Origin of the sequence: Flammeovirga agarivorans (assembly GCF_012641475.1) — a bacterium.
Taxonomy (GTDB): Bacteria; Bacteroidota; Bacteroidia; order Cytophagales; family Flammeovirgaceae; genus Flammeovirga; species Flammeovirga agarivorans.
Genome location: NZ_JABAIL010000001.1, coordinates 1 through 115,343 on the forward strand (window position 1 = coordinate 1; position 115,343 = coordinate 115,343).

Annotated in this window: 113 protein-coding genes and 8 tRNA genes (1 of these 121 running past the window's edge); 70 read left to right on the forward strand and 51 right to left on the reverse strand. The window is 34.6% G+C overall.

Annotated elements, in window-relative coordinates:
* Positions 1–156 precede the first annotated feature (156 nt).
* Both HGP29_RS00005 and HGP29_RS00010 read right to left on the reverse strand, forming a co-directional pair.
* On the reverse strand, positions 157–306 hold the full coding sequence (locus HGP29_RS00005) for a hypothetical protein (protein ID WP_168880262.1): 150 nt from the start codon (positions 304–306) through the stop codon (positions 157–159).
* A gap of 10 nt (positions 307–316) precedes the next feature.
* Entirely contained in the window at positions 317–1,306 is a 990-nt protein-coding gene (locus HGP29_RS00010) for a LuxE/PaaK family acyltransferase (protein ID WP_168880263.1), read from the reverse strand.
* Between the two features lie 118 nt (positions 1,307–1,424).
* Between HGP29_RS00010 and HGP29_RS00015 the strand changes: the two genes are divergently transcribed.
* A complete protein-coding gene (locus HGP29_RS00015) occupies positions 1,425–2,051 on the forward strand; it encodes a hypothetical protein (protein ID WP_168880264.1) in 627 nt (208 codons plus the stop codon).
* A 37-nt stretch (positions 2,052–2,088) separates the two neighbouring features.
* On the opposite strand, the gene porT is transcribed toward HGP29_RS00015, so the two are convergent.
* Entirely contained in the window at positions 2,089–2,895 is an 807-nt protein-coding gene (porT, locus tag HGP29_RS00020) for a type IX secretion/gliding motility protein PorT/SprT (RefSeq protein ID WP_168880265.1), read from the reverse strand.
* The gene (gene ubiE, locus HGP29_RS00025; RefSeq protein WP_168880266.1) at positions 2,844–3,569 is read right to left on the reverse strand and encodes a bifunctional demethylmenaquinone methyltransferase/2-methoxy-6-polyprenyl-1,4-benzoquinol methylase UbiE; all 726 of its coding nucleotides are present in this window, start codon (positions 3,567–3,569) and stop codon (positions 2,844–2,846) included. Before ubiE ends, porT begins: the two co-directional genes overlap by 52 nt.
* Positions 3,570–3,785: 216 nt before the next feature.
* Between ubiE and HGP29_RS00030 the strand changes: the two genes are divergently transcribed.
* Both HGP29_RS00030 and HGP29_RS00035 read left to right on the forward strand, forming a co-directional pair.
* Positions 3,786–6,149: an OmpA family protein gene (locus HGP29_RS00030; protein WP_168880267.1), complete on the forward strand. Its 2,364-nt coding sequence runs from the start codon at positions 3,786–3,788 to the stop codon at positions 6,147–6,149.
* Between the two features lie 46 nt (positions 6,150–6,195).
* On the forward strand, positions 6,196–8,985 hold the full coding sequence (locus tag HGP29_RS00035) for an OmpA family protein (RefSeq protein ID WP_211093161.1): 2,790 nt from the start codon (positions 6,196–6,198) through the stop codon (positions 8,983–8,985).
* 54 nt (positions 8,986–9,039) lie between these two features.
* Here the strand turns inward: HGP29_RS00035 and HGP29_RS00040 are convergent, their stop codons facing one another.
* From HGP29_RS00040 to HGP29_RS00055, 4 genes are read right to left on the reverse strand one after another with little or no spacing between them, the layout of a single operon-like run.
* The gene (locus HGP29_RS00040; RefSeq protein ID WP_168880269.1) at positions 9,040–9,453 is read right to left on the reverse strand and encodes a BrxA/BrxB family bacilliredoxin; all 414 of its coding nucleotides are present in this window, start codon (positions 9,451–9,453) and stop codon (positions 9,040–9,042) included.
* Positions 9,454–9,491: 38 nt separating this feature from the next.
* A complete protein-coding gene (locus HGP29_RS00045) occupies positions 9,492–9,836 on the reverse strand; it encodes an iron-sulfur cluster assembly protein (RefSeq protein WP_168880270.1) in 345 nt (114 codons plus the stop codon).
* A gap of 19 nt (positions 9,837–9,855) precedes the next feature.
* Positions 9,856–10,293 (reverse strand): SufE family protein, encoded by a 438-nt coding sequence (locus tag HGP29_RS00050; protein ID WP_168880271.1) that lies wholly within the window; start codon positions 10,291–10,293, stop codon positions 9,856–9,858.
* Between the two features lie 17 nt (positions 10,294–10,310).
* Entirely contained in the window at positions 10,311–11,531 is a 1,221-nt protein-coding gene (locus HGP29_RS00055; RefSeq protein ID WP_168880272.1) for an aminotransferase class V-fold PLP-dependent enzyme, read from the reverse strand.
* 215 nt (positions 11,532–11,746) lie between these two features.
* On the opposite strand from HGP29_RS00055, the gene HGP29_RS00060 reads away from it, so the two are divergent.
* On the forward strand, positions 11,747–12,193 hold the full coding sequence (locus HGP29_RS00060; protein WP_168880273.1) for a MerC domain-containing protein: 447 nt from the start codon (positions 11,747–11,749) through the stop codon (positions 12,191–12,193).
* A gap of 24 nt (positions 12,194–12,217) precedes the next feature.
* Here HGP29_RS00060 and HGP29_RS00065 read toward each other — a convergent pair whose 3' ends face one another.
* The 4 genes from HGP29_RS00065 to HGP29_RS00080 form a co-directional block, all read right to left on the reverse strand.
* Positions 12,218–12,865, reverse strand: coding sequence for a hypothetical protein (locus tag HGP29_RS00065; protein ID WP_168880274.1), 648 nt, complete (start codon positions 12,863–12,865; stop codon positions 12,218–12,220).
* A gap of 77 nt (positions 12,866–12,942) precedes the next feature.
* Positions 12,943–13,389, reverse strand: coding sequence for a hypothetical protein (locus tag HGP29_RS00070; protein WP_168880275.1), 447 nt, complete (start codon positions 13,387–13,389; stop codon positions 12,943–12,945).
* Position 13,390: 1 nt separating this feature from the next.
* Complete coding sequence (locus tag HGP29_RS00075; RefSeq protein ID WP_168880276.1) at positions 13,391–14,608, reverse strand: ABC transporter permease; 1,218 nt, start codon at positions 14,606–14,608, stop codon at positions 13,391–13,393.
* Positions 14,609–14,617: 9 nt separating this feature from the next.
* Positions 14,618–15,259 (reverse strand): ABC transporter ATP-binding protein, encoded by a 642-nt coding sequence (locus HGP29_RS00080; protein ID WP_168880277.1) that lies wholly within the window; start codon positions 15,257–15,259, stop codon positions 14,618–14,620.
* 238 nt (positions 15,260–15,497) lie between these two features.
* Between HGP29_RS00080 and HGP29_RS00085 the strand changes: the two genes are divergently transcribed.
* The 5 genes from HGP29_RS00085 (at position 15,498) to trpC (ending at position 21,683) form a co-directional block, all read left to right on the forward strand.
* Positions 15,498–17,411, forward strand: coding sequence for an outer membrane protein assembly factor BamB family protein (locus HGP29_RS00085; protein ID WP_168880278.1), 1,914 nt, complete (start codon positions 15,498–15,500; stop codon positions 17,409–17,411).
* 368 nt (positions 17,412–17,779) lie between these two features.
* Complete coding sequence (locus HGP29_RS00090; RefSeq protein ID WP_168880279.1) at positions 17,780–19,186, forward strand: anthranilate synthase component I family protein; 1,407 nt, start codon at positions 17,780–17,782, stop codon at positions 19,184–19,186.
* 63 nt (positions 19,187–19,249) lie between these two features.
* Entirely contained in the window at positions 19,250–19,819 is a 570-nt protein-coding gene (locus HGP29_RS00095; RefSeq protein ID WP_168880280.1) for an anthranilate synthase component II, read from the forward strand.
* Between the two features lie 73 nt (positions 19,820–19,892).
* Positions 19,893–20,876 carry an anthranilate phosphoribosyltransferase gene (gene trpD, locus HGP29_RS00100; protein WP_168881212.1) on the forward strand — a complete coding sequence of 328 codons (984 nt, stop codon included), beginning with the start codon at positions 19,893–19,895 and terminating at the stop codon, positions 20,874–20,876.
* Positions 20,877–20,900: 24 nt separating this feature from the next.
* Complete coding sequence (trpC, locus tag HGP29_RS00105) at positions 20,901–21,683, forward strand: indole-3-glycerol phosphate synthase TrpC (RefSeq protein WP_168880281.1); 783 nt, start codon at positions 20,901–20,903, stop codon at positions 21,681–21,683.
* Here the strand turns inward: trpC and HGP29_RS00110 are convergent.
* Both HGP29_RS00110 and HGP29_RS00115 read right to left on the reverse strand, forming a co-directional pair.
* Positions 21,667–22,071 (reverse strand): hypothetical protein, encoded by a 405-nt coding sequence (locus HGP29_RS00110; protein ID WP_168880282.1) that lies wholly within the window; start codon positions 22,069–22,071, stop codon positions 21,667–21,669. The two genes, trpC and HGP29_RS00110, sit on opposite strands and share 17 nt — an antisense overlap.
* Positions 22,072–22,107: 36 nt before the next feature.
* A complete protein-coding gene (locus HGP29_RS00115) occupies positions 22,108–22,359 on the reverse strand; it encodes a hypothetical protein (RefSeq protein WP_168880283.1) in 252 nt (83 codons plus the stop codon).
* Positions 22,360–22,582: 223 nt separating this feature from the next.
* Here HGP29_RS00115 and HGP29_RS00120 point away from each other — a divergent pair, with 223 nt between their 5' ends.
* From HGP29_RS00120 to HGP29_RS00135, 4 genes are all read left to right on the forward strand, one after another.
* Positions 22,583–23,257 (forward strand): phosphoribosylanthranilate isomerase, encoded by a 675-nt coding sequence (locus tag HGP29_RS00120; RefSeq protein ID WP_168880284.1) that lies wholly within the window; start codon positions 22,583–22,585, stop codon positions 23,255–23,257.
* 4 nt (positions 23,258–23,261) lie between these two features.
* Entirely contained in the window at positions 23,262–24,446 is a 1,185-nt protein-coding gene (trpB, locus tag HGP29_RS00125; RefSeq protein ID WP_168880285.1) for a tryptophan synthase subunit beta, read from the forward strand.
* A 169-nt stretch (positions 24,447–24,615) separates the two neighbouring features.
* Complete coding sequence (locus tag HGP29_RS00130; protein WP_168880286.1) at positions 24,616–25,497, forward strand: hypothetical protein; 882 nt, start codon at positions 24,616–24,618, stop codon at positions 25,495–25,497.
* Positions 25,498–25,565: 68 nt separating this feature from the next.
* Positions 25,566–25,958: a nucleoside 2-deoxyribosyltransferase gene (locus HGP29_RS00135; RefSeq protein ID WP_168880287.1), complete on the forward strand. Its 393-nt coding sequence runs from the start codon at positions 25,566–25,568 to the stop codon at positions 25,956–25,958.
* A 56-nt stretch (positions 25,959–26,014) separates the two neighbouring features.
* On the opposite strand, the gene HGP29_RS00140 is transcribed toward HGP29_RS00135, so the two are convergent.
* On the reverse strand, positions 26,015–28,249 hold the full coding sequence (locus HGP29_RS00140) for a caspase family protein (protein WP_168880288.1): 2,235 nt from the start codon (positions 28,247–28,249) through the stop codon (positions 26,015–26,017).
* A 223-nt stretch (positions 28,250–28,472) separates the two neighbouring features.
* Here HGP29_RS00140 and thrC point away from each other — a divergent pair, with 223 nt between their 5' ends.
* The 5 genes from thrC (at position 28,473) to HGP29_RS00165 (ending at position 34,383) form a co-directional block, all read left to right on the forward strand.
* On the forward strand, positions 28,473–29,795 hold the full coding sequence (gene thrC, locus HGP29_RS00145; protein ID WP_168880289.1) for a threonine synthase: 1,323 nt from the start codon (positions 28,473–28,475) through the stop codon (positions 29,793–29,795).
* Between the two features lie 152 nt (positions 29,796–29,947).
* A complete protein-coding gene (locus tag HGP29_RS00150) occupies positions 29,948–30,940 on the forward strand; it encodes a helix-turn-helix domain-containing protein (RefSeq protein WP_168880290.1) in 993 nt (330 codons plus the stop codon).
* A 445-nt stretch (positions 30,941–31,385) separates the two neighbouring features.
* The gene (locus HGP29_RS00155) at positions 31,386–31,781 is read left to right on the forward strand and encodes a DUF3302 domain-containing protein (protein WP_168880291.1); all 396 of its coding nucleotides are present in this window, start codon (positions 31,386–31,388) and stop codon (positions 31,779–31,781) included.
* A gap of 55 nt (positions 31,782–31,836) precedes the next feature.
* Positions 31,837–32,958, forward strand: coding sequence for an HlyD family secretion protein (locus tag HGP29_RS00160; protein WP_168880292.1), 1,122 nt, complete (start codon positions 31,837–31,839; stop codon positions 32,956–32,958).
* 18 nt (positions 32,959–32,976) lie between these two features.
* Positions 32,977–34,383, forward strand: a complete 1,407-nt coding sequence (locus HGP29_RS00165) for a TolC family protein (RefSeq protein WP_168880293.1) — start codon at positions 32,977–32,979, stop codon at positions 34,381–34,383.
* A 128-nt stretch (positions 34,384–34,511) separates the two neighbouring features.
* Here the strand turns inward: HGP29_RS00165 and HGP29_RS00170 are convergent, their stop codons facing one another.
* The 5 genes from HGP29_RS00170 to HGP29_RS00190 form a co-directional block, all read right to left on the reverse strand.
* The gene (locus HGP29_RS00170; RefSeq protein WP_168880294.1) at positions 34,512–36,683 is read right to left on the reverse strand and encodes a S9 family peptidase; all 2,172 of its coding nucleotides are present in this window, start codon (positions 36,681–36,683) and stop codon (positions 34,512–34,514) included.
* A gap of 126 nt (positions 36,684–36,809) precedes the next feature.
* Complete coding sequence (locus HGP29_RS00175) at positions 36,810–37,160, reverse strand: hypothetical protein (RefSeq protein ID WP_168880295.1); 351 nt, start codon at positions 37,158–37,160, stop codon at positions 36,810–36,812.
* Positions 37,161–37,379: 219 nt separating this feature from the next.
* Positions 37,380–39,977, reverse strand: coding sequence for a carboxypeptidase-like regulatory domain-containing protein (locus tag HGP29_RS00180; protein WP_168880296.1), 2,598 nt, complete (start codon positions 39,975–39,977; stop codon positions 37,380–37,382).
* Positions 39,961–40,917: a FecR family protein gene (locus tag HGP29_RS00185; protein ID WP_168880297.1), complete on the reverse strand. Its 957-nt coding sequence runs from the start codon at positions 40,915–40,917 to the stop codon at positions 39,961–39,963. Before HGP29_RS00185 ends, HGP29_RS00180 begins: the two co-directional genes overlap by 17 nt.
* A 51-nt stretch (positions 40,918–40,968) precedes the next feature.
* Positions 40,969–41,565: an RNA polymerase sigma factor gene (locus tag HGP29_RS00190; protein WP_168880298.1), complete on the reverse strand. Its 597-nt coding sequence runs from the start codon at positions 41,563–41,565 to the stop codon at positions 40,969–40,971.
* Between the two features lie 432 nt (positions 41,566–41,997).
* Between HGP29_RS00190 and HGP29_RS00195 the strand changes: the two genes are divergently transcribed.
* Positions 41,998–43,032: a hypothetical protein gene (locus HGP29_RS00195; protein ID WP_168880299.1), complete on the forward strand. Its 1,035-nt coding sequence runs from the start codon at positions 41,998–42,000 to the stop codon at positions 43,030–43,032.
* A gap of 186 nt (positions 43,033–43,218) precedes the next feature.
* Here the strand turns inward: HGP29_RS00195 and HGP29_RS00200 are convergent, their stop codons facing one another.
* The 4 genes from HGP29_RS00200 to HGP29_RS00215 form a co-directional block, all read right to left on the reverse strand.
* Positions 43,219–44,649, reverse strand: coding sequence for an AmpG family muropeptide MFS transporter (locus HGP29_RS00200; protein ID WP_168880300.1), 1,431 nt, complete (start codon positions 44,647–44,649; stop codon positions 43,219–43,221).
* Positions 44,650–44,666: 17 nt separating this feature from the next.
* Positions 44,667–46,196: a glycoside hydrolase family 10 protein gene (locus HGP29_RS00205; protein ID WP_168880301.1), complete on the reverse strand. Its 1,530-nt coding sequence runs from the start codon at positions 46,194–46,196 to the stop codon at positions 44,667–44,669.
* Positions 46,197–46,239: 43 nt separating this feature from the next.
* Complete coding sequence (locus HGP29_RS00210) at positions 46,240–46,428, reverse strand: hypothetical protein (RefSeq protein WP_168880302.1); 189 nt, start codon at positions 46,426–46,428, stop codon at positions 46,240–46,242.
* A gap of 689 nt (positions 46,429–47,117) precedes the next feature.
* A complete protein-coding gene (locus HGP29_RS00215) occupies positions 47,118–48,023 on the reverse strand; it encodes a coiled-coil domain-containing protein (protein WP_168880303.1) in 906 nt (301 codons plus the stop codon).
* A 493-nt stretch (positions 48,024–48,516) separates the two neighbouring features.
* Here HGP29_RS00215 and HGP29_RS00220 point away from each other — a divergent pair, with 493 nt between their 5' ends.
* Positions 48,517–49,161: a glucosaminidase domain-containing protein gene (locus tag HGP29_RS00220; protein WP_168880304.1), complete on the forward strand. Its 645-nt coding sequence runs from the start codon at positions 48,517–48,519 to the stop codon at positions 49,159–49,161.
* 136 nt (positions 49,162–49,297) lie between these two features.
* Here HGP29_RS00220 and HGP29_RS00225 read toward each other — a convergent pair whose 3' ends face one another.
* Positions 49,298–49,633, reverse strand: a complete 336-nt coding sequence (locus HGP29_RS00225) for a hypothetical protein (RefSeq protein ID WP_168880305.1) — start codon at positions 49,631–49,633, stop codon at positions 49,298–49,300.
* A 541-nt stretch (positions 49,634–50,174) separates the two neighbouring features.
* On the opposite strand from HGP29_RS00225, the gene HGP29_RS00230 reads away from it, so the two are divergent.
* Together HGP29_RS00230 and rsgA are read left to right on the forward strand one after the other, a co-directional pair.
* Complete coding sequence (locus HGP29_RS00230) at positions 50,175–50,339, forward strand: DUF5522 domain-containing protein (RefSeq protein ID WP_168880306.1); 165 nt, start codon at positions 50,175–50,177, stop codon at positions 50,337–50,339.
* Positions 50,340–50,670: 331 nt separating this feature from the next.
* Positions 50,671–51,735 (forward strand): ribosome small subunit-dependent GTPase A, encoded by a 1,065-nt coding sequence (gene rsgA / locus HGP29_RS00235; RefSeq protein WP_211093162.1) that lies wholly within the window; start codon positions 50,671–50,673, stop codon positions 51,733–51,735.
* A gap of 60 nt (positions 51,736–51,795) precedes the next feature.
* Here rsgA and HGP29_RS00240 read toward each other — a convergent pair whose 3' ends face one another.
* The 3 genes from HGP29_RS00240 to HGP29_RS00250 all read right to left on the reverse strand — a co-directional run bounded on the left by HGP29_RS00240 (position 51,796) and on the right by HGP29_RS00250 (position 54,355).
* Positions 51,796–52,962 carry an AIR synthase related protein gene (locus tag HGP29_RS00240; protein ID WP_168880307.1) on the reverse strand — a complete coding sequence of 389 codons (1,167 nt, stop codon included), beginning with the start codon at positions 52,960–52,962 and terminating at the stop codon, positions 51,796–51,798.
* 138 nt (positions 52,963–53,100) lie between these two features.
* On the reverse strand, positions 53,101–53,496 hold the full coding sequence (locus HGP29_RS00245; RefSeq protein ID WP_168880308.1) for a c-type cytochrome: 396 nt from the start codon (positions 53,494–53,496) through the stop codon (positions 53,101–53,103).
* 94 nt (positions 53,497–53,590) lie between these two features.
* Positions 53,591–54,355, reverse strand: coding sequence for a TIGR02757 family protein (locus HGP29_RS00250; RefSeq protein ID WP_168880309.1), 765 nt, complete (start codon positions 54,353–54,355; stop codon positions 53,591–53,593).
* Between the two features lie 145 nt (positions 54,356–54,500).
* Between HGP29_RS00250 and HGP29_RS00255 the strand changes: the two genes are divergently transcribed.
* The 11 genes from HGP29_RS00255 (at position 54,501) to HGP29_RS00305 (ending at position 61,185) form a co-directional block, all read left to right on the forward strand.
* Positions 54,501–54,572: transfer RNA gene (locus tag HGP29_RS00255), tRNA-Glu, on the forward strand.
* A gap of 33 nt (positions 54,573–54,605) precedes the next feature.
* A tRNA-Glu gene (locus tag HGP29_RS00260) sits at positions 54,606–54,677 on the forward strand.
* Positions 54,678–54,710: 33 nt separating this feature from the next.
* Positions 54,711–54,782, forward strand: a tRNA-Glu gene (locus tag HGP29_RS00265).
* A gap of 33 nt (positions 54,783–54,815) precedes the next feature.
* Positions 54,816–54,887: transfer RNA gene (locus tag HGP29_RS00270), tRNA-Glu, on the forward strand.
* Between the two features lie 33 nt (positions 54,888–54,920).
* Positions 54,921–54,992 (forward strand) — tRNA-Glu (locus tag HGP29_RS00275).
* A 200-nt stretch (positions 54,993–55,192) separates the two neighbouring features.
* The gene (locus tag HGP29_RS00280; RefSeq protein WP_168880310.1) at positions 55,193–58,426 is read left to right on the forward strand and encodes a VIT domain-containing protein; all 3,234 of its coding nucleotides are present in this window, start codon (positions 55,193–55,195) and stop codon (positions 58,424–58,426) included.
* 133 nt (positions 58,427–58,559) lie between these two features.
* On the forward strand, positions 58,560–58,961 hold the full coding sequence (locus HGP29_RS00285; RefSeq protein WP_168880311.1) for a hypothetical protein: 402 nt from the start codon (positions 58,560–58,562) through the stop codon (positions 58,959–58,961).
* A gap of 72 nt (positions 58,962–59,033) precedes the next feature.
* A complete protein-coding gene (gene gloA2 / locus HGP29_RS00290) occupies positions 59,034–59,423 on the forward strand; it encodes an SMU1112c/YaeR family gloxylase I-like metalloprotein (protein WP_168880312.1) in 390 nt (129 codons plus the stop codon).
* Between the two features lie 194 nt (positions 59,424–59,617).
* Positions 59,618–60,166, forward strand: a complete 549-nt coding sequence (locus tag HGP29_RS00295) for an RNA polymerase sigma factor (protein WP_168880313.1) — start codon at positions 59,618–59,620, stop codon at positions 60,164–60,166.
* Between the two features lie 56 nt (positions 60,167–60,222).
* Positions 60,223–60,537: a hypothetical protein gene (locus tag HGP29_RS00300; protein ID WP_168880314.1), complete on the forward strand. Its 315-nt coding sequence runs from the start codon at positions 60,223–60,225 to the stop codon at positions 60,535–60,537.
* A gap of 27 nt (positions 60,538–60,564) precedes the next feature.
* Entirely contained in the window at positions 60,565–61,185 is a 621-nt protein-coding gene (locus HGP29_RS00305; protein ID WP_168880315.1) for a ferric reductase-like transmembrane domain-containing protein, read from the forward strand.
* Between the two features lie 29 nt (positions 61,186–61,214).
* Here HGP29_RS00305 and HGP29_RS00310 read toward each other — a convergent pair whose 3' ends face one another.
* Positions 61,215–61,754: a hypothetical protein gene (locus HGP29_RS00310; RefSeq protein WP_168880316.1), complete on the reverse strand. Its 540-nt coding sequence runs from the start codon at positions 61,752–61,754 to the stop codon at positions 61,215–61,217.
* Positions 61,755–61,890: 136 nt separating this feature from the next.
* On the reverse strand, positions 61,891–63,060 hold the full coding sequence (locus HGP29_RS00315; protein ID WP_168880317.1) for an iron-containing alcohol dehydrogenase: 1,170 nt from the start codon (positions 63,058–63,060) through the stop codon (positions 61,891–61,893).
* 177 nt (positions 63,061–63,237) lie between these two features.
* Between HGP29_RS00315 and HGP29_RS00320 the strand changes: the two genes are divergently transcribed.
* Together HGP29_RS00320 and HGP29_RS00325 are read left to right on the forward strand one after the other, a co-directional pair.
* Positions 63,238–64,032 carry an SDR family oxidoreductase gene (locus HGP29_RS00320; protein ID WP_168880318.1) on the forward strand — a complete coding sequence of 265 codons (795 nt, stop codon included), beginning with the start codon at positions 63,238–63,240 and terminating at the stop codon, positions 64,030–64,032.
* A 280-nt stretch (positions 64,033–64,312) separates the two neighbouring features.
* A complete protein-coding gene (locus HGP29_RS00325) occupies positions 64,313–65,761 on the forward strand; it encodes a PP2C family protein-serine/threonine phosphatase (protein WP_168880319.1) in 1,449 nt (482 codons plus the stop codon).
* A 79-nt stretch (positions 65,762–65,840) separates the two neighbouring features.
* Here HGP29_RS00325 and HGP29_RS00330 read toward each other — a convergent pair whose 3' ends face one another.
* The 9 genes from HGP29_RS00330 to HGP29_RS00370 form a co-directional block, all read right to left on the reverse strand.
* On the reverse strand, positions 65,841–68,225 hold the full coding sequence (locus HGP29_RS00330) for a T9SS type A sorting domain-containing protein (protein WP_168880320.1): 2,385 nt from the start codon (positions 68,223–68,225) through the stop codon (positions 65,841–65,843).
* Between the two features lie 213 nt (positions 68,226–68,438).
* Positions 68,439–68,843 (reverse strand): response regulator, encoded by a 405-nt coding sequence (locus tag HGP29_RS00335; RefSeq protein ID WP_168880321.1) that lies wholly within the window; start codon positions 68,841–68,843, stop codon positions 68,439–68,441.
* A 229-nt stretch (positions 68,844–69,072) separates the two neighbouring features.
* A complete protein-coding gene (locus HGP29_RS00340) occupies positions 69,073–70,569 on the reverse strand; it encodes a GH3 auxin-responsive promoter family protein (RefSeq protein ID WP_168880322.1) in 1,497 nt (498 codons plus the stop codon).
* A gap of 20 nt (positions 70,570–70,589) precedes the next feature.
* A complete protein-coding gene (locus HGP29_RS00345; protein WP_168880323.1) occupies positions 70,590–71,480 on the reverse strand; it encodes a cation diffusion facilitator family transporter in 891 nt (296 codons plus the stop codon).
* Between the two features lie 3 nt (positions 71,481–71,483).
* Positions 71,484–72,461 (reverse strand): bifunctional heptose 7-phosphate kinase/heptose 1-phosphate adenyltransferase, encoded by a 978-nt coding sequence (locus HGP29_RS00350; RefSeq protein ID WP_168880324.1) that lies wholly within the window; start codon positions 72,459–72,461, stop codon positions 71,484–71,486.
* An 82-nt stretch (positions 72,462–72,543) separates the two neighbouring features.
* On the reverse strand, positions 72,544–73,764 hold the full coding sequence (locus HGP29_RS00355) for a pyridoxal phosphate-dependent aminotransferase (protein ID WP_168880325.1): 1,221 nt from the start codon (positions 73,762–73,764) through the stop codon (positions 72,544–72,546).
* Between the two features lie 134 nt (positions 73,765–73,898).
* Entirely contained in the window at positions 73,899–74,237 is a 339-nt protein-coding gene (locus tag HGP29_RS00360) for a hypothetical protein (protein ID WP_168880326.1), read from the reverse strand.
* Positions 74,238–74,354: 117 nt separating this feature from the next.
* Positions 74,355–75,023: a hypothetical protein gene (locus tag HGP29_RS00365; protein WP_168880327.1), complete on the reverse strand. Its 669-nt coding sequence runs from the start codon at positions 75,021–75,023 to the stop codon at positions 74,355–74,357.
* Positions 75,024–75,129: 106 nt separating this feature from the next.
* A complete protein-coding gene (locus HGP29_RS00370) occupies positions 75,130–75,594 on the reverse strand; it encodes a hypothetical protein (protein ID WP_168880328.1) in 465 nt (154 codons plus the stop codon).
* Positions 75,595–75,886: 292 nt separating this feature from the next.
* Between HGP29_RS00370 and gpmI the strand changes: the two genes are divergently transcribed.
* The 7 genes from gpmI to HGP29_RS00405 all read left to right on the forward strand — a co-directional run bounded on the left by gpmI (position 75,887) and on the right by HGP29_RS00405 (position 88,440).
* Complete coding sequence (gene gpmI / locus HGP29_RS00375) at positions 75,887–77,410, forward strand: 2,3-bisphosphoglycerate-independent phosphoglycerate mutase (RefSeq protein ID WP_168880329.1); 1,524 nt, start codon at positions 75,887–75,889, stop codon at positions 77,408–77,410.
* Between the two features lie 146 nt (positions 77,411–77,556).
* Positions 77,557–78,324 carry a ParA family protein gene (locus HGP29_RS00380; protein ID WP_168880330.1) on the forward strand — a complete coding sequence of 256 codons (768 nt, stop codon included), beginning with the start codon at positions 77,557–77,559 and terminating at the stop codon, positions 78,322–78,324.
* A 307-nt stretch (positions 78,325–78,631) separates the two neighbouring features.
* Positions 78,632–84,886: a methyl-accepting chemotaxis protein gene (locus tag HGP29_RS00385; protein ID WP_168880331.1), complete on the forward strand. Its 6,255-nt coding sequence runs from the start codon at positions 78,632–78,634 to the stop codon at positions 84,884–84,886.
* 73 nt (positions 84,887–84,959) lie between these two features.
* Positions 84,960–85,505 carry a chemotaxis protein CheW gene (locus HGP29_RS00390; protein ID WP_168880332.1) on the forward strand — a complete coding sequence of 182 codons (546 nt, stop codon included), beginning with the start codon at positions 84,960–84,962 and terminating at the stop codon, positions 85,503–85,505.
* 39 nt (positions 85,506–85,544) lie between these two features.
* Complete coding sequence (locus HGP29_RS00395; RefSeq protein ID WP_168880333.1) at positions 85,545–85,904, forward strand: response regulator; 360 nt, start codon at positions 85,545–85,547, stop codon at positions 85,902–85,904.
* Between the two features lie 41 nt (positions 85,905–85,945).
* A complete protein-coding gene (locus HGP29_RS00400; protein WP_168880334.1) occupies positions 85,946–87,745 on the forward strand; it encodes a chemotaxis protein CheA in 1,800 nt (599 codons plus the stop codon).
* Positions 87,746–87,771: 26 nt separating this feature from the next.
* Entirely contained in the window at positions 87,772–88,440 is a 669-nt protein-coding gene (locus HGP29_RS00405; RefSeq protein ID WP_168880335.1) for a hypothetical protein, read from the forward strand.
* 2 nt (positions 88,441–88,442) lie between these two features.
* On the opposite strand, the gene HGP29_RS00410 is transcribed toward HGP29_RS00405, so the two are convergent.
* Genes HGP29_RS00410 through rsmI form a run of 3 tightly spaced genes read right to left on the reverse strand, consistent with a single transcriptional unit; the run spans position 88,443 to position 91,316 of the window.
* On the reverse strand, positions 88,443–88,946 hold the full coding sequence (locus tag HGP29_RS00410; protein WP_168880336.1) for a methylated-DNA--[protein]-cysteine S-methyltransferase: 504 nt from the start codon (positions 88,944–88,946) through the stop codon (positions 88,443–88,445).
* A gap of 25 nt (positions 88,947–88,971) precedes the next feature.
* A complete protein-coding gene (gene lnt / locus HGP29_RS00415) occupies positions 88,972–90,594 on the reverse strand; it encodes an apolipoprotein N-acyltransferase (RefSeq protein WP_168880337.1) in 1,623 nt (540 codons plus the stop codon).
* Complete coding sequence (gene rsmI, locus HGP29_RS00420; RefSeq protein WP_168880338.1) at positions 90,591–91,316, reverse strand: 16S rRNA (cytidine(1402)-2'-O)-methyltransferase; 726 nt, start codon at positions 91,314–91,316, stop codon at positions 90,591–90,593. Before rsmI ends, lnt begins: the two co-directional genes overlap by 4 nt.
* A gap of 171 nt (positions 91,317–91,487) precedes the next feature.
* Here rsmI and HGP29_RS00425 point away from each other — a divergent pair, with 171 nt between their 5' ends.
* Complete coding sequence (locus HGP29_RS00425) at positions 91,488–92,030, forward strand: outer membrane beta-barrel protein (RefSeq protein WP_168880339.1); 543 nt, start codon at positions 91,488–91,490, stop codon at positions 92,028–92,030.
* Positions 92,031–92,087: 57 nt separating this feature from the next.
* Here the strand turns inward: HGP29_RS00425 and HGP29_RS00430 are convergent, their stop codons facing one another.
* Complete coding sequence (locus HGP29_RS00430; protein WP_168880340.1) at positions 92,088–93,059, reverse strand: AAA family ATPase; 972 nt, start codon at positions 93,057–93,059, stop codon at positions 92,088–92,090.
* A gap of 382 nt (positions 93,060–93,441) precedes the next feature.
* Positions 93,442–93,594 (reverse strand): hypothetical protein, encoded by a 153-nt coding sequence (locus tag HGP29_RS00435; protein WP_168880341.1) that lies wholly within the window; start codon positions 93,592–93,594, stop codon positions 93,442–93,444.
* Positions 93,595–93,902: 308 nt separating this feature from the next.
* Here HGP29_RS00435 and HGP29_RS00440 point away from each other — a divergent pair, with 308 nt between their 5' ends.
* Genes HGP29_RS00440 through HGP29_RS00450 form a run of 3 tightly spaced genes read left to right on the forward strand, consistent with a single transcriptional unit; the run spans position 93,903 to position 99,396 of the window.
* On the forward strand, positions 93,903–95,120 hold the full coding sequence (locus HGP29_RS00440) for a hypothetical protein (protein WP_168880342.1): 1,218 nt from the start codon (positions 93,903–93,905) through the stop codon (positions 95,118–95,120).
* 8 nt (positions 95,121–95,128) lie between these two features.
* Positions 95,129–95,680: a condensin complex protein MksE gene (locus HGP29_RS00445; protein WP_168880343.1), complete on the forward strand. Its 552-nt coding sequence runs from the start codon at positions 95,129–95,131 to the stop codon at positions 95,678–95,680.
* Positions 95,677–99,396 (forward strand): ATP-binding protein, encoded by a 3,720-nt coding sequence (locus HGP29_RS00450; RefSeq protein WP_168880344.1) that lies wholly within the window; start codon positions 95,677–95,679, stop codon positions 99,394–99,396. The genes HGP29_RS00445 and HGP29_RS00450 overlap by 4 nt, the downstream gene beginning before the upstream one ends.
* A 42-nt stretch (positions 99,397–99,438) precedes the next feature.
* Here HGP29_RS00450 and HGP29_RS00455 read toward each other — a convergent pair whose 3' ends face one another.
* The 6 genes from HGP29_RS00455 to HGP29_RS00480 all read right to left on the reverse strand — a co-directional run bounded on the left by HGP29_RS00455 (position 99,439) and on the right by HGP29_RS00480 (position 101,379).
* Positions 99,439–99,648 (reverse strand): helix-turn-helix transcriptional regulator, encoded by a 210-nt coding sequence (locus HGP29_RS00455; protein WP_168880345.1) that lies wholly within the window; start codon positions 99,646–99,648, stop codon positions 99,439–99,441.
* Positions 99,641–100,126: a hypothetical protein gene (locus HGP29_RS00460; protein ID WP_168880346.1), complete on the reverse strand. Its 486-nt coding sequence runs from the start codon at positions 100,124–100,126 to the stop codon at positions 99,641–99,643. Before HGP29_RS00460 ends, HGP29_RS00455 begins: the two co-directional genes overlap by 8 nt.
* Before the next feature lie 185 nt (positions 100,127–100,311).
* Positions 100,312–100,384: transfer RNA gene (locus HGP29_RS00465), tRNA-Phe, on the reverse strand.
* Positions 100,385–100,423: 39 nt separating this feature from the next.
* Positions 100,424–100,496 (reverse strand) — tRNA-Phe (locus HGP29_RS00470).
* 39 nt (positions 100,497–100,535) lie between these two features.
* Positions 100,536–100,608: transfer RNA gene (locus HGP29_RS00475), tRNA-Phe, on the reverse strand.
* Positions 100,609–100,734: 126 nt separating this feature from the next.
* Complete coding sequence (locus HGP29_RS00480; protein ID WP_168880347.1) at positions 100,735–101,379, reverse strand: SprT-like domain-containing protein; 645 nt, start codon at positions 101,377–101,379, stop codon at positions 100,735–100,737.
* An 81-nt stretch (positions 101,380–101,460) separates the two neighbouring features.
* Here HGP29_RS00480 and mazG point away from each other — a divergent pair, with 81 nt between their 5' ends.
* Together mazG and HGP29_RS00490 are read left to right on the forward strand one after the other, a co-directional pair.
* Positions 101,461–102,270 carry a nucleoside triphosphate pyrophosphohydrolase gene (gene mazG, locus HGP29_RS00485; protein WP_211093163.1) on the forward strand — a complete coding sequence of 270 codons (810 nt, stop codon included), beginning with the start codon at positions 101,461–101,463 and terminating at the stop codon, positions 102,268–102,270.
* Between the two features lie 134 nt (positions 102,271–102,404).
* Positions 102,405–102,569, forward strand: coding sequence for a hypothetical protein (locus tag HGP29_RS00490; protein WP_168880348.1), 165 nt, complete (start codon positions 102,405–102,407; stop codon positions 102,567–102,569).
* Positions 102,570–102,636: 67 nt separating this feature from the next.
* Here HGP29_RS00490 and sdaAA read toward each other — a convergent pair whose 3' ends face one another.
* Positions 102,637–103,539, reverse strand: a complete 903-nt coding sequence (gene sdaAA / locus HGP29_RS00495; RefSeq protein WP_168880349.1) for an L-serine ammonia-lyase, iron-sulfur-dependent, subunit alpha — start codon at positions 103,537–103,539, stop codon at positions 102,637–102,639.
* Between the two features lie 93 nt (positions 103,540–103,632).
* On the opposite strand from sdaAA, the gene HGP29_RS00500 reads away from it, so the two are divergent.
* The 22 genes from HGP29_RS00500 to rpsK form a co-directional block, all read left to right on the forward strand.
* The gene (locus tag HGP29_RS00500; RefSeq protein WP_168881215.1) at positions 103,633–104,100 is read left to right on the forward strand and encodes an NADH-quinone oxidoreductase subunit A; all 468 of its coding nucleotides are present in this window, start codon (positions 103,633–103,635) and stop codon (positions 104,098–104,100) included.
* A 7-nt stretch (positions 104,101–104,107) separates the two neighbouring features.
* On the forward strand, positions 104,108–105,496 hold the full coding sequence (locus HGP29_RS00505) for a hypothetical protein (RefSeq protein WP_168880350.1): 1,389 nt from the start codon (positions 104,108–104,110) through the stop codon (positions 105,494–105,496).
* Between the two features lie 12 nt (positions 105,497–105,508).
* The gene (locus tag HGP29_RS00510; protein WP_168880351.1) at positions 105,509–106,384 is read left to right on the forward strand and encodes an SdiA-regulated domain-containing protein; all 876 of its coding nucleotides are present in this window, start codon (positions 105,509–105,511) and stop codon (positions 106,382–106,384) included.
* Positions 106,385–106,825: 441 nt separating this feature from the next.
* Positions 106,826–107,251, forward strand: coding sequence for a 50S ribosomal protein L16 (gene rplP / locus HGP29_RS00515; RefSeq protein ID WP_066212076.1), 426 nt, complete (start codon positions 106,826–106,828; stop codon positions 107,249–107,251).
* Positions 107,252–107,260: 9 nt separating this feature from the next.
* Positions 107,261–107,593, forward strand: coding sequence for a 50S ribosomal protein L29 (rpmC, locus tag HGP29_RS00520; RefSeq protein ID WP_168880352.1), 333 nt, complete (start codon positions 107,261–107,263; stop codon positions 107,591–107,593).
* 20 nt (positions 107,594–107,613) lie between these two features.
* Positions 107,614–107,868: a 30S ribosomal protein S17 gene (rpsQ, locus tag HGP29_RS00525; RefSeq protein WP_168880353.1), complete on the forward strand. Its 255-nt coding sequence runs from the start codon at positions 107,614–107,616 to the stop codon at positions 107,866–107,868.
* Positions 107,869–107,941: 73 nt separating this feature from the next.
* Entirely contained in the window at positions 107,942–108,310 is a 369-nt protein-coding gene (gene rplN / locus HGP29_RS00530) for a 50S ribosomal protein L14 (protein WP_066212081.1), read from the forward strand.
* A gap of 5 nt (positions 108,311–108,315) precedes the next feature.
* Positions 108,316–108,639 carry a 50S ribosomal protein L24 gene (gene rplX, locus HGP29_RS00535; protein ID WP_168880354.1) on the forward strand — a complete coding sequence of 108 codons (324 nt, stop codon included), beginning with the start codon at positions 108,316–108,318 and terminating at the stop codon, positions 108,637–108,639.
* Positions 108,639–109,187: a 50S ribosomal protein L5 gene (gene rplE, locus HGP29_RS00540; RefSeq protein ID WP_168880355.1), complete on the forward strand. Its 549-nt coding sequence runs from the start codon at positions 108,639–108,641 to the stop codon at positions 109,185–109,187. The genes rplX and rplE overlap by 1 nt, the downstream gene beginning before the upstream one ends.
* A gap of 15 nt (positions 109,188–109,202) precedes the next feature.
* A complete protein-coding gene (gene rpsN, locus HGP29_RS00545) occupies positions 109,203–109,472 on the forward strand; it encodes a 30S ribosomal protein S14 (protein ID WP_168880356.1) in 270 nt (89 codons plus the stop codon).
* Positions 109,473–109,529: 57 nt separating this feature from the next.
* Positions 109,530–109,928, forward strand: a complete 399-nt coding sequence (gene rpsH, locus HGP29_RS00550) for a 30S ribosomal protein S8 (protein ID WP_281613327.1) — start codon at positions 109,530–109,532, stop codon at positions 109,926–109,928.
* Positions 109,929–110,017: 89 nt separating this feature from the next.
* Positions 110,018–110,572: a 50S ribosomal protein L6 gene (gene rplF, locus HGP29_RS00555; protein WP_168880358.1), complete on the forward strand. Its 555-nt coding sequence runs from the start codon at positions 110,018–110,020 to the stop codon at positions 110,570–110,572.
* Between the two features lie 5 nt (positions 110,573–110,577).
* Complete coding sequence (rplR, locus tag HGP29_RS00560) at positions 110,578–110,931, forward strand: 50S ribosomal protein L18 (RefSeq protein WP_168880359.1); 354 nt, start codon at positions 110,578–110,580, stop codon at positions 110,929–110,931.
* 13 nt (positions 110,932–110,944) lie between these two features.
* Positions 110,945–111,460, forward strand: a complete 516-nt coding sequence (gene rpsE, locus HGP29_RS00565; RefSeq protein ID WP_044203098.1) for a 30S ribosomal protein S5 — start codon at positions 110,945–110,947, stop codon at positions 111,458–111,460.
* A 19-nt stretch (positions 111,461–111,479) separates the two neighbouring features.
* Complete coding sequence (rpmD, locus tag HGP29_RS00570) at positions 111,480–111,659, forward strand: 50S ribosomal protein L30 (RefSeq protein ID WP_168880360.1); 180 nt, start codon at positions 111,480–111,482, stop codon at positions 111,657–111,659.
* A 60-nt stretch (positions 111,660–111,719) separates the two neighbouring features.
* Complete coding sequence (gene rplO / locus HGP29_RS00575) at positions 111,720–112,169, forward strand: 50S ribosomal protein L15 (RefSeq protein WP_168880361.1); 450 nt, start codon at positions 111,720–111,722, stop codon at positions 112,167–112,169.
* A gap of 6 nt (positions 112,170–112,175) precedes the next feature.
* Positions 112,176–113,498, forward strand: a complete 1,323-nt coding sequence (secY, locus tag HGP29_RS00580; RefSeq protein ID WP_168880362.1) for a preprotein translocase subunit SecY — start codon at positions 112,176–112,178, stop codon at positions 113,496–113,498.
* Entirely contained in the window at positions 113,498–114,271 is a 774-nt protein-coding gene (map, locus tag HGP29_RS00585; protein WP_168880363.1) for a type I methionyl aminopeptidase, read from the forward strand. The genes secY and map overlap by 1 nt, the downstream gene beginning before the upstream one ends.
* A gap of 16 nt (positions 114,272–114,287) precedes the next feature.
* Positions 114,288–114,506, forward strand: a complete 219-nt coding sequence (gene infA / locus HGP29_RS00590; protein WP_044228392.1) for a translation initiation factor IF-1 — start codon at positions 114,288–114,290, stop codon at positions 114,504–114,506.
* Between the two features lie 233 nt (positions 114,507–114,739).
* Complete coding sequence (gene rpmJ, locus HGP29_RS00595) at positions 114,740–114,856, forward strand: 50S ribosomal protein L36 (protein ID WP_082026427.1); 117 nt, start codon at positions 114,740–114,742, stop codon at positions 114,854–114,856.
* 59 nt (positions 114,857–114,915) lie between these two features.
* Positions 114,916–115,284: a 30S ribosomal protein S13 gene (gene rpsM, locus HGP29_RS00600; RefSeq protein ID WP_168880364.1), complete on the forward strand. Its 369-nt coding sequence runs from the start codon at positions 114,916–114,918 to the stop codon at positions 115,282–115,284.
* A 35-nt stretch (positions 115,285–115,319) separates the two neighbouring features.
* A protein-coding gene (gene rpsK, locus HGP29_RS00605) for a 30S ribosomal protein S11 (RefSeq protein WP_168880365.1) crosses the window boundary here: on the forward strand, positions 115,320–115,343 show its 5' end (the start). The gene runs 372 nt beyond the window's last position; the window shows 24 of its 396 coding nt (coding positions 1–24); its start codon is at positions 115,320–115,322; the stop codon falls past the right edge of the window.

Below are 115,343 nucleotides of genomic sequence, written 5' to 3' on the forward strand. Positions count from 1 at the left end.
AGAGTAAGTCGGCGCCACATTCATTAAATATAGAAGGTTAGTTAACACAAGATGTTAGCTAACCTTTTTTTGTGTATCAAGGTTTTTAGGCAAAATAAAAAGCCTAAATGCTTTGCGCATTAGGCTCAATATTTTTAAGGAATACAGTTTTAAAAATTAATTTTTTGTATCCATTGTATTTTTCTCAGTTGCTAGGATGGCATTTTTTACATCACTTTTAGCATAAGTAGGACAAGTCTTATATGTTCTACAAGAAGATAGGCCTAAAAGTAAAAGACCTGAACAGATAATTAAAAAGCGTTTCATTATAAATTTTTTATTGTACCATCAAATTACAACCTCTAATATCGGTATTATCAAAGCGACCTAAAACATAAAAATGATTAAAGTCCTTGCCTGGAGCACCGATATCTTTAGTTTCAATAAAACAACAGGATTCAATATTTCCCAAATCAATGACATTAATACCTCCACGTTTAGAAGTTGATAATGCAAATGGATCATTGATCTCCCTAAAATAAATACGCATCCAAGGTGGTGTGAAGAATTGTTCATCTCCAAGAGAATATCCTTGAGATAAGAGTTCAGTCATACCATATTCAGAATGTATTAGGTCAGAGTTAAAAGCCTTTTTAAGTTGTTGATGTACTTCTTCTCTTGTGATTTCCTTACGTCTTCCTTTCATACCACCAGTTTCCATAATTGTAATGTTGGAGTAGTCTGAGGGAAATTTTTCAGCGAAATCAAGTAAAGCGAAAGTGACACCAAATAAAATAGCCTTTTCACCACTTTGTTGTATTTCCTGCAATTTATTTGCCAATTTCTGAAGATCATCTAAGTAGAAGTCTGATTTATCAGCAGATAGCTCCATGAAGTCACTGACCATACAGATAAGAGAGGCATCTTTTCTTTCTAAGTAACTAGGAAGAAGAGCTAGAATATGAATATTCTCTAATGATCCATATATAGATTGGAAGAAAGATGTAGTGATCTTTTTATAATGATTAAGGTCTGAAACATAATGTTGACTTCTTACACTACCTGTAGTACCACTACTTCTAAAAATGATTTCTTCATCAATATTCTCACAAAGAACCTTTTGAGTCTTAAAAAACTCAATAGGCATAAACGGAATGTCAGTAATCTTATGTATATTATTAGGAGAAACTCCAAGATACTTCAAATAACTTGCATAAATTGGATTAGCAACAGCTTGAAAGTGAAAAGCTTCTAGTGCTGCAGATTCAAAATCCTGATCATTTTGAATAGAAAATATTTTTTTCTTGAATTGATGAATGAATTCCATTATATGCTTTTATGAATGTATATAAATGATTTTCTTCGTATAGAAATATCCTTGTAAAATAATTAATTCAGTATTGTGACACAAAGTTCGCAGACTAAATAAAATTATCATAATAACTATGATTTCGCTAAGATATATAACTCAATTTTTAAAGCGTATTCGTCCGTTGTTAATACTTCTGATGCTCTCATCTTGTTTTGGTGAGCCAGAATTTCCATTGGAACCAGAAATAGAATTTGCCTGGATTGAAAATTATAATTCAGAGGAAAAGAAAGATAGTGTATATATCGCTTTTACTTTTAAAGATGGAGATGGCGATCTTGGCTTAGATCCAGAAGATAATGAAGGCCCTTACGCTCCTAAAACTATTGATCCGGTAAATGGAGATACAATAGACAATAAGTACCACAATAATTATTTTGTTGAAGTATTAAGAAAAGAAGAAGACGGCACTTATCAGCCCGTAACATATGAAGGCGAAACTAATTTCAATGGTCGTTTTCCAATGTTGAATACCTCAGGAAGAGATAGACCTTTAGAAGGGGAACTCCGGTATGGTATTGTCCTTTGGTTTGATGGTGTATTTGAGTCACCATTATACAAAGGAGATTCAGTGAAGTTTAATATTCATATTTGTGATAGAGCATTAAATGAAAGTAATGAAATCACAACGGAAGGAATAGAGATAGGATCTCCGAAACGTAAAGAAGATAATGAAGAACCCCCTCAAAATCAGCCAGAGTGATTTTTAAGGGGGTTCCCTTTTTTTAAGGCAAGCTTACTTACCCTTCAAAGTTGATGATAAATGATATTTTATGTAATCGTATCGCATCAACAGTATGCATATATAATGAGGTATCCACAGGGTCAGCTACATTAAGTAGTCCATGTGAAATTCTTATCTCAGGAGATAAGCAAAACATTCGATTGTAAATGTGCATACCAAATCCCCAAGTGAAAGATAGATTGTATTCCTTCAATGTAATCCAAAACTCTTCTCGAGTAGATTCTTGTTTGGTTGCAACAGTAAATGAAGGAGTTAAACCACCTAAAAGATAAAGCCTGTGATTCTTTCTTCTTTTGGATTGATACTTAAACATGATAGGTATTTCCAAAGAGGTATTGGATTGTAATTGTACCAAATCACGATTAGGGTCAATGATAATATCGTCTGAAGAAGGAAGGTTATATCCTAAAGAGTCGATTGTAAACCTTCTAGAATAAAAAGATACATTAGGTGATATTCGTAAATGCCAATGGTTATCGTCAGATAATTTGATATTCATTAAAAAACCTAATAAAAAGCTTGCTGTAGTTTGAGGAGTGATATATACAGCAGTTGTATCAGTACCGTTAATTTGAAAAGCATTTTCCGACGGATCTAAACCAACTGGTGATGAAACAAAACCTAGCTGAAATCCATAATGGAATTTCTTTTTATCAAAATTAGGCAGATTTAGTATTGTACTGGTTTTACCTTTTTGTTGAGCTTTTGCAGTGTATGAAAAAGCCAACAAAAAGATAAAACTTGTAATAATTATTTTTGGCCAGTATAAACTGAACTTATTCCAAACGTGAGTGGTGTACATGTGACTGATTTATAGCCCAACTTGTCTAAGATATCAGTAAAGGCCTTTCCATATGGGAATTTTTCTACTGACTCTGGAAGATAAGTATACGCTGAGTTATCTTTTGAAACAATCTTTCCTATTGTTGGAAGGACTTTCATAGAGTAAAATCTATATAAGTGCTTGAATAGGAAATTAGTTGGTTGTGAAAATTCAAGTACAACTAATGTGCCATTAGGTCTAAGTACTCTTTGTATTTCTGATAACCCTTTTTCAAGATTCTCAAAGTTTCTCACACCAAAAGCAACAGTAACAGCATCAAAAGAATTGTCTTCGAAAGGAAGGTTTTCAGAGTCACCAATCTGTAAATCGATTTTGTCTGAAAGTCCTTTTTTAGCTACTTTCTCTCTACCAACTTCAACCATTCCAGCTGAGATATCAGCACCTGTAATTTTCTCTGGTTGTAAAGTACTCCATGCCTGAAGAGCAAGGTCACCTGTACCAGTGGCAACATCAAGAATTGTTTTTGGCTGTTTACTTTTTAGCTTATTAATAGCAACTTTTCTCCAATAGATATCAATACCTCCGCTAAGTACCCTGTTCAATAAATCATATTTTGAAGAAATATTATCGAACATACTGGCTACTTGTTCTTTCTTCCCGTCATTGCTATCTTTATATGGTAATACTGTCATGTTTTATACAATTTTTTCTCTACCAATAGGTTACTATTGTATAGATTGCTAATATTGTGGACTCAATTATTGGTCTAATCCAATCTTTGATGTGCAAAATTACACTTTTAAAAGCTTAGACCAACGCTTTTTGCATTTAACTTTTAATAGTATGATTTTGTTTACATTATCCTACTATTCAATACTGTACTAACGACATATTTTATTATCATTTTTATGAAGTACTTTTTTAATCGATTCGTTCTGTTTTCGGTACTTTTTCTTTTTATAAAACCTGTTCAAGCACAAAAAATTAAATACTCATCAGACTTCAAAAAAGCTATTCGATACGCTAGAGATTACATGCGTATTGAAGAGTATCATCATGCAGTCGATGTTTTATTGGAAGTGAAAGAAGAGGGGAAAGAAGTTGAAGACTGGAATTATCTTATGGGGTATAATTATATATACTCTCAAACCTTAAATAAAAGTCATGCATTACCGTATCTCCAAAAGGTCACGGATTATGAGTCATACGAAGATATTTATCGTCTGATGGCGGTTTCATTACAGTATAACCATAAGTTCCAAGAAGCATACGACTATTATGACAAGTATCTAGAATTTCTTGATTACAGTGATAGAGACATTAACAAAGAGATTAATCAACTCAAAAAACAATGCTTAACTAGTATTGACTTGATGGAAGATTCTCTAGAAATGTTGATTGTCAATTTAGGTCCTAACATTAATACTGAGTATCAGGAATTGGCTCCTGTTTTATCTGCAGATGAACAGATGATGATTTTCACAGCAAGGAGACCAGATAGTCGAGGAAAAGATATAGACCCAATTGATGGACTCTATTATGAGGATGTGTATATTTCTCTTAGAGATGAAGAGGGAAATTGGTCAAAAGCAACTTCAATTGGTAACTCAGTAAATACAATCGGACATGATGCAGCGGTAGGATTATCCCCTTCTGGAAATACTTTGTTTTTATACCGAAGTGACCGAGGCCATACGGGAAATATCTTTTTTAGTGAATGGAATGGGAAACTTTGGACAAGCCCTGAGAAATTGCCAAAAGGAATAAATTCCGATAATTGGGAAACACATGCCTCATTAACGGCAGATGGACAGTCTTTATATTTTACGAGTAATCGATCAGGGAAAGGCGCCTTGGGAGAAAAAGATATTTATGTTATCCATAAAGATAAATATGGAGAATGGGGAGATCCAGAAAATTTGGGTGATCATATTAATACAGAATATGATGAAGAAAGCCCTTTTGTACACCCAAATGGAAATATCTTATACTTCAGTTCAAAAGGACATGAAGGTATGGGTGGTTATGATATCTATTATTCAGAAAGGAATGAAAAAACAGGAGAGTGGTCGGTAGCGAAAAATATCGGCTATCCAATTAATACAGCAGGTGACGATATTTTCTATTCTATTTCTTCGGATGGGGAGAGAGGTTATTTCTCTTCTATTCGCGAAGATAGCTATGGAGGTCAGGATATTTATATGGCAATGATTCCGTCTCAAACGATTAACCTTATTGCTTTAACAGGTGAGGTAAGGGATGAAACATCAAATAATCTGATCGAAGCAACGATAGAAGTAGTCGATAATACAACTGGTGAAGTGCTTCAAAGTGTTGTTGCTGAGGGTGGCAAATATTTAGTATATCTAGAGCCTGAATTGAATTATGGTATACGTTTTACGCAAGAAGGTTATTTATTCCATTCTAAAAATATTCATATTCAAGGTCAGGAACAGTATATCGAAATGAACGAAACTGTTCAGTTACAAAGAGTTGAAGAACAGAATAGAGAAAAACTCAATAATATCTTTTTTGCATCGAAGACTCTCTTGGATAATTCTTCTAGTTCAGAGTTAAAAGCATTAGCAAATTTCACTAAAACCACAGGAGAATATAAGGTCGGTATTTATGTACACTCAGCGAAGGTAGAAGAGGACTCTACAGTAAATGTTTATGAAACTCAAATGAGAGCAGATCTTATTGCTGATCAATTACTTAAGTTGGGTGTTGCTGAAGATAAAATTGAGGCAAAAGGATTGGGTTGGCAATTTCCTGTAGCTTCTAATCAATCGAGTTTAGGTAGACAAAAAAACAACCGTATAGAATATATTATTTTACCTGTTGAAAAAGAGGTCATTGTTTATGAAGAAACTGTTGTAGAAGATACCATCCCACAGCTTACTCCTCACCTTGGTGAAGTACTAGAAGTTGTCGGTACAATTACCTTCGCATCTAATAGTAATGCAATTACTTTTGAGAGTTATATCGTAGTAGAACAGATCTATGATGTGATGGATCGATACCCAAATTTGGTGATTGAGATAGGCGGACATACCGATAATATAGGTACTTCTTCGTTTAACTATATTTTAGGTGAGAAACGTGCAAAAATAATTGTTCAACAATTAGTAATTTTGGGGATAGAAAAGGAACGGATGAAATTTAGGTCTTACGGCTTCGATGAACCCATTGCTGATAACGCTACAGCAGAGGGTAGAAAAAAGAATAGACGAATTTCATTTACACCACTTGAATACAAAAATTTTAAATAAGTAAATTAATCTGACTATCACAATGTGTTACCCTAGACAAAGACTGTTGCTCATCGTACTACTCATTCACTTTGCTTCTTTTTTTGCTATTGGACAAGAATTAACAAACAAGGAGAAAAAAGCCTTGAAAGAGGCTGAAACGTATTTACGATTAGAGGAATATCATTTCGTGGAGGACGAGATGCTTGAATCTACCAAATTAAGTCCATCTATTGCTTTAATGTGGTATTATTTAGGTATTGCTACTTTCTACTCACCCACTAAAAATAAAGTGGATGCATTGCCTTATTTTGAAAAAGCCAATGAGTTATCTCCTGATATGCGTCAGGTGAACTATTGGTTAGGTAAAAACTATCAGTTATCAACACAGTTTGATAAGGCGGTAGTCGCTTACCAAAAGGCAAGAGGCGAGCTTGCAAAGCTTGATGAAGATGCTTTGAAAGAAGCTAAGAAAAATGCGGGATATCAAAATTATACAATTGAAGAGCTAGATCGATTTATCGAACAGTCACAAAGAGGAACGGCTTTTATGGAGCAGGCTGATGATAAGTTGATGCTAAACCTTTCTTTAGCAAATACTTACCTTCCAGATATTACTCCGATTATTACTGTTGATGCTCAACGTTTGTACTTTACATCTCACCGTCAGGATATCTCAAGCCATCATGAGTTAGATCCACATGATCAACTACCTTATCAGGATGTGTTCTATATGGATAGAAGAGAAGATGGATATTGGGGTTCTCCAAAAGAGTTTGTAGAAATCAATACGGAAGAGCATGATGCCGCAATTGCACTAACAGCAGACGGCAACCAGTTATTTATGTACAGAAGTGTAGGAGCAAGTACAGTAAATCCTGGGGATATCTATGAAGTGCATAGAAAAGGGAAAAAATGGACTTCCCCAAAACCTATTAGTGCTCCAATTAACTCTTCAGCACTAGAGACACATATGAGTATGTCTAGTGATGGAAAAGTAATTATTTTCACTAGTAATAGGACAGATAAAAATGCTCATGGAGGAAAAGATTTATATATAGTAAGACAACTACCTAATGGTGAGTGGGCTGAACCTCAAAATATGGGAGATAAAATCAATACAGACTTAGATGAAGAATCTCCTTATATCCACCCAGACGGTAAAGTACTTTACTTTAGTTCACAAGGTCACCATAGTATTGGAGGTTTTGATGTTTTTAAAGTCGATATAGATTTGAAAACAGGAGAACTTGGAGAATTAGAGCAATTGAATTATCCTGTAAACTCACCAAGTGATGATCTATTTTACGTAATGTCGGCAGATGGATCTGAATCTTACTTCTCTTCAGTTCGTGAAGAGGGAATGGGTGGCTTTGATATTTACTGTGTAAAGAATAATGAATCTAACGTTCGTAAAGTTGTTTTCTTTAACTTAAAAGTAAACACTGAAAACGCGAGGAAGGTAAAAGCTCATGTGAAGTTAGTGAACATTCAAACTCACGAAGTAGAGAAAGACGAAATTGTATATACTGATGGAGGACAGCTTAAGTTTATGCATCGATGTGCTGATGATTATGCTATCCTTGTTTCTGCAGAAGGTTACTTATTTAAATCAGAAAGAATCAACTTTGATTTATATGAAACACCGACTATTGAGTTCAATGAGTTTTATGAATTACAGACTTTTGCAGTAAATAAATCTGAGCCTTTAAATAACATCTATTTTAAAGATGGAGAACTAGACTTAGCTTCTTCAACAGCAGAATTACAAGAGTTAAAAACTTTAGTAGATGATCACTCATCATATAGTTTAGAAATAATTGGCCACTCGAATTTTGATGATTCAAAAAGTCCATTGGTATTAGAGTTTGAAACAAAAACGAAATCAATGGAAACATTAGAGGGACTTAAGACTATTGGGGTCGAAGATGATAACCTTATTAATGAGAATATTGGTTATGGTACTCGTTTTCCTCTGTATTTAAAAGATAGTCCTGATAGTTGGAAGAATGATAGAATGGAATACATTATTCGTCCGAAGGGATATAGAAAAATGTTATCTAGAGCAGCCAATTGTACAATTGAGACTTATGATCAAGAATACTACGAGTTAGATACTCGAAATGATGTTGAGTTTATTGAAAGAAACGAAGGGAAGTTATCACATCTTTTATCAGAATTGAAGCAGTGTGCTTATTTAGAGTTAGTGATCACAGCTGACAATTCGAAAAAGAGTTTGATGGAAATAAATCAGGTCTTCAAATATATGGAAGATAATGGAGTTGAAAGAGAACAACTTACTTCCAATATTGTTTCTGATGCCACCACTGGGATGAACCTTCAGTATATTGAAGATGAAGTTGCAGAAGATGGTTATGTAAATTATGACCCTCAACATGATCATAATGAAATTCATGAAGAGTTAATCAGTGGAACATCAAAATTAGAGGTGACTAGAACAAGGGGGGGCTCAATAGCAAAATCAAATGAAGATTTAGCTTTTGAAAGCCGTATTGAAGATATGACTATCCAATTCCCATTCAATTCGGAAGAGTTTGGTCATGCACATGATGATGTATTACAAGAAATCTTCGATTATTTAGAGAATAACCCTTTAAAAGGTTTAAAAATAATTGGTCATACAGACAGTACTGGACCAGATGTATATAATACTTATTTAGGAATGCAAAGAGCGAAATCTGTAGCTTATTTCTTTAAAGATCTATCAAATCCTAATAGGATTAGTGTTGACAGTAAAGGAGAGGATGAACCGATAGCTTCTAATAGTACTCGTAATGGAAGGAGTGAAAATAGAAGAATTCAGTTTAAGTTTCAGGTAGTTTCTAATGCTAAGTAAATAAAAAAGGGCTGACTCAATGAAGAGTCAGCCCTTTTTTGATTTGAAGTTGAATTAGCAGAATTCGTTATAAACTGCTACTAAGTGTTCTGCAATCATATCAGCAGAACGACCTTCAATATGATGTCTTTCGATGAAGTGAACTAATTCACCATCTTTGAACATAGCGATACTTGGAGATGATGGAGGGTATGGTAACATCAACTCTCTTGCTTTAGCTGTAGCCTCTTGGTCAACACCAGCAAAAACTGTTGCTAATTGTGCAGGCTTCTTTTCTGTTTTTGCTAAAGAACCTAGTACACCTGGACGGCAAGTACCAGCAGCACAACCACAAACAGAGTTGATTACTAAAAGAGTAGTTCCCTCTTTTGCTAAAGCTTCTTCTACTTGAGCAGCAGAAGTTAAATCTGTAAAGCCATTGTCTGTTAACTCCATTTTCATAGGAGCTGTTAAATGTTCAGGATACATATTTTTCGTTGTTAATTAAATTCGATTTAAAGAAGATTTTATAAGAAACCAAGTTCAAGTTTAGCCTCTTCAGACATCATGTCTGTTGTGTATGGAGGTTCGAATGTAAGTTCAATTTCTACATCACTCACCTCTTCAACACTTTTTACAACTTGCTCGATCTCACCAGGAATCTGCTCAGCAGATGGACAAGAAGGAGTAGTTAAAGTCATAAGGATATGTACTTTATTTAGAGGAGGAATAATGTTGATATCATAGATTAAACCTAATTCAAAAACATCAACTGGAATTTCAGGATCGTAAACTGTTTTTATTGCAGTAACGATTTTATCTTTTAGTTCTGTATTACTTACAGGTGATACAGATTCTTTATTTTCTGACATAACGCTATTCAATTATTATTTAGTTTTTTGCACTGTAAGCTAAAGCGTAGAATTTCATTTGCTTTATCATAGATGCAAAACCGTTAGAACGTTGAGAGCCGATGACACCGTTCATTCCTATTTTATCAAAAAAGAAAAGGTCGGCATTAATAATTTCTTGAGGAGAACGACCATTTAATACTCTAATTAGAAGGCTAATTAATCCTTTTGTAATGTCTGTGTTACTATCTGATTGGAAAATTACTTTACCATCTATAAAGTCAGTAGTTAACCAAACTTTAGATTGACAACCTTTAATCAAGTTTTCGTCTACCATAAACTTTTCATCAAGAGGCGGTAATTCTTGTCCAAGTTCCATGATGTAGAAAATTGTTGATTCTCTATCTCCATCTAACAAATCGAAATCTTCAATAATATCGTTTTGTACTTCTTCTATACTTTTTGTTGCCACTGTCATAATTTTACACCTATTATTTAACCAAACATTTTGACAATTCTTTTTAGAGCTTCGATAAACTTATCTACCTCTTCAAAAGTATTGTAAACTGAGAATGATGCTCTAACTGTACCTTCTAAATTATAACGAGCCATTAGAGGTTGCGTACAGTGATGTCCTGTTCTTACAGCAATTCCTCTTGCGTCTAACATCATTCCTATATCGTAGTTATGTATATTTTCTATCACAAACGAAAGTACACTAACTTTGTTTTTAGCTTGCCCGATTATTTTTGCTGAAGGAATTTCTGAAGTTAATTTCTCAGTAGCATATTCCAACAAAGCAATTTCATGAGCTGCTATATTTTCTTTACCATATTTATTGATGAATTCGAGAGCTTTTGCAAAAGCTACTGTATCAGCAATATTTGGAGTACCTGCTTCAAATTTGTAAGGAAGAGTATTGAAAGTAGTACCATCAAACGATACTTCCTTAATCATCTCTCCACCACCTAAGAAAGGTGGCATATCGTTTAAGATATCTTCTTTACCATACAAAAAGCCCATACCTGTTGGTCCGAACATTTTGTGAGCGGAAGTCACAAAGAAATCACAGTTTAATTGTTGTACATCAATAGGAAGGTGAGCAGCAGACTGAGCACCGTCTACCAATACCTTAGCACCTACTTCATGAGCTTTTTCAATGATTTTTTCAATAGGATTTATTGTTCCTAATGCATTCGAAGCGTGTACAACAGAAACAATCTTCACTTTATCTGAAAGCATTTTTTCAAATTCTTCGAAGATAATTTCTCCTTCATCAGTGATAGGAATAGGCCGTACAACCGCACCTTTTTCCTGAGCAATCATCTGCCATGGAACAATGTTAGAATGATGTTCCATTGTAGAAACTATAATCTCATCTCCTTCGGTAATATTCGCTCTACCAAAAGTATTTGCTACAAGGTTGATACCTTCTGTAGTTCCTTTAGTAAAGATTACTTGTTCTGTTTTAGGAGAATTGATGAAGTCTTTGATTAACTCTCTAGTACGCTCAAATTCCTGTGTAGCTTTGTCCGCTAAGGCGTGAGCTCCTCTATGTACATTTGAATTATAGCCATCATAATACTCTGTTAATGCATCAGTAACAACTTTTGGTTTTTGGTTGGTTGCTGCATTATCAAAATATACTAATGGATGACCATTTACTTCTGTACTTAATATTGGGAATTCACTACGAAGTTGTTCTACGTCAATCATTTTTATACTATTTAGAATCAATCTATATCTAATGAAACTGCAATTTTGTATAAAAGTTCTTTGTATTCAAGTTTCTTGACGTTTTCATTGAAAATATTTAGGAAAAACATGAATATATGATGAAATATTGATGCTTTAAGAAAAATTAAATATTGCGATGTTATCTTACTTGCGACAAGTTTGCAATTTTCGTCTACAAGAATTTATTTTGTAGCATGATTGAAAAAGTTCAAATAAAGTTAGAGAAATACGCAGATCAGATAGGATTTACCGGCTCATTCTTTTGCCTGGTACATTGCATTCTAACATCAGGTTTGATATTTATCAGCTCTACTGTCTCTCATATTCATGATGGACATGATCACGACCATGGTCACGTATTTGACTTTTGGGGGGTATTAGATATCTCTATGATTCTAGTAGGAGGTGTTGCTGTTTATTTTGCTAGTAAAAAGACTCACTCAAAACCTATAAAATGGGGTTTATGGTTGTCTTACTTAGTATATGCAACATCGATGTTGATTAAATATGTGGGGTTTGAGCCTGTATGGTTAGCTGTTTTATCTTATACAGCTTCTTTTGCGTTAATTGCTTTACACTTAGCAAATTTAAAGTTTTCGCATTCATCAAAAGAATGTGATTCTAAAGTGTGTGTATCATAACCTAGTCTAGACTTCCGTTATCAACTAAATTAATAAACCAGTTAAGTTTACATTAAAAATAAAATCTAGAGCAAGTAAGTAAGGAACAAGGTAGATTTTCCAAGTATTTATAAGCTCAGGAGCTAAAATCACTAATCGGTCTATTAGAAACTGATTAAATATGAATATGTAGAGTAGAATAGATACTCCATAAATCATTATTTTTTGAACAATTACTTCAATAACACTAGTTCTTAATTTATTAAGATCTCTGTAGTGATGAATGATATCGTCTGCTTTTGTTATTCCACTTAGCATACCACCAATTACTTCTTCCAAAAGATATTTTTCTGATAATACCCTTAAGTAGAAACTAATCAGTTTTTTACTATTAAAGAAGACAAAGACATTCCCTTTGTTTAGTAAAATAAATGAAATATATCTATAGGTTGAAAACCCTATTTGAGTGATTGTGATTAATAATAAACCAACACCAAATAGCGATCCTACTAATATCGTAGAGTCTCCGAAAATTTGTGAATTGCAAATGATTGACCCAATTGTGAAGTTCAGTAACAATAAACTGCAGAATCGAAATGTATTTTTTACTAGTTGAAAAAGATAATGGTCAATGACTTGATGTACACTTTGTTCATTTGACTCTAATGATAATTTGCCAAATGTATTTAACATGGATAATGAAGTCAATTAAGTTAGACTTCAAGATAATGAAAATATTTGTAAATATTAGATATTAAACGATGTTGTATTTAGTCTTCTACTTTAATTAGCACAGTATCTGATAATTTATATATCAAACTATAAAAATCATCTCTGTTTAATTTCAATCTACCCTTCACAGTTACCTTCTTATTTACCCAGCTTTGTTTTTTCGGGATATCCAATTCCATAACGGTTTCAGGCCCTGCGTTACCACAGAAAAAGCAATTAGCAAAAGCCATGTAGGATAAGATACTTGTGCCATCTTCACTATCAACAGGTAAGATATACCCTGAAATAGTAATTAGAGAACCATCTAGCATTTCGACTTCCCCACCAAAAATAGGTTCTGAAACTTCGAAACCAAGCGTCTCATCCATGTAAGTTTTCATTTCTACATGTCCTAAGGTCTTCCAAACATCCATGGTGTTTTGGGCTGAACATACAGATTGAATTAGTATAAAAGTGAAAACTAAAAATAGTGTGTGAAGTTTCATGTTATTCAGATAATGCCTGTGAAATGTTCGTTCTAGCCGCTTGAATAGCGGGAAGTATAGAAGCGATGAAGCCAATAATTAAAGTTCCTGCAAATAAATAGATTTCTCCGGTATTAAATGCAGTCCCACCAATATTTAAAGCATTTAGAGTGTCGATTTGGTTGGCGGCGATATAGATAGAAGCATGACTTAAAGTAATGCCAATTATATATCCTAAAACGGAACATAGCATGCCTTCAATAATAAGTAAACCAAAAATATAATTCTGATTGGTACCTAATGATCGTAAGTAAGCCAACTCATACTTTCTTTCTTTTAATGAGTTGAAAAGTGATATGAAAATACTTAACCCCGAAACGATCATAATAGCAATGGCAAGAAACTTTAAAGCAGTGATAGCGTCACCTAAAAGTGAAAGTAGTCTTGCTGTTTCGTATGCTGGGCTTGCTGCTTGCATTGATGTTTGTTCGTTGACCATTCTAGGAAGCGTAATTGCACCCATCGGATTTCGGAACTTGATTAACATCGTAGTAATTTCTTTTCCATGATCTTTGCCTTTATCTCCAAGGTTACCAAAGTTTACTTTTGACTCATTTTCTTCAGCATGCACATCCCAAATTGATGCTAAACTGGTTAAGAGTAATTGGTCGATTACAGTACCTGTAGGAGCAAGAATTCCTACCACTTCAAAATGTTCATGGTCGTGGTGATGTCCACCTCCACCAATGCCATGTGAACTATGAAAATCATCACCAATTTCTAATCCTAACTTTTTAGCAACTGCAGCTCCTATGGTTACTTCAAAAGGTTTCTCCTCATCCCAAAGTTTACCTTCTGCCAAAGTGGCTTTATATAATTCAGGATACTCATGAGTAGTACCAACAAGTCTATGGCCTTTATAGCTATCTCCAAGTGATTGAGGGATAGCTTTAGCCACAAGTGGATGTTTTTGTAATTTCTTAGTTTCTTCTAAAGGGATATTTCCCGTAGGAGTATCTACTTGGTAAATAGCACACAGTATAAGTTGCAAAGGACTACCTTTTGCTCCCACAACCATTCCAATTCCTGCTTGATTTTTCTTTAATGTTTGTTCGAAATAATCTTGAGTGAGTAGTAATGCAGAAATAATACTTACACCGAAAGCAAAGAGAACAAGGTTTAATGATGTATTTAAAGGTTTATGCCAAAGGTTTTTCCAGGCAAATTGAAAGATGTTCATAATGGAAGATTAGTGAAGTGGTTTTAGATTCAATACATGACCATCGAAAGCAGTCTTCAGACGGCTATCATGAGTAACAATAATTAAAGCAGTATTTTCTTCCGCTGATAATTCTCTTAATAACTGAATAACGGATTCTGCATGGTGATCATCAAGACTCGCAGTTGGTTCATCTGCCAAAAGTAGCGTAGGCTTATTTATTAATGCCATAGCAACACTGAGTCTTTGTTTTTCACCTTCACTCATCTTTTTAGGTGATTGTCCTAAATGTTGTAGTATTCCAAGTCGCTTTAATAAATACTTTATACGATCCTTATCTACTTGGTTCCCTGCTGCTTTCTGTGCAAAAGCTAAGTTTTCTTCAACTGTTAAGGCACTAGCAAAGTGAGGTTTCTGGAAGATAATACCAATATTATCTCCTCTGAACTTATCCATTTTTCGGCCTTTTAGATCCGTTATATCTTGTCCATTAATAACAATCTTACCTTCTTGGTTAGGTAGCAATCCTCCTAGTAGATGTAGTAATGTAGTTTTACCACATCCTGATGGACCTAAAATTAGCATCTCATCACCAGCACCAATATTAAAGTCTGGAAAACTGATTTTGGTGGTATTTGAATAGGTATATTTTAGTTGATTTGTTTGAATCATCTTCGTGTTTATATAAGAGACCGAAAAGATACTAATATTTCAAGAATTTAGATTACTATATCTGTTGTAATATCTGTGATTATAAGTTTATTAAGAATTTATAGTAATAAAACTATATCTCGAAAGATGTTTCTTTAGCTACCTAGGATTTTAATTAATGTGTGCTCTAAATTTATAATACAACAACTTCTATATATCTATTTATTTTTTTATAAACTATTTGTAAGCTATTAATAAAATGAGAAAAAGCTTTTTAACTATTGTCACACTATTACTGTGTCTGTCTGCCTTTGCTCAAAAAAAAGTGGCCTGGATTTTAGATGTCGAGGGTAATGAAAAACAAATCTTCGTACACGCTTTCACAGGGGTTTCTGTATTAGAAACTTCAAAGTTCTATTATGGTATCAATCCAGATACACAATCATTTATTTGGAGACTTGAGAAAAACGCAACAAACGAAGGTGCAAAAAAAGTAAACAATATTGCTAACATGGCAGGAGCTGGTGGACAGTTCAATTCATTAGTTAGCGAATCATGGCAACCTATTCCATTATCTCCATTTGTTTCAGTAGACAAGAAAACTATTGACATTACTACAGGTAAAGTGATCCTTGGTGAAGGTGAAGATGAGTATTCAAAAATTACTCAAACTTACTTTATCGCTGAAGCATATGTTTATTTAGTAGAGACATTAACTGCTGATAAACAAAAGAAATTATACTGTATTGATATGAACGACAAATCAGTTCGTTGGAAAACAGTAGTAGGAAGCATGACAGGTGCTGGTAAACTATTAAAAATGGCTGGAGCTACTTCATCATTAGATGTATCGTTATCTCCAAAAGTGACTAACTCTGGTGATTTCATCTATAGAGGAGGTAAAACATTATTCTTATTGAAAGGAAATTCAGGTGAAATTGTTTGGCAAAACGAAGTAAACCCAGGTGCGTTTTTCTTAGACAACAAGCAAGAGTATTTAGTAGTAGTAGATGCTCCATCAGCATTTGGTCAACCGAAATATGGTGAAGTGAAATTGGGTAAAAAAATCCAAGCATTAGATATCAAAAATGGTCAGCCATTATGGAAAAAGCCTGTGAAATTGGATGATAGCTACATTTCATCGATGAATGTTAGTGATAGTGAATTCCTTGTAAACTCAGGAAACTCAATTAACATCTATGAGTACAAATCAGGTCAGTCTATCTGGAAAAAAGGTTACAAAGCGGGTAATGTCAAAGAAGTGAAGCTATTAGGTGATAACCTAGAAGTATTCTACGGAAACAAGCAAATGTTAATTGCAAAATCTGATGCATCTGAGCAATGGAAAAAGCCAATTAAATTTGATATGGATGAAGATATCGAAGGTGGTGTAATCAAAAAAGAATACGAGAAAGGTATTTTAATGATCCACTCAAGAGGTTTAGGATTCTATGACAAAACTTCTGGTAAGAAAATCTGGAACTTTAAAGCGAACACTGATAAAGTATCATTCGATGACCAATCAACAATGGTTGCAGTTTTAGATAAGAAAAAACTATACTTATTTAACCCTAACTTAGTAGAGAAGAAGCCAGAAAAATCTAAGTTCGATATTGAAGAGCCAAAAGATATATTCTTCTTTGAAACTACAGAAAAAGGATACTTTATTGTTGGTCCTCAAGAATTCTTATGTTTAGATAAGAAAGGTACTTTAGTATCTCAAAAATATTACAAGCAATTAGAAGCTGACCGTTTAGCTAAAGCAGCTTTAATGGCAGGTAAAATTGCTGGTGACTTATCAACATCAGTACAAATTGGTTCAACTAATTCAAATGGTGAAACTGAATTTGCTGCTCCGTTTATGAGTCCTGAAACAACAAGAAATGTTGAAGCAGTTTCTGATTTACAAAGAGAGCAATTAGCGAAAATCAGAAACCAAAATAAACTTCATGGTAAAGCTCAAGTTATTGGTAACCATGCGTTCTTTATGGAAGGTGTAAAAACTGAAGCAGGTGATCAGTTAACGATGATCAAAGTAGATAAAAATACTGGTGAAGAGCTTGAAAGATTTGAAGTAGGTAGTGACCGTAAGGTAGTATATAAGATCATTGAATCTCAAAATATCTTATATGCTGTTGTTGGTGGTAAACTAACTGCATACTACTTGAACTAAATCATTCTATGGGGTTGTTGAAAGGAGTCATCTTATTTTTATAAGATGACTCTTTTGTTTTACGATTTTTCTAAATAATTGTCTGAATATTATATTATTCATATAAAAAAACTCAAGATCAATTAAAATTGTAAAAATTAAGAGTTTTGATTGTGAATTTATATTCTACTTATTACTTTTATGTCGCAATGAAAAATGTAACAAGAAATATCGTAAAGTCATGGTGGTGGCGCTCAGTTAATTCAAATTGAGTGAACCGTTGCGTATAGGCTTTATTTTATATAGATATTATTGAAAAGCTCGCTGGTCACTCAGTGAGCTTTTTTTTATGTTTCAATTTTGATATTCAACTAATTAAAAATAAAAATATGTACCATTTTATCAACACACATGCGGAGCTTCTTGCAGATACTGTTACTCCAGTAAGCATTTACTTGAGAGTAAGAGATCGTTTTGCAAATAGCTTATTGTTAGAGAGTTCAGATTATCATGGAGCAGATAATAGTTATTCTTTTATTTGCTGTGAGCCGGTGGCTGAGATTTCTGTTACAGACAAATTATTACGCGTTCAATACCCAAATAAGGAAGAAGAAAAAAAGACATTAACTACATATGCTGAAGCATTACAGGAACTGTCAGTTTTTTCGAAGTCTTTTGAGCATAAGCAAGATGAAAATCAGAAGTTTCCATCACATGGGTTGTTTGGATATATGACTTACGATGCGGTACAATCGTTCGAAGAAATTGAGTTCGATAGTGATAAAGTTGATACTGAAATCCCTCAAATTAGATATCAAGCTTTTAGATATGTCATTGCAATCAATCATTTTAAAAATGAGCTTCATATTTTTGAGCATATCCCAGAAGGTGATAATAGCGAAAGTAATATCGAAGAAATTAAGACGCTGATAAAAAGTAAAAATTTCCCTGCATATCACTTTTCAAGATCGGGTGAAGAGACGACAAACTTCACTGACGAAGAATTTTTAGAAGTCTTGAAAAAAGGGAAAGACCACTGTTTTAGAGGAGATGTTTTCCAGATAGTATTATCAAGAAGATACCAACAAGATTTCCAAGGTGATGAATTTAATGTTTACAGAGCATTACGTTCAATAAATCCTTCTCCTTATCTATTTTACTTTGACTACGGTACATATAAGATTTTTGGTTCTTCTCCTGAAGCTCAAATCATTGTCAAAGATAAAAAAGCTACTATCCACCCAATTGCAGGAACTTTTAAGCGTACAGGTAACGATAAGCAAGATGCCGAAATTGCTCAAAAATTATACGATGATCCTAAAGAAAACTCAGAACATGTAATGCTAGTTGATTTAGCAAGAAATGACTTGAGTAGAAACGGAGGTAATGTTGAGGTAGAAGTATTTAAGGAAATCCAATATTACTCACATCTTATTCATTTAGTATCGAAAGTAAATGGTGATCTAACGGAAGGTACAGATCCTTTAAGAGTAGTAGCAGATACTTTCCCTGCTGGTACATTATCAGGTTCACCAAAGTACAAAGCCATGGAATTGATCGATAAATATGAAAATGTAAGACGTAGTTTTTATGGTGGAGCTATCGGTTTTATGAGCTTTAATGGAGATTTTAACCATGCAATCATGATTCGTTCTTTCTTGAGCTTAGATAATAAACTACATTATAGAGCAGGTGCAGGTGTTGTTGCTCAGTCTTCTGAAGAAAGCGAATTGCAAGAAGTACATAACAAGTTGGCTGCACTTAGAAAGGCATTGAATATGGCCGAGGAGCTGTAATCCTCATCTTAAAGAATGAAATAACAATAACTCTTCTTTAGGAAGAGGGTGAAGTAAAAAGCAATGAAGAAAATTTTAGTTTTAGATAATTACGACTCTTTTGTATACAACCTAGTACATTATTTAAGAGATCTAGGGCAAGAGGTAGAGATATTTAGAAATGATAAAATCACTTTGGAAGAAGTAGGGAAATATGATAAAATTCTTCTTTCTCCAGGGCCAGGTATCCCTTCTGAAGCAGGGATAATGCCTGAAGTGATTAAAACATATGCATCAACAAAAAGTATTTTGGGTGTTTGTTTAGGGCATCAAGCAATAGGTGAAGCCTTTGGAGCTTCCTTAGAAAATAATTATCCATTGCATGGTGTAGCAGATCAAGCTCAAGTAACTACACCAGAAGCAAAATTATTTCAGGGGTTACCCAATACTTTTAAAATTGGACACTATCACTCTTGGGTAGTTCAATCAGATAGTTTAGCTGGTACTCCTTTACAAGTAACTGCTAGAGATGAAAAAGGATTTGTTATGGCTTTTCAGCATAAAGAATTTGATGTACAAGGCGTACAATTTCATCCAGAATCTGTATTGACTGAACATGGAATGGACATGTTAAAAAATTGGATACAAGGCTAAAACATCGAGTGGATAACTTATAGTTAAGCAAAACTATACTTAACTGATAAAAAGAACTCTTAATTCATAAATGATGAAGAAGATACTGAACCGACTTTTTGAATATGGCTCTTTAACACAAGAAGAAGCCAAAGCGACTTTAACTAAATTAGCACAAGGAGAATTTAACCCTTCTCAAATTGCAGCTTTCCTTACTGTTTATTCTATGCGTAGTATTACCGTTGAAGAATTGACGGGATTTAGAGATGCTATGTTAGAATTGTGCTTAAGAATAGATTTAGATGATTTTGATGCCATGGACCTTTGCGGTACAGGAGGTGATGGCCAAGATACTTTTAATATTTCAACCTTATCCTCTTTTATTGTAGCAGGAGCAGGTCAGAATGTAGCCAAGCATGGTAATAATGGTGTTTCCTCAGTTTGTGGTTCATCAAACTTGATGGCACATTTTGGTTACGATTTTACCAACGATATAGATACTTTAAAAAGGAATTTAGATGAAGCAGGAATTTGTTTTATCCATGCTCCTTTGTTTCATCCAGCTATGAAAAATGTGGCACCTATCCGTAGAGAATTAGGAGTGAAAACCTTTTTCAATATGTTAGGTCCAATGGTAAATCCTTCTTTTCCGAAGAAACAGATTGTTGGTGTATTTAGCTTAGAAGTAGCTCGATTATACGGGTATTTATATCAACAGACAGACAAGCAATTTGCGATTCTTCATTCATTAGATATTTATGATGAAATCTCATTAACATCACCGTTTAAGATGATTACAAAAGACTCTGAAAGGTTATTAAAACCAGAAGATCTAGGTTTGAATTATCAAACGAAAGAATCTTTGTTTGGTGGAGGGACGATTGCAGAGTCAGCTAAAATATTTACGGATGTTCTAGAAAACAAAGGTACTGCACCTCAGAAACAAGCCGTATTAGCCAATGCAGGTGTTGCCATTGCAACAGGAAAAGGTCTAGAATTAGAAGAAGGAGTTGCTCAAGCAAGAGAATCTCTAGAATCTGGAGCTGCATTTAAAGCATTTAAAAAGTTAGTATCATAAGTCATTTATTAGAGTAAGTTCACCATGACGATTTTAGATAAAATTGTTGCACATAAAAAAATTGAAGTAGCAGCAAGAAAAGAGATTTTAAGTATTTCAGATTTACAGGAAAGACCATTATTTGATAAAGAACCGGTTTCTGCTAAATCTTGGATAGGAAGTCCAACTAAATCAGGTATTATCGCTGAATTTAAAAGACAGTCTCCTTCAAAAGGATTGATCAACGGTAAAGCCTTGGTAACGGATGTTGCAGAAGGGTATTATAAAGCGGGTGCCTCGGCAATGTCGGTGCTAACAGATAGAGAGTTTTTTGGAGGAACAGTAGATGATTTATTAGCAGCAAGGTCTGTATCTCCAGTGCCTATTATTAGAAAAGACTTCATTGTAGATGAATATCAAATCATCGAAGCTAAATCAATTGGTGCTGATTTTATTTTATTGATAGCTTCTTGTTTGACTCCTGAAGAGTCGAAAACTTATGCTTCTGTTGCTAGAAACCTAGGAATGCAAGTATTATTAGAAGTTCACAACGAAGAAGAGTTAAATGCTCATATTGATCCTTGTATGGATCTTGTTGGAGTAAATAACAGGAACTTGAAAACTTTTGAAGTAAGTATTGAAAATTCTAAGAAATTGGCGGATAAAATTCCTAATGAATTTATTAAGGTGTCTGAAAGCGGAATTAGCAATATTGAAAATATTAAAGAGCTAAGAAAATACGGTTATAAAGGATTCCTGATTGGAGAAAACTTTATGAAGACAGAAGACCCTGCAAAAGCAGCAATAGATTTTATTGGTCAGCTTTAGCCTTTAATTGCATCTTACTCTTATGAAAACGAATTCGTTTTACTTGTGGTAAGTAATCGAAGTTTCTGTAAAAGTTATCTTTAGAGCCAGGCATAGAATATTGACCTAATACCTTGATGCTGCCTTTGACATAAATTTCAGACGGTCCATCTTCTGTAGCGTAGACTACAACAACACCTGTTCGGTGGTGGATGTCCAGAGAATCTGCTTTTATTTCAATTTCAGGATCATTAAAATAGGCGTTACCTCTTAAGCATAGTGTATGTTTCTTTTGATTGATAAAAGCATTATCTGCACTATAATCTAAAGAGCGTTCTCTATCATAAAACTGTCGGTTACAGCTAGAGAGGAAAAAGGATAAAAGAAATATGTATGCCGCAATTCTCATATATCAAAGATAATAGTTGCCTACATCTTTCAGAAATTATTTCATAGGAGTAAGTGTATTTGATTTCCGATTATAGATACAGTTCTCTTTTATCATTAAGAGACTAGGCTCAATTGCTTCTAGTTGAAGGTCTCCTAAAATAGAAATATTAATAGAAGGAGTGATAGTGGCAGGGTAATTAGGTGAGGCATAAATCAAAATATCTTTTTTACAAAAGTTAAGGTGAATTTGTTCTCCATGAATGGTAGCTTCTTCAAATTGAACTGATGCTTTTGAATAAAGTTTCATGATTTGAGTCCGTACTGAGAATGATGAAGAACCTGCTTCGTATTGAGGGTAAGTAGGGAAACATACTTCATACTTTGAGTGAGGTAGTAAAGAATTATAGATTTTGATCTGCTTTATAATCAGTAGTCTGAGCCATTAAGATCATTGGGGATAAAAAGAAAGCGAGTAGTATTTGCTTGTGTAAGTGCATAGTGTTGTGATAGATTGAGTTAAATTTCAGTTCATGAATAAGAACAAACAAAATATAGAAACCGTCAGTTGGAAGGTTTGTGGTATGAGAGATCAGAAGAATATTTATGATGTCTTAACATTGGATCCTGACTATATGGGGTTTATTATCTACCCTCCATCTTCGAGGTTTATTGAAAAACAGGACGTTTCTTTTCTTGAAGAAAAATGGCCTGATACTGTAAAAACGAAGAGAGTAGGAGTGTTTGTAAATGAAGATGAGTCAACCATTTTAGCGTATGCAAAGAAGTATCATTTTGATGTAATTCAGCTTCACGGAACTGAACCTCCAAGTCTTTGTGAATCCTTAAAAACAAAAGGGTTTGAAGTTTTTAAAGTCTTTGGAATTAAAGATGAGTTTAATTTTGAAGCCCTAAAGCCTTATGAAGCATATGTAGATTACTTCTTGTTTGATACAAAATCACCTCAACATGGCGGAACTGGGGAGACATTTGATTGGGGAGTTCTAGAACAATATAGTTCAACAAAACCTTTTCTTTTGAGTGGGGGTCTTTCTTTAGAAAATATAAAGAATATCAGAAAGTTAGATCATTTACCTTGCAAAGGAATTGATGTAAATAGTAAATTTGAGACATCACCGGCTTTTAAAGATATAGAGCAATTAAAATCTTTAGCAGAATGGGTGAAATCCATCAATAATAAAAAATAGACAGATGACATATCAGCAACCAGATCAGAATGGCTATTACGGTCAGTTTGGAGGAGCATATATTCCTGAGATGCTTTATCCAAATGTAAAAGAATTAAAGGATAATTATGAGGCGATGATCGCTGACCCAAAATTCAAAGAGGAGTTTGATGGATTATTGAAAGACTATGTAGGTAGACCTACACCTCTTTATTTTGCAAAGAAATTATCTGAAAAGTATGGTGCTAAAATCTACCTTAAAAGAGAAGATTTAAATCATACTGGTGCACATAAAGTAAACAATACTATTGGGCAGATTCTTTTAGCAAGAAGGTTAAATAAGAAGAAGATTATCGCAGAGACAGGTGCAGGTCAACATGGTGTGGCTACAGCTACTGTTTGTGCTTTAATGAATATGGAGTGTATCGTTTACATGGGAGAAATTGACATTGCTCGTCAACGTCCGAATGTAGAGCGTATGCGTTTATTAGGAGCAACAGTAATTCCAGCAACTAGTGGTTCTAAGACATTAAAAGATGCAACAAATGAGGCAATGCGTCATTGGATTAATAACCCAAATGATACACACTATATTATTGGTTCAGTTGTAGGACCTCATCCATACCCAGATATGGTTGCGAAGTTTCAGTCAGTGATTTCAGAAGAAATCAAATGGCAGTTAAAAGAAAAAGAAGGGAAAGAAAATCCAGATCATGTTATTGCATGTGTAGGAGGTGGTTCTAATGCAGCAGGTGCATTTTTCCATTACTTAGATGAGAAAGATGTCAACTTGGTAGCAGTAGAAGCTGCCGGACATGGAGTTGAATCTGGGGAGTCAGCAGCAACAACTGCCTTGGGTACTCCAGGTGTACTTCATGGATCTAAAACGATTTTGATGCAAACAGAAGATGGGCAAGTGGTAGAACCTTACTCAATTTCTGCTGGTCTTGATTACCCTGGTATTGGGCCAATCCATGCTCATTTATTTGATTCAGGAAGAGCAGAATTCAAATATGTTACTGATGATGAAGCCATGAATGCAGGTGTTGAATTGTCAAGGTTGGAAGGTATTATTCCAGCGGTAGAATCAGCTCATGCCTTTGCAGCTTTAGGTAAAATGAACTTTAAATCTGATGATGTTGTAGTTGTAAACTTATCAGGTAGAGGCGATAAAGACCTTGAGACATACATTAAATGGGGGAACTATTAATCACTCATTAAACGAAAGGTCACTTTTAAAGATCACAGGTTAATTAGGTTAGCCTGTGATTTTTTTTGGTCTTAAAAAGGAAGAAGAAGAAATTAATTAAGTAATACTAAACATTGTGATTGCCGTTTTATCAACTAACTCAAATAATAAATACTAAAACAAGATTACAATGAGACAATTACTTATTATTCAACTTCTGTTTGTTCTTTTATCCTCAACCTCATTCGCTCAACTAATCCCTGTTGAGATTGACTTATCTAAAAAGAACCTTACTTATCCATTCACTCCTGTAGACATGCCAATGTTTACCAATAACACAGACGATATTCAATTGACATCGCCAGTTTCTGTACTTAAGGAAGATGGTAGCTATGTAACAGGAAATATCAAATTTGTAGCAGGAAGTCTAGATAATATTGTTACTCAAATCCATGTCAAAGATCAACAGACAGGAGAGAAAGTAAAATTAAAACTAGAAGAGATTAAATCTATAGTGATTGCTACATCAAAAGATGTCAATCTAAATACAGTTGTTAATCAACATGAGTCTATTTCATATATTGGAGATAAAGACTTATCACAAATTACAGTAACAAAAAATCAAGTTTCTTATTTTGAAAAAGTAATGATTTCAAAAGGGAAAAAACAGAAAGCAGTATTGCTACAGGCAATCAATTATGAGCAATCAAAAGAAAATGATGTCACTGTATTTTATGATCCAAAAGGAAAGAATACTCAAGTGAAAGTGAATTTGGTTATCAATGAACCTGGTTATAAATTCAAAGGTGCAGTAATGGAGTTTGTTCCTAATGCCTATTATATTAAGAATAATACGACTGGTGAAGTGGTACATATTTCTGAGAAGGAATACAAAAAATCTATGGGAACATACCCTGAAACTATATTTACAGATGCCTCTGTTATTGAAAGATTGAAAGAAGGGAATAAAGCATCTGTTAATAAGTATTCAGAAGATAATTGGGCTTTCTTCTTGATGAATGCAATCAATTATAATTTGAATAATACAGGAGAGGCATCTTCAACGAAATAACAATTATTGATACTGACTTGATAAGAAATTTATGTAGCTTTAGCCGTAACAATAAAAAGAATGAAACGATGAAGATATATTTTTCTGGATCAATCAGAGGAGGTAGAGATGATGCAAAGTTATATGCAGATATCATCGAACATATAAAACAATATGGAGAGGTATTAACTGAGCATATCGGACAAATGGATTTGCAAGAAAATGAAATCACAGATCGACAAATCCATGATCAGGACCTGAATTGGTTGATTGAATCTGATATCATTATTGCTGAAGTAACAGTTCCGTCTTTAGGAGTTGGGTATGAATTAGGTAGAGGTGTTGAAATGAAAAAGCCAACTTACTGTTTTCATAGAACCCCTCAAACTTCTGCGATGGTATCTGGATGTCCGGAAATCAAAACATATCACTACGAAAGTTTGGATGAGATTAAAGTATTAATCGATCAGATTTTTCAATAAAAATAAATCCCCTCTACCATACGATAGAGGGGATTTATTTTTTTATTGAGATGATTCTATTCTGCTTGACAAGATTCGAATGTCTTAGAACTGATGCTCCAAACGGTTTCTACTCTTCGCTGTTTCATAGATAAACCTCTTGTGTTAGAGTTGATACTGCCAAGTAAACTAGTTAATGGACTGTCTCCACCTCCTCTTGAAGCGGCTCTTACACCATCAACATTGAAGAGTTGCTCTGCATTAGGAATGGCTTCCTCAGAGGCTAATAAGAACATTTTATCAGATCCTGTACCTTCGATAGTAAAATCGATATACTGTCCTTCTAAGTTGACAGGGACAACATCTTTTGCGTAACCTTCTAATATATTATCAGACTTATTATCCGAGAAATTATAAGGTAATACTAATTGCATTCCACCGGCATCGTCTATAATAAATACATATAGGAACATATTTTTCTTTTTCCAGTTAGCATACAATGTTTCATTCTTTTTGAATGCTAATCTCATATTTTGACCTTCAAAGATTTTACCTTCTGATACTACTTCATTTTTATCAAGATTGATTAGACAAAGTTCGTAAGGGAAAGCCATGTTTGAAGGAGAGTTTAATGTCATCCATCTCTTTGCTGCTCCAATTTTTTGAGCTTGACTTTGTAATTCGTAAACAAAACGCTGTGACGATACAGTCATCGGGTCTGCATAATAAGGCAGGGTTTTCGTTTCACTAGACTGTGTATGTCCGGACTGAAGTACCCATGCATATTTTAGTTTTCCTTCGCTTTCAAAACCAGACAGAACATATGTAGCATCTAGAGGTGAAGTACTCAACTTTGTGGCAGACTCTTTTAATGAAGCAGAAAGGGCATTATATTTTTCAGATGATAACGGTAAGTTGATCAATAATTTTACACTTCCTTCACATTTAAGTTTATCAACACCTTTTTTAACTGAAGAAGAAGAGATTGATTTTCCTAAGTCTTCTTGTTGACCACAAGTGTTGGATAAAACCCAAGTGGAAGTGACATCATTAAATGCTAAAGTATGTGTACCGATCTCCCAAGGTTTAATTAATTGATACGAAGAAGATAGAGACATCAAGTCTTGACCTAACTTTGTTATTTGACTATCATTTAAGTCACTTTTAGCACTGTACACGACCAAGTTCGGAGCACTTTTATGAGCCCATACGCTTACTTCAAAAGCATCACCTTCTTTCACATCAGCAAGGTTACCTGTTTTTACTTTTGCATAGGAGTTAGTCATACCGTCTAATAGAGATACTTCTAACTCAATTCCTTTACTGTTTTTAAGGATAGTACCTTTCGTGATTTTCAATGCGGCTCCACCAAGCATCTTAATCTCACCGTTTGATTTATTGATTTTCTCAACGAAAAGTAAAGGGTTTTCAGAAGTAGCTACTTCTTCTCCAAACAATGAAGAAGCCATACGGTCTTCTTGCCCTTCGAAAGTAGGTGTTTGTACCTTACCATCGTATCTTAAAAGTGAACGAATTCTTTTTTCTAGTGTCGCTACATCTTCTTGAGCAGGTGATGCATTAATTGCTTTTAGGAAAGCATCAGTGAATGCACCTTGTGGAAGGCCTTCTTCATTTACTGTTTCAGAAGCCGTTTCATTATTTTGAGCTGCTGAAATAATTAATGCACCTTTTGTTGATGGAGGAGTAGTTCTAGGTACTTCCATCTTAATATCTGGAAACTTGTGATTTAAGCTTCTTGTTACAGGTGTTGCTGCTGTAACAGCATTTCTAGAGACCGAACCACTATGGCAGCTATCAAAAATAGCCGTTAGTTTTGCATTCTTATTTGTAACCGCTAATAGGTATTGGTTCAATTCTGTATCTAGAATATAACTTTGCTCTCCTTTATAAGCATCAGAAGGAACAATACATTCTTGAGTCTTGTCAGCTTCGAAGTGTTTACTATTGGCAACTTGAGAACCATGTCCTGCATAATATATAAACACGATATCTCCAGCTTTTGCACTTTTACCTAACCATTGGAAGGCTGATTTTAATCCCTCAGTAGTAGTTTCTTCAGGAGTATCTAACAACTTAATTTCATCAAATTGATATTTACATTGCAGCACATTGGCCATAGCATTAGCATCTCTAACAGCACCATTTAAGTTACGCCAAGTAAGAGTAGTATTGGTTGGTGTGTCAGGAACATATTTATCTATACCAATTACCAATGCAATTTTTTTTGCATGAGCTGTCTGGAAAGAAGACAATAATAGGATAAAGATGAGTATTGGGAATGTTTTTTTCATCTGAATAGGAATACAACAATAGTGTTAGAAATTGTTTGATACAGTAAAAATATAAAAAAATATAACACAGTCCATGTGAAAATCATTACAAATTGATTATTAAATCACTATGTATATTGAGATTTTTTATAAAATTACTATATTTGCTTGACATATTTTCAATAAATGTATAGTTATACTTGTTGAGAATCTAATTTTGTAGGAGTGCGAAAAGAGAAGTAAGATGATCTACTATAGTACTAAACGACAAGCCGAAGAGGCGAGCTTAAAGAAGGCTCTCTTTAAAGGACTGCCTGAAGATAATGGCCTATATATGCCTGAGACAATTGCAAAGTTACCTCAGGAGTTTTTTGATAATATTGAGACGTTATCATTCCAAGATATCGCTTTTGAAGTAGCTAATGCTCTTTTAAGCGAAGATGTACCTTCAGAGGAAATCAGAAAGATTGTTGATGAAGCAGTTAATTTTGATGCTCCAATCGTAAAGGTAGTGGATCAGATTTATTCATTAGAATTGTTCCATGGCCCAACTTTGGCCTTCAAAGATTTTGGAGCGCGTTTTATGGCCCGTCTAATGTCTTACTTCTTAGAGAAAGGGGAAAGATTACATATTCTAGTAGCAACATCTGGAGATACAGGTAGTGCTGTAGCACAAGGTTTCTTTGGTGTAGAAGGCATTCAAGTAACTATCCTTTATCCTAAAGGAAAAGTAAGCCCAATTCAAGAGCAACAACTTACGACTAACGGTGGTAATATTAAAGCTGTTGAAATTGAAGGTACTTTTGATGATTGCCAGAAATTAGTGAAAGAAGCATTTCTTGATGAAGAATTAAGTGATGCGTTGAATCTTACTTCTGCTAACTCAATCAACATTAGCCGTCTAATTCCTCAATCTTTCTATTATTTCAATGCATTTGCACAATTAAAGAGAGAAGGGTATAAAAAAGTAGTATTCTGTACGCCATCGGGTAACTTCGGTAACTTATGTGGTGGTATTATAGCAAATAAAATGGGCTTGAAAGTGGAAAACTTTATCGCAGCAACTAATGCGAACAAAGTAGTTCCTGTATACCTTAAAACTGAGGTATTCCAACCTCGTCCATCTTTATCTACAATTTCTAATGCGATGGATGTGGGTAACCCATCAAACTTCCCTCGTTTATTAGAATTGAATGATAATTCTTTCGAGAAACTAAAGAAAAAAGTAACAGGAACTTATTTCACTGATGAAGAAACTCGTCAGACAATGAAAGAAGTTTATGATGAGTCAGGATATGTATTATGTCCACACTCAGCTATCGGTTACCAAGCAGTTAAAGATTACTTTGATAAGGAAGATCTTGGTAAGAAAACTGCAGGTGTATTCTTAGCTACGGCTCACCCTGTGAAATTTGTTGAAGTAGTAGAGCCTGTAATTAATCAAAAATTAGAGATCCCTACACGTCTTCAAGAAATTATTGATAGACCAAAAAAGGCTACACTTTTACCTGCTGACTTTAAACAATTTAAGAAGTATCTATTAGCAGAAGTAGAAGCTACAGTATAGATATTATACATTTACTCACATCTATTTTTTCAACTCCTTTTCTGGTTTTACTAGAGAAGGAGTTTTTGTTTTATATGATATCTATGAAAGAAAATAAATCGAATTGATTAACTTGTTTATTCAACAACGCCTAATACGATTAATACAACCGCATGCTGATTGAAATCAAAAACAGAAAAACTTGGATTGAAGAAATTGCTGAATTTTTAGAAGTTCCATTGGAAGAGGACTCGAAAAAAATTGTTGTTGACAATGATTTGGTCAATGGTACTTTCGAAGTTATTGAGATTGAAAAAGGCCTTTTTGTACGATACTCTGACTTTACCTTAAAAAAAGAACTATACTTCAAAGAATTAGGCGCATCAGAAAAGCAGGATATGATCCTTGATTTTACTTTTCAAGGTTACCCTGATGGGACCATCATTACTGAATATCCAGACAACACTGTATCTGATGAAAAACACATTTTAATCTACTCGGGGAATTCTACGATTGTAGCTCGTTTTCCTATTAATCGACATTCTACCTTTATCTCTATTTTAATGTCGTATGAATGGCTAAATAAAAACTTTACTGATTTCTTTAATAAATACCCCAATATAGATGTGGGTTTGGAGACCGATAGAGTATTTCTCAAAAAGATGAAGTATGGATATGCCTTTGAATTTACATTAGAGCAGTTAATGTCTAGGTCATATTCTGAAGAATTAAGAAGCCCAGTATATAAAGGTGTCGTTCTCATGATTGTTGCTGAAGTGATGATGAGAATTCATGACGATAAGAAAAATAAATTCTTATTTGATTCTGATACGCAATACGAATTAGACAACTTAGAATCCTATATCAAACTGAACTTAGACTCAGATATAACTATAGATCAGCTGTGTAAAAAAATAGGCTACTCAAAAACGAAACTTCATAATATGTTTAAGAGCTATTTCAATTATTCAGTGTATGATTATATCAAACAACTTCGACTATCTAAAGCAAAATCATTATTACTTACTACTGACCTAAATGTATCTGAAGTTGCAAATAAAGTGGGCTATACCTCAGTACCACATTTCACGAATTTGTTCAAAAAAGAGGTTGGTTTAACTCCGAATCAATATAGAAAAGGAGACGATCGCAATATAAACTCGTAATTTTTATCTGTTTCTACTATCTGTTCGTTGTTGTAACAAAGAAAATTTTAAATATTAAAATTGATGTATGGTAATGAAATGCTCTATTTTTTTAGTTTAGTGACAATCATTACCGTTTTAACCTTGAAATTCAGTCGTTTCGGTGACTTAAATCAATAATAAACTTAAGTGACTGTGAATAATATTCAAGTGAACGATCGCATAATATTTTATGTATTTTTGAATAATTATTTTGGTTAACTATAAACTATATTTGACGTATCAATAATTACAAAGCTCTTAATCAGATACTTGCTTTGTATTTGATAGAAGTAGTTTGTGGGTAATCAAAAAGTTTTCCTTGTACGAATCTTTAACTCACAGATAACTACCAAATGATTGATTTTACAATCATACTACTTTGTTACTATCGATTTGATCTAAAGATTTAAACAGTACTTTGAAAATGAAAAGAAGAATTTCCTTATCCTTTATCTTCATGATGTATGTGTTGATGACTTTACCAACAAATGCATCTGCTATGATTAGTCCAGAGAAAGTGAATACTGCGGCGGATATCATGTCTTGGGTTGTTATTTGTGTAGTTCCAGTAGTTGGAGCTTGGGCATTCTGGAAAATTCATGTAATTCCAGAAGTAATTGCTAAAAAGAGAAATCATCCTCAAGCAGATTCTATTCACATGATGTGTTTATTATCATTAATTATGGGTGGTATGCTTTGGCCTGTCGCTTTGATTTGGTCATACTCTAATCCAGTTCATTTACATGTAACTGAAAAGCAAGCTTTTGGTGAAGAATCTGACGATGAAAGTTCAGAAGAGAAAGAATCAGAAGTTGCTTAATTAAAAACATCAATTGCTATCAAAAATCACTACAAATAGATAAAGAAAATTACTCATGGTAGATTTAATATTAATTGTTTATTGCCTAATTGTTTGGTTAGTATTTATCAAATTCAAACTATTAGCTTGGAATACTACATCTAAAATTATTGTATTTATTATTCCAGTAGTTGGAATCTCAGCTTTAGTATTAGCTATGAACGTATATATGCCTTCGTCAGATGACGTTCGAGTATATAATAAAACGGTTCAAGTAAAATCTAATGTTAGAGGTAGAGTACAAGATGTTCTTGTACAGGAAAACTCTAGAGTAAATAAAGGAGATACACTATTCGTTATAGAACAAGCTCCATTTATCTCTCAGATTGAAGGATTGAAAGCTTCTATCGAGAAAGCAAAAGCAGCGGTTAGCGTTCAATATAAGAATGTAGATGCTGTAAGAGCCAATAGAAAAGCTGTTGAAGCACAGTTGGAATTACAAAGAAAACGTGAGCAACAGTTCCAAGAATTGGTTGATGCGAATGCAGGTAACCGTTTCGATTTAGAACAAGCTCAAAACAATGTAAAGCAGTTAGAGGCTCAATTAATGCAATTGAGAGCTCAAGAGGCATCTATTTTAGCAACAATCAAAGCAGAGTACAATGGAGAGCAAGTTTCTGTTGCGGAGTTGGTAGCTAAATTAGAAAAAGCAGAATGGGATTTAGATCAAACTGTAATTAAAGCTTCTATCGATGGTACTGTAGTTAACTTACAGTTACGTCCAGGTGCTATGGCTTTACCTTTAACAGACTTAATGACTTTAGTAGAAGGTCGTCAAAATATTATTGCCTCATTTGATCAAAATGAGTTGCATAAAATGGCAGAAGGAAATGAAGTAGATCTAACATTTGCTACTCGTCCTGGTGAAATTATCCCAGGTAAAATTGAATCTATCGTTTGGGCATCAAGTAGAGGTCAATTATTGCCAACAGGTAAGCTACCAACTGCTGATCAAGGTATTCAAAAGCAAGGAAAGTATTTAGTAAAATTCTCAACAAAAGAAGATTACAATATTCCTATGGGTGCAAATGGATCAGTTGCCGTTTATACATCAACCACAGAACCATTCTACATCATTCGTAAAGTAATGATTCGTTTATCAGCGAAATTCAATTACTTAATCTTAAAAGCTCACTAAAATTTAAGGGTTGTAGAAATGAAAAAGGTATTTTATAAAATTGGCCTTACACTAACTGCTGCGATTGCTTTTAGTGGATGTGTCAAACTCAAAGATGCTCCGACTTCGGCGGAGATGAAGGAAGATAATACTGCTTTGGATAATATGCAGATCCCTAATGAATGGGCGATGCAAGAAATGGACTCCGCAGCAATTGATCTTTCTTGGGTAAAAGAATGGGAAACAGATGCTATTGATGCATTAATCGCTGAGGCTTGTTTATACAATGCAGATATTCAGGTAGCTGCTTCTCGAATCGAACAAGCCAACCAAGGGTTAAAATTATCGAAATCCAGAATGAAACCTCAAGTAGGAATTGGGGCTTCTGGAGGATATGCACCAGTGACGAACACAGCGGCTCCAAGTTATGGTATGCTAAATGCGTCTTGGGAAATGGACCTTTGGGGAAAGTTAAGATATGGCAATGAGAAAGCACAGAATATGATTTACTCAGCTGAATATGCTGATAAGAAACTTCGTCAAGTGCTTTCTGCTTCAATTGCAAGAGCATATTATACTGCGGTTTTCATTAAAGAGCAAAAGGAACTATTAAATCAGGCAATCGAAGCAACTAATGAAATGGCTACACTCAATGAAGCCAGAGTAAAAATTGGTGTTGCTAAAGAATCTGATGTTCTTCAAATGAACGCTCAAGAAGCAAAGTTCAAAGAACAATTAGTATATCTCGATCAAAAGGAAAGAGATGTAAAGCGTTCTATTGAGTTATTAATGGGTAGATATCCTAAAGGTGAAATTGAAGTAGCAGCTGAGTTGATAAACTTAAATTCTACAATGCCTGAAAGTTTACCATTAAGTATGCTTGAGAATCGTCCAGAAATTATGATTTCACAATATGCTGTAGAGAATGCATTCTATGATAAGAAAATAGCAGAAGCTTCTAGATGGCCGTCAGTTAGCCTTGATTTGAGCTTTGGTGGAGTGAATTCGATATTACAATCTATGTGGTCACTTTCAAATCCAATATTATCCATTGGAGGTAGCTTAACAACACCAATTTTTACAGGTGGAGCTATAAAAGCTAATATTGCGATTCAAAACGAAGCACAAAAACAAGCGGTATTATATTACGCGAAGTCTTATTTAAATGCTTTAAGTGAAATTGAGACCAACTTGAACGGTATTAATGCTGTTGAAGGAAGATTTGAACAATCTAATGTTGCTTTAAAGAATTTAAAACGTACTTATGAGTTATCTGAACTTCAGTACAAAGTGGGTAACGAGAATATGTTTACGTTATTACAAAAGCAACTTCAACTGCTCAATGAAGGAACAAATCAGTTAGACTTAAGGTTTGAGAAGATCAACCAGCGAATTAGCTTATACATGGCCCTTGGTGGTGATTATGTAGGAGCAGAAAAACAATAATAATTTGAATAATCTATTATAACTAAACAACCATAATTTACACTCGTTCATCCATGGTTTAGTTATAAAAAAATAGCCTCTAGGTGTTGTTTCACCAAGAGGCTATTTTTGTTCCTTTTAATTAAGGATTATAAATTGTTCAATACAAACTCAGTCATTTGAGTGTATAAGTGATGTCTTGTATTACCACCATAAATACCGTGATTACGGTTAGGGTAATAGAACTCTCTAAATTGCTTACCCGCTTTTATTAAAGCATTCGATAAATCAATCGCATTCTGAACATGTACATTATCATCACCTGTACCATGGATCAGGAAGTATTTACCTTTTAGGCCATCAACATGATGAATTGGAGAGTTGTCGTCATATCCTGAAGCGTTATCTTGAGGAAGACCTTGGAAACGCTCAGTATAGATAGTATCATAATATCTCCAGTTTGATACAGGAGCTACAGCGATTGCCATTTTAAATTGTTCTGGTCCTGTAAATAAACATAATGATGACATGTAACCACCAAAACTCCATCCCCAGATACCAATTCTACCTGCATCTACATAGTTTTGCTTTCCTAACCATTTAGCAGTTTGGATCTGATCGATAGCTTCGTATTTACCAAGTTGACCATAAGTAACATGTTTAAAGTCTTTACCTCTAGATCCTGTACCTCTAGGGTCTACAACGGCTACGATATATCCCTTCTGAGTGAGCATTTGATGCCAAGCGTAGTTTGAACCACCCCATGAGTTAGCCACTTGGTTAGAACCTGGACCACTATATTGGAACATTAATACTGGGTATTTTTTCTTCTCATCAAAGTCTGCAGGCTTTAACATGTATCCATAGAGTACTACATTTTCTTCAGTAGTGAATTCAAAATGCTCTTTTTTAACAAAACCGTATTCTTTGATTGTTTCTTTAAAGCTAGCATTGTCCTCTAAAACAGTAACTAAAGTATTCTTTTTCGTTTTATACAATGACGTAGTAGATACTTCAGCAGAACTACTATGAACAGCAATATAGTAGCTGAAGTCGTTACTCATATTTACTCTAGTCTGACCAGCTTTAGTCGATAGTCTGACTTTCTTTTTTCCAGCGATATCGATAGAGTAGAAATCACGATCTAATGGTGCAACTTCGTTAGAGATATAATAAATAACGGTTTTCTTACCATTTTCTTTAATACCAACCAAGTCAGTAACTTCCCAATCGCCTTTTGTGATTTGTCGTACTAACTTTCCTGTAATATCATATAAGTAGATGTGCTTGTATCCACTCTCTTCAGAAGTGTAAATAAAATGTTGACCATCTTTTAAATAAGTAAGATTATCGTTGTAGTCTAAGTCAACATAAGTTTTACTTTCTTCAGAAAGAACTACTTCGCTACTACCAGTTAATGCACTAGCATGTAAAATCTCCAATTTGTTTTGAAGACGGTTCATTCTTACGATAGATAAGATACCTGCATCTTGTGTCCATTGAATTCTTGGGATATAGATATCAGTTTCTTGTCCGATATCCATTTTTTGATGCTTATTATTTTCTAGGTTGACAACAGTTACTTTTACTACTGAGTTTTTCTCACCAGCCTTAGGGTACTTAAAGCGGTAATCTACAGGATAAAGTTGTCCCCATAATTGCATGTTGTATTCAGGAACTTCCGTTTCGTTGAATGATTGGTATGCAATTTTTTTACTGTCAGGAGACCATGTAAACGCTTTCGCCATTGAGAATTCTTCTTCATATACCCAATCAGCAGAACCATTAATAATATGGTTGAACTTCCCGTCAGTTGTTAATTGAGTTTCTTTCATTGTAGCCAAATCAACAACGAATAAGTTGTTTTCTCTCGCGAAAGCTACTTTTTTACCATCAGGAGATAACGTAGCGTATGACTGCTTTCCACCTTCAGATAATTTTTGAAGTTTCTTCGTTTCGAAGTTGTAGATGTAATATTCTGCTTTGAATGATCTTCTGTAGATCGATTCTCTTTCAGACATTAATAAGATCTGGCTTTCATCTGAGGAGAATGAATAGTCAGAAATTTTCACTTCTAATTGGTTGCCATCTAAGATAGTAGCTACTTCTTCACCAGTTGCTACATCATTTTTGATGATTTTATTGTCTTTAAGTTTAGAGTAGTACTGTCCTGTTTGCATCCAACGAACAGCTCTGACAGAGTTGGGATAAAATTTATACTCTGTCCAGATATTATCAAGAGTAATGTTTTTTGTTTGTGCATTTACAGATACAGCAATTAGCATAAGTAAACACCAAAATAAGTTGAACGTTTTCTTCATTATTTAGAATTTGCTTTGGTTCTATGAAAGACTTTCGATTTCGAATTCCAAATAAAATAAAATGAAGGCATAAAAAAAACTTACAGCTTTTGATAAACTGTAAGTCTTAGTGTTAGGAGCAGTAATTTAGTAGGTTAAATGCTCCTGAGTTTCTTCATTTTGATCAGTTTTTTGAGACGTTTCTTGTTCATAATTTTCACCTTCCTGTGGAGGTAAACCACCATTTTGAATATGATAAAGTTCGTCTTCTAAGAAGTAGATATGATTTTGCATATCATCAAGCTTACGATTTTTATCATACACGGTCTTATGAAGCTTGTCAATATAACGTTGACTGTCTTGCAACATCTTTTTTAGCCTTCCCATGTAATCTTGATCCGGTTCATTCCAACCTTGATCAAGTAACGTAGTTTTTTTGCGGTTAAGTTCTGCTTGAGGAGAATTCTTCGGATATAGGTTTCCTAAATTTTTCATCATTAATTTAAAATAACACTTAGTTATAAGTAGTAAAAAAATCACATTTAATTATTGTGTCAAGAATCAACAATCTAGAGTAAAAATGTTAGTGGTATTTATTTTCAGTGAATAAATTATTTTTGAAACACGTTTGCCAATTCTTCATTTACAAAAATATGTACAGAATGTTTTTTTACAAATTTTTGCATTAGTTTTTATTATAAAATCTTAACATTTGAATTAAAAAATAACATTAAAAGACAAGTTGGGCAGAATTCCCAATTGGGAAACATCAGTGAGTATATATTCATAGCTGTTGTTGCCTACACTGGTTACTTGTCGTTCTTCTGTATTTTTCTGATTGTATAGATCATAAATCGTTAATACAACTTCTCCCTTTACTCTTCTTCCTAACTTAAAGTTATATTGAGAAGAAAAATCTAGTCGATGATACAAGGGAACATCGTAAGGAGTTGGGGCATTTAATGTATTTGAAGGAGCATTTTCTCTTGGATTATCAGGCATCGTTGGGATATCTACCAAGTTGTTGAAATCGTAGCTTACATCTTTTAATACCCAAGTTAAACCTACTTTCCACCTTTTTCTTTGATACATACTGGCTAATTGCAGAATATGTGTCTGCTTGCTTTCCGTTTCTTTAGGTGTGTATTGTTTATGGTATTGATTGTAGCCATAACTAACATAATTATACCATCTTTTATGGTTGAACTCATAGATGAAATCTAAGCCATAAGAATTCCCATCACCTACATATTTATGAAAGTAAACAGGGTTTCTAAAGATAAGGTCAGACATTTCTCCAGTACTTTGTTTTAAGTAACCTTCAATGTCAAAACTATGTCGATTTAAACTGGCTGTAAAACCTCCAATATAATGGTTGGAAGTAATTACAGGTACATTCACTTCATCAGAAATGATCCAGTAGGAGTCGTAAGTTAACTCATCTGATAACTCTCTGATAAATTGATAGTATCTTCCGGCAGAAAATTTAACGTTGAACTTTCCTTTTTGGTCTATTGGTAAATTACCTTGGATTCTTGGTGCTATATAAGGTTTTTGAGTAGGTTGATAATACCAAACTCTACTGCCTGCTGTTAATCTAAGTCTTCCTAAAGTAAGATTGTATTGTCCATATACACCTAATGTATTGGATTGTGATAAACTATCGACTTCATTTAAAAAAAATGAAGAAGGCTGACTCTCCTTAAAGACATTATAGTTGGTATAGATTGCACCAACATCTAAACTATTCTTACCAAAATAAATACTTTGGTCTGAATGTAAGCTAAAGTCTTGTACGTTTTGGTTGGATGCCTGTGTTTTTCGAATAGGCCTTCTCGAAGACGAATCTTTTAAGTGATATACTTTATAGCTTGTTCTATCATTCTGAGAATAGGTTGCATATACATGTGATGACCATTTCTCGAATTCACCTTTCCAGTTTAACGAAAATGCATTGTTAGTCCATGACCGATCATCCGAGTTCGTCGGTGAAGGTCTTTGAGCTGGTGCATTAGGCCTAGAAGGATTTGTAGGTGGGTTCTTTGGGACTAAATTATAGGAAGTAGAATAATTATCTTGAGAATTAAGGTAGCTTAATGAAAGCTTATTGAAATCGTTTAATTGATAGACAATCTTAGCATTGGCATCATGATAATTGATGTCTGGAGTGATGGTCTGTTGATAAATATTGTCTGGTGCATCATCAGAATTATCAATTTCTGTTTCAGCAGCTCTATCGTATAGATATTTTTCAACAGCCCCATGATACTGTCTAAAAGTACCATATACTGCCAATTTTCCTCTAACAATCGGCAGAGATAAATATCCTTTATAACCTAATAAACTTACCCCAACATTTCCTTCCATATAGTTTAATGGTGGGTCTTTTAAACCTATATCTAAAATACTAGATACCCTTGCTCCGTAAAGACAATCATAACCACCAGCATATAAAGTGGCCGAAGAAGTAATATCAGGGTTGATCACATTTTCTAAACCAAAATAATGATCCAACTGATACATGGGATAGTTATCTATTAATGTAAGGTTCTGGTCTGTTTCCCCGCCTCGCACTTGCATGGCTGATGAAAAACCTGTGGTACTTACACTCGGTAATAACTTTACCGCATAATAGATATTTTCAGTACTTGATATCGGTAGGTTACCAATACCTGAGTTTTTGACATTTTTACCTTGACTCTCCGACTGATTGATGGTTGCAACTTCATTCAGCTGCTTTTCATAAACTAATTCAGGTAGTTCTTCAACATTGCGGGATAACTGAATGACTACTGTAGTATCTAATGGCAAATCAGCAAAAGCAAGCCCAACTGGGTTGTACCCTAAAAAATTAAAGCGAAGAGATTCTTGATTATTGCCTGTGATAGACAATTGGAATGAGCCATCGTTTTTAGTAGAAGCATGTTTGTTTCCCATGATGATACTCGCATAAGGCATCGGGTTTCCCTCTTCATCGATGACTACTCCATTTATTTTTTTCTTTGGAAATTGTGGCTTTTTGATGACAATAAATTCTTCATCAACGATTTCGTATGATAGAGAATAACCTGATAATATTTGTGTTAATGCAGTATGTAGGTCTGCATTTTTTAATGTTGCTGAAACAAATTTATTATCTACAGATTTTTCACTGTAAGATAAAAACACATGAAAAGTAGACTCTACCTGTTTTAATGCTTCTTTTATAGGAGCATGATTATAAGTAGTGTTTAATCTATTTTCCTGTGCATAGGTGAAGAGTGTATAGAGCAGTAGGAAAGTAGTAAGTAGATATTTTTTACAGAGAAATCTCAACCTCTTTATTTTTCTTGATATTGTAGTTAATGCCCATAGTTTTGGCAATTACTTCTAATGATGTTTCTAGAGATTTATTAGAAATAGTACCTGTAAAGCGCATAAATTGAATATCCTTGTTTTTATAAATCACACGGACATTGAACTGACGTTGGATTTCTTTAAATACTTCTTCAAGTGGTGAATCAGTATATTTAAATAGTCCTTTTTGCCAATTCGCCTGTTTACCTTCTTGTGTTCCTCTTACAAAGATACCGTTGATGTAGTCAACTTTTTGTCCTTTTGTAAGCGTTACAGTATTTCCATTTCTGTCCTCGACACTTACTTTACCAGTATAACAAGCCACTTCCCATTTATTATCTCTAGAATAGATATTAAAGCTTGTACCCAATACCGTTACTGCACCTTGTTCTGTTGATACTTGAAAAGTATTTCCTTTTTCAACTTGGAAGAAGGCTTCTCCTTTAAGTTCAATATATCTGCCTTCCTCATTGAAATCATCTTTATTATAAGCGATTGTAGATTCGGCATTCATATTAATAGTGGAACCGTCAGGCAGGGTAATATTTTTTGTTACTCCCTTATCTGCTACTTCGGTATGGTAAGCAGGTACAAAATTTCTGTAATAGAAAACAGCGATCAAACCCAATACAAGCATGGCAGCACCATACCTCCACCATTGAGGAGTGAATTTAACCTCTTTAGTTGTTGTCGTATTGATTTGGGAAGAAATGCTATCCCAAAGTTCTTTTTCTCTTTGAACAGAAAAGTAAGGTTCTTTTACTGTCGTTTTCTGTACAAACGCTTTTGCGTCTTGTATGATGTTTGACTCTTCAGGGTTTTCCTCAAGATACTTTTCCCAAACATCATTCAATGAATCATCTCCGAGTGCCCAGGCGCAGAAGTCTTTGTTTTCTATGTATTTTTTTAATGCAGACATCTTCTTATTCAGTTAAGTACATTCAGTAAAGTGATCTAAAAGTGATTTGTACTATATATTTGAGAAAAAACTTTCAATCATTTTTCCAACAACGAGTAGATTTAAGGAATCTCCCATATTAGATCGCATCTTTTTTAATGCAGATGCCTGTAAATTTCTAACAGATTGATTGCTAATATTCATTACTTCACTGACTTCTTCAGGAGAGAAGCCATTATAAAATCTTAAGTAGATGACTTCTTTCTGACGTCCAGATAAAGTTTCTAATGTTTTTAATAGCTTTTCCTTATTGATTTGATCAGTTTCAGAAGATATCATGGATTCCTCCATTGTGAAGGTAATATCAAAAGTATCTTCCACTTCTTCTGATGTAGATGTCTTACTGCCTTTTTTTACTTTTTCATAAATACTCCTTTTAAGAGAGACCATTAAATAGAGTTTTACATTATTGGTTTCTCCTAATGTTGATCTTTTCTCCCACAAGCGTAAGAATAGATCTTGCACACAGTCTTCTACCAATGCTGCATCTTGGCAGAAATGATAGCCATACTTATACAAAAGCTTAATGTATTGATCATAGAAATACTTTAATGCTTGTGCATCGTCTTCTTCTTTAAGCGATTTCCAATATTGAAGATCCTGTGTCATTTAAATGAATAAAGCTTAGCAAATAATTGAAGAGCTGTTGTAGTTGGATAAAAAATACTACTTGCTCAAGGAACATCCTTCTCTTGCTAAAATACTAATAAATAATATCATGAGAGTAAGATGTACAGTTTTGGAAGCAAAAATTCGACCCGATTCATAATGAACATAGATTTCAGCCTAATTTTTTAAGTTCCCAGAATAGATACTTTTTAAAAATAAATGAGAGTTTTTCGAATGTAAGAAAAATAAATTATCATTTTTTCAACAATAAAAGTTTCGTTTTTGATGCTGTTACGGCAGTTTTTAGAAAAAAATAAAAAAAAGTTGAAAAAAACTGAGTACAAAAAAAAGGTCTAATCCTTTATTGGAGTGAAACCGAAGATAAGTCTTCAACCAAAAAAAAATAAAGTACTTAATCAAAAACATTGTAACATGAAACTACAAAAAATTGCTCTTGTATTAACTGTTTTAGCTGCATCTGTAGCATGTACTACTGAAAACTCTGATGATCTATCAACTACACAAACATTAGAAGATGCAATTGCATCAGGTTCTAATTCAAGAAACTATGAAACAGTCGAAACCAATTTAGAAGTAAAAGACTATACAGATAATGTAATTTCTGATGCTACTGAAAGAGGTATGGACTACTCTTCTTCATCAAACATGAGAACTTCAGGCGAAGGAGGAGAAGAAGGAAAACAAAAAAGACCAAAACAACAAGGCGCTAAACGTTTCCATGTAAGAGATTATATCGATTGTGCTGATGTAACAACTACAGAAGATGGAGATACTAAAACTGTAGTGATCGACTTCAGTAGCGGAGCTTGTGAAAGCAAAGACGGTAGTGTAGTCGGAGGTTCAGTAACAGAAGTACATACTGTAACAGAAACAAGTATAGCTCACTCTACAACATTTGCTGATTTCTCAGAAAATGGTAAAGTAAAAAATGGTACTACTTCAGTATCTGGTAATGTTACTTTTGAAGAAGAAACTGAGGAAGGTAAGAAAGCGAGAATTGCTTCAGGTGATTTAGCTAAATCTGTGAACTTAACAATTGATTTCCCTGCTACGGATTCTACGGAAGCATATACAGAAACAATTGTTCGTTCTATCGATGAAGAAATTTTAGATGGTACTAAAACAGTAACAGGTTCTATGTCTGTAACAAGTACTGTTGATGGAGAAAGCTTCTCAACTGAAATTACAGAAGCATTAGTATACAACCCACAATGTGGAGAAGAAAAGCCAGTATTTGCTCCAATCTCAGGTGTTGAGGTAATGACAAAAGGAGACGAAACAATTACTGTAGATTACGGTGATGGCGAATGCGACTTCGAGGTGACAGTTACTTTAACAGACGGTACTTCAGAAGTAGTAGACTTAAAAGATGCTTACGATGTATACGGTTTCGTAGGAGTAAGCAAAGGAAGAAAAGCTAAGAAAGGTAGTAAAGGATCGAAATAAATTAAAGGTTGCTTTGTATTAAAAATATATAGTTAGTTAAGTTGGAAATACGTAATAACTACTTATTTGATTCGAGTAGATTCAATCAAGGTGATAGTGATACTGTCACCTTGATTTATTAAAGAAAAAAGGTTGATCTATTAGGGGTAGATCAACTTTTTTTTTGTCTTTACATCAATCAGATTACTATTTTTCTTTTAATCCGAATTTTGGGTCTACTTTTAATCTAAATGCAACGATTAAAGCTGGTATCCCAGAGATAACAACAAATAGGAAGAAATTAGTGTATCCTAGAAATTCTTGTAAATAACCACTGATCATCCCCGGTAACATCATACCTAAGGCCATAAAACCGGTACATAAAGCATAATGAGCTGTTTTATGATGTCCTTGAGAAACATATAACATATACATCATCAAGGCTGAAAACCCAAAACCATAGAAGAATTGCTCTACAGCAATCACGCCTCCAATAAAAATAAATGATTCAGCATGAAAGAAAGAAAGTAACCAATATCCTAAGTTGGGAATGTTGATGGATAATAACATTGGAATTAACCAAAACTTTAATCCTTTAGTGTAGATGGCAATTCCTCCAAGAACACCTCCAACAACTAAACAACCTAATCCAATAGTTCCATATAACCAACCTAGTTGTTCATTGTTGAGTCCTATGCCACCAACTTCAGTACTATCTAATAAGAATGGAGAAGCAATTTTTACCAATTGTGCTTCACCTAGTCGGTAGAGCAAAATAAAGGCTAGAATACTCCAGATGTCTTCTTTAACAAAGAAAGATAGGATAGGAGTGTTCATTTTATCTGGATCTTCTTTAATCTTTTTCTTTAATGTAATCATCAAATAAGCAATGACTACAGCTCCTAGGATAACGTAAGTCCAAGATGTTTCCCAACCTAAAAAAGAATTGATCAAAAAGCCAAATAAGAGAATTATCGATACTTGGCTAAACATAATACCAACTTCTCTCAACCCATGTGCTCTATCTTTTAGTGATCTAATGTTTTCTTTATTTGGAAGTATTAGTCTATGAAATAAACTAAAGCAGACCATTGCAGTAGCTAGGCCAAAAAATATAGTACTCCAAACAGATTTGTAATCTTCAAAAACTTCAAATAGGTAGCCACTTAATAAGACAACACCACCTTGTCCAGCCCACATTGCTAATCGGTAAAAAGTACTTCTGATACCAACAAAGAAGGCCTGTTGGTCACTTCGTAAACCAATCATATAAAAACCATCTGTGGCGATATCATTTGTAGCTGAAGTAAAAGCAATAATCCAGAAGCAGGCTAAAGTGTACCTGAAAAAATTATCTGTGGGTAACGTTAGAGCTACGGCGGCAAATACCCCACCGATCACTAGTTGCATAATAAAGATCCACCATTTTTTTGTTTGAAGTAGATCTACAATAGGGCTCCAAAAAGGTTTTATTACCCATGGTAAATACAACCATGATGTATATAAGGCAATTTCAATATTGCCCATCCCTAAGTTTTTATACATAATAACCGCAACAGTCATTACGATTGTGTAAGGTAGTCCTTCTACAAAATATAATGAAGGGAGCCATAACCAAGGGTTTCTCTCTTTTGCCATATAGTAATAGTCTATGCTTAGTGGATTACTTTGATTTTTTTAGACAGGAGTCCACCTGCCTTGATAGTGATTGCATTACTTCTTCCGCTTTCATTTTTATTAGCATCTAAAGCAGTAACAATGTAAGTATATTTTTTCCCTTTTTCGATGGTTCTATCGATAAAACTATGTTCTTCGTAAGGAGATCTGTCAATAATATCCAGTATAAATTGACCGTCTAGAACTCCAAAACCAAAGTCTTCATACCTATAGATAACGTATTTTCGGGTGTCAGAATTTTTCTGAGTGTCTTTCCAATAGAGCTTAAATCCTTTATAAAGATCACCTTCAGAATTGTTGATATTTACTTTAGCAGGAGCTTCCAATTCCATTTTTAAGCTTGAAGGAGGAATAGAATAATATGGATAGTTCCTCTGTAAAGTCTGTACTACATTTTTAGGGTTTTCAAATAAGAACTTAGCACTGAAAAAAGCACTTCCTTTTACATTCTTGTATTTCTTATTGATGTCTAACTGGGCGCTGATCTCAGAAGGATCTTCCCATTTACTGACTTTATATAAAGCATGTCCGATATATAAATTGGTTCCATAAGAGTTATCATTCCACCACTTTACTACTGTTTCATAAGGTGCAGCACCAAGGTTTCGATGCCAGTATACCTGAGGAATAATATAATCTAACCATCCTTTTCTCATCCATTTGACTACATCTGCATATAAGTCATCATAATTTGTGATTCCTGCTCTTGTCTGAGATCCTTTTGGGTCTACATTGCTGTTTCTCCAAACGCCAAAAGGACTAATCCCAAATTGTACATCTGGTCGTTCTTTTCTTAACCTATTGGAAAGGTTTTCAACAAAGTAATCGACATTTTCTCTTCTCCAACTTTCAAGGTCTTGCTTTGTACTATCTCCATACATAGCAAAAGTCTCATGATCGGGAAATTCTTCTCCCACTTTTTTATATGGATAGAAATAATCATCAAAATGTACCGCATCTAGATCATAATGTCTGGCCACTTCCATAATAGCATTTAAAACATATTCTCTTGCTTCGGGATGGCCTGGGTTATACATCCACTTACCCCCATATTGTACAAACCAATCTCTATGTTGAAAAAATGGATGGTCGGAAGCTAAAGAAGTAGTATCACTATTCATTGTAGCTCTGTAGGGATTGAACCAAGCATGAAAATCTAATTTTCTTTTATGTGCTTCTTCAATCATAAATGTTAATGGATTAAAGAAGGGTTGAGGACTTTTTCCTTGTTCGCCTGTTAAGTATTTACTCCATGGTTCAAATCCAGAAGGGTAGAAAGTATCTGCGACTGGTCTAACTTGAACGATAACCGTATTTAATCCTATATCGCTAATCTTATCTAAATATCTGACATAGTCCTCCTTCTGTTCTTGCATTGATGCAGAACTAGAGGCAGGGAAATCAATATTGTTGACAGTGGCTATCCATACTGCTCTGAATTCTCTTTTTTGAGCATAAGTAGTAGTAATACCTAATAAAAATAGTATTAAAAAATATCTGATTCGCATAAGGGAAGGATGTTCTTAGTAATAGTATAGTAAAGGTAAGGAATTATTGTTGATGGTATTCTATTAATCCATCAGTAGGAGAGGCGATAATAGTAGGGGTAGGAAGTTGGAAAAAGTCGAAGGATTCTTGAAGTATTTCTTTAAAATAGTAAGCAATTGATCCTGTGATACAAACCTGATCGGAAGAAGATTTTACAAATGGGAGTACATAATATTCTACAAATTGCTTCATCTGTGATTGAAGTAGGATATTTACTGTCTCATCATACTCCTTTACTTCATTGATGAATGGGGCAAAAGAAGCACAAAAGGCATTTGGTTTTTCAGTTTTGTATAGGCGTTTTAAAATGTAATCAGTGCTATAATCAAACTCTTCAATAAAAGCATCTACTGTTTGAATAGATAATTTATTGGTAAGAAGTAGTTGAAGGAAAGCTAAGCCAATGGTTGCTCCACTACCAAAATCACTAAGTAAATAACCTAAAGAAACAGGACGATTGATAATTGCATTGCCATTATAATAACCAGAATTAGCACCTGTACCTAGTATACAGGCAATACCATTGTTTTTATGAAGTAAGCCTCTTGCTGCACCACATAAATCATCTTCGACAAATACTTTTTGAGTAGAGAATATCTGACTTAATATTTTGCTTAGAATAGCTTTGTTTTTATCACTGCCACAACCACTACCATAAAAAAATATGGAAAGGTTTTCATTGTCATTAATTAAATGGGATAACTCTTCTGAATCAACTCGTATTGATTTGTAGAGGTCTTCCTCAGTCCAGAAAAAAGGGTTGTATCCTGGAGAAGCTAATGAAAACTTTACTGAACCATCCGTTTTATCTATGAGAGTCCAGTCTGTTTTTGTAGATCCGCTATCAGCAATTAGATGTAATATGTCAGTATTATTTTTGATTAATCTTTTTGTTGTGTCTTGTTGAACAACATAATATCAGTTCCGCTTCTTTGAAGTGCAAAGACTACAAAAACAATTAATGCAATCACTAAAACAATACTTGTTACAGAAATTAATTTGTATAGATCAGTATTGGCTTGTGTCTGCAGTTCTTTTTCTTTGTACTGTAATTGTTGCTTTTGAAGTTCTTTTTGTTGAGCTAACTGTAATTGTAAATCTTTATCATTGGCTTGTAAACGAGCAGCATTCAATTCAGTTCTTGTTGAGGTTAAATCTTTCATTAAGTCCGCATATAAAGCTTTTTGATTTCTCAAGGCTTCTTGAACTGATTGTTCTGATTGCTCAGCAGATTTTTGGTCTTTTATAGCTTGTAGATATTTGGCTTGAGAACGTTCTAGTTGCTCTTGAATATCTTTAAGTTGTTCTTGAGTAGTTTTTATTAATTCGTTTTGCTCTTTAGCTCTTTGCGTCATGTCTTGAATGACACGATTGTTTTCATCAATATTTCTTTGCATTCTATACTTATCATCTTTCAATTCTGAAAGGTGACTTTCTAGCGATCGAATAGAACCTTGTTTCATATCAAGTTTCTGATCATGCGTAGTAAGCTGAGCTTCTTTCTCATTTAACCTTTTTTCCAATCTTAAGTTATCATCTTTAAGGTCTTGGATTCGGTCTGCTTGATGTTTTATTTTCGACAAGTATGATCCACTCTCTGCCTCGATCTGTGCATTCTTCTTCTCCAGTTCATTAATACGCATACGTTGTTGTTTAGTACCGTCGGAACCTGACATAGCAGCATAAGCAGCAATAGTTCCACAGATCACTAAACCAATAATCCCCATACGTATCCAGCTTTTTTGCTGCATCAGTTCTTCTTTAAAATCGGTAGAGTTATTTCTCATTTGGTCTAAGCAAAGATAAAAAATGTGTAGTGAGGTCTTTTGTTCCAAATACAACGGAATAATGATGCATAGATATTGGTGAACAAAAGTACTTGGTTACACTACATTCTAAATACAAAGGTAAGAAATACTTTAAAATATGAAGTATCGCACTTATTGTACCTTAAACTCGAATTTTATTACCTAAAATTAAAAATAAAAGTTAATACCTGCTTCATAATAAGACATTTTTTTACTTCGGATAATGATATGTCACCTTGTAAAAATGAAAAAATAGAGCTGTTATAGCATGTTATATTAGAATAATTATATTTTTTGTTGTTAAAATTAAAAACATTTATTTGTAAATAAACGTTTATGGATTTTTTTATTACGGATGAATGGTATACATTTGCAATCACATTTTTGAGAAATAAAAATACTCAATCTAACTTGCTGATAATCAGCGCAAGTGTCAAACGGACACTTGATTGTATCACGAAATAAACTTTTAATGAGAAAGTTTTTACTAGTTATTTCCATTTTCATTTTATCATTGGAAAACATTGGATTTGCAGTTGCATCTACAAATAATTCAATTATAAGTGTAAAAGATACAGAAACGATTAAAAGAGAAGATTACATTAGAACTCTTTATAAAGCTTTTGATCCAATTTGTAGAAAATATGGAATTAATACTAAGGTAGCGATCTCTCAGGCTATTGCTGAGCAGGGTTGGAAATTAAGAGAAGACTATAGAATTTTCAACATTGCATCGACAAGTCCAACTAAGAGTAAATTAGTATATGATATCGGAGAACAAAGATATCGTCGTTACAGAATTTATTCATCATTGGAACAGGCTGTAGAAGACTACTGTAAAGTGCTGTCGAGTTATTATACATACCGTGAAAATGGATTATTTGACACATTTGATCCAAACTTACAGATGGAAGCGATTGCAAAAGGCGGATATGCCACCGATCCACATTACCTTAAATTGGTAACTTCTGTAATGGACAAATATGTTGCTCCAATTGTAGATAACATTCGTGAAGAAGAAGCTTTGGCTAGAAGATCGGAAGAACTTCAATCAGTAGCTTCAGTAAGTAGCGTCGAAGCACAACATATCAGATTCTGTTTACCATCGAGTTACTAGAAACTGATTTACATATTGACTTTATTAAGGAATATCCTATATGAGAAGACCCCGCAATTGCGGGGTCTTTTATTATTTAAAGGGTACGAATTAATTCTAATGATAAGAATGTGTTACATTTTGATGTCATTGTCATCTATGGCTTCACCATTCTTCTGATTTGCCCATCCATGGCTCTATAACCACTTCGGCCTAGATCTCTTACCACCTCACCTTGCATGATTAGCTCATCCCAGATGTTAGCTTCAACGACTTCATAAAAACGTTCTTCTTCTTCTTCGTCTGAAAAGGTATACATTTCTTTTAAACCTCTTCGTTTAATCTCGTTTTGAATAAGAATCTCTTTCATGGATTGAATCATCTGAGCACAAACACCTAATTCGAAATCTGAATTGGCGTGGATGTTTACTTTGAAATTGTAGTCATTTCCTTGAGCAGTAGCAGTGACTCGGGGTTTTACAAAATGTTTCATGAGGCTCTGTTTACGTAGTTTTTTGATTTTTTCCGAGAACGATAAACAGTAATGAGACGGTTGTTCTCGAAGATAAAGATGTACGATTTGTACTTTCTTTTGTCCCGTTTGCAATGTGAACCATAGCATTCCGATTTATACGCTTGGTACACAATGTTTAGATAATCTTTCTTTCTCCAATGTCTACAACGTTTGTTCATAGCATTGAAAGCGTGGTCTGTGATTTCAATAAACATATAAGGCTTGCGTTAAAAAAAAACGCACAGTCTCCCGTCTAGAGCTTGCACGTCCGAATCAAAATAAATTTGTACATATAAAGTGCACAGCACCTATTTATAATTTACAAAAAATTAGCAAGAAATCCAATTTTTAGCTTACTCGCTGTTTAAATATGAGTCAATCGCACTTATGGATAGATTTTGTATTAAAATTTTGATCAAAAATTAATCATGTATCTTATTGATTTATAGAAATAGTTTACTAAATTGATATTCTGTGCTTGTAAAATTATTACTACCTTTGGATTGAAAAATTTAGTAATATGAGCGATAAACCACTAAAGGAAGGTGAAGATTATTACATTGAAAATGGATTATATGTCTTCACTAAAGCGTACCATATTAAAAGAGGGTACTGTTGTAAAAATCAATGTAAACATTGTCCTTGGGGGTTCAAAAAGAACAAAGTAAGGAAGTCAGTATTCTAAAAAAGGTATACAATAAATAAAAAAGATAGATCTAACTCAAGAGTAGGTCTATCTTTTTTTTTGTAGATAAACATTATTTCTTATTGTAAAGTAGACTCAATGCTTAATAGATGTTTCTAATTTCAATAGAATTTAGACTTCTTATTTTTTATTCCGTAATTGATAGTATGACACATTTAAATACATATCACTCACCTATGGTGTACTTGATCTCGGCATAGTCCGACAGGTACAACTTTATCTATGCCAAATTTTTGTTTAGGTACAATCATGTATCTGTCGGTTTTTCGTACCCTTTTTTTGAAAAACACAACGATAAAAAAACAAAACATTGGAATCAAAAATCACAAATGCCTCATTAGGCTATAATTCAAATATTCAGAATAATTTAGGTCCTCTATTTCAAGGTGAAATTGCTAGAGTAGTTTCAGAACATAAAGAAAGATACATTGTTAGAAATGAATCTGGTGTATATGAAGCTGAAATAACAGGACAACTACGCTTCACTGCAGAAGAAAGGTCTGATTATCCCATCGTTGGAGACTGGGTAAGTATCACAGAATACGATGAAGGGAAAGCCTTAATTCATCAAGTAGTTTATCGCGATCAAGTCCTAAAACGTCAGGCAGTAGGTAAATCAGGAGAAGCACAATATATTGCTTCAAATATAGACGTTGCCTTTATTGTAGAGGGAGTCAATAGAGATTTTAATATCAACAGATTAGAGCGTTACATGACACTGTGTTATGACGCTAATATTCAGCCTGTTTTTATCCTGAATAAAGTCGATTTAGTTTCTGATCTAGAATTAGAAGAAATTAAGTTGGAAGTTGAAAACAGATTGATTGGTGTTGAAATGCTTTGCACTTCAGTTGATCAGCAAATTGGAATTGAACAACTGACTGCTCTAATTCAAGAAGGGAAAACATACTGTTTTCTGGGTTCTTCTGGTGTGGGAAAATCTTCTTTGATCAATATTTTATTGAAAGATGAAATGATGACCACAGGAAGAATTGGAGAAAGGAATGATAGAGGTAAACATACTACAACTTATCGTTCATTGTTTTTAATGCCTTCTGGAGGAATTCTAATCGATAATCCAGGCGTAAGAGAAGTAGGTATGGTAGATAGTCAGCATGGACTGGAACATACATTTCCATTAATTCAAGAAAAAGCTTCTCAATGTAGGTTCTCAGATTGTACACATGAACATGAAAAGGGATGTGCAGTGATTGAAGCAGTCAACTCAGGCGAAATCCCAGAGGATGCATATCATAATTACATGAAGCTCCAGAAAGAACAAGAACACTATGAGAGTTCAGAGTTGGAGAAACGTCGTAAAGGAAAAGCATTAGCCAGAATGGTAAAAGATGCCAAACGTATAAAGAATCGATAAAAAATAAGGCAGCACTTCTAAAAGTGCTGCCTTTTCTATATGCAATAAGTCAAAAAAGACTTAGTATGAAAACGTACCAAATTGAGAATGGATATCTAATGATTTACCTGACTCTTTCGCTTCAACACGACCAATGATTTTCGCGTCTACATTGAAAGATTTGGCAATGTCAATAATAGTTTGAGCATGTTGCTCATCGATATAAATTTCCATTCTATGTCCCATGTTGAATACTTTGTACATTTCTTTCCAGTCAGTACCACTATTCTTATGGATCATCTCGAATAACGGAGGAACATCAAATAAGTTATCTTTTACAACATGAACATTGTCCACAAAGTGTAATACTTTTGTTTGAGCACCACCACTACAGTGTACCATACCATCAACTTCTGAACGTAACTCATCCAATACCTTTTTGATAATTGGAGCATATGTTCTAGTTGGAGAAAGTACTAATTTTCCAGCATCTAAAGTTAAATCAGCAATTGCATCGGTTAACTTTTGAGTTCCAGAATAAACGAGATCATTAGGAACTTGAGGATCGAAACTTTCAGGATACTTTTCTGCTAAATACTTAGCGAATACATCATGACGAGCAGATGTAAGTCCATTAGAACCCATACCACCATTGTACTCAGATTCATAAGTAGCTTGTCCGTAAGAAGCTAAACCTACAATTACGTTACCTGCTTTGATATTGCTATTGTCGATCACTTCGTCTCTACGCATACGAGTAGTTACAGTAGAATCTACAATCACAGTTCTTACTAAGTCACCTACGTCGGCTGTTTCACCACCTGTAGAATGAATGTCAAAACCGTTATCTCTTAGCATCTGTAATACTTCTTCAGTACCATTGATAAGCTCAGAAATAACTTCACCAGGAATTAGATTTTTATTACGACCAATTGTTGAAGAAAGCAATGTACTACCAACGGCACCAACACACAATAAGTCGTCAGTGTTCATGATAATAGCATCTTGGGCAATGCCTTTCCAAACAGACATATCACCTGTTTCTCTCCAATATAGGTATGCTAATGATGATTTAGTACCCGCGCCGTCAGCGTGCATAATAGCACAGTAGTCTTCGTCTCCTGTTAAAATATCAGGAACAATTTTACAAAATGCTTTAGGAAATAAGCCTTTGTCCAAACGCTTAATTGCATTGTGGATATCTTCTTTTGAGGCGGAAACTCCGCGCTGTGCGTATCGCTCTTGCATGAGATTCGATATGATTGGAAAAAAATGAAAAGCCCATGGGGATTTCAATCTCCATGGACTGATGCTGCAAAAATAGATTATTTATACAGATTATTAAACATTTATAATGTGAAATTCTTATAACTCATCATGTTAGGCTTATCTCTCCATCGCAACATCGTCTGCGGTAATCATATCTGCCTTGTTTCCCCAAGAGTTTCTGATGTAGTTTAAAACGTCTGCCGCTTCTTGGTCGGAAAGGGCTCCTTGCCTCGGCATACTACCATCATAAGTAATTCCATTTATCGTTATTGGTTTTTCTAAACCATGTAAAACCTGACGGATTGCTTGATGTTTATTCTCTACTAAATATTTTACACCAGCAAGAGGAGGTACAGTAGGTTCAACACCCACACCATCTTGTTGATGACAATGCATACAGTTTACCATGTAAACTCCCTGACCTCTTTTAATACTTTCTTCCAATGGACTATAATTTCCAAATGATAAGAGGGCTATTACAGGGAAACTGAGGAGTAACATTCTGTATTTCATGATAATTATGTTTATGTAAGTGTGTTTTTTACGTTTATGTAAACAAATATAGTTTTTTTTGTATTTCTGAATGGTGATCTATCTCAACAAAATATTAGCTCGATGCAAACTTTTCCAAACCTAAACCAAAGAGAGCAAAGTCGTATTTTACAGGGTCCTGAGCATCAAATTGTTTTAAGTGCTTCGTAAGCTCAACGGCCGATTTCCAATCAGATTGTTTACGCTCAAGTAATTTTAATTTTCTACTGACTCTCTCTACATGAACATCTAACGGACAAATAAGTTGAGAAGGTTGTATAGTGTCCCAAATCCCAAAATCTACACCTTTGTCATCTTTTCGGACCATCCACCTTAAAAACATATTGATCCTCTTACAAGCAGAATTTCTCTGTGGTGTAGCAATATGTTTTCTAGTGCGTTGAGGAGCATCTTCATCATCGAAGAAATAATTATGGAATTGAATCAATGCGTTCTCGACATTTTCATCAGAAGGAGTATAACCTAACAAAAATGCATCTTCTAAAGATTCATAATTGGAATAATGTCTTTTGAAGAATGATAAAAAGTATAGCGTATCAATATCATTAAAAGTTCGATGCTTGAAAGATAAAAATTTCTCCAAATCACTTTCCTCATGATTCATGATAAAATCATAAGGAGCATGATCCATTAACTCAACAAGCTCTCTGCATTTATTGATAATGGTTTTTCGTTGACCCCAGGCTAAAACTGCTGCCCAAAAACCCATAATTTCTATATCTTGCTTTTTTGAAAAAGAATGGGGAATACAAATCGGGTCGTCTTGAATAAAGTTTGGTTGATTGTATTTTTTGAAACTCTGATCTAAAAGTTCTTTCATTTTATAAAAAAATAATCTTTAGGTACCCAAAATAGACATTAAATGATGATATTTTCTTAATGATTGTAACTTTTATTCTTTTTTTTTGAAAATCGTTTGGAGTGATTGCACTACTCTATTACCTTTGCACTCGCAAAAAACAGTTGCTCCGTTCGTCTAGGGGTTAGGACGCCAGGTTTTCATCCTGGTAGCACGGGTTCGAATCCCGTACGGAGTACAAAGTCTGATTGAGACTCAAAATCAATACCCCGCTCCGTTCGTCTAGGGGTTAGGACGCCAGGTTTTCATCCTGGTAGCACGGGTTCGAATCCCGTACGGAGTACAAAGTCTAATTGAGACTCAAAATCAATACCCCGCTCCGTTCGTCTAGGGGTTAGGACGCCAGGTTTTCATCCTGGTAGCACGGGTTCGAATCCCGTACGGAGTACAAAGTCTAATTGAGACTCAAAATCAATGCCCCGCTCCGTTCGTCTAGGGGTTAGGACGCCAGGTTTTCATCCTGGTAGCACGGGTTCGAATCCCGTACGGAGTACAAAGTCTGATTGAGACTCAAAATCAATGCCCCGCTCCGTTCGTCTAGGGGTTAGGACGCCAGGTTTTCATCCTGGTAGCACGGGTTCGAATCCCGTACGGAGTACAAATCCTGTTTCAGCAATGAGACAGGATTTTTTTTGCTTTATACTTTTTTGAACCTCGAATTTATCTTAAACTTTTTTATTTACCCTCATTAACATAGTATAACGCAACTCCATTCAACACTTAACATTAGTAAACAGAGAGTAAAGGGGAATCAATGTTATATTGATGAAAAGATTATTTTACTCAAACAGCTCTCTTATGAAACATCAACTATTACTATTCTTTTTGTTAATGTCTTATACGCTTCAGGCCCAATTTGTAAACATCAATAATGTTCAAACTGAAGAAGATTCTGTCGCTTTAAAGAAACTATTTGTAAGTGTAGAAATCCTTGATAATATCGCTACAACTACCATGGAAATGCATTTCTATAATTATGGAAATCGCATTTTGGAAGGTGAATTAAATTTTCCATTGAAAGAAGGAGCCACAGTGTCTGCTTTTGCTTTGGATATTAATAATGAGTGGAGAGATGGTGTAGTAGTTAAAAAAGATAAAGCAAAGAAAGTATTTGAAGAGGTAGTGAGGCAAAACGTCGACCCTGCCATATTAGAAAAGACAGTTGGAAATAATTTTAAGACTAGGCTTTATCCAATAAATCCCAAGGCATACAAAAAATGTAAAATCACTTTTGAAGAGGAGTTGCCACAACTAGATGGGAAATTTAACTACCAACTTCCTTTGACTTTTGAGAGTAAACTGAAAGAATTTAAAGTAGATGTAGAGATAATCAACGAAGAAATAAATGAGCAGTTGTATGCACCAGGTAGTCTAAAACTAAATTTTAAGAGATTAAATAGATCTACTATTGCAAAACTTGAAAGTAATGATCAATTTCTGAAATCAAAGCTCTCATTACTGTTGCCCTTTGATCAAGCAAAAAGAGAATATTTGGCAGTTAAAGGGAAACTGTCAAACGATTATACATTTAATTTCAATACTCAACCTATCGTATCACCCGTGGTGAAAGAGAAACCATCTTCAATGACCATTTACTGGGATGTTTCTTCTTTATTTGATGATCGAGATATTAAAAGTGAATTAGGGTTATTAAAAAAATACTTTGAGTGGAATAAAAATACAGTTGTTACTGTTAAGCCATTCAACTTTCAAGTAAAAGATCAGAAGAAATTTACTATAAAAGAAGGGAACTCGGATAAGCTTATCAATTACCTTTCGTCTTTGGAGTATGATGGTGGTAGTAAGCTGGACGATACAATAATAGATACTAAGGATAAGGGCGAGAGTTGGATTTTTACTAATGGAATTTCTAACCTCTCGGAAGCACAACTATTCAAATTAAATACTACACTATTCATGATCAGTTCTAGTCAGACTATTAATGCAAATTATATGTCTGCTGTCGCTAATCAGAATAATGGAGAGTTTATTAACCTGAATGAGCAGACAATAAAGTCGGCTATTAATAAACTGACAACAGCTACCATTAGGTATTTAGGAGTAGAAGTATTAGAAGGTCAGGTTGAAGGGCTTTATCCAAGTACACCACAAGCTTATCAGACAGATTTGTCGATATCAGGGAAGGTACTGTCGAAACAGGTAAAGCTGAAAGTAAATATTGGTACAGCTCAGAAAGTATTGTATTCGGAAGAAATCATCATTAAACAATCAGAAAAGTATTATCCAACATTTGAGCGATTATGGGCTCAAAAGCAAATCAATGAATTAAGCTTGATGCCAAAGAGGTATAAAGAACAAATTATTTCATTGTCTTTGAAATATGGAATCGTTACGGATTACACTTCATTTATTGTGCTAGATAATGTAGAAGATTACGTAAGGCATGAAATAGTACCTCCATCATCTCTTCGTAAGGAGTATGATAAATTATTGGCCTTATCAAAAACAAAGAAGAAAGAAGTATATAAAAGTAGATTAGATCGGGTATATGAAGAATTTCAAAGTGATATCGACTGGTGGAATTCTGTAAAAGATATGAGCAATTATGTTCCTCCTAAACCAAAAAAGCCTGTCTTAACGAATTATGGGGAATCAAGTTCAAATAGTATTTCCGACGGTAGAACATACTCTGAAGAAAGAAAGTTGGTAAAAGGGATCGTTTTAGAAAATGAAAACCCTCTACCTGGAGTCTCTGTTCACCTTAAAAATACTAGTGAAGGAATTATTACAAATATTGATGGTGAATTTGAATTATCAGTACCTACTAATGCAATTCTAACTTTCAATTATATTGGTTTTTTGTCGACAGATGTAGATGTATCTGAAAATTCTGGAGAAGAAATAATAGTGTCTCTAGTTGAAGACAATCAATCATTAGAAGAAGTTGTCGTTGTAGGTTATGGGACTGCACGTCAACAACAACAGCTTGCAGGTTCTGTAGCAGGTGTTGTTGTGGTTAGTGATGAAGAAGAAGTTATGGAATTTGAGGAAGAGAGTTTTGCAGATAGTGAGGTGGAAGAATCTTGGGGAGATACAGAAGATACAGATGTCGTAATGAAAAAGAAAAGTAAAAAGAAGAAGGTCAAATCTAAATTGGTGCCTTACGATTCTGGTGCTGAATATTTACAAAAAATTCAATCAGAGGATGTGAATAAACAGTGGTCCACTTATCTCCTGTTAAAGGAAGAATACAAAATGTCTCCTTCATTTTATTATGATGTTGCCTCATACTTTTTCACTTCAGGAAAAAAACAAGAAGGAATACAGGTCATTACTAATCTAGCAGAGTTGGATTTAGAAAGTCATGAACTCTTAAGAAACTTAGGAAGGAAACTTCAATCTTTTGGCTGTTATCAAGAGTCTGAATACATTTTTAATAAATTGATAGAATTACGTCCATTTGAACCTCAGAATTACAGAGACCTTGCGTTTTTATATGAAGATGAAGGAAATTATCAGAAAGCTTTGGATCAGTTGTATTTTATTATTGAAAATGAATGGGACAGTGATGTTAACAGCAGGTTTGGAAATATTGAGTTGATTATCCTTCATGAAATGAATAGGTTGATTACACTGCACAAAGATCAACTTGATATTACCGCTATAGATACTCGATTTATTTACTCTATGCCTTTAGATCTACGAGTAGTGATTGACTGGGATCTTTTAGATACTGATATTGACCTTTGGGTGATAGATCCATTAGGAGAAAAATGCTTTTACAGTCATAAAAACACTAAAATTGGCGGTCGAATGTCTCAAGATTTCACAAGGGGATATGGTCCTGAGGAGTTTAGGCTAAAATATGGATATAATGGCGATTTTGAGATTAAAGTACATTACTATGGAAATAGTAAACAGTCTTTATTTGGTCCAGTTAGTTTAAGAGCTTTGGTTTATTCTAATTATTCTTCAAAAGACGAAGACAAACAGGAGTTGAACTTACAATTGGAAGGCGTTGGTAAACAGGTATACGATATTGGAAATGTATCTTGTAAAGTGGCAAATTAAAGAAGAATAGAAACCATTTTTCATTTAATTTCGTTAACTTACTTATAACTAAAAATGAGGAGTGAACTAAATAGATAAACAAAACATTTTTATTTAGTATCACTGTCTAACAATGTCAAATTAATTAAATATTATGAGTAAGAAAGATCCACACAATCCATTTGAGGATATCTTAAATGATTTTGTATTTCCACGTATGAAAGACGAAATGCAAAAGGACAAAGTGAAGTCTACCATCAAGAATGTATTTGAAGCGGTTCAAGGGGCCGTAGAACAGGCACAGGAGCAAGCTGCTTCAGTGGATGTAGAAGTAAACGAGGTCAAGGATGATCCGGAAACAAAAAACATTCGAGTAGAAATCAAACAGAAGAAAAAGAAAAAGGCAAAGAAAGCTGAAGTTGAACATGAAGTTGAAGCTTCTTCAGATGCTGATGCTTTACAAGCTGAGGTGAAATCACTAAAAGCTCAGTTGAAAGATAAAGAAGAGATCATTTCATTATTGAAAGATCAAATCAAATTATTAAAGGGAGAATAATAGAAATTAACCCTACCTTTAAGGCACACTCAATAATTTTTGAGTGTGCCTTTTTTATTCCAAATAATGATCATGCTAGCTTTAAATAAATTACATCACATAGCCATTATCTGTTCAGATTACGAACGTTCAAAGAAGTTTTATACAGAGGTATTAGGACTCGAAATTATAAGTGAGGTATATAGAGAACAAAGAGACTCTTGGAAGTTGGATTTATCTTTTCAAGGGAATTACCTTATAGAACTTTTTAGTTTTCCAAATACACCCCAAAGACCGTCTTATCCTGAAGCAAGAGGTTTAAGACATTTATGTTTTGAAGTAGATGACCTAGAAGAAAACATCAGTATGCTTAAAGAGTATGGTGTCGAAGTTGGTGAAATAATGATTGACCCACATACAGAAAAGAGATTTGTCTTTTTTGAAGATCCAGATCACTTACCGCTTGAACTCTATGAAAAATAGTACTATAGATAGTATTGTTTTTTGCTCATCAATAATTATAACTACCAACACAATTTGTGTAATGAACGTAGGTGGGGATTTTCAATGATTGATTCTTAAGTTCTTTTCCATTTTACATCAATTTTGAAAAAAAAATCACTTTCTGTAAAATATTATCTCCTCTTATCCGACTTAAGAGGTAGATACAAAAGTTTATGGCAGAGAAAAAACAAAATATCGAAAATACATTCACACAGGAACAGGGGCGTCTGACAAATTATATTAAAGGAAAAGTCGGTTCTATGGAAGATGCAGAAGACATTGCCCAAGATGTATTTTTGAGTTTTGTCGGGGGATTTGATGAGATCTCTGATTTGCGCAAATCAATCTCTTGGCTCTATTCTGTCGCAAAAAATAAGATTATTGATTTCCGTAGGAAAAAGAAACCCCTCTCAATCGAAGATCAGAAGGTAAATGATAAAGAGGAAGATCTAAGTTTAATGGAGCTGTTACCTTCTTTAGAAATGATGCCTGATGAACAATTAATGAAAGATATGATTTGGGAGGAAATCCAATTAAGGCTAGACGAATTACCTAAAGAGCAAAGAGAGGTTTTTGAATGGCATGAGTTGGAAGGATATAGCTTTAAACAGATCTCTGATTTTACGGGGCTAACAGTCAATACACTTATTAGTAGAAAGCGATATGCTGTTTTGTATCTAAGAGAACAATTAGAAAGTCTATTCAAGTTAATGAAAGACTAATAGTTGAAAAGTATGGTACAACAGATCATTTAAAATGATCCAACGAAATAAGAATTATGGAAAAGTTTTCAAAGAAGAAGTTTATAGCAAAAAAAATAGTATTTGGTTCGGTAATTATTACGGCGATTACCTTTATTTTTATGCAATTATGGAATTGGTTAATGCCTGAGATTTTTGGGTTGACAACCATATCTTTCTTTCAATCTTTAGGGTTATTGGCGATGTCAAAAATCTTATTTGGTAGAGGAGGAAGACGTTCATTTGGGAATCGAGGTCGTAAAATGATGCATAGAGAAAAGTTTATGCAAGAGTTTAGAAATAGGGTAGATTCTTCAGAACAAAAAGAAGCAAGCGACAACGATTCACATTAATTCTAACAAAACAAACAACAAGTCAGAATGGCATTTATTAAGAAAAACTACGGATGGATTATCGTGACCATCCTAGCTTCATTACCTCTTATCGTTTTATCAAAAATGATTAATTTGGATTGGGTCAATGGATTGACATTATCCATAGTAGAAAATTCGGGTAAAGGTGGTAGAAGCACATTAGATATGTTATACCATGTCACAGGTGAGTTTGCAATTCGTTGGATGACTGCTGTTCTAACTTGTACTCCATTTTTTATTCTATTTGGAGTCACTAATCTTTTTGTTCGACAGGCAATGGGTATCGCAGCAGCCGTTTGGAGTATACTTCACTTTATCATTTTTATTTGGATGGAAGGGTTTCTAGAAACTTTTACCCAAGTAAATTATGTCGCAGGTTTTATTGCAGTATTGATTTTAATTCCTCTACTTTTTACATCGAATAGAAAGTCAATGCGACGATTAAAAAGTAAATGGAAGAAGCTTCAGAAGTATGCCTATGCAGCCATTGTTCTGAGCTTGATACATGTTGCCCTTTTAGAGAAAACATGGATAATCTATGCTGTTGTTGTTGGTGTAGGATTTATCATTAGAATCCCTGAAGTAAAGGAACGTATTATAAGATTTAGGTTGAAAAGGAAAAGATAAAGATGATACAGAGTTGAGCAGTTGAGTGATTATCTAGGAAATACCAACTTCCCTAAAATGAAAAGAGACCCAATGGCAAACATTCCAAAAAACATAAATAATGAAGTTACTTGGTTTGATCGTGTCTTTTCAAAATAATCTTCATAGCTCTGTATAACATCATTATTCATTTCAATTATAAAGTGGGCATTAATTGTTGCTTTATTGTAGGATAGTTCTTTTTCGGGAACTCCTAATTTAAAGGTAATCTGCTGTGAATTATTCTCAACATAATTATTAATGGTGTGAATAGAAACGACATCATCTAGGTTAAATTCAATTTTTGGGTAATTTTTGAGCCTTATTAGTGTATTGGGCATTTTATATTTGCCAACCTCTATTTGTCTAAAATCATCCAATTCTCCGGTGATGTTTACAAATTCTTTTTTTGAGAGAGGAAGGTTTGTGACTGCCATAAATACAAAGATGAAGGATGAGGCGATTATAACTAGACCTACTATCGTGTAGCTTTTACCGGTCTTTTGAAATCCTTTTTCATTTTTGAAATCAATTAGTTCACGTAAGGTCATTTAGTTTATGTTGGATAAGTATAGAATGGATGAAGTAATAAAGTTAATCTAAAATAGATACACTATTCAATTCAATAAAAAAAGGGCTTACAGAATCATAACTTGTAAGCCCTTTCTCATTATTGAATACTATAAATTAGATACTCATCTCTACAATTTCTTGAACCTTTTCTAAGGTGATGTCACCTCTTTCGCCTAGACCTAACCACTTTCTCTCTTCAAAACGAGAAGTAATAGTCTTAGCAACATCTGAATGATTATCTGTATAGTCAGATATTTTAGTTTTAATACCCATAGAATGGAAAAACTCTACAGTTCTCTCAATAGTGGCTTGGGCTTTTTCTTCTTCACTTCCTTCAGTGATACCCCAAACTCTTTCACCATATTGAACTAATTTATCTTTCTTATTATTGAACATCACTCTGTATAAGTTAGGACCAATGATCGCTAAAGTACGAGCGTGGTCGATTTCAAATAAAGCAGTAAGTTCATGACCAATCATGTGAGTAGCCCAGTCGGTAGGAACACCTTGTTGAATAAGACCGTTTAAAGCCATCGTACAACACCACATAAAGTTACCGGTAACTGTACTATCACCAGGGTTAGCAATTACTTGTGGTCCAATTTCTACTAGAGTCTGTAATATACCTTCTGCAAATCTATCTTGTAGTGGAGCTTGTGCAGGGTAGGTTAGGTATTGCTCTAAAACATGAGTGAAAGCATCTGTGACGCCATTAACGATTTGTCTCTGTGGTAATGATGCAACAACTCTAGGGTCTAATACAGAGAATTTAGGGAAGCATAAAGGACCTCCGAAAGCTAATTTTTCTTTTGTGCCTTCTCTGGTTACCACAGATCCAGAGTTCATTTCTGAACCAGTTGCAGGAAGGGTTAACACTGTACCAAAAGGAACAGCCTCTGTTACTTTCTTACCTAGACCTTTTTTAATAATATCCCAAGGATCACTTTCTGTAAAAGGAATAGCAACACATAAGAATTTACATGCATCGATGACAGACCCTCCACCTACAGCTAAAATAAAGTCAATATTTTCGGCTAAAGCGACTTCTCTAGCTTTCATGATGGTTTCATATCTAGGGTTAGGTTCAATACCCGAGAAGTCAATGACATTATATTCTTTCAGGGCACCCTTTACTGTATCGTATACACCATTTTTCTTAATACTGCCGCCGCCAAATACCATCAAGATATTTTTTGTACCTGCAGGAATATGTTTTGCTACGTTTTCTAATTGATTTTCACCGAACACTAAACGAGTTGGGTTCCAAAGTTCAAAGTTTTTCATGGACTAGAATTGCTATTTAAAGTATGTGATTTCTAATTGATTGATGATTAAATATTTCGTTCTATTAAAGATCACTACTTATTACTAAAATGACTAATAAAATGTTTAAATTTTTGCAACCGATATTGATGGCCTTTTCAATCTAATGTATAACTTCGCAACAAATAATTGATAACAATGAAACAGACAATCTTTATTACAGGAGCGTCGTCTGGAATTGGTAAATCTATCGCTCAATCTGCTTTGTCAAAAGGCTATAATGTGATTGGAACATCTAGAAATCCAGAGACAGTAAAAAACAAGCTAGAAGGAGTACGATATGTGGCTTTAGATGTATCGAGTATTGAAAGTATTGATGCTTGTTGGGAAGAAATCAAAGATGAGAAAATTGATGTATTAGTAAATAATGCAGGACAATCTCAAATCGGACCTGTTGAAGAAACGTCGTTAGATAAATTACGTTATTTATTTGAGGTCAATTTCTTTGGGTTAATCCATTTAACTAAAAAGGTTTTACCACAAATGAGAGAAAGAAGAAGTGGTATTATTATTAATATCGGTTCTTTAAATGGACGCTTTGCAGCACCTTATTACTCAAGTTATTGTGCTACAAAATTTGCTTTATCTGGTTTTACTCAATCATTACGTAGTGAAATGAAAGAGTTTAATGTAACAGTGGCATTAGTAGAACCCAATCATATTGCCTCTAACATTGTTCCTGATTTTAACTGTGGAGAAGATTCAGAGTATTATCCTTATGCGAATAATATCAGAGAGAGTGTAAAAGGAAGTATGTCGAAGGCAGAGTCGGCAAATGTAATTTCCGATACTGTAATGCAAGTGGTAGAGTCGAAAGCTCCATCACCTGTTTATGTTTCTGGTGGAAATGCTGGTTTACTAGCATTTGCTAAAAGATTCCTTCCGGATAAAATGGCAGAAAAAATGATTAGAAATGCTTACGGTCTAAAGTAAAGGGCATTTCAATTAGAATACTATTAAGCCAGGTAATCTTATTCATTATAGATCACCTGGTTTTATTTTGTAATCACTTTTTTATTATAAATGAATATATATTCATTATTTATAAACATTTATTAATATATTTTTGTAATACTGTTACATAGTATGGTATAGTTTGACATGTTTATTGCTGTACGTTGTTTATTTATTGTTAAACCTAGTACCAGAGTTATCATCGCATAGATAGTTTTGGTAAACAGAAGGTACTTTATTGCCTTCTTAATATCATTTTATGAATTCTACCCTTAATTCGACACAGCTACTTTATGGAAACAGAATTGAGCTTGACAAAGAACAAAGCTTCTGGAGAAAAGTAAAGTTTGCTACAGCCTTCTTTTTATTCTTTGCATTATTGCAATTGTTTTTTTTGAAATCGATCGTCGCTATACTTTTACCTGCATTGGGTACAGTAACAGCCTTTATTTTATTCTTTCTTAGAGGCAAAGTTCATTGGACAACAATCAGTAAAATATACTTTGCGACACTTTCTACTGCACTTTTTGTGTTTACATTGGTCTCTGGAGGGACAAAATCTCATGCAGTAGCTTTATTGGCTGCTATTATGGTTTCTACCTATTGGTTCCTGGGTAAGAAAGTGAGTAGGATGTTCCTTGGTTATATCTCTTTTTTGATCTGTACGATATTTTTTATCGAATTTATCAATGAAGGTCCTCTATTAGATCCGTTATCAAGAGTTGAACAATTAGTGTTTAATATGTTGATTGATCTGAGTATTTTATTGAGTGTAAGTAATGATGTTAGGGCTATTGATTTACAATCCTCTTTATTTCAGAAGAAACTTCAAAATAATTCAGATGAATTAGTACAGTTTGGAGAGGAACTCTCGCAGACAAACGAAGAAATAAATGCTCAAAAAGAAGAAATAGAATCTCAGAGAGATGAAATTGAACGACACCACATGAAGTTAAGTAAATCTCATGAACATGTCACCGATTCTATCCGTTATGCAAAAACAATTCAAATGGCATTGCTGACTTCTCAAGATGAAATGGAGAAGATCTTTGCAGATGTAAGTGTTTTGTTCAAACCTAGAGATCATGTTTCTGGAGATTTTTACTTTGCCAGAAAATTTGAAAATAAAACAATTATGGTCGTGGGTGACTGTACAGGTCATGGAGTACCAGGAGCGTTATTATCTATGGTTGGACTTGAGGCACTTGATCGTTTAGAAGAACTCCCAGAATCTCCAGCTGAGTTATTAGAGCAATTGGATGGTTACTTCTTTGAAAAGTTGAGACAGTCGCATAGAGATGGAAATAAAGATGGTATGGACATCTCTGTTGTATTCTTAGATAATGAAAATAATCTATCTTATGCTGGAGCAAAAGGTAAAGCAATCTTACTTGATAGTAATGGAATTTTACCGTTAAAATCTACCAATAGATCAATAGGAGGTTCATTTATTCGAAGAAGAAACTTTGAAGTGACCAAAATGAAAATTCAGCCGGATACCATGATTTGTCTGTATACCGATGGTTATGTGGATCAAAATGGTGCGAATGGGAAAATAGGTACACTAAAATTCCGAGAGATTTTACAAAATTACTACCTCAAGTATACAAAAGATTGTATTGAGGGGTTAGATAGTTATTTGAAAGCTGAAATGGAAGGATATGATCAAAGAGATGATATCACAGTACTTTTAGCTGTAAATAATTAGTTCTTTATAAAAGAAAAAAGAGTCCTTTTCTAGTGTGAATGATTACTAAAAAAGGACTTTTTATTTTTTGAAAGTTAAACTATTGTTTAATTACTTTCTGAATAAATTTATTTTGTTCGTTATCAATTACCTTGATAATGTACATACCTGGAGTAAATGATGACATATCGATACTTTCACTTTGCTTAGCAGAAGTAAAAGAATCTACTTTTTTACCGAAAGCATCAAAAATAGAAACCTGATAGATACCTTTCTGCTTGAAGTTTAATGATAAAAGATCTTGAACAGGGTTAGGATACGACGATAGTAATTGTTGTTCAAGGTCGATGGCTGTAGGGTTTTCTTCATTATCTCCGTCTTCACCCTCATTACTATTACGATAGGTTACTGTAAGTCTATCAGATCGAACGGATGTGTCATAATCGTCATTGTTTAATAGACGTAATGATTTTAGGCCTTTATCAAGGTCTTCATCATATAAATATTCAAAGCTACCAATATTGAATACATTTAATAACCACTCATTAGATAATGTATATTCATTACCATTGATCATTTGAGCATTACACCAACAATCAGGGTCGTTATCAGTGATACTAGATAGAGTGAAATCATATATTATTGCATCAGTTCCTTCGCTATCAAATTCGATTTCAATAACCATGTCTTCGTTAATATCGGCACTATCTCTTAATGCAACAACATTTTGTATTGCCGGAACTTCAGCAAGTAGTTCATCCTCAGATCTAACAAAGAAACCTTCATCAGTATAAATAACGAAGTGATCATCAACTTTATCTACTTGTTCTACTTTAGGGAATTCTACCTCACCATCAACAAGCTTTCCAAGCCCCTTGTTTCTAAGTACAAAATCTAACTCGTCACCTGTTTTAGCTACCTTAACTCCAATACCATTTTGGATAACCAGGTCTTCATCCGCATATAAAACAATTGATCTAGTAGAATAAACCGAATCTTGTAGTGCTTTTAGTGAATCATCGTCGCTTAAATATTTGAAGTATCCTCCTGCATTTATACTCGCTTGTAGATAGTTTCTATCAGAATTTTTATGAATACCTTCGAAACGATAAAATGCATATAAATGGTATTGAGATTCCCACTCAACACCTTCGTTATCTGAGGTGTTAATGTAAAAGCTAGTAGAAGAAACTAATTTATCTTTTGTAGATGTAACGATTAGATCAGATCCACCAATACCTGTTGAGGCATTTAGCCAATTAATTTCATCAAGTTCTGTTTTTATAATGCTCGAACCATTAGATACAAATAATTTGTTATTGAAGTCCGTTGCTGAATTGATCCCACTTCTATTGCCTTCAGATTTGTAGATTTCATTCCAAGTATCTTCACCATCTTTTTGGATATAGACATTATATTCATTCCATAACACTTCATACTCACCTACAGTAAGTGAATTAGTAAGGTAGTACATTGGGAAATCTTCATAATAGTTCAGTTCATTATTGTCGTACTCATAATATCCATTATCAGTAGAGATATAATATTTACCTTTCAACTCAAAAGAACCATTTATTTCTAGATCATTGAACCCAGTATTTAAAAATTCTTCATCTGATGCTTTTACAACACCCTCTTCTGTACCGAAAACCAATTGGTCTGTATAGAAGATTGTATTAATATTTTCCACCCCGATTGTTTCAGGAGTTTCCCAATTTACAGCTGTCGTACCTGAATAAATAAATTTACCCTCATCAGTGATACCGTATAACTTGTAATCTTTTTCAACAATATGCTCTACAATCGCATCACTTTCTCCTTGGGCTAAACTCCAAGCAAAACCTAACGAATGTCTTGTACCTGAGGTCGAGTTAACAATTAAATTACCGCTAGCATTGATCATTGAAACAACTTCAACACCTAATTCAATTTTCCATTTGTCCTCTTCATTTTCAGCGTCAGGGTTGTATTTATATAATCCTGAAGCGGTACCTCCGTAGATAGTGTTATCAATAAAAGAAACACCCGTAAGTGTTTCACGGCTTCCAATATTTTCTAACTGATCCCAGTTTGCTCCAAAGTCTGAAGTTGTGAAAATTAATTCATCAGTGTAAGCTACTAACGTACCATTTTCAAGTAAAAAGAAACCATTGATGTGTCCACCAAGGAATACTCTTCCCATTTGAGTCCAAGAGTCGCCATCCATTGGTTTTCTATAAATATCATTTCCAGTACCTACAAATAGATAATCTCCAGTACAAATGATACCATCAACGCCGTCATCAGAAAAGTCGAAATCGTTTTTTACCCATTCACCATTTTCTTGGTGGTAAAGGCTTTTTGTTGTACCTGCCCATAAGACACCGTCACAATCGTAGGCAAGGTGGTGTACATCAGCATTATTAGGCAGTTCAATTTTATCCCATTGAGAATAGGATAGGTGCGACATGAAAAGGCACACCAAGAGAAGCTTGATTTTGTTCATCTTTAGATTTTAATAGTTTGATTATACAATAGCTTGAAATAGGTGATAAGAAGGGGTCTTATCACAAAGTCGTGTCAGTTCCTTATTTCAATGCAATAGTTTGATTTTAATCGCCTTAATAGTCTGCTCTTGCGAAGCAAAAAATAAAAGGAATTTATTCTATCTCAAAAATAAAATAAATGCCTTTTAGTATAATATGTTTAGTCGAAGTTCTTAAGGTAAAATGTCACCTACCGCTAATAATGCTTCCTCAGTAAGAGGTTTAGTGATAAACTTAATGACATATTCGTTGTTTACAATTCTTTCGATGTCTGATTCATTATCAGAACTAGATAGAATAGCAATTTTACTTTTTTGTTTAAGCTCTTCGGGGAAATTTTCAAATTCGTATAGGAAAACAAATCCATCTACAATTGGCATATTGATATCTAGTAAAATTAAACTAGGCAATGTACCATTAGTATCAAGACGCTCTTGCAAGAATTCTAAAGCCTTTTTTCCTGAGTTTTTAATGACAATTTCGTCTGCAAATTCAGTTAGTTCAATAATTCGACTATTGATAAAGTTATCCGTATCGTTGTCATCAACGAGTAATATAGTTTCTATTTTCTTGCTCATGTCTAGATTATGAGAGTTCGTGCTTTAATTTTGAGTTAAGCTGAAGTACGTTCAAATGAAGTTACTAAATAAAAATACAAAAAATTTGATTAAATAGAAGTATAGATAATCATTAAAAATAAACCTGAGTAACTTTTTCTTCAGCTGCCTTAAAAATAGTTTCTAAAAAATTGTATTGAAAATAAAACCCCTTGATCTATAAAAATTTATTATGACCAAGAGGTTAATTTTATTTTTTCCATTCTATAATGGCATCTGCAATTTTTCTATCATTAGCTAATCGGGGAACTTTATTTTGCCCACCAAGTTTACCAATTGACTTCATATAATGCTGGAATGCTTCTCTTTGTAGTGGAGTAATGACTAGTGTTCTACAAATACTGCCTGTGATTAAATCATCATAATATGTATTTAATTCTCTAAGCTTATGATCTAATGTTAAAGAGAACTCTTCAATATTATGTGGTTCATTTTCAAAAGAAATTAACCATTCATGATAAGGTAATCCATCCGTCGGGTTGACTTGAGGAGCAACAGAAAACTCAGTGATTTTTACTTCTGAATGTACTTCTAATGCATGTTTCATGGCTTTTTCTACTTCTTCACCAATAACATGCTCGCCAAATGCAGAGATAAAATGCTTGATTCTTCCTGAAACGATAACTCTATATGGATCTTTTGAAACAAACTTTACGGTATCTCCAATAGAATATCCCCAAAGACCGGCGTTAGAGTTAATTATCAATGCATAATTTTTTCCTATTTCAACTTCATCGATACGTAACCTTGTAGGATTATCATTGAAGTATTCATCTGTCGGAATAAACTCAAAGAAGATACCTGAGTCTAGCTGCATTAATAACCCTTCTTCGGTCTGTGTATCTTGAAAAGCAAAGAAGCCTTCTGAGGCAGGGTAAGTTTCTATAGAAGGAATAGTTTTACCTATGGAATCGAAAAGTTTCTTTCTGTAAGGTTCGAAGTTAACGCCACCATAAATAAACATATCGAAATTCGGGAAAACCTCTGATATAGACTTTCCTGTTCTCTCTATGATACGGTCAAAGTACATCTGTACCCAAGGTGGAATACCTGAAATTAATGACATATCTTGAGCAATAGTCTCATCAATGATATGTTCTAGCTTAATCTCCCAATCTTCGATGCAATTGGTGTTATAACTAGGCATCTGATTGGTTCTTAAATAACCCGGTACGTGGTGATTGACAATCCCTGATAACCTTCCAGAAAGAATATCGCCAGATTTACCCAATACAGGGCTACCAGATAAGAAGATTAGTTTTCTATCTAAAAAATCGGCATTACCAGTTTCATGAATATAATTCAGCATCGCATTTCTAGCTGAATTGATATGATTTGGGATAGAATCTTTGGTTAAAGGAATATACTTTGCACCAGAAGTAGTTCCGGATGTTTTCGCAAAATATTCTGGTTTTCCCTTCCAAAGCACATCGTTTTCCCCTTCTATAATTCGATTAATGTAAGGACGAAGATCTTCGTAATCGCAGATTGGTACATGCTTTTTAAAGTCTTCGTAATTTTTTATATCTCCAAAGTTATGATCCTTTCCAAAAGCGGTATGATTAGCCCCTTGGATCAAACTATTAAATACATTTTCTTGAGCAAGGCTTGGGTTATTTGCCCATTCCTTTTGCTTTTTTACAACATAAGTAGCAAAAGGTTTACTTAAAAAAGATCTAAATCCCATAGGAAGTCTTGTTTAAAAAATTAATGTGGTTTAGCATTCGGTTCCACATGAATCAGAACATCAGCAATTTCATTAAAATCAGCTTTTAGTGAATCTTTAACGTCATGTGCTATGTCATGCCCTTGGCGAACAGATAATTCTCCGTCAACAATAATATGAAGATCGACATAGAATTTAAAACCCATTTTACGAATGTAGCATTTTTCTGTGTCGATAACCCCATCTACTTTTATACTTTCCTGTTTTACTTTTTCAATGAAATCATCATAAAGATTCTCATCCATAATTTCACCAAAGGCAGGTCTAAAAAGTAGATAGCTATTGAATAATATAATTCCTACAGCGAAAAGAGCAGCCCAAGAGTCGGCTGTTTCGTATCCATCACCACCGAAAATTGAAATACTGATCCCGACAAATGCTGATAATGAAATAAGTGCATCACTTCTATGATGTCCCGCATCAGCTTCTAAAGAAGAGCTATTCAGTTTTTTACCTCTATAAAGAACATATTTATATAAACTGTACTTTATGATGATAATAGACCCCAGTACAACCAACGTAAATTTTGAAGGTGTTTCTGTATGTCCATCTAGTATTCTTGTGATACTTTGTTGCCCAATAATTAATGCAGAAGTAATTAAAAAACCAATTGTGATAAATGTTGCTATCGGTTCAAATTTACCATGACCGTAAGGGTGGTTTTTATCTGGGGCTTTTGTAGAAAAATTTAATCCTACTAAAACAACAAAGGAAGAAATGATGTCGGCACAAGATTCAATGGCATCAGCGATCATAGCTTGTGAATTACCAATGATACCTACAGTTCCTTTAGCAACGGTGAGAATAAAGTTTCCAATGATGCTCATCCAAGTTGTTCTAAAGGCTTGTTTTTTTTCTTCCTTTGAAATCATAGACTACAACTTTCTTTCTGCTTCTTGGAGTAGATCTTCTTTATTGATCGGTACTACACCTACATGTTCACAGACTAAACCACCACCAAGGTTGGCTAAACCTGCTACAGTTTCCATGGGTAAGCCTACAGCTAACGCCAAAGAAGCAATAGAAATAACAGTATCACCAGCACCAGATACATCAGCGATTTCTCGTTTGTGTGCTGGAATATGAGCATCTTCAGAATGGTTAGAAATATACACACCATGCTCAGATAGAGTTACCATTGTGTGTTCATTGTCCATTTTTGCTTTAAGTTCTTTTGTTGCTGCTTTCACTTCATCGATCACATCACCATCGAAGTCGAATTTTAAACCTTCTCGCATTTCTTTAAGGTTAGGTTTAAATAAGGTAACACCAGCGTAGTCGAGGAAGTTTCTCTTCTTAGGATCTACAGTGGTCGGTATATTATTCTCTTTTGCAATTGCAATGACTTCTTTGATTAAGTGAGGAGTAATAACTCCTTTATCGTAATCCTCGAAAATAATAACATCAGCATCTGTAGCTAGTTCCTTGATTTTTTCGATGAGTCGATTACTTTCTTTATCAGAAAGAGGAGCAGCATTTTCGTTATCAATACGTAAAACATGCTGAGCACTAGCAATAACTCTATGTTTTACTGTAGTCACTTTTTCATCAGATTGTAAAATACCCTCTTTTGAAATATTCAGTGAATCACAAAGGTTTAAAAAGGTGTCAGCTTCAGCATCTTGACCAATAACTGAACAGATAATTGGAGAAGCACCTAAAAAATGAAGGTTTTTGGCTACGTTGGCAGCACCTCCCATTCTAGATTCTTTTTTCTTTACATTGACGATAGGTACAGGAGCTTCTGGAGATATTCTATCTACATTACCCCAGATGTATGAGTCAATCATCACATCACCAATCACCAATGCTTTTAGACCATTAAATTTGTCTAATGCCTCTCTAATACTCATTTATATTGTTTTTTGATGGGTCTAATAAAGAATAGGAAAGCCATTAGAATAGTACCTAATAACTTTCCTACGAATATTTCAATTACACTAATTTACTTAGTGCTTCTTTAATCTTTTTTACAGCCTCTACTAATTCTTCATCAGCAGCAGCATAAGAAATACGAATACAGTTTGGAGATCCAAAGGCAGCACCAGCTACTGTAGACACATGTGCTTCATTTAAGAAAAACATCGCCAAGTCATTAGAATCCTTAATGACTTCTCCATTAAAAGATTTACCAAAGTAAGCACTGAAATCTGGGAAGATATAAAATGCTCCTTGTGGTAAGTTGGTTTTTACCCCTTCAATTTCATCTAACAATCCTTTAAGTAGGCCTCTTCTTCTTAGATAAGCAGATTTCATTTCTTCAATTACATTACCTCTATCTCCTTTCAGAGCGGCAATACATGCTCTTTGTGTAATTGTATTGATACCTGAAGTAACCTGTCCTTGAATTTTAGTACAAGCTTTTGCTAAATGAAGTGGAGCACCAATGTATCCAATTCTCCATCCAGTCATTGCAAAACCTTTTGAGAAACCGTTAACTACAACAGTACGGTCTTTTACATTCTCGAACTGAGCAATACTTACATGCTCACCACCAAAGTTGATGTACTCATAGATTTCATCAGAAACAATATAAATATCATCATGTTTTGCTACTTCATCAGCAATTTCTTTCAATTCTTCCTTTGTAAATACAGTACCTGTAGGGTTACAAGGAGAAGAGAAAAGAACAGCTTTTGTATTTGGAGTAATTGCAGCTCTTAATTCTTCAGCAGTTACTTTAAAATCATTTTCAATGCTACCCGAAAGGATAATAGGTGTACCACCCGCTAAATGAATCTGATCAGTATATGATACCCAGTATGGAGAAAAAACAATCACTTCGTCTCCAGGGTTTAGGATACTAAGCATTACATTGGCTACAGAGTGTTTTGCACCCGCAGAAACTACAATGTTTTCAGCCTTGAAATCAAGACCATTTTCCTTTTGGAATTTTTCAGCAATAGCTTCTCTTAACTCAGGGTAACCTGGTACAGGTGGGTAAGAAAAATATTTTCCCTCATCGATAGCGGCTTTTGCTGCATCCTGAATATATTGAGGAGTTGGAAAGTCAGGTTCTCCTAGGTTAAGTTTTATAACGTTAATTCCCTTTGCTTGTAGTTCTCTAGCTTTAACGGCCATTACTAGTGTTGCAGACTCAGTGATGTTATCAAAACGGTTAGATAACGTCAACTTACTTTCTGTTTGCGTTCCCATCCTGTAAATTAAATTTTTGATTATTCTGACTAACAGAAGAAATTCAATGAATTCTAATGTGATATTAGAGTGCGAAAATAATGTTTATAACGGAGAGGAACACAATTTTAGATCATTAAATAAGATGATTTCACTTATTTGGTGTAAAGAATGGGTTCTGAGCAAGATTTTTCGTCTACAACAAAAACGATATGATGTCTCGGTTGGAAGAGTTTTGTATCGACAGAGTAGACCTCATCGCAATAAAAGACTTTCAATTCATAGTCTTTTCTCGGTAATGATATCGCTGTAATTTTTTTTGTATGAAGACTTACAATAAGCCCATCTTGATCATGAATTTCTAAATGCAAATTATTTATATGCTGGGCATCATGATTTATCACTTCAAAAAGCAGCTTTGTTTCTTTTATGTGATATGTATCTGTAGAGAGAAGTGATAAAAATAAAGTAGGTAAAAGAAAAAGGAAGTACATGATAGTAGTATTTAAGGTTTAATAGAGAGGTTACTATAATGTACTAAAAATCAGTGAAATAAAAAAGGTGCTTCTTTTTAGGAAGCACCTGATTTTGAATATCTTATATACTATATATTAATCAAAGTTAGTAACATCTAATGGTGTGTCAGCAAATGTACCATCCGTTACTTCAACATTACCATCTTCACCATAAGCTTTGAAGCTGAACGTACCAGAAGCTTTATCATTTTCAATCTTAGTGAAATTGAAAGTGATGTTTCCAGCAAGATCTAAGTTGGTTACAATATCTAATGCTGTTGCTCTTTGTACTGTAACATCTTTTTGTGCAGCTAGAGCAATCACATTTGTAAAACTTTGGCTGTCATTGTATTCTACAACTAGATCGTATAAGTCTTGAGCAGAAACATTGCTTAAGTACAATGCACCTCCTAAACCTTTGATCGGATCTGTTGCAATTCCTGGTGCAGATGTAAGATTAATTTGAATACCTTCTGAAGTACTAAATAAATCTGTATGCATAAATGCTAAGATAGCTGTACCTTTTACATCAAGAGCAGTCAATTGAAAATCGAAATCTGCAAAATATAATGCAGTAGAGTTTCCTGTTACTCTATACCCCGCGTAGTTACTAAAATCTTTTTCAGTGCCATCGACTACTGCAGTGGCATCACCAAAATCTAAAAGTGCATCAGCAATACTATTAGTCACTTCATCAACAGCATCGCCACATGATGTAAACATAAAAGCAGAAATAACAGACAGGAAGAATATTCTTAGTCTCATAGTGTTAATATTAATTAGATTAAAAAAATGAAGTAACCCTATTTAATAATAGAGTTACTTTAATGACAGTTGTTAAATGATTGTAAACAAAAATAGTGCTCTTTTTTTAAGGACGGACAGCATTTATTAAAAATAATTCTGTTCCAGCAATATTGTATTGAAGAGAGAGTTGGCCATTATCGCTAATGCTTCCTGTAAGAGTAGCATTATTATCTTGGCTAAATGCTTTTGTTAGTCGGAAAGAACCATTTTCTTGGTTTCCTTCTACTGTTACATCGTAATAAGTAGTTTGAAGTAAATTGGCAGTTGATGTGCCAAAAGAAACTTTAGCTGTCGTGATAAGGAAGTCAATTTTTACTAAGCGATCATCAGTCTTTGTAATGACGATTTGATCAATATCAGCTTTAGGAGTAATATCCGCCTGTCCTTGTCCTGTTTTTGCAGAAATTGCAGTGACTTGATATGTACCTTCTACCGCAGATGCAGTATTTGCAATATCGTCAGGTTCACAAGAGAATAGGAAAAAAGAAAAGGTGAATAGTATAGTGCTAAAAGTGATGTATTTATTCATTTGATATCTATGGGTTAAGTGATGGAAAGAGAAGTTATGTGATTGAATTAAATTTACGCATTTATAATGACAATAAATTGTATTATTCAAAGAATGTATTATAGATATTAAAACCGTTAGTCTCTATTAAATGTTTTGGCGAAACCTATGTTTTTTGCACCCTGTTAAAAAAAACTAAGAAGTCTTCTCAAAAAGCATAGTTGTGTGATCAATATCATTTATATAAGTGCTCAGTAAATGTATATTTGTCGCATTGTTTATTACTATAGAAAAATCGGAAAATTCAGTTAACATGAACAAGAAAACAATCTTAATGATCTTAGATGGTTGGGGAATCGGTCCTGATCCTAAAGTTTCTGCTATCGATCAAGCAAAAACTCCATTTATCGACTCATTATATACAAAATATAAGCATAGTAAATTAGAAGCTTCAGGTTTAGCAGTTGGTCTTCCAGACGGTCAAATGGGTAACTCTGAAGTAGGGCACATGAACCTAGGTGCTGGTCGTGTTGTTTACCAAATGCTTGTTCGTATTAACCAAGCTGTAGAAGACGGTTCTATTGCCGATATCGCAGAATTAAAAGATGCGTTTAAATACGCTCAAGACAATAATAAGAAAGTTCACTTTATGGGATTGGTTTCTGATGGTGGTGTTCACTCTCATGTCAATCACTTAAAAGGACTTTTATCAGCAGCAAATACAGCAGGTCTTTCTAAAGATCAAGTATTTGTTCATGCATTTACAGATGGTCGTGACTGTGACCCTATGTCAGGTAAAGGTTTTATTGCTGATGTAGAAAAGCATATGTCTGAGACTACAGGTCAATTGGCTTCAGTAGTAGGTCGTTACTATGCAATGGATAGAGATAACCGTTGGGAAAGAGTTGCTTTAGCTTACAATGTTATGGTAAATGCAGAAGGAACTAAAGTAGACAACGTTGACGCTGCTATTCAAGCATCATATGACGAGGGTGTAACAGATGAATTTATCAAGCCAATCGTTAACACTGTTGATGGTGAGCCTGTTGCTAAAATCGAAGAAGGTGATGTAGTATTATGTTTCAACTTCCGTACTGACCGTGGTCGTGAAATTTCTCAAGCGTTATCTCAAAGAGATATTCCAGAAGGAGGAATGAAGAAGTTGGATATCAACTACATTACAATGACAATGTATGATGAGACTTTCAAAGGAGTGAAAGTTTTATTCCATAAAGATAACTTAACGCAAACTTTAGGAGAAGTTTTAGAGAGTGCAGGTAAGAAGCAAATTAGAATTGCTGAAACTGAAAAGTATCCTCACGTAACTTTCTTCTTCTCAGGTGGTCGTGAAACTGAATTTGAAGGTGAAACTCGTTTATTAGCTCCTTCTCCGAAAGTAGCTACTTACGATTTACAACCTGAAATGAGTGCTTACGATATCAGAGATAAAATTGTTCCAGAATTAGAGAAAGAAGACGTAGACTTCGTTTGCTTGAACTTTGCTAATGCTGATATGGTAGGTCATACAGGTGTATTCGAAGCTGCAGTAGCTGCTTGTGAAGCTGTAGATGCTTGTGCAAAAGCTGTTGTTGAAGCAGGTTTAGACCATGGTTATTCATCTATCGTAATTGCCGATCATGGTAACTCAGATGTGATGATGAACCCTGATGGATCTCCAAACACTGCACATACAACTAACTTAGTACCTTGTATCTTTGTTGATCCTGAGTTTGATGGTGAAATCAAAGATGGTAAGTTAGGTGATATCGCTCCAACAGTATTAAAAATTGTAGGTGTTGATCAACCAGAAGAAATGACAGGTGTTAGCTTAATCTAAGCAACTCCATCATAAATATTTTAAGAGCCACTTTCTAATTATATAAGAAAGTGGCTTTTTTATTGTTGTTATTAATACAGAATCATAATGTATTCTTTAACTTAGTATACTCATACATCATTCACTTTTACGCTACATTTTAGAACATGTCAGATTTAGGGAAAGTAATATCTATTGTTAATCAAAAAGGAGGAACAGGAAAAACGACAACAACAACAAACCTTGGCGTAGCTTTAGGAAAGTTGGGTCGTAAAGTCTTATTGATTGATATGGATGCTCAAGGAAACATGACATTTCACTTCGGATTACAGAATGAATATGTCAAATCCATGTCTCATGTTTTATTGGAAGGTGAAAAACTAAAAAATATTGCGGTAACAAAAGAAGAAGTAGATATCGCACCTGCCGATGTTTCATTAGCAGATGCAGAATTATCCATGGTTACTGCAGAAGGGAGAGAATTTATTTTAAAGCAGGCGATCAAAAAAGCAAGATCAAAGTATGATTTTATTCTTGTTGATTGTGCCCCGGCATTATCCATATTAAGCATTAATGCATTAACAGCCTCCGACCATATTTTGGTTCCTCTACAAATGGAAGTCTTAAGTATGCAAGGCTTATCACAGATATTAGAGACCGTCTTCCAAATTAAAGAGAACCTTAACGAAGACCTTACGATTTTAGGTATTCTTCCTGTGATGTTCGATACAAGACGAACAATTACAATGGAAATTCTTAATCATATTAAAGAGAACTTTGGTATCCGTGTTTTAGAAAATAATATAGGAATAGATGTAAAATTGGTAGAAGCACCTTCTTTTGGAAAATCTATCTTTGAATATGCACCTTTATCAGCAGGAGCAATGGCTTATATGCGAGTTGCTAGAGAATTTTTGTCGATTTTACCTAAGTAAATTTAATTTTATAAAGTAAAGAATATAATAAATCGAAGACTAACTATTTGTAAGGAACAATTGTTTAAAAAAAGTCGTAAATTATTGAATAAGCATTTATATATGTCTGATATATAAGTGTTTGTGATTCATTGAATTTTATTGATATTATCGATTATTGCTATAATAATCATGTCCTTTTATTCGTTGGAGGAATAAAGTTTAACTGTTGTATTACTTAAGGTAACTACCCATTATCAAACGATTCAGGGTTTGAAAACTGTTACATCATAATACTTAATTTATACCCAAATAACTATCTATCTAAATGGCACTTGGAGATAACATTAAGAAGGATCGTCTACTTAGTAGAGATGATGCTTCAGCTGGAAATGGCCGTCCAAAAAAACTACATCAAGACTGTGATGAAATTAAAGTTGAAGTGAAACAATTAAAGCAAAAGCTAAAAGCATTAGAAAAAACTGCTTTGCTTGTTGAAACTTCATTAGACGGTAAAATTCTATCATGCAATAAGCAATTCGCAAATACTTTTGGTTACTCAACCTCAGAATTACTTAAAGAACCGTTAGCGAAACTATTATCACCGGATACACCTCAAAATTTTGCTGATAGCATTTTTTCAATTGTTGAAAAAGGTGAAGTATATACCGGAACCACAAAACATATTACCAAAGAAGGTAAAGATGTTTGGTTGGAAGTTACCATCTCTCCAATTATTGATGAACATAAACGCCTAGAAAAGTATATAATGCTTGGCATGGATGTTACTGATTTAATGGAAAGAGAGGAAAGATTTGCAGATGTACAGTCGGAGTTGGATTCCAGAATTAATATCTTCAATACTGCAGCACTAGTTTCTGAAACAGATTTATACGGTACTATCACCTTTGCGAATGAGACATTTGCTAAACTTTCTGGTTTTACACAGGAAGAATTGATAGGAAAACCACATAGTGTTGTAAGACACCCAGCTAATCCAAAATCATTATTTAAAGAATTATGGGATAAAGTACAGAATGGACAAATGTTCCAAGGTACTTATCGCAACTTAGCTAAAGACGGTAGCCACTATTGGGTGCAAGCGACGATTGCACCCGTTTTAGGGGCTGACGGAAAACCAGTAAAATATATCGGGGTTCGTTTTGATGTTACCAAACAAATGGACCAAGAAAAAGAAATGGAAGCTGTTCAGGAAGTGATTTCTGAGTCCACAGGTGTATTGGTAATGGACTTGGATGAAAATATTCTTGAGGCGAACCCATTAATCACAAATATCTTAGGCTATCATTCTGAAAGTGAATTAATAGGGAAATCACATAGTGACTTAATTCCTGATGAACCTACTCATCAGGCAATGGATAGAGAAAGGAAAGCCAATCTAAACAATGGTAAGTTCTACAAAAATACCTTTAAAAGAATAGATGCTAGAGGTAATGTAAAATGGTTGGAAGGTACTTACAATGTTGTAAAAGATTATGAAGGTAATAACAATAAGATCATTGTTTACTTACAAGATGTAACTGCCAGACGTTTAGCCAATGCTGATAATAGAGGTAAAGTAGCTGCGATTGATAATAGTTATATGCGTGTTGAATTTGACCTTGATCGTCATATTCTCGACTGTAATGATTTATTTTCTGAAGGTGTTGGTTTTTCAAAAGACGAACTGATAGGATTAGATCATATCAATTTAGTGGATGAGGAATATGGTAAGTCTCAGGAATATGCTGATTTCTGGAATAAATTAAGAAATGGCGAATTCGATAAGAACGTTTATAAACGTAAAGTAGCAGGCGGTAGAGAGGTTTGGTTACAAGCTACCTATAACCCTGTAAGGGATCAGGATGGTAATATATATAAGATCGTAAAAATCTGTGAGGATGTAACTGCTAGAAGATTAGCCAACTCAGATAATAGAGGTAAAATTGCCGCGATCGACAACAGTTACATGCGAGTAGAGTTTGACTTGAATCGTTGTATTTTAGATTGTAACGATCTATTTGCTGAAGGCGTTGGTTTCTCTAAAGATGAACTGATTGGTTTGGACCATATTAATTTAGTAGAAGAGAAATATGGTAAATCACAAGAATATGCTGATTTTTGGAACAAATTAAGAGCTGGTAATTTTGACAAAAACGTCTACAAACGTAAAGTAGCGGGCGGTAAAGAAATATGGTTACAGGCCACTTATAATCCAATAAAAGACCAAGAAGGTGAAGTTTATAAAATTGTAAAGATCTGTGAGGATGTAACTGCTAGACGATTGGCCAACTCAGATAATAGAGGTAAAATTGCCGCGATCGACAACAGTTACATGCGAGTAGAGTTTGACTTGAATCGTTGTATTTTAGATTGTAACGATCTATTTGCTGAAGGTGTTGGTTTCTCCAAAGATGAGCTGATTGGTTTGGATCATATTAATTTAGTAGAAGAGAAATATGGTAAATCACAAGAATATGCTGATTTCTGGAATAAATTAAGAAATGGCGAATTCGATAAAAACGTCTACAAACGTAAAGTAGCAGGTGGTAAAGAAATATGGTTACAGGCTTCTTACAACCCAATAAAAGATCAAGAAGGCAATGTTTATAAGATTGTAAAGATTTGTGAGGATGTAACTGCTAGACGATTAGCGAATGCTGATAACAGAGGTAAGATTGCTGCAATCGATAATAGCTATATGCGAGTAGAGTTTGACTTGAATCGCTGTATTTTGGATTGTAATGATCTATTCTCACAGGGTGTAGGTTTCTCTAAAGATGAATTGATTGGTTTGGACCATATTAATTTGGTAGAAGAGAGCTATGGCAAATCACAAGAATATGCTGATTTCTGGAATAAGTTAAGAGCAGGTAATTTCGATAAGAACGTTTATAAGCGTAAAGTAGCAGGCGGTAGAGAAGTTTGGTTACAAGCCACCTATAATCCAGTGAAAAACCATGAAGGTGAAGTTTATAAAATTGTAAAGATCTGTGAGGATGTAACCGCTAGACGATTAGCGAACGCTGATAACAGAGGTAAGATTGCTGCAATTGATAATAGTTATATGAGAGTAGAGTTTGACCTTGACCGTCATATAATAGATTGTAATGACATTTTTGCAGAAGAAGTAGGTTTCTCTAAAGAACAGCTTATTGGATTAGATCATAAAAATCTAGTAGGTGAAAGTTACGGTAACTCAAAAGAATACGAACAATTCTGGAATAACTTAAGAGCGGGTAACTTTGATAAGAACGTTTATAAACGATTTGCAAATGGAGGCAAAGAAATTTGGCTTCAAGCAACCTACAATCCGGTAAGGGATCAAGAAGGAAACATTATTAAGATTGTAAAAATTGCAGAGAATGTAACAGATCGTCGTCTTAATAACTCAGAAAATAGAGCGAAAATTAAAGCCATTAATGAGGTACAAGCAGTAGTAGAATTTGACCTTAATGGTAATATTCTAGATTGTAATGATCTGTTTGAAACAACTACTCAATATTCAAAAAATGAATTAGTTGGCAAACACCATAGAATGTTGGTAGAAGATAGCATGGCTAATTCTATCGAATACGAACGCTTCTGGGATAAACTGAATCAAGGTGTAAATGATGAAGGAGTTTACCGAAGAGTTAGAAAAGATGGTCAGATTATGTGGCTTCAAGCTACTTACAATCCAATCTTTGACTTGAACAACAATGCCTATAAGGTAATTAAATATGCTACTGATATTACCGATCAGGTTGAAACACAAAGAAGAGCAGAAGCACTGAAAAATGAGTTGGAATCTAGAGTAAACGCCTTCAACTCAGCAGCCTTAATGTCTGAAACGGATTTACATGGTACAATTACTTTTGCCAATGAAACGTTCGCTTCCTTATCAGGTTATACTGTTGATGAATTGATAGGTAAACCACATAATATTGTAAGGCACCCGTCAACCCCTAAGGAAACATTTAAGGAATTATGGGCGACAATTCAATCAGGTAAGGTATTCAAAGTGAAATACCGAAATAAGAAGAAAAATGGCGGATATTATTGGGTAGATGCTACCATTGCACCAGTGTTGGATGCCGAAGGCAAACCGGTGAAATTTATTGGTATTCGATTCGATATTACCAATCAAATGGAACAACAAGTAGAGAAAGATGGTATTGATGCTGCGATTTCGAAATCATCTGGTGTACTTGAGTTTACAATGGATGGAGAAATATCATCAGCCAATGATACAGTATTAGAGATGCTGGGGTACAATGAAGGTGAACTATTAGGAAATCCTCATGATACTTTAGTTCCGGTTGACCAAGATGCTACGATTAGGAATAAAGAACTCTGGGCGAAGTTACAAAAAGGTCAATATACTGTAGATTCATTCAAGAGGGTAACTAAAGATGGTCGAGAAATATGGCTGGAAGGTTCCTACAACCCAATTCAGGATTATGATGGGAACTATGTGAAAGTAGTAGCCTATTTACAGGATATTACTTCAAGACGTCAACAAAATGCAGATAATAGAGGTAAAATTGCCGCCATTGATGCATCGTATATGCGTGTTGAGTTTGACTTAAAAGGACACATCCTTGATTGTAATGATATTTTCTGTGAAAATACGGAATACAGTAAAGAAGAACTTCTAGGATCGCACCATAGTATGTTGGTAGAACGAGCTTATGGAGAGTCTGCAGAGTATAAAAACTTCTGGGAAAAACTAGGTCGTGGTGAGTTTGATAGAAATGTCTATAAACGATTTACCAAGTCAGGAAAAGAAGTGTGGTTACAAGCTACCTATAACCCTGTAAAAGATCATGATGGTAATTTCTATAAAGTTGTAAAAATTGCCGAGGATGTAACCGCAAGACGATTAAGTAACGCTGAAAACCGAGGTAAAATAAATGCGATTCTTAAAGCCCAAGCATCTGTCGAGTTTGACTTGAATGGTAATATTCTGAATTGTAATGATAATTTCTTAGCTACAACAGGATATCGACTTGAAGAAATACAAGGGAAGCATCACAGTATGTTTGTTGAATCGAGTTATGCTAGCAGCTTCGAGTATAAAAACTTCTGGGAGAAGTTAAGGCAAGGAGAGTTTGATAATGGGGAGTATAAGCGAATCAATAAAGCAGGTGAAGAAATTTGGCTGCAAGCAACATATAACCCAATTGAAGATGCGGAAGGAAACATCTTTAAAGTAGTGAAATACGCTACGGATGTAACAGAGTTTAAAACGGCATATAATGCATTATCTGATTTCCTAGATGAGTTAGCCAAGGGTAATTTTGATGCCAAGATTGATTTAGGAAATATCAATATGGACTCAGATATCGGTAGAATGATTGATAATAACCGATCACTTAGAGATAACCTGAAAAACTTTATTGATGAAATTAATAAGGTAGTACATATCGCCGGAGATCAAGGTAAGCTGGATGAACGTTTGGCGATTGAAGGAGCTCAAGGAGCATGGAAAGATTTATCAGATGCATTTAATAACCTATTGGAATCCATCTCCAATCCAATTCTTGAATTCCAGGACTTAACGAAAAACCTATCTCAAGGGGATTTATCGAAACGATTTACTGGAAATGCACAAGGGGATATCAAGCAAATGGCTGATGGTCTAAATGAAGCCTTAGATAATTTACAGACCTTACTATTAGAGATTGAAAACATGTCCAATACGGTAGCGAGTTCATCAGAACAGATGAAAGACAAGTTCGATACGATGGACAAGTCAACAACTACAGTGGTTGATGCGATTCAAGGAATTTCATCAGGTATGTTGGAACAGGTAGCAAGAACGGATGAATCTTCGAAATTGGTTGAAGATATCTTATCAGCCGCAGAAGATACAGGTAATAAAGCACATGTCATTAACCGATCAGCTGAATCTGGTATGGAATCCTGTCAGAACGGTATGCAAATCGTGAAGCACTTGGTAGAAAACATGAATGCGATAGAAAACTCAGCAGGATCTACATCAGGATCGATTGAGGTATTAGCCAAACGATCTGAAGAAATTTCTAGAGCACTGACAGTAATTACTGATATCGCATCCCAAACGAACCTACTAGCCCTAAACGCAGCAATTGAGGCCGCAAGAGCAGGTGAAGCCGGTAGAGGTTTCGCAGTAGTAGCGGAAGAGATTCGTAAGCTTGCTGAAGATTCAAGACAATCGGCCGGTGGTATTGAGAAGGTAATTCAAGATGTTCAAAAAGACGTTGGATTAGCCACTAAAGCCATTGATAAAATGGAAGAAGCGGTACAAGTCGGTAATGAAGCAACGAAAGATGCATCAGAGGTATTCAAAACTATTTTGGATTCTTCTGAAGAAACTCTGAATCTATCGAAAGACGTATTAGAGGCAACAGATACTCAGAAATCATCTATTGATTCCGTTGTTCAGAACATTGAAAAAATTGTTGTCGTTTCTGAAGATACTGCAGCTGGAACCAAAAACGTGGCAGGGGTTGCAGATGAAATGTCTGGTTCAGTAAGAGAAATGGGTGAAACATCCGACGAGCTGAATAAAGTGGCATCTCAACTGAAATCAGGTGTAAGTAAATTCAAGTTGAAATAAGAAAATAGCTATGCGGGGTGTGTAGTTGTATACACCCCGTTTTATCTACATTCATAAACTATTGACGACAATTATGAATCTGGAAGAACCAAATGAGTTACCATCATCGAATGATGATAAAATGGCTTCTGCTGTTGAAATGAACCGCATAGAAACGGAGCAAGAGAAGAAAAGTAATATTATCGTTTTTAGACTTGGCGAAGAAGAATACGGTTTACATATCGATCAGATCAAAGAAGTTGTAATAACTCCTAGAATAACGAAAGTGCCATTAACTCCATCGTATGTAAAAGGAGTGGCCAACATCAGAGGTAACATTCTAGCCATCATTGATCTAGAAGATAAATTCTCTCTGAATAGAACAATTAGCGAAACTAGTGGATATACTTTAGTAGTAGAAAGCCATGAGTATAATATGGCAATTTTGGTTAAGGATGTACCTAATACCTTATCCGTTGCCGACACAGACATAGACTACTCACCATCGGTAGTAGCAGATATGCAAGGTGAACACGACTATATCAACGGTATCATTAAAATTGATGACCGTCTGATTATATTAATTGATATTTTTAAGATCATCACAAAAGAAGATTTAAAACCTGTAATAGGAGCATAATTGTTCTTTGGTGATGTAATTATTTTAACTCTCATTATCATGGGCAAAAAAGTTTTAATCGTAGATGACTCTTTATATATGCGTTCAATCATAAAAGATGCATTGGAGAGTGAAGGCTATGATATTATTGGTCAGGCGTCTAATGGAGTAGAAGCCATTGACCTCGCTTTAGATTCTGAACCAGACTTAATCACTTTGGATAATATTTTACCAGACATGTTAGGGTTGGATATACTGAAAACACTAAAAGAAGAAGAGCTGGAATCCAAAATAATAATGATTAGTGCTGTAGGCCAACAATCTGTTGTTGACGAAGGAATGAATCTTGGTTTAGATAGTTACTTAGTAAAACCATTTACGCCAGAACAACTAACAGAAGCAATCAATCAAATAATGTAACAACTGTAACTGTTACAAAACACCCAATTTTGCTGTAACGGATGAAAGAAGAAGAACTTAAACAGATATTTTTAGCAGAGGCACAGGATAGCTTTGAAGAATTGAACCGATTGTTTACTCAGCTGGAGAAAAATCATTCCGATAGAGAAGCAACCGAAGCAATCTTTAGAATCATCCATACGATCAAAGGAAATGCTGCTGCCATGGGTTTTGAGGATGTGGCTTCTATTGGACATCTGTTGGAAGACATCTTCAGCGAAATCCGAAAAGGAAAAATTATACTAACCTCAATGGTTTTCAATGATCTTTTTAAAGCTATCGATAAGCTGGGAGAAATGATTGTTGGTATCAAAGAGGATAAAAAAGTACCCTATAAAGGACTGAGGGCAAAACTAAAAGTTATACTCAGAAACCTAAAAGGAGAAATTGAATTTGAGGCGACCCAAGGTGGAGAATCATCAGAAGAAAAAGATCAGGCTTTAGATGAAATTCTTTCTCAGAAAAAAGAATTATCTGAAGAGCATAAAGAAGAAATATTAGCATCAGAACAACCTGTTCCTATTGGCGTACCTTTAGCTGAAGAATTTAAAGAAGAGAGTTCAGATAAGAAATCGAAAATAACCTTCTCTGATTTTGTTCAAGTACCTGTAAGTAAACTAGATACTTTACTTAATTTAGTAGGGGAATTAGCGATAGAAAAAGACAGGATTATTGCTCAAGGCGCTAGTATTGGTGCTACAAATGAATATACTCGTCTTTACAGAATTACATCAGATTTACAATACTCTGTAATGGGGGTAAGGTTAGTTCAGGTAGGTGCATTATTCCATAAATTTCATCGTATCGTAAGAGATGTAGCAACATTAGAAGGGAAAAAAGTAAACCTTCAGTTGGAAGGAACTGAGATTGAAATAGATAGAAATGTTTTGCAAATTATTTCCGATTCTATGATTCATCTGGTTCGGAATGCAGTCTCACATGGTATTGAAAGCCCTGAAGAAAGGATCAAAAAAGGCAAAAATCCAGAAGGCACAATTCTTCTTAGAGCATCATCAGATAAAGAATATGTAATCATCGAGGTGATCGATGACGGTAATGGTGTTAATGTCGAGAAAGTACGAAAAAAAGTGCTTGAAAAAGGATTAGCCACACATGATGCCTTGAGTACTTTATCGGATGATGATATTGTAAAATTTATTTTTGAACCTGGGTTTTCTAGTGTAGATAATGTAACCTCTGTCAGCGGCCGAGGAGTCGGGATGGATGTGGTAAAAAAGGCGGTTGATGCTGTAGGTGGTAAGATCAATACAAAAACTGAGTTAGGAAAAGGAACAACATTCAGTTTAAGCTTACCAAGTTCTATGGCCGTAAAATCGGCCCTTCTGTTTGTTATCAATGAAACAGAATATGCTATTCCATTATCCTTTACTGAAGCTGTAATCTCTGTGAAAAAGTCAGAAATACACAAAGTTGGCAACGGCTTAGTCACTTCTCACTTAGAAGAGACAATATCTGTCATGTTTTTACGTGATATATTTGAGTGCAAAGAACCAGACGATTTAACAGCACCACACTTATTGCATAGAAGCTTCGACGAAATTGATGATCATGAGTCGAAGATTAATATAGTTGTAGTTTCGGTAGATAACAGAATGATAGGTTTTGTTGTTGATAGGTTATTACAACAGAAAGAAATTATTGAGAAACCTTTAGGAAAACCTGTAGAAAATGCTCGCTTTATCAGTGGAGCAACAATTTTAGGAAATGGAAATGTATGTTTAGTATTAGATGCAAACGACATTTCAGAATTTCTTTTTAAACCCGTTTTTGCTACAGTTTAACTATAAAACGAAGAAAAAAGATTGTCATGATTCAATCAAAATTTTCAGTTGAAAACTCATATCTAATTAACGATATCACAAATATTGCTTTAGGAAATGTAGCAACTGCATTGTCTAAAGTATTAAAAGATGAAATACTGGTACGTAATGTCCAAGAGGTAACAGATCTCAAAAGTGATCAACTTTTAAGAAAAGATTATAAAGGAGATCTTTTTGTCTTAACAACTGATATCATCGGTGATATGAAAGCAGAGACAATGTTGATTATCCATAAAGATGATGAGCAAGGTATTATTGAAAAAATTCTACCTAGAACAGAATGGGGAAAAAAAGAAATGAGAGAGGCGATGTTATTAGAACTTGATAATATTCTAATTGCAGCTTTTGTTACAAAATTGGCCAACTTATTCAACAATACAATTTATGGTCATGTCCCTGGAGTGAAAGAAATGACGCAAGAGAAGTTTGATGCTTATATTCAAGAAAGAGAACAAGGAATGACAGCTTCTTATGCCTTAAGAGCAGAATTAGGGGCATTCAAATCTAGAATCAATATGGAATTGATTTGTCTATTTGATGAAACACTGATTCCGGTTGTCAATAATTTTGATATGGAAAAAGCATTTGTGGGGCATCAAGAAGAATCAAAAGGTGAAGATGCTAAAAAAGGGTTCTTCCAAAGTCTATTTGGTTAAGCTTAGAACATACTCAGTTGTTCTTGCCCATATTTAGTGTGACCTTCATGTTGTAATAACCACTTTTTTCTTCCTATTCCACCAGCATATCCGGTTAATGAACCATCACTACCGATGACTCTATGGCAAGGAATAGCCAATGCAATTGGATTTTGTCCATTGGCAGCACCTACAGCCCTTATAGCTTTAGGATTACCAATTCTCTCAGAAATATCTAAATAGGATACAACTCTACCATACTGTACCTTACAGAGTTCATTCCATACCTGCTTTTGGAATGGGGTACCTTGTAAATCAATGGCAAATTCAAATCCTAATTTACTATTCCCATTAAAATAATTATCCAACCATTCAATGGCGTCCATTGTATGTGGGTTAGGACGATCTTGTTGAATAGATTCATCCTCGTTAAGAAAACGGATTTTTGAAACACCTCTTGGAGTTGCTTCTACAAGCATTAATCCTAGAGGTGTTTCAATATAATCTCTGAAAGTTGTTTCGCTCATCTGAAATATAACTTTCTATTGTAAATTAAATTCGTAATGCTTTTTTTCTAACTACACCAATTAAAGACATAGTAACAGCTAAAAAAGCAGCTACTCTAGCGATAAAATCACCGTATTGAGTATATATCGTTTCAACTTTATTGAGTCTTACTTTACCTGCCTCAGCACCCATAGTTCCATAAGCAATTGGATCAAGTATTTCACCTTTTTGGTTAATAAAACATGAGATACCTGTATTGGCAGATCTAGCAATATTTTTTCTTGTTTCTATAGCTCTTAATGATGAAAAAGCTAGATGTTGAGTATGTCCCGGAGTGTCATTCCACCAACCATCATTAGTGATGACAGTTAAAAAGTCTGCACCTTTCTTTACATACTCAGTTACATATTCTCCATAAACAGATTCATAACAGATAATAGGCCCTACGGCGGTCGTATCATTACTAAATACAGCTCTTTCTTCTTGTCTTCCTAAACCTCCAGAACTACCTCCAAAATTGAGAATGATAGCTTTTAGAATATTTGGAAAAGGAATAGTTTCCACACCAATCACTAATTGAGATTTATGATAGAACTGTAGAGGATCATTATTTTCAAAACGTATTGCAGTATTGAAGACATCGTAATATCCAATATTTTTAGAATATCGAGACGTTTCACTCAATGGTTCTTTACCGTAAATTTCATAGGTATCTGCACCACTTACGAGAGTAGTATTGGGATACTTACTCATCAACTGATTAATCTTTCGAATATCTCCGCTACGTTCTGGGTGTAATTCATCAATATTATTACTGATAGATGTTTCTGGCCAGAATACATATTTAGTGTTAGGTGTGATAGCTTCTTTAGTAAGTTGCATCATTCTATCCACTTGCTTTGCAGGAGGAATGTAAGTAGTTGTATTTTGTTCTCCAGTACGAGCGTTGTATTGGAATTTTTCTGAGTAACAATCAATATTTGGTTGTACTACCACTACTTCTATTTCTTCACCAACTTCTTCATAGGTATAGAAAATATATAGAGAAATACATATAGGAATAGTTAAGTAGAAGAATATTGATACAATCTTTCTTCCACTAACCATAAAACTGAAGAAATAAGCATTCAGTAATAAAATCCAAAGAGAACCACCAAACGCTCCTGTATATTCATACCATTGGGCAAGTTTTGGATAGAAACTCAATACATTACCTAAGTTTAACCAAGGCCATGAGAACTCCCAAAACATGTGTATATATTCAAAAGTAAGGTACCAACAAACAAAGTCTATATGCAGGTATTTACCTTTTGATACTCGTTTTGTATGATAAAATGCTAAGAATGGAAGTGCCATTAAAGCTGCATTTGCTCCCCAAGCGCCAAAAGTAGCCCAATAAGATGCATACCAAAGCCACCAATAACCTACAAAGTTGAAAACGAAAAAGGCTAAGAAAGCAAAGCCATAGATTTTCCATCCCTTGAATTTTTTATCACTAATTGATATTACTCTTTCTATCTCAAGAAGAGGAACAAATCCTATAAATACCAACGGAAGGGCTCCATGCCAAGCTAATCCCAGACATAAACCACTCAAAATGGATAGTAACCAAGGGTACCATTTTTTTTCAGAGTTGTTAGTTATGAAGTCGAACAGTAGTTTTCTCATGCTTCGTCTTTGTATTTATATTTATTTCCTTTCGGTTTCTTTTCAACTTTCTTTCCTTCAACGACTACAACAATTTCTCCTTTTGGAGGAACTTCAGTGTAGTATTCGGCCAATTCTTTTAGAGACCCTCTTTTTGTTTCCTCATGAAGCTTGGAAAGCTCTCTTGATACAGAAGCTTTACGTTCTTCACCCCAAGCTGAAGACAATTGCTCTAAAAATTTTACAAGACGATGTGGCGACTCGTAAAATACCATTGTTCTTTGCTCTTCTGCTAATTCAGTGATTTTAGTTTGACGACCTTTTTTATGAGGTAAAAAACCTTCAAAAGTAAAACGGTCAGCAGGAAGTCCAGAGTTAACCAATGCAGGAACAAAAGCTGTTGGTCCAGGCAATGTTTCTACTTTAATATCTGCTTCCCCACATGCTCTTACTAGCATATATCCAGGGTCTGAAATAACTGGAGTTCCAGCGTCAGAAACTAAAGCGATTTTTTCACCTTTTTGTAATCTTTGGAGGAGTCCCTCAACAGTTTTATGTTCATTGAAAGCATGATGACTTTGAAGGTTACTCTTGATATCAAAATGCTTCAATAACTTTCCTGTATTACGGGTATCTTCTGCTAAAATTGTATCTACTTCGTTAAGAATGCGAAGTGCTCTTGCAGTGATATCTTCCAAATTCCCAATTGGTGTTGGGACTATATATAATGATATTTCTTCCATATTTCGTATTTATGAAACAAAGATAAGGATATGCCTTTTTGATTATACAGATGATACTCTAAAAAATAATTAACTCATGAATTAATTATCGATATAAGGGTTTATTATATCTTAATGGATGCAATCTCAAATAAAAGACTAACTTAGATAAAAGATTAAAAACCTCGGATCATGAAAAAGTGCCTCTCCAAGACTATTTTACTTCTACTCTTTCTTACTTCAACCTATACATTAAAAGCACAGCATAAATTTGTTTTTGGGATTTGTGCAGGTTTGAATACTGCAATTAATGGAAAACTAACGGCTCATTCAAATGTAGGGTTACAAGGAGGTTTTGAGATTGGAGATCATCTGAATGATAACACATTATTGACATTATCCTTAAAAGGCTCTTCTCTTAATACTAGAGATGATGATTATAACTATTGGTCTTTTACTTCTATAATGGGAAAATACCGATATATCTTAACTAAAGAAAAGAAAGTACACCCTTATTTATTTATTGGAGCTGGAGCTGTAAATATAAATCGACCGCGACATCATGATAATGAAGCCATAGATAATATTTGGAATTTAGGTATTCAGGCAGGGCCAGGTATAGATATAGGGATTTTTACCACATATATTCAATATCAATATTCTGGTAAAGCCGAAATGTGGGGGACAATGATTCCCTTACATACACTATCCTTTGTTTTTGGGGTTTATTTATAAAGAAAAAGGCTGCATACTCGAAAGAATACGCAGCCTTTTTCCTTATAAAAAACTAAACTACTTAGTGATCTTCACTTTATTAAGGATAGCTTCAATTATTTCTTTTGTAGAAATATTATCTGCCTCAGCCTCGTAGTTAAGAGTGATACGATGGTTTAAAACATCGTAAGCAATTTCTTTAATATCCTCTGGTAAAACATAATCTCTACCATCAAAGAATGCAATAGCTTTTGCAGCTCTGTGTAAATTGATAGAAGCACGAGGTGAAACACCAAATTGGATATATTGAGCTTCTTCATTTAAACCGTAATCCTTAGGGAAACGAGTAGCGAAGATTAAATCAATAATATATTGTTCTAGAGACTCACTAACTTTTACTTCGTTAATGGCATCTCTAATCGCAAAAATGTCATCTTTCGATAAGATTGAACGTACAGAATCATCAAATGATTGATTTGACATTCTACGCATTACTTCCAACTCATCCTCTTTTCTTGGATATTGGATGTATACCTTCAACATGAAACGGTCAACTTGTGCTTCAGGAAGAGGGTACGTTCCTTCTTGTTCAACAGGGTTTTGAGTAGCAAGTACTAAGAACGGTCTATCTAATTTGTAAGTAGTATCCCCAATAGTTACTTGTTTCTCTTGCATAGCCTCAAGTAATGCTGCTTGAACTTTTGCTGGAGAACGGTTCACCTCATCGGCAAGTACCAAATTAGAGAAAACGGGTCCTTTCTTTACTTCGAATTTTCCTTGTTGTTGGTTATAGATCATTGTACCAATCACATCAGAAGGAAGTAAGTCTGGCGTAAACTGAATACGTTGGAAATCCAAATGCAAAACATTTGAAAGTGTATTTACAGTTAATGTTTTTGCCAAACCAGGAACACCTTCTAATAGAACGTGACCGTTTGTAAATAGTCCAATTAATAATCTATTGACCATGTAGTCTTGTCCAACTACTACTTTTCCTACTTCTGAAATTACTTCATGTATTTTCTCATGAAGTGCCTTATGATCTGCCATATTTTTTTACAAAAACGTTTTAGGTTTTCTACTGACACAGTTTTATGTACAGTTATGCAATTTACACCTTGAAAACAATAATTGTTGATATTCATTTAAGGGTAAAGAAATTTTAACTTTTAGTAACAGAAGAAAAGCTTTTTGACTATCTGTAATAGTGTCACCATTAAAGTAAAAGACATAAAAAAATGCCAAGAAGATTGATCTTGACATTTTTCTTAATGCAGAACCCTGAATTTTGTTCGATAGTTTAAGACAGAATTCCATGATTCATCTCATATCAAAGTTCCGTTTTATTCTGTTAGTTGCTTTCAATTAAGTAGTACTTCAAACTTAGTTATTGCTTGTTCCAATTCAATTCAAATTCATTTCATAACATACTCTATTCAACTTTATGTTGCGTAAGATCGTTGGTAGTTTGCTCAATCGTGTTGTCTGGTTCATTTTGGTTCTCAATTGTCAAATTATTCGATAAACCTAATAATATGACGACAATAAGAAGTACAAAGAAAGCATATAGTTTGTGAGATTTCATGACGTTATTATATAAGATTAATTGATTTTCTATATCACAAATATGCGTAATTAATACACTTCAGAAATTGACCGTTGTTTCTTGGTGAATATGATTTTTGTCATCTTTTTGTGAAAAGTTTAATTTAAAATTCAAATCATATGAATAACTACTTCTTTAGAATTTCTTGTGATAAATAAGAACACTGAATTATCATTTTTTATAGGAAAAAATAGCTCAGTTCCTTGCAAAACTTCAAGCATATTTTTTTATTGATCAATTCGACAAGATGAGCTATTCATCGATTTATTAATATCGACTAATACGCCGTGGCAGAAATACAAACAGCAGAAGAATTAATACGCGAACTTTATAGGCATCGAAAGGTAATTCAGCACCTTTTTAAAAGGAAAGCAGCTTCCTTTGATGAACTAACTGAGATAGCGGATGGAAAGGAAAAAGAAATCCTACAGGCAAAAGCCCGAGGAATGATTTCTTTGCAAGAGGGAGAACCTGCTCGGCTAGATGAGCGTCTTCTGAACTTTGTAGAAGACTTCTTAGAAATTAATGAAGATATTAGAAACTTTGAGGTGGATGAATCCATTAGAATCTTAAAGAAAAATATCTATCTATATGAAATGGATGAAGATGCCAGAGAAAGAGAGAGATACCTTCACCGTATTAAAAGGTCTCTTTTGAGTATTGGTAGAGTAATCCGTAAAAATGCAGCAACGTTAAGTAACTTGGTCAAACAAGAGTACAAAACAGCTTCTTCCATTGAACTCAAAAGAATAAAAATTGAGGACCATAATGAACAAGCAGAGAAACTACTTCAATTAATAACGAATGCTGAGGAACTATTAGAAAACTCATTTTTTAGAGTAGTACCCGATGAAAGTCTAAGGTTAATTGTCAATGACTTAAAAGGTACTCATTTGACGATGGCAAGGCATAACTTAATTGCTTTGCGACAGGAAATTGTAAGATTTATAAATCAAATTGCTGAGTTAGACCGACAGCATAAAAAGATCATACAGTTAAAAAAACTGCGTGATTTATATGAGTTAGAAGTAAGAACGAATATTGAAGAAGTTTTTGCTCATGAAAATGCTTTATTTTTTGATACTCAATTGCGTTTCCAAACGATGCTGGACCTAGAATACCTTAGAGGAGATGATGGTTTGGATCTCATAGAGAGAGTGGCTTTAAGACGTCAGCATAAAATTAGAATGCAGCTACAGGCAGAGTTGGATATCGATGGTGATTTATTAGACCCTCAGCAACAAAAAATGCTTCATGTAGATTTTTCGAAATTAAAGAGAGCCTTTTTCTTACAAAAAGAAGATCTACTCACTTTCGTTAAATCCTATGATTTTGGACAAGAAATGAATGATGAACAGCTAGTGAAAATTTATTGCCAAGTGGCCTTAATTTTTGAAGATGAAATGGATTTTGGTTTAGCAGAAAACCCTTTTGATGAAGCGAAACAAGTAATTTCTGAAGGAAAACAGTTTGCCTTTATTCGTCCAAAAAACTTTAAGAAATAACTTTCAAAATGAATATAGATCATAATAGCACAAGACGTGTTTTTGAATTGTTGAGCCGAGGACAATTCCTTAGTGCAAATGCAATCAAACCGGAATTGAGAAAACTGTACGACGAAGTGGATGAGTATTTCACTGCTTTTGAAAGTGTATATACTCCTTTAGGTTTTCACCTAAAAAAAGGAAACAATTATTATTACTTCTCAAGAGAAGGAGGCAAGCAGACTATTGAAGAGAAAATAGAACGATTCTATCGATATATTGACAGATTAGCATTTTTTGCCACATTTGCTCCAGGTTTTGGAGAAGGCATGCGCTTCTATATTAAAGATATTGTTCATAAATGTAATGTTGAAACAGATTTAAATGATCAGTTACAGCGTATAGCATCTGATAAAAATATCACAACCCATGATAAAGTAAGAGACCTTGTTGAAGAAATGAGAAGACAAGGGTACATGGATTGTGAAGATGATGAGAATGAAGGATTCATAGTTCTTTCATCATATAACTACCTTAAAGATATAGTTGATTTAATAGACATTGATCCAACAAGCGAATGAATACAACAGTAACACCAAAAAGATTTTTAAATAAACTGATCCTTATCAAAAGTGCAGGCTTTGATTATGCCGAAGTGGATCTTGGTGGAAATGTGCACTTCGTAGGATCAAATGGTTTTGGAAAAACTACGGTTTTAAGAGCAGTACTCTTTTTCTATCATGCTACCTCAGAAAAGAGAGAGTTGGGTATTAAAGAGCAGCAAATGTCGTTTTCTGAATATTATTTTCAGGATCTTAATGCTAGACTTATTTATGAGATTGTAACTCCAAGAGGCAAACACTGTCTAATGGTGTATAAAGCAGGAGGAAGATTACGTTTTCGTTTTATTGATGGAGGTTATAATAAAGACTTCTTCATAAAAGACCGAAAAGCTTGTAGTCACGATGAAGTAACGGAAACGTTATCAAAATTAGGAGTACCGTTCTCAGAGGAGATTAGGAGGTTTGCTGATCTTAGGAAAGTAATTTATGGTGTTAGTAAATACAATACACAGTTTAGTTTATTAAAGCCATCTGCCGGTGTAAAGAGTCATCATACCGATGGAATTCCTAAGGCGATCACCAATATCTTTAGATCATCAGGTCTAAAATCAGATTATATCAAAAGAGCTATTGCTGAAGCGGCATCTGCAGATTTTGAAATGCAACCTATTTCTTTGGAAACCATCTCAAATTTTATTCATGAATTTGATGATCAGCTAACAGATTTTGAAGATTTTGAAAAACATAGAAATGGGGCTGAAGAAATAGTATCTCTGGAGGCAGAAATTACTCAACAATTAACTTATCAGCAGCGTTTAGCAAGACAAATAGGTGGTGGAGTAGCTTTAGCAGAGAAACACTTAAGTGATAGTGAGAAGCTTCTGGCAAAGATGCAGGAAGAAGAAAACGAAATGAAGGCCAAGTATGAAAAGGCTGAAAACATCTATCAAACAAAAACAGCAGAGGTAAATCAAGAACTTGGAGAAACTAAGGCGACTTTAAAAGAGATTGAGCGACGAGAGAAAGAGTACGAGTCGATTTCTTTAGGGAACCATCAGTATACAATACAGCAAATTCTAGAACTAAGTACAGAAGGACCTAGAATCAATGACCAACTCACTTATCAGCAAGAAGTGAAGCAAATGTTGGTTGCGAAAACTGTTGAAGTTGAAGGACTGATTGAAGAACAGAAAAAGACACTTTTAAGTAAATTCTCTATCAGAAAAAATGAATTTAATGAAGAGAAGCAGATCTTAAGAGAACAACTTCATACACAGAAAGAGCGACTAATTGGTGAGAAACAATCTGTATTAGAAGAACTAAGAAATAGATTTTTTGCTCAGGAGGAAGAGCTTAGAAAAGAGCTTGATGAAGCAAAAGAAAAACGAACTAGAGCAGAAGTAGCCTTAGAAATTGAAAAAGAAAAAGATTTTTCAGAGGCACTTTTAGCAGAAAGTAATACATATAGAGTTAAACTGTCTCAAGAAATTTCAGAGTTAAAGCATAGCGTTGTAGAGATCGAAAATGCTATCAAAAATAACAAAGAAAGAAAACGACTTGAGGAGCAGCTCATTAGAAACGAAGCAAAGAATCAGCAATCAGAATTAGAAAGACAACTTAAGTTAATTACTGATGAAGTAGAAGAGTGGAAAATAAGAAAAGAGAATTACGAAGGGACTTTTAGAGCCTTTTTGGATCAGAATAAATCAGACTGGGCAGAGTCTATTGGTAAAGTTTGTGATGAGAACTTATTATCTCGTAAAGATTTAAATCCATCTATAAAAGAAGGTAATAGTTTTTATGGTGTTGAATTAGATACCTCTTCTTTAGTATCACAAGTTACCGCTACAGATGGTATTGCTTCAACATTACTAGAAAAACAGAACGCCTTAGTTCAAGCAGAAAACAACTTATCAGAGCTAGATGATATCATCGATAAAAAAGTGGCAGCTTTAATTGATGCATCAAGTAAAAAAGTCATCAAACAAGAACAGAAGTTAGAAGAGTTAAATGCTAAGGTAGAACAATTACAAACGGACTTAAAGACAGCTCGTGAACAAGAAGCTTCTATCATTGAAAAGTCAAATGTAATTAAAGAAGCAGCTTTAGTTGAACTTAGAAGAAAGCTAAGAGTTACCACAGAGTCTTGTGATGAAATTCAAGGACGTTTATCTGACCTAAAAGACGATAAATGGTCACAGGAAAGAGAAACAGGAGAGATATTTACGAATAAAATTAATGCAGTTGTTGGAGAAATTGATATAAAAATTGCCACATTAGAGAAGGAATGGGCAGCATATCAGAATGATCATAACAAGCGTATTCGTCAATTAGAAGAAGAAAGAAAAGGTTTATTAGAAGAAAAAGGAATTGATACAGGTAAACTTGATGAGGTTGAAGCTGAAATTCAAACACTGATTAGTAAACTAAAGTCTGTTGAACAAGCACAGATGATAAAAAGGGATTACGAAAAAGATAAAACGTATTACCTTGATAAAGCTGAAGAGACCAGAAATAAATTAAAACATCAGGAAAAAGAAATCGACAAGCTTAAAACGGCTTACGACAAAGCGATTGAAGAATATGAAGAGCAATTAAATTTCCTTGATGATAAGCGAGATAACTACCGAAGAACGAAGGATCAGTCTAATCATCTTTTAAAGCAGTTTAAAGCGGCCAAAGAAGAAGATGAGCAGGCGTATGAAAAGTTACAGAAATTCTTAGATGAAGGTGCGTCAAAAGTAAATGAAGCAGAAGTAAATGATGAGGATTTGTCGTTCTTATTAACTGAGTTAAGAAAGTCATTAAAGGAGCGTAGCCGTTTAACTGCATCATTTAAGTCGAAAGGTCAGATTTTTACGGGAATTTTCAGAAAAGATAATCACCTTAAAATACCTACTTTATATGCTCAATCTTCATTACAGGAGTTTATTTACCTGGCAAAAAATATTCTGCCTAGTCTATTAGATGGCGAACGTTTGAGGCATATGAAAGATCAGTTGGAAAAACAGCATAGAGAGATTATTTCTTCTGTTGCCCGACAAGTAAAAGATCTTTCAGATACCTCAGATTTAATTAAGAAGATTGTTAGAGACATTAATAATGGTTTCGCTCGAAGTAATTTTGTTGGTGTTGTAAAGTCTATTGAGCTAGAGTATAATGAAAACAATACACCACTTCTAACAACACTGAAAAAGATCTATCGATTGAATGAAGATGTATCATTTTCTGATCAGGGGGACTTATTCAAGGTGAATGTAAATAGTAGTGCTAAGGATTCAAGGCAGTCCGTACAATTATTAAAAGATTTAAGAAGAGTCATCCGAGATCAAAACCAAAAGCAAATTACTCTAGAAGATACCTTTATGTTGCGTTTTAGAGTAATTGAGAATAATAATGATACTGGTTGGGTAGAGAAACTATCTAATGTAGGTTCAGAGGGTACTGACGTTTTAGTAAAATCAATGATTTACATAACACTACTTACAGTATTCCAAGAAAATGCATATAGAGATCAAAATGATTATTTTGTACACTGTGTTATAGATGAGGTGGGTAAGCTTTCTGATCGATATTTAAGAGATCTTATTCATTATACCAGTTCTAAAAATATTCGATTGATTTTTGGTTCACCGAATGAAAATGATCCATCTATTTATGATCATGTTTTAAAATTAGAAAGAAGTAGCAAAACCAATAAAGCCAGTGTGGTGAAGTTGGTGAGTGAGATGTAATAAAGTAAACCTCCTATTTGTAAAAACAATAGGAGGTTTTTTTTATTTTTCCCAATCACTTTCCTCTAGTTCAAAGAGTTCATTTACTGGAATATCAAATATTTTGGAAAGTTTTAAAGCAAGAATAGTAGAGGGAGTATATTTCCCTTTTTCCATTGCATTTATTGTTTGCCTGCTCACTTTCGCTTCTTTGGCTAAGTCAGCTTGAGTGATATTTTTTCTGGCTCTTTCTACTTTTATCAAATTACGCATTCTCTAAACTTTTCTTAGCTCTATATAATGACCAATGGAATTTTATGATATAGATAAACAAGGATGTAAACATATTCAATATGAGTACATTCAGGAACGCAAAATCATAAAACAAAAATATACAAGGTATTAAAATGATGTAGTTAACTAATATTGAAAATGTGAGAGCATCTGATTTTAGTTGAAGGATAAATTCATCTTCGTCCTTTTCTCTTGAAAGTAATAGAAATAACCCCCCAATGATGATTATAAAGGCAGCAAACTCGTCTTGTAAATTTTGGTGTTCATTTACGAGAACAAATAAACGACCATTTTCCCCATTAATAAATGGGACATTAACTAAGGCAAAATACTTTTCAACATCAAATACTCCGAAAGTATAATCAAAGAATAAATAGAGAATACCAAAGAATGAACCCATGATAAGTAAGATCCAACCTGGAGTCTTAAACTTATTCGATAAATAAGATGATTTCATGATAATTAGTTTTATGTGTCAATAATAGTTGTCTAAATGTAAAATAAACTTTACATAAAGTCAAATATATATGATATAAAATAAAAACCCCATGCCTTCGAAAAGCCATGGGGTTTTATTGTAATCTCACCTACAATATCTTTTTGACAAAAAAAAGACTCACAGAAATGCGAGTCTTCTTGTTGTGGTGTTGGGCGGATTCGAACCGCCGACACACGGATTTTCAGTCCGATGCTCTACCAACTGAGCTACAACACCGGGAAACAAATTTAGAGTCCTGTTTAACCTTAGACTTTGTGGTGTTGGGCGGATTCGAACCGCCGACACACGGATTTTCAGTCCGATGCTCTACCAACTGAGCTACAACACCGGGAAACAAATTTAGAGTCCTGTTTAACCTTAGACTTTGTGGTGTTGGGCGGATTCGAACCGCCGACACACGGATTTTCAGTCCGATGCTCTACCAACTGAGCTACAACACCCACTAGCTTCAAACACCGTTGTTGTTTAAAGCGATGCAAAAGTGCGTAAAAAAGTTCGTTATGCCAAACTTTCTATCAAATAAAATTCGAAAATTATCTCAAATAAACATTAACAAGAAATACCTTTTAGTGCTCTGAAATAGGAGTTACTCTAGCTAAAGAATTGATTCTAAATTGCTTTCCGGTTGTTTTTTCAGTACACAAATAGTGTTTTCTTAATTTCTTATTTCTGATAAAAATCCCATTATTTTCAAGTGAAAACGTATCACCATCGAGTAAATCTTCTAAGAAAACAGTACCATCATCTATTTGATCCATGTCATACTTCGATAATGCTTTGCGTAAAACAGGGTCATTAGTACTAGAAGCAAGCGGTTTTTTCTGGTGTAATGTGATGGCTTCAATTAAATCTTCAGGAAATGTATTTGCTTTGAGTAAAAAACCAAGTAGTTTCCCAAATTGAGCTTTCCACTCTTTCCCATGTGGAGCTACTTTATTCTGAAACTGATTCCAAACGATGAGGTGTGCAACTTCATGGGCAAAAGTAATCGCAAACTGATAAGGATTTAGCGAGGCGTTTATGCTGATACGGTGGCCATGTCCTCTTTGTGGAGGTCTGTAGTCACCATTAATAGACTTTCTGTCTTTTTTTATTTTTACATAAATATGATAATGTAATACCCAGTCAGCAAAAATCATTGCAGCTTGTCTAGGAGTATATTTAGATAGGCTATCTGCTAATTCAGCATGTGACATAGTTTTTTCAGCCATCTTATTATTATTTTTTGCTGATCTATATTTCTTTAGTAATCTTACAATATTAATTACTTTTTTAAAAGATAAAAAAAGACAATGGAAGGGGATATCACAATTCAAGATACTAGACTCAGAGCGTTTAAAAGATTATTGGATATCATGGATGATTTAAGAGAGAAATGTCCATGGGATAAAAAACAAACCTTAGAATCATTACGTCACTTAACTATTGAGGAAGTCTATGAATTATCAGATGCAATTCTTGATAATGATAAGGCAGAAATTAAAAAGGAATTGGGTGATGTTATGCTTCATCTTGTGTTTTATTCGAAGATAGGTTCTGAAACTAATGATTTTGATATCACAGATGTGATTAATAGTATTTGTGAAAAGCTGATCGTAAGACACCCTCATATCTACGGAGATACCGAAGTAGAAGATGCTGATGATGTAGCTAGAAATTGGGAACTGATAAAGCTCAAAGAAAAAGAAAATAAAAAGAAAACAGTGTTAGGAGGCGTTCCTAAATCACTTCCAGCTATTGTAAAAGCCTTACGTATTCAAGAAAAATCTGCAGGAGTCGGGTTTGAATGGGAAAATAAAGAAGATGTTTGGAAAAAGGTGACAGAAGAAATTGATGAACTTCATCACGAAGTGGAAGTACATGATCAAGGGACTGATAATCTAGAAAAGATAGAAGACGAATTTGGAGATGTGATGTTTTCGATGATCAATTACGCGAGATTCCTAAATATCAATCCATCAGATGCTTTAGAGAAGACAAATAAGAAGTTTATTACTCGATTTAACTATATAGAAGAAAAAATGAATCAACAAGGAATCAGTTTTGAAGAGGCTACTCTGGAGCAAATGGATAAACTTTGGGAAGAAAGTAAAAAAAAATAAAAAAAAGCATTCATTTTTTGTCTTAAAATTGATTCCGGTTGTCATATAACCAAACGGATGTCATTTGATACATGAAATGTATCAAATAATAACGGAGGTTAGATTCAATCAATTGTTCGTAAAAAATTCAAGTTATGGTAACTATCAGTTTTAAGAAGAAAAATAACGCATCTCATGCTGTAAAGAAAAACTACGCTGATCAATTCGAAGTTGCTTTAAAAAACTTAGAACTTTTCACTGTAGAAGAAAGAGAAAGAAACAAGCTAGAATTGAGTAAAAAATTTCAAGGATATATTTAGTCTATAAGTATATATATTGAAGGCTGATTTGCATAATGTTTATATGTAAATCAGCCTTTTTTTATGCCTATTCTTCAGAAGAATCTATGATATCAATATCAGAAATCAACACTTTCTTAGAAATACTCTTACCAGTAGGAGTTGCAGCTAAGCCTCCTAATGCAGTTTCTTTATATCGATCTTCCATACTTTGGCCTACTTCTCCCATGGCATCAACGCATTCGTCTACAGGAATAACACCGCTAACATTAGCGATTGCAATCTGAGCGGATGAATTGGCAATAGCAGCAGCGCTCGCATTTCTTACAACACATGGCACTTCTACCAAGCCAGCAACTGGGTCGCAAACTAAACCTAGCATACATTGCGTAGTGATGGCAACAGCATTAAATATCATATCAATATCACCACCTAAACAATAGGTAATAGCACCCGAAGCCATAGCGGCAGCAGTACCTGTTTCTGCTTGACATCCTCCAACAGCTCCTGCAATTCCAGATTTTTTCTCCATTATTAATGCAATACCTGCTGATATTAATAAGGCTTCATGAATCTTTTCATCATCAATTTGATGTATTTCCTGAAGAGTAACCAAGACACCTGGTAGAATACCAGATGCACCAGCAGTTGGGGCAGCAACCACTCTACCCATACAAGAGTTTACCTCTTTTGCGGCAAGGGCTCTTGCTACTAAAAGTTTAAATTCTTCCGATAGAACATTAATCGGAGATTTATATACCTTTTTACCTCCATTTTCAATCATTCCTGATCGTGAAGTCATATCTTCTGAAAGTCCTGTTTTTACAGCATCTTTCATTACAGCAAATGCTTGTGTTAAAGCAGTTTTGATCTCTTCGCTTGTACGTTCCTTTTCTCGGATTTCATATTCCAAAACAGGTTTGTAAAGAGGTGCATTTTTCTTTTCGCAGTAGTCTTTCCACTCCGAAAAAGTTTCAAAAAGTACGGTCATGTTATGATAGTGTCTATATGGTTAGTATTTTTATCGAAATTTACACAAAAGAAACACTTAGAGTTGATTTTTTCTATATTTATGGGTAATCAAATGCTAACAGACTTCGGGAATATACTGTTATTCGTAATTGTGGCAGTAATTTTCTCATTAGGAGGCTTATTTACAGCTTTCTTATTACGACCTAGTCGACCAAATCATGAAAAGTTGACTACATATGAAAGTGGTGAAGACCCTTTAGGTTCTGCATGGGGAAGCTTTAATATCCGATTTTATATTGTAGCTTTGGTATTCTTACTATTTGAGGTTGAGATACTTTTCTTATTTCCATGGGCAACTGTTTTTGGCGATGCTGGAAAAATTGCAGAAACAGGAGGAAAATGGGGATGGTTTGCTTTAGTAGAGATTTTTTTATTTGTAGGAATATTGATTTTAGGTTTAGCTTATGTATGGCGTAAAGGCTATTTAGATTGGGTAAAACCTTCTTCAGTCAAACCAATTCAGGAAAAGAAAGACTTTGATAAATCACCTTACGAAGCTTTTAATAAAAAATACCAATAATCTAATTTTGAAAAAAGAATACATATATACCGTAATTATAGCAGCTATTTTTTCGTTCTGTTACTCTTGTACTCCAGAAGATGAGGTAATATCAACGGATCCAGGGTTTAACTTGGAGTTTTCTGTGGATACAGTATATTTTGATACTCTTTTTACTTCAAAAGAAGATGAAAATATTGATATGACGAGTATCACAAAGCGTTTTATGGTCTACAATAGAACCAATAACGCCGTGAATATCTCAGAAATATCTTTAAGTGATCCTAATAGTATTTATGGGTTGTTGATCAACGGTTTTGCTACTGAAAAAGTGGAAAATACTTTTTTAAGAGGTGGGGATAGTATGCTTATCCTTGCTGAAGCGAATATACCCTATCAGGATCAATCAGAAATATTAGAATACAACGCTGAAGTTAATTTCTTTACCAATGGTAACAGACAGAATGTTACGCTAAATGCATTTTCAGAAGACCCTTTTTATATATCTGGAGGCCCAATTGTGTTTGGTGATGTTGTATGGACAAAAGGAAGACCCTATGTTATTATAGATTCACTGTATATCGAACAAACATCATCTTTAACAGCAGAGGCAGGTACTAGAATTATTTTTGATAACGATGCTAAGTTATTAGTAAGTGGTTCATTGCAATTGCTAGGGACTACTGAAGACTCTGTTAGACTAGAAAGTATTCGTTTAGATAATCAGTATGAAAATGCACCTGGACAATGGGGGGGCATTATCTATGATTCTTTAAGTCATGATAATAAGATCTTTGGAACATTTTTGAGAAATGCCACGTTTGGATTATATATATATCATCCAGATAATGATACTGACGTAGATCTTCATATCGAAAATTCGACAATACAGAATATATCTCAAGTAGGTGTGTCTGTGATTAATGCAGATGTAAAAGTCGTTAACACTATTATAAGTCATACCATTAGCTATGCCTATGCACATGCATCTGGAGGTAATTGTGAGTTTCTTTACAATACTGTAGTAAATTCAAATACTGGTTTTTTCAGAGAAAGACCATCAGTAGCATTTGAAAGTGAAAAAGAAGATATTCAACTTACATTTATAAATAACATCATTTGGGGGTCATTATCTAATGAATTTTTGATCTCTGAGGGTGTAGTAGAAAAAAGTATTACAAATAATATTTTAAAAACAGAAAGCCAAGAAATCTCAACAGAAGATAATTTATTAAATCAAGATCCTTACTTCAGGTATCCTTATTCATATAACTTTCAACTGGCCGACGACAGTCCAGCAAGAGGGTTTGGGGTAGCTATTGAAGGAATAACAACGGATCAAATCGGAAATAATAGAACAACTCCTCCAGATGTCGGAGCATTGCAATGGCAAGAGGAAGTTGAAGAAATGCTTTAAATACAATAACTTTTGAAAAATTATTTAACCTTTTTATTAACTCTTAGTTTTTGTAGTGTATTCGCTCAAAAAAATAGCCAATTAGAATTTATTTCTATTCAACAATTAAATGATTACAAAGCTAGGTTTGACCTTAGTGGTATTAATATATACAACGATGAGGTTTTGATAGTAGCAGATAAGAGCGATAATAAATTTGTATATGTCTATACAGACCATGGAAATACATTTACTATTGATAATTCTAAATATATAATCGATTTCAACGAAAAAGTAGATTTTGAAGGAATCGCTGTCTATGGTGATGATGCCTATATTATCAATGAAAGTAATAATGAAGTTTACCGTTACAACTTAAAAACACAAGACTTTAATCAATTACCAATTAATTGGGAAGCCTTAAGTGTGAAAAAGGAGAAGTGGTTGAATAATGCAGGTTTAGAAGGTGTAGCTATTGACCCTGATAAAGGCCTTTTATATTTAGCAAAAGAACGTCAACCGAGTTTTGTGATAGTAGTTGATTTACAAAACAATTTGATCGTTAAAGAAATGCATCTTAAAAAAATGTGCAGTAATGATATAGCAGACCTATTTTTCTATAAAGGTAATTTATATGCCTTGGAAAGAAATGAAAGGTGTATAGCTAAAATTGATCCCCAAACTTCAAAAGTACTAAAGCATTACAGTTTTGATAAATCTGTAAGTAAAAAGGGAGAGAAACTCTATGAACCTTCAAAATATGGGATGTCGGAAGCCTTGATGATTAAAGATGATACAGTTTGGGTAGGTTATGATAACAATGACTTAAAAGTATCGAAGTTTGCTAAAGAAAGATATAATCTATCCGGAAGTCAACCTGTTATTTTGAAGTTTAAATTAAACGATTAGGTAAAGAGTAGATATTCAATAAAGGATATCTACTTTTTTATTTTCAATAATTTTTCACGACAATTGATTTCATTCTCTAATTATATTATTCGAATGAAACTTAATAGCTATAACCTAATTAAAAATTATCAAGTTATATTTGTAGGCGAAGCATTAAACAAAATGACTAAGATTGTAGAAAGTGTAAAAGATATTTAATTTTGATCTTTTTTTTGCTAACTGCTTGTTTTACAAAAAAAAGAGTTATACTTTTGCAGTCCAAACCTCGGGAAACTACGTTTATTATGACATAAGCGAAAGTCCTAAAAGATTTTATCTAAAAAGACATAATTCTGTTTATTTAAAAGAATTTAGCTGATTCAAGCTTAAGTTCTCCGAGATGTTTGTGCTTAGACATAAGATATCGCAGGAAGTTCCTGCGTGGTAAATAACAGAATAACAATGTTACAGCCAAAGAGAGTCAAGTTCAGAAAGAGACAAAAAGAGAGAAGTAGAAGCCATGGCATCGCTCAACGCGGTCATAGCATCTCTTTTGGTAGCTTCGGTCTGAAGGCACTTGAAGGTGGTTGGATCACAGCTCGTCAAATCGAAGCATCACGTATTGCGATGACTCGTGCGATGAAACGTGAAGGTCAGGTATGGATTCGTATCTTCCCTGACAAGCCAGTTACTTCAAAGCCAGCCGAAGTACGTATGGGTAAGGGTAAAGGTGCCCCTGCTTATTGGGTTGCTCCAGTGAAAGCCGGAACAATCTTGTTCGAATCTGATGGAGTATCAATCGAGAGAGCACAGGAGTCAATGAGATTGGCTGCACAAAAGCTCCCAATCAAAGTGAAGTTTGTAGTTCGACCAGACTACGTAGGATAAGCTTAGAAGATGAAAACACTAGATTTAAAAAAGCAGGTGAAAGCAATGTCTTCTGAGGAGCTTGCAGAGAATATCAAAACTTCTCAAAAGCAACTTGAAGATTTAGCTTATGCTCATGCAGTATCACCATTGGAGAATCCTATGCAACTAGGAACACTTAGAAAGCAAGTAGCGCGTCTTAAGACTGAGTTACATGCAAGAGTGACAGTTGAATTGGAGGAGAAGGTTAAAGCTAATAACGTAACTCGTGAGTCAATCACTGAGTTCTTACAAAAAAATGCGTTTTTAGCACCTGTAAACAAGAAGATGGTTTTAAGAGCTATCGAGAAAGTTAACAACTAAGATACCTGACAAAGGAGATCATGGAAAGAAACTTCAGAAAGCAGCGTACAGGAGTAGTTGTAAGCGATAAAATGGATAAGTCTATCACAGTGCAAGTTGAAACTCGTCAAAAGCACCCGATGTACGGTAAGTTCATCAAGAAGACTAAGAAGTTTATGGCTCACGATGAAAGCAACACTGCAGGTATCGGAGATACCGTTAGAATTATGGAGACGCGCCCAATGAGTGCGCGTAAACGTTGGAGATTGGTGGAGGTAGTAGAAAAAGCGAAGTAATTCCTTATTCTAACCATCAAAAAAATTAAAATTTTACAATCACCAAGTAAAGAATCCTTAAGAGGATAGGAGAATGATACAACAGGAATCAAGACTGTCAGTAGCAGATAACTCAGGAGCAAAAGAAGTGCTTTGTATTCGCGTTTTAGGCGGTACTAAAAAGCGTTATGCTTCTGTAGGCGATAAAATTGTCGTTTCTGTGAAATCAGCTATCCCTTCTTCAAACGTTAAGAAAGGGACTGTATCTAGAGCGGTTGTTGTAAGAACAAAAAAAGAAGTTCGTAGAAAGGACGGTTCTTACATTCGTTTCGAAGACAATGCGGCAGTTTTATTAAACGCGCAAGACGAGCCAAGAGGTACTCGTATCTTCGGACCAGTCGCAAGAGAGCTTCGTGAGAAGCAATTTATGAAAATCGTTTCGTTAGCACCTGAGGTACTCTAAGAGTTATGAATAGAAAATTCCATATCAAAAAAGGCGACAAGGTAACAATCATCTCTGGTAACCACAAGGGCCAAGAGGGAGTTGTCCTAAAAGTTGACCGTGAGAAGGAGCGTGCCATCGTTGAAGGTGTGAATATGGTAACCAAACACATCAAACCTACTGCTGAAAAGCCAGAAGGTGGTGTAAACAAAATGGAAGCACCAATTCACGTTTCTAACATTAAGTTGATCGACCCTGAAACGGGTAATGCTACTCGCGTAGGTCGTAAGCTTGACGAAAACGGTAAGTTGAAAAGATATTCTAAGAACACTGGAAAATTTATCGACTAATGGCTACAGCGACAAGATTAAAGGACAAATACCAAGATGAAATCGTTTCTGCATTAAAGGAACGTTTCAACTACAAGTCTGTAATGCAAGTTCCAAGATTGGAAAAAATCGTTATCAACAGAGGTGTTGGTGAGGCAGTTGCAGACAAAAAACTTGTAGACATCGCAGTAGAAGAATTATCTACTATTGCTGGTCAGAAAGCAGTTCCGACAATGTCTAAGAAATCAATCTCAAACTTCAAATTACGTGAGGATATGCCAATCGGCGCTCGTGTAACATTAAGAGGTGACAGAATGTATCAATTCTTAGAGCGTTTAATCGCAATTGCTATTCCTCGTGAGCGTGACTTCCAAGGCATCAAAGATAAATTGGATGGTCGTGGTAACTATACTTTAGGTGTAAAAGAGCAGATCATTTTCCCTGAGATCAAAATTGATCAAGTAAAGAAAGTGACAGGTATGGACATTACGTTCACTACTTCTGCTAATACTGACGAGGAAGCTTACGAGCTTCTGAAGTTATTCGGAATGCCTTTTAAGAAAAAATAGTAAACACGAGAAACTATGGCTAGAGAAGCGATAAAAGCAAGAGAGCGTAAGCGCGAAAGACTTGTTGCAAAATTTGCAGCAAAGCGCAAGGCGTTAAAAGAAGCAGGTGACTGGGAAGGTCTTGATGCTCTTCCTAAGAACTCTTCACCGGTTCGTTTACATAACCGTTGTAAGTTAACTGGACGTCCAAAAGGTTACATGCGTAAGTTTGGTATTTCACGTGTTACTTTCCGTGAAATGGCATCTGCAGGTAAGATCCCTGGCGTTACAAAATCGAGCTGGTAATTTTAATTTAGGAACCTACGGCACAGAGTGCTGTAAAAATATTTGCAAGCAATGGCAATGACAGATCCTATAGCAGACTACCTTACAAGACTTAGAAACGCGATTAGCGCTAATAAGCGTATCGTAGAAGTTCCTGCTTCAAACATCAAGAAGCAAATGACTAAGGTACTGCATGAGAAAGGCTTCGTTCAAGGCTACAAGTTCGAGGATGGTGTTAATACTCAAGGTGTAATCAAAATCGCTTTGAAATACCACCCAGTAACTAAGCAACCTGCGGTTGTCGACTTAGAGCGTGTATCACGTCCAGGTCTTCGTAAGTATGCTAATGCTAAGAACATGCCACGTGTATTAAATGGTTTAGGTATCGCAATCCTTTCAACTTCGAAAGGTGTGATGACTGACAAAGAAGCACGTGAATTGAATGTCGGTGGCGAAGTACTTTGCTACGTATACTAATAAGAATTAGTAAAAATACTTTTAACATAATGGCTGACCGCTTCCGGTACGAGTTACTGTGAGTGCCTTAAGCCTTAATTAAAGAAACCATGTCAAGAATTGGTAAAAAACCAGTTGCTATCCCTTCAGGAGTTGACGTAAAAGTTAACGACAACGTTTTAGTTGTAAAAGGACCTAAAGGTGAATTGCAACAGGAAGTCAACAAAGACATCAGTATCGAAGTTGAAGGTTCAGAAGTTCGTTTCGTACGTCCTTCAGATCATAAAGACCACCGCTCATTGCACGGTCTTTATAGAGCCTTAACTCAAAACATGGTGGTTGGTGTATCTGAAGGATACAAAAAATCACTAGAGTTGATTGGTGTTGGTTTTAAAGCATCGGTACAAGGTCAATTATTAGACCTTGATCTTGGTTATTCACACAGAATTCTTTTCCAAGTTCCAGCGGAAATCAAGGTGAGTGCTGAAACTGCAAAAGGTAAAGCTCCTATTGTTCACGTTGAAGGCGTAGACAAACAGTTAGTTGGACAAGTTGCAGCTAAAATTCGCTCATTCAGAAAGCCAGAACCATACAAAGGTAAAGGTGTGAAGTATGTTGGTGAAGAGATTAGAAGAAAAGCAGGTAAAGCTGCTGGTAAAAAATAACAAGTATGGCCACTAAGAAAGATCTGAGAAGACTGAGAATCAAAAGGGGTATTCGTAAGAAAATTTCAGGTACAGCTGAACGCCCTAGACTCTCTGTATATAAAAGTAATACTGCAATCTATGCGCAGTTGATCGACGACCAATCTGGCCGTACTCTTGTTGCCACTAACTCACGTGAGATCAATGCTGAAAGCAAAGCATCTAACGTTGCATTGGCATCAGAAGTAGGAAAGAAGGTTGCTGAGAAAGCTACTGCTGCTGGTATTTCAACGGTTATTTTTGACCGTAACGGTTACCTTTACCACGGTAAAGTGAAAGCGTTAGCAGAAGGTGCTAGAGAAGGTGGTTTGAAATTCTAAAGAGTTGTCAGAGATGAAACAAAACGTAACAAAAGTAAAATCGGCTGATCTAGAGCTAACAGAAAAAGTTGTTGCTATTAAGCGTGTTGCTAAAGTAGTAAAAGGCGGTAGACGCTTCAGCTTTTCTGCTATCGTAGTTGTAGGTAACGGTGATGGTGTTGCAGGTTATGGTTTGGGTAAAGCCAACGAGGTAACTGACGCAATCACTAAGGGCATCGACGACGCTAAGAAAAACTTAATGAAGGTGCCAGTACTTAAAGGTACTGTTCCTCACCCTCAAAAAGGTAAATTCGGCGGCGGACGCGTGCTTATTAAACCTGCTTCTGCTGGTACTGGTGTTATCGCAGGTGGTGCGATGCGTGCAGTATTAGAATCAGCAGGTGTTCATGACGTATTAGCTAAATCGCAAGGTTCTTCTAACCCACACAACGTGGTTAAAGCAACTTTCGATGCACTACTAAAAATGCGTGACCCACGTATGGTAGCTGAGCAACGCGGAGTGAAATTAAGCAAAGTTTTTAACGGCTAATCAAATTATCTAAACTGTTATGGCAAAGATCCGTATTACTCAGGTTAGATCGTTGATCGGTCGTCCTGAAAGACAAAAGCGCACAATTAAGGCGCTTGGCTTAGGTAAAATCAACAAAACTGTGGAAAAAGAAGCAAATCCACAGATCCTTGGCATGGTTAAGGCAGTTGATCACCTAATCAGCGTTGAAGAGTTGTAAATTCTTTGTACTTTTGCATTAGGCATTAGTACTTTAAAAGGTATTAATTAGGAAACAGTCATGAAACTGCATACACTAAGTCCTGCGAAAGGTGGTAAAGTTCGCCAAAATAAGCGCGTAGGTCGTGGACAAGGCTCAGGCCGAGGTGGTACGTCAACACGTGGTCACAAAGGTGCTAAGTCACGTTCTGGTTACAGCCAGAAGTTTGGCTTCGAAGGAGGTCAAATGCCATTACAACGCCGCGTGCCTAAATTCGGCTTCAAATCTCCTTTTAGAGTTGAGTATACTCCAATTAACTTGGAAAAGATCCAAAAGATCGCTGACGAGAAAGGGATTACTACTTTCGCATTAGAGACATTCGTGGAGTTAGGCGTTATTTCTAAGAACGGTAAAGTTAAAGTTCTTGGTAATGGTGAGCTAACTGCAACAGTAGAGATTTCGGCGAACGCTTTCTCTGCATCTGCTAAAGAGGCAATCGAAAAAGCAGGCGGAAAAGCGATTACATTGTAAGAAGCTATGAATAAGTTTGTCAAGACACTGAAGAACATTTTTTCAATCGAGGAACTCAAAGATAGAATTATCTACACTTTGGGTTTCCTTGCGATTTTCAGATTGGGGTCGTATATCGTCCTTCCTGGAGTAGATCCATCAGCTTTATCTGATTCGTCAGGTGGACTTTTGGGCATGTTAAATATCTTCTTAGGAGGAGCATTTACGCGTGCATCAATCTTTGCTCTAGGTATCATGCCTTACATTTCGGCATCCATCGTGATCCAATTGTTAGGTATGGCGGTTCCTTACTTTCAGCGTATGCAGAAAGAAGGTGAATCGGGCCGTAAGCGTATTAACCAAATAACGCGTGTTTTGACGATCGTGATTACACTCGCGCAGGGTTCTGGATATTTATATTCAACAATCCCTAACGAGGCAATCGTCATCAAGCAGTCATTATTCTACCCAGCAGCAATGATTATTCTAACTGCGGGTACAATTTTCTGTATGTGGCTTGGTGAAAAAATCACTGAGAAAGGAATAGGTAATGGTATCTCAATGCTGATCATGATCGGTATTATTTCGGGATTCCCAACAGCGATTTACCAAGAGTTTGAAACTCAAGGTATGTCAATTCTTCTTGTAGTTGAATTGATTGCGTTGTTCTTTATCATTATGGGAGTAGTTCTATTGAACGCTGCTGTACGTAAAGTACCTGTGCAATATGCTCGTCAAGTGGTTGGTGCTGGTGGTAAGAAGCGTACGCTTGCTACAGGTCAACGTTCGTACATTCCTTTAAAAGTGAATGCAGCGAATGTGATGCCTATCATCTTTGCACAATCATTGATGTTCCTTCCTTCATTGATTGCAGGCGTTTGGGCAGATGAAAGTGATACAGCAAGATGGGTAATGCAGAATTTCTCTGATTACACTTCTTTTGCTTATAATTTAACATTTGCAACATTAATTCTTCTTTTCACTTACTTCTACACGGCGATCACGATTAATCCTGATCAAATGTCAGAAGATTTGAAGAGAAATAATGCTTTTGTACCAAACGTTAAACCAGGTGAAGAGACTTCTAATTTTATTAGCTGGATTCTAGATAGAATCACACTTCCTTCAGCTATTTATTTAGCTGTTGTAGCAATCCTTCCTGCTTTCGCGAGCATGTTGGGTGTTAGTACTGGTTTCTCTAGATTCTATGGTGGTACTTCACTAATCATTATGGTGGGTGTTATCTTAGATACTCTTCAGCAAATTGAGTCGTACTTGCTAATGCAAAACTATGACTCGATGATGAAGTCTGGAAATATCAAAGGACGCCAAAACGTGGCAACAGTCTAATGGTATACTATAAAACAGAAGAGGAGATTGAACTAATGCGTATCAGTGCCGACTTGCTCGGCCGTACACATGGTGAAATCGCAAAGAATACAAAAGAAGGGGTGAGTCTAAAAGCAATTGATAAAATCGCACATGATTTTATCATGGACAATGGGGCTCATCCCTCATTCTTGAACTATAATGGGTTTCCCAATACCCTTTGTATGTCACTGAATGATGTTATTGTACACGGTATTCCTACTGATTATGAATTAAAAGATGGAGATGTAATCTCTATCGATTGTGGCGTTTTCTTAAATGGTTTTCATTCTGATAGTGCATACACTTACCCTGTGGGTAACGTAGCGCCTGATACAATGAAACTATTAAAGGTGACAAAGGAATCACTTCAAAAAGGTATTGATGCTTGTAAAGTCAATAATAGAATTGGTGACGTAAGTTTTGCAGTTCAGCAACATGCTGAGATGCATGGGTATGGCGTAGTTAGAGAACTGGTTGGTCATGGTTTAGGTAAAAACCTTCATGAAAAGCCAGAAGTACCTAATTACGGGAAAAGAGGTAGAGGATTAAAAATCAAAGATGGATTGGTGATTGCCATTGAACCTATGATTAACATGGGGACGAGAGCTATTACTCAAGACAGAGATGGTTGGACAATTCGTACGAGAGATCGTCAACCTTCTGCTCATTATGAACACACAGTCGCGATCGTAAATGGTCAGACTGAAGTGTTGACAACGTTCAAGTACATCGAGGAGGTATATCCATTTTAATTAAAAACTATATCAAATGCCAAAACAATCAAACATTACCCAAGACGGTACGATCGTAGAGGCCCTTTCAAATGCAATGTTCCGTGTGGAGCTTAAGAATGGACACCAGGTTGTAGCACACATCTCTGGTAAAATGCGTATGCACTACATTCGTATCCTCCCAGGTGACAAAGTTCGTTTGGAAATGTCTCCATATGATCTTACTAAAGGAAGAATTGTTTATAGATATAAATAATTCAAAAAAAATACCTATCTTTGCGGGCCTGAGTTTGATCTTATTCAAATAGATTAACACGCAGTAACAAATAATCGGGAGAATTCCCTTTATTTTTGCCTACTATTAGATGAAGGTATGTTTAGTGCATGTGATGTATTCAATTATTTGGATAGACTGAGCATGGATAGGCGACTTTCGAGGTGCCTTGACATTTAAATCAGGGAATTTACACGTTTAAAAAAATCGGAGCAATGAAAGTCAAAGCTTCTATCAAAAAACGCAGTGCGGACGATAAGATCATCCGCCGCAAAGGCAAGTTGTACGTTATCAACAAGAAAAATCCAAGACATAAACAACGTCAAGGATAATTCTTAGTACAAGGAGCAAGAATTAATTTAAGTTTTACAAAACCGTTCACAAGTAAAACATGGCACGTATTGCAGGTGTTGACATTCCAAACAACAAAAGAGGTGTTATTTCATTAACATACATCTTTGGTATCGGAAAAGCGTCAGCGGCGAATATCCTTGCTGAAGCTGGAGTAAGCGAGGATAAAAAAGTTCAAGATTGGACTGACGAAGAATCACAAAAGATTCGTGAGCTTATCACTGAAGGTCACAAAATCGAAGGTGAGTTGAAGTCTGAAATTCAATTAAACATCAAACGTTTGATGGATATTGGATGTTACAGAGGTCTTCGTCACAGAAGAGGTTTGCCAGTTCGTGGTCAACATACCAAGAACAACTCACGTACTCGTAAGGGTAAGCGTAAGACTGTTGCAAACAAGAAGAAATAATTTAGTTCATAGCGTTTAGCTGAACAAAAGAAATTATGGCTCAAAGAAGAAAAAACGAA

Coding starts and splice junctions, on each gene's coding strand:
- HGP29_RS00005 (WP_168880262.1), bottom strand. CDS start 306: ATGAAACGCTTTTTAATTATCTGTTCAGGTCTTTTACTTTTAGGCCTA.
- HGP29_RS00010 (WP_168880263.1), bottom strand. CDS start 1,306: ATGGAATTCATTCATCAATTCAAGAAAAAAATATTTTCTATTCAAAAT.
- HGP29_RS00015 (WP_168880264.1), top strand. CDS start 1,425: ATGATTTCGCTAAGATATATAACTCAATTTTTAAAGCGTATTCGTCCG.
- porT (WP_168880265.1), bottom strand. CDS start 2,895: ATGTACACCACTCACGTTTGGAATAAGTTCAGTTTATACTGGCCAAAA.
- ubiE (WP_168880266.1), bottom strand. CDS start 3,569: ATGACAGTATTACCATATAAAGATAGCAATGACGGGAAGAAAGAACAA.
- HGP29_RS00030 (WP_168880267.1), top strand. CDS start 3,786: ATGAAGTACTTTTTTAATCGATTCGTTCTGTTTTCGGTACTTTTTCTT.
- HGP29_RS00040 (WP_168880269.1), bottom strand. CDS start 9,453: ATGTATCCTGAACATTTAACAGCTCCTATGAAAATGGAGTTAACAGAC.
- HGP29_RS00045 (WP_168880270.1), bottom strand. CDS start 9,836: ATGTCAGAAAATAAAGAATCTGTATCACCTGTAAGTAATACAGAACTA.
- HGP29_RS00050 (WP_168880271.1), bottom strand. CDS start 10,293: ATGACAGTGGCAACAAAAAGTATAGAAGAAGTACAAAACGATATTATT.
- HGP29_RS00055 (WP_168880272.1), bottom strand. CDS start 11,531: ATGATTGACGTAGAACAACTTCGTAGTGAATTCCCAATATTAAGTACA.
- HGP29_RS00060 (WP_168880273.1), top strand. CDS start 11,747: ATGATTGAAAAAGTTCAAATAAAGTTAGAGAAATACGCAGATCAGATA.
- HGP29_RS00065 (WP_168880274.1), bottom strand. CDS start 12,865: ATGTTAAATACATTTGGCAAATTATCATTAGAGTCAAATGAACAAAGT.
- HGP29_RS00070 (WP_168880275.1), bottom strand. CDS start 13,389: ATGAAACTTCACACACTATTTTTAGTTTTCACTTTTATACTAATTCAA.
- HGP29_RS00075 (WP_168880276.1), bottom strand. CDS start 14,608: ATGAACATCTTTCAATTTGCCTGGAAAAACCTTTGGCATAAACCTTTA.
- HGP29_RS00080 (WP_168880277.1), bottom strand. CDS start 15,259: ATGATTCAAACAAATCAACTAAAATATACCTATTCAAATACCACCAAA.
- HGP29_RS00085 (WP_168880278.1), top strand. CDS start 15,498: ATGAGAAAAAGCTTTTTAACTATTGTCACACTATTACTGTGTCTGTCT.
- HGP29_RS00090 (WP_168880279.1), top strand. CDS start 17,780: ATGTACCATTTTATCAACACACATGCGGAGCTTCTTGCAGATACTGTT.
- HGP29_RS00095 (WP_168880280.1), top strand. CDS start 19,250: ATGAAGAAAATTTTAGTTTTAGATAATTACGACTCTTTTGTATACAAC.
- trpD (WP_168881212.1), top strand. CDS start 19,893: ATGAAGAAGATACTGAACCGACTTTTTGAATATGGCTCTTTAACACAA.
- trpC (WP_168880281.1), top strand. CDS start 20,901: ATGACGATTTTAGATAAAATTGTTGCACATAAAAAAATTGAAGTAGCA.
- HGP29_RS00110 (WP_168880282.1), bottom strand. CDS start 22,071: ATGAGAATTGCGGCATACATATTTCTTTTATCCTTTTTCCTCTCTAGC.
- HGP29_RS00115 (WP_168880283.1), bottom strand. CDS start 22,359: ATGAAACTTTATTCAAAAGCATCAGTTCAATTTGAAGAAGCTACCATT.
- HGP29_RS00120 (WP_168880284.1), top strand. CDS start 22,583: ATGAATAAGAACAAACAAAATATAGAAACCGTCAGTTGGAAGGTTTGT.
- trpB (WP_168880285.1), top strand. CDS start 23,262: ATGACATATCAGCAACCAGATCAGAATGGCTATTACGGTCAGTTTGGA.
- HGP29_RS00130 (WP_168880286.1), top strand. CDS start 24,616: ATGAGACAATTACTTATTATTCAACTTCTGTTTGTTCTTTTATCCTCA.
- HGP29_RS00135 (WP_168880287.1), top strand. CDS start 25,566: ATGAAGATATATTTTTCTGGATCAATCAGAGGAGGTAGAGATGATGCA.
- HGP29_RS00140 (WP_168880288.1), bottom strand. CDS start 28,249: ATGAAAAAAACATTCCCAATACTCATCTTTATCCTATTATTGTCTTCT.
- thrC (WP_168880289.1), top strand. CDS start 28,473: ATGATCTACTATAGTACTAAACGACAAGCCGAAGAGGCGAGCTTAAAG.
- HGP29_RS00150 (WP_168880290.1), top strand. CDS start 29,948: ATGCTGATTGAAATCAAAAACAGAAAAACTTGGATTGAAGAAATTGCT.
- HGP29_RS00155 (WP_168880291.1), top strand. CDS start 31,386: ATGAAAAGAAGAATTTCCTTATCCTTTATCTTCATGATGTATGTGTTG.
- HGP29_RS00160 (WP_168880292.1), top strand. CDS start 31,837: ATGGTAGATTTAATATTAATTGTTTATTGCCTAATTGTTTGGTTAGTA.
- HGP29_RS00165 (WP_168880293.1), top strand. CDS start 32,977: ATGAAAAAGGTATTTTATAAAATTGGCCTTACACTAACTGCTGCGATT.
- HGP29_RS00170 (WP_168880294.1), bottom strand. CDS start 36,683: ATGAAGAAAACGTTCAACTTATTTTGGTGTTTACTTATGCTAATTGCT.
- HGP29_RS00175 (WP_168880295.1), bottom strand. CDS start 37,160: ATGATGAAAAATTTAGGAAACCTATATCCGAAGAATTCTCCTCAAGCA.
- HGP29_RS00185 (WP_168880297.1), bottom strand. CDS start 40,917: ATGTCTGCATTAAAAAAATACATAGAAAACAAAGACTTCTGCGCCTGG.
- HGP29_RS00190 (WP_168880298.1), bottom strand. CDS start 41,565: ATGACACAGGATCTTCAATATTGGAAATCGCTTAAAGAAGAAGACGAT.
- HGP29_RS00195 (WP_168880299.1), top strand. CDS start 41,998: ATGAAACTACAAAAAATTGCTCTTGTATTAACTGTTTTAGCTGCATCT.
- HGP29_RS00200 (WP_168880300.1), bottom strand. CDS start 44,649: ATGGCAAAAGAGAGAAACCCTTGGTTATGGCTCCCTTCATTATATTTT.
- HGP29_RS00205 (WP_168880301.1), bottom strand. CDS start 46,196: ATGCGAATCAGATATTTTTTAATACTATTTTTATTAGGTATTACTACT.
- HGP29_RS00210 (WP_168880302.1), bottom strand. CDS start 46,428: ATGAAGCAATTTGTAGAATATTATGTACTCCCATTTGTAAAATCTTCT.
- HGP29_RS00215 (WP_168880303.1), bottom strand. CDS start 48,023: ATGAGAAATAACTCTACCGATTTTAAAGAAGAACTGATGCAGCAAAAA.
- HGP29_RS00220 (WP_168880304.1), top strand. CDS start 48,517: ATGAGAAAGTTTTTACTAGTTATTTCCATTTTCATTTTATCATTGGAA.
- HGP29_RS00225 (WP_168880305.1), bottom strand. CDS start 49,633: ATGAAACATTTTGTAAAACCCCGAGTCACTGCTACTGCTCAAGGAAAT.
- HGP29_RS00230 (WP_168880306.1), top strand. CDS start 50,175: ATGAGCGATAAACCACTAAAGGAAGGTGAAGATTATTACATTGAAAAT.
- HGP29_RS00240 (WP_168880307.1), bottom strand. CDS start 52,962: ATGCAAGAGCGATACGCACAGCGCGGAGTTTCCGCCTCAAAAGAAGAT.
- HGP29_RS00245 (WP_168880308.1), bottom strand. CDS start 53,496: ATGAAATACAGAATGTTACTCCTCAGTTTCCCTGTAATAGCCCTCTTA.
- HGP29_RS00250 (WP_168880309.1), bottom strand. CDS start 54,355: ATGAAAGAACTTTTAGATCAGAGTTTCAAAAAATACAATCAACCAAAC.
- HGP29_RS00280 (WP_168880310.1), top strand. CDS start 55,193: ATGAAACATCAACTATTACTATTCTTTTTGTTAATGTCTTATACGCTT.
- HGP29_RS00285 (WP_168880311.1), top strand. CDS start 58,560: ATGAGTAAGAAAGATCCACACAATCCATTTGAGGATATCTTAAATGAT.
- gloA2 (WP_168880312.1), top strand. CDS start 59,034: ATGCTAGCTTTAAATAAATTACATCACATAGCCATTATCTGTTCAGAT.
- HGP29_RS00295 (WP_168880313.1), top strand. CDS start 59,618: ATGGCAGAGAAAAAACAAAATATCGAAAATACATTCACACAGGAACAG.
- HGP29_RS00300 (WP_168880314.1), top strand. CDS start 60,223: ATGGAAAAGTTTTCAAAGAAGAAGTTTATAGCAAAAAAAATAGTATTT.
- HGP29_RS00305 (WP_168880315.1), top strand. CDS start 60,565: ATGGCATTTATTAAGAAAAACTACGGATGGATTATCGTGACCATCCTA.
- HGP29_RS00310 (WP_168880316.1), bottom strand. CDS start 61,754: ATGACCTTACGTGAACTAATTGATTTCAAAAATGAAAAAGGATTTCAA.
- HGP29_RS00315 (WP_168880317.1), bottom strand. CDS start 63,060: ATGAAAAACTTTGAACTTTGGAACCCAACTCGTTTAGTGTTCGGTGAA.
- HGP29_RS00320 (WP_168880318.1), top strand. CDS start 63,238: ATGAAACAGACAATCTTTATTACAGGAGCGTCGTCTGGAATTGGTAAA.
- HGP29_RS00325 (WP_168880319.1), top strand. CDS start 64,313: ATGAATTCTACCCTTAATTCGACACAGCTACTTTATGGAAACAGAATT.
- HGP29_RS00330 (WP_168880320.1), bottom strand. CDS start 68,225: ATGAACAAAATCAAGCTTCTCTTGGTGTGCCTTTTCATGTCGCACCTA.
- HGP29_RS00335 (WP_168880321.1), bottom strand. CDS start 68,843: ATGAGCAAGAAAATAGAAACTATATTACTCGTTGATGACAACGATACG.
- HGP29_RS00340 (WP_168880322.1), bottom strand. CDS start 70,569: ATGGGATTTAGATCTTTTTTAAGTAAACCTTTTGCTACTTATGTTGTA.
- HGP29_RS00345 (WP_168880323.1), bottom strand. CDS start 71,480: ATGATTTCAAAGGAAGAAAAAAAACAAGCCTTTAGAACAACTTGGATG.
- HGP29_RS00350 (WP_168880324.1), bottom strand. CDS start 72,461: ATGAGTATTAGAGAGGCATTAGACAAATTTAATGGTCTAAAAGCATTG.
- HGP29_RS00355 (WP_168880325.1), bottom strand. CDS start 73,764: ATGGGAACGCAAACAGAAAGTAAGTTGACGTTATCTAACCGTTTTGAT.
- HGP29_RS00360 (WP_168880326.1), bottom strand. CDS start 74,237: ATGTACTTCCTTTTTCTTTTACCTACTTTATTTTTATCACTTCTCTCT.
- HGP29_RS00365 (WP_168880327.1), bottom strand. CDS start 75,023: ATGAGACTAAGAATATTCTTCCTGTCTGTTATTTCTGCTTTTATGTTT.
- HGP29_RS00370 (WP_168880328.1), bottom strand. CDS start 75,594: ATGAATAAATACATCACTTTTAGCACTATACTATTCACCTTTTCTTTT.
- gpmI (WP_168880329.1), top strand. CDS start 75,887: ATGAACAAGAAAACAATCTTAATGATCTTAGATGGTTGGGGAATCGGT.
- HGP29_RS00380 (WP_168880330.1), top strand. CDS start 77,557: ATGTCAGATTTAGGGAAAGTAATATCTATTGTTAATCAAAAAGGAGGA.
- HGP29_RS00385 (WP_168880331.1), top strand. CDS start 78,632: ATGGCACTTGGAGATAACATTAAGAAGGATCGTCTACTTAGTAGAGAT.
- HGP29_RS00390 (WP_168880332.1), top strand. CDS start 84,960: ATGAATCTGGAAGAACCAAATGAGTTACCATCATCGAATGATGATAAA.
- HGP29_RS00395 (WP_168880333.1), top strand. CDS start 85,545: ATGGGCAAAAAAGTTTTAATCGTAGATGACTCTTTATATATGCGTTCA.
- HGP29_RS00400 (WP_168880334.1), top strand. CDS start 85,946: ATGAAAGAAGAAGAACTTAAACAGATATTTTTAGCAGAGGCACAGGAT.
- HGP29_RS00405 (WP_168880335.1), top strand. CDS start 87,772: ATGATTCAATCAAAATTTTCAGTTGAAAACTCATATCTAATTAACGAT.
- HGP29_RS00410 (WP_168880336.1), bottom strand. CDS start 88,946: ATGAGCGAAACAACTTTCAGAGATTATATTGAAACACCTCTAGGATTA.
- lnt (WP_168880337.1), bottom strand. CDS start 90,594: ATGAGAAAACTACTGTTCGACTTCATAACTAACAACTCTGAAAAAAAA.
- rsmI (WP_168880338.1), bottom strand. CDS start 91,316: ATGGAAGAAATATCATTATATATAGTCCCAACACCAATTGGGAATTTG.
- HGP29_RS00425 (WP_168880339.1), top strand. CDS start 91,488: ATGAAAAAGTGCCTCTCCAAGACTATTTTACTTCTACTCTTTCTTACT.
- HGP29_RS00430 (WP_168880340.1), bottom strand. CDS start 93,059: ATGGCAGATCATAAGGCACTTCATGAGAAAATACATGAAGTAATTTCA.
- HGP29_RS00435 (WP_168880341.1), bottom strand. CDS start 93,594: ATGAAATCTCACAAACTATATGCTTTCTTTGTACTTCTTATTGTCGTC.
- HGP29_RS00445 (WP_168880343.1), top strand. CDS start 95,129: ATGAATATAGATCATAATAGCACAAGACGTGTTTTTGAATTGTTGAGC.
- HGP29_RS00450 (WP_168880344.1), top strand. CDS start 95,677: ATGAATACAACAGTAACACCAAAAAGATTTTTAAATAAACTGATCCTT.
- HGP29_RS00455 (WP_168880345.1), bottom strand. CDS start 99,648: ATGCGTAATTTGATAAAAGTAGAAAGAGCCAGAAAAAATATCACTCAA.
- HGP29_RS00460 (WP_168880346.1), bottom strand. CDS start 100,126: ATGAAATCATCTTATTTATCGAATAAGTTTAAGACTCCAGGTTGGATC.
- HGP29_RS00480 (WP_168880347.1), bottom strand. CDS start 101,379: ATGGCTGAAAAAACTATGTCACATGCTGAATTAGCAGATAGCCTATCT.
- mazG (WP_211093163.1), top strand. CDS start 101,461: ATGGAAGGGGATATCACAATTCAAGATACTAGACTCAGAGCGTTTAAA.
- HGP29_RS00490 (WP_168880348.1), top strand. CDS start 102,405: ATGGTAACTATCAGTTTTAAGAAGAAAAATAACGCATCTCATGCTGTA.
- sdaAA (WP_168880349.1), bottom strand. CDS start 103,539: ATGACCGTACTTTTTGAAACTTTTTCGGAGTGGAAAGACTACTGCGAA.
- HGP29_RS00500 (WP_168881215.1), top strand. CDS start 103,633: ATGCTAACAGACTTCGGGAATATACTGTTATTCGTAATTGTGGCAGTA.
- rplP (WP_066212076.1), top strand. CDS start 106,826: ATGTTACAGCCAAAGAGAGTCAAGTTCAGAAAGAGACAAAAAGAGAGA.
- rpmC (WP_168880352.1), top strand. CDS start 107,261: ATGAAAACACTAGATTTAAAAAAGCAGGTGAAAGCAATGTCTTCTGAG.
- rpsQ (WP_168880353.1), top strand. CDS start 107,614: ATGGAAAGAAACTTCAGAAAGCAGCGTACAGGAGTAGTTGTAAGCGAT.
- rplN (WP_066212081.1), top strand. CDS start 107,942: ATGATACAACAGGAATCAAGACTGTCAGTAGCAGATAACTCAGGAGCA.
- rplX (WP_168880354.1), top strand. CDS start 108,316: ATGAATAGAAAATTCCATATCAAAAAAGGCGACAAGGTAACAATCATC.
- rplE (WP_168880355.1), top strand. CDS start 108,639: ATGGCTACAGCGACAAGATTAAAGGACAAATACCAAGATGAAATCGTT.
- rpsN (WP_168880356.1), top strand. CDS start 109,203: ATGGCTAGAGAAGCGATAAAAGCAAGAGAGCGTAAGCGCGAAAGACTT.
- rpsH (WP_281613327.1), top strand. CDS start 109,530: ATGACAGATCCTATAGCAGACTACCTTACAAGACTTAGAAACGCGATT.
- rplF (WP_168880358.1), top strand. CDS start 110,018: ATGTCAAGAATTGGTAAAAAACCAGTTGCTATCCCTTCAGGAGTTGAC.
- rplR (WP_168880359.1), top strand. CDS start 110,578: ATGGCCACTAAGAAAGATCTGAGAAGACTGAGAATCAAAAGGGGTATT.
- rpsE (WP_044203098.1), top strand. CDS start 110,945: ATGAAACAAAACGTAACAAAAGTAAAATCGGCTGATCTAGAGCTAACA.
- rpmD (WP_168880360.1), top strand. CDS start 111,480: ATGGCAAAGATCCGTATTACTCAGGTTAGATCGTTGATCGGTCGTCCT.
- rplO (WP_168880361.1), top strand. CDS start 111,720: ATGAAACTGCATACACTAAGTCCTGCGAAAGGTGGTAAAGTTCGCCAA.
- secY (WP_168880362.1), top strand. CDS start 112,176: ATGAATAAGTTTGTCAAGACACTGAAGAACATTTTTTCAATCGAGGAA.
- map (WP_168880363.1), top strand. CDS start 113,498: ATGGTATACTATAAAACAGAAGAGGAGATTGAACTAATGCGTATCAGT.
- infA (WP_044228392.1), top strand. CDS start 114,288: ATGCCAAAACAATCAAACATTACCCAAGACGGTACGATCGTAGAGGCC.
- rpmJ (WP_082026427.1), top strand. CDS start 114,740: ATGAAAGTCAAAGCTTCTATCAAAAAACGCAGTGCGGACGATAAGATC.
- rpsM (WP_168880364.1), top strand. CDS start 114,916: ATGGCACGTATTGCAGGTGTTGACATTCCAAACAACAAAAGAGGTGTT.